General features: G+C 72.6%; 104 protein-coding genes and 1 pseudogene. 57 read left to right on the top strand and 48 right to left on the bottom strand.

The window, feature by feature from the left end:
- Window positions 1-223 precede the first annotated feature (223 nt).
- Window positions 224-385: a hypothetical protein gene (locus J2W21_RS17620; RefSeq protein ID WP_169803085.1), complete on the top strand. Its 162-nt coding sequence runs from the start codon at window positions 224-226 to the stop codon at window positions 383-385.
- A 125-nt stretch (window positions 386-510) separates the two neighbouring features.
- Window positions 511-975, top strand: coding sequence for an SRPBCC family protein (locus tag J2W21_RS17615; RefSeq protein WP_307115818.1), 465 nt, complete (start codon window positions 511-513; stop codon window positions 973-975).
- A 6-nt stretch (window positions 976-981) separates the two neighbouring features.
- On the opposite strand, the gene J2W21_RS17610 is transcribed toward J2W21_RS17615, so the two are convergent.
- The 6 genes from J2W21_RS17610 to ald form a co-directional block, all read right to left on the bottom strand.
- Complete coding sequence (locus J2W21_RS17610) at window positions 982-1,548, bottom strand: MOSC domain-containing protein (protein ID WP_307115817.1); 567 nt, start codon at window positions 1,546-1,548, stop codon at window positions 982-984.
- 30 nt (window positions 1,549-1,578) lie between these two features.
- On the bottom strand, window positions 1,579-1,710 hold the full coding sequence (locus tag J2W21_RS17605; protein WP_307115816.1) for a hypothetical protein: 132 nt from the start codon (window positions 1,708-1,710) through the stop codon (window positions 1,579-1,581).
- Window positions 1,711-1,835: 125 nt separating this feature from the next.
- The gene (locus J2W21_RS17600; RefSeq protein WP_307115815.1) at window positions 1,836-2,555 is read right to left on the bottom strand and encodes a hypothetical protein; all 720 of its coding nucleotides are present in this window, start codon (window positions 2,553-2,555) and stop codon (window positions 1,836-1,838) included.
- A 26-nt stretch (window positions 2,556-2,581) separates the two neighbouring features.
- Window positions 2,582-3,982 (bottom strand): MBL fold metallo-hydrolase RNA specificity domain-containing protein, encoded by a 1,401-nt coding sequence (locus tag J2W21_RS17595; protein ID WP_307115814.1) that lies wholly within the window; start codon window positions 3,980-3,982, stop codon window positions 2,582-2,584.
- A gap of 148 nt (window positions 3,983-4,130) precedes the next feature.
- On the bottom strand, window positions 4,131-4,718 hold the full coding sequence (locus J2W21_RS17590) for an NAD(P)H-dependent oxidoreductase (protein ID WP_307115813.1): 588 nt from the start codon (window positions 4,716-4,718) through the stop codon (window positions 4,131-4,133).
- A gap of 218 nt (window positions 4,719-4,936) precedes the next feature.
- Window positions 4,937-6,055: an alanine dehydrogenase gene (ald, locus tag J2W21_RS17585; RefSeq protein WP_307115812.1), complete on the bottom strand. Its 1,119-nt coding sequence runs from the start codon at window positions 6,053-6,055 to the stop codon at window positions 4,937-4,939.
- A gap of 240 nt (window positions 6,056-6,295) precedes the next feature.
- Between ald and J2W21_RS17580 the strand changes: the two genes are divergently transcribed.
- Window positions 6,296-7,492: a PucR family transcriptional regulator gene (locus J2W21_RS17580; RefSeq protein WP_307115811.1), complete on the top strand. Its 1,197-nt coding sequence runs from the start codon at window positions 6,296-6,298 to the stop codon at window positions 7,490-7,492.
- 49 nt (window positions 7,493-7,541) lie between these two features.
- Here J2W21_RS17580 and J2W21_RS17575 read toward each other — a convergent pair whose 3' ends face one another.
- Complete coding sequence (locus tag J2W21_RS17575; protein WP_307115810.1) at window positions 7,542-7,931, bottom strand: helix-turn-helix domain-containing protein; 390 nt, start codon at window positions 7,929-7,931, stop codon at window positions 7,542-7,544.
- Window positions 7,932-8,172: 241 nt separating this feature from the next.
- The gene (locus J2W21_RS17570; RefSeq protein WP_307115809.1) at window positions 8,173-9,627 is read right to left on the bottom strand and encodes an amino acid permease; all 1,455 of its coding nucleotides are present in this window, start codon (window positions 9,625-9,627) and stop codon (window positions 8,173-8,175) included.
- A gap of 229 nt (window positions 9,628-9,856) precedes the next feature.
- On the opposite strand from J2W21_RS17570, the gene J2W21_RS17565 reads away from it, so the two are divergent.
- Window positions 9,857-10,075: a hypothetical protein gene (locus J2W21_RS17565; protein WP_307115808.1), complete on the top strand. Its 219-nt coding sequence runs from the start codon at window positions 9,857-9,859 to the stop codon at window positions 10,073-10,075.
- Between the two features lie 94 nt (window positions 10,076-10,169).
- On the opposite strand, the gene J2W21_RS17560 is transcribed toward J2W21_RS17565, so the two are convergent.
- From J2W21_RS17560 to J2W21_RS17540, 5 genes are all read right to left on the bottom strand, one after another.
- Window positions 10,170-11,645 carry a sugar porter family MFS transporter gene (locus J2W21_RS17560; protein WP_307115807.1) on the bottom strand — a complete coding sequence of 492 codons (1,476 nt, stop codon included), beginning with the start codon at window positions 11,643-11,645 and terminating at the stop codon, window positions 10,170-10,172.
- Between the two features lie 142 nt (window positions 11,646-11,787).
- On the bottom strand, window positions 11,788-13,971 hold the full coding sequence (gene malQ / locus J2W21_RS17555; protein WP_307115806.1) for a 4-alpha-glucanotransferase: 2,184 nt from the start codon (window positions 13,969-13,971) through the stop codon (window positions 11,788-11,790).
- An 80-nt stretch (window positions 13,972-14,051) separates the two neighbouring features.
- Complete coding sequence (locus J2W21_RS17550; RefSeq protein ID WP_307115805.1) at window positions 14,052-14,522, bottom strand: DUF3237 domain-containing protein; 471 nt, start codon at window positions 14,520-14,522, stop codon at window positions 14,052-14,054.
- A 20-nt stretch (window positions 14,523-14,542) separates the two neighbouring features.
- The gene (locus tag J2W21_RS17545; protein ID WP_307115804.1) at window positions 14,543-16,273 is read right to left on the bottom strand and encodes a CocE/NonD family hydrolase; all 1,731 of its coding nucleotides are present in this window, start codon (window positions 16,271-16,273) and stop codon (window positions 14,543-14,545) included.
- 15 nt (window positions 16,274-16,288) lie between these two features.
- A complete protein-coding gene (locus J2W21_RS17540; RefSeq protein ID WP_307115803.1) occupies window positions 16,289-17,632 on the bottom strand; it encodes an MFS transporter in 1,344 nt (447 codons plus the stop codon).
- 127 nt (window positions 17,633-17,759) lie between these two features.
- On the opposite strand from J2W21_RS17540, the gene J2W21_RS17535 reads away from it, so the two are divergent.
- From J2W21_RS17535 to J2W21_RS17490, 10 genes are all read left to right on the top strand, one after another.
- Window positions 17,760-18,665 carry a PaaX family transcriptional regulator gene (locus tag J2W21_RS17535; RefSeq protein ID WP_307115802.1) on the top strand — a complete coding sequence of 302 codons (906 nt, stop codon included), beginning with the start codon at window positions 17,760-17,762 and terminating at the stop codon, window positions 18,663-18,665.
- 243 nt (window positions 18,666-18,908) lie between these two features.
- Window positions 18,909-20,972 carry a heavy metal translocating P-type ATPase gene (locus J2W21_RS17530; RefSeq protein WP_307115822.1) on the top strand — a complete coding sequence of 688 codons (2,064 nt, stop codon included), beginning with the start codon at window positions 18,909-18,911 and terminating at the stop codon, window positions 20,970-20,972.
- A 103-nt stretch (window positions 20,973-21,075) separates the two neighbouring features.
- Complete coding sequence (locus J2W21_RS17525) at window positions 21,076-21,408, top strand: DUF6153 family protein (RefSeq protein WP_307115801.1); 333 nt, start codon at window positions 21,076-21,078, stop codon at window positions 21,406-21,408.
- A 50-nt stretch (window positions 21,409-21,458) separates the two neighbouring features.
- Window positions 21,459-22,061 carry a DUF305 domain-containing protein gene (locus J2W21_RS17520; RefSeq protein ID WP_307115800.1) on the top strand — a complete coding sequence of 201 codons (603 nt, stop codon included), beginning with the start codon at window positions 21,459-21,461 and terminating at the stop codon, window positions 22,059-22,061.
- An 82-nt stretch (window positions 22,062-22,143) separates the two neighbouring features.
- Entirely contained in the window at window positions 22,144-22,554 is a 411-nt protein-coding gene (locus J2W21_RS17515; protein WP_307115799.1) for a DUF302 domain-containing protein, read from the top strand.
- A gap of 89 nt (window positions 22,555-22,643) precedes the next feature.
- Window positions 22,644-23,558 (top strand): cation diffusion facilitator family transporter, encoded by a 915-nt coding sequence (locus J2W21_RS17510; protein WP_307115798.1) that lies wholly within the window; start codon window positions 22,644-22,646, stop codon window positions 23,556-23,558.
- A gap of 42 nt (window positions 23,559-23,600) precedes the next feature.
- Complete coding sequence (locus tag J2W21_RS17505; RefSeq protein WP_307115797.1) at window positions 23,601-23,987, top strand: ArsR/SmtB family transcription factor; 387 nt, start codon at window positions 23,601-23,603, stop codon at window positions 23,985-23,987.
- Window positions 23,984-25,090, top strand: coding sequence for a cation diffusion facilitator family transporter (locus J2W21_RS17500; RefSeq protein WP_307115796.1), 1,107 nt, complete (start codon window positions 23,984-23,986; stop codon window positions 25,088-25,090). The genes J2W21_RS17505 and J2W21_RS17500 overlap by 4 nt, the downstream gene beginning before the upstream one ends.
- Window positions 25,091-25,158: 68 nt before the next feature.
- Window positions 25,159-25,434 (top strand): SHOCT domain-containing protein, encoded by a 276-nt coding sequence (locus J2W21_RS17495; protein ID WP_307115795.1) that lies wholly within the window; start codon window positions 25,159-25,161, stop codon window positions 25,432-25,434.
- Window positions 25,431-26,000 carry a sulfocyanin-like copper-binding protein gene (locus J2W21_RS17490; RefSeq protein WP_307115794.1) on the top strand — a complete coding sequence of 190 codons (570 nt, stop codon included), beginning with the start codon at window positions 25,431-25,433 and terminating at the stop codon, window positions 25,998-26,000. The genes J2W21_RS17495 and J2W21_RS17490 overlap by 4 nt, the downstream gene beginning before the upstream one ends.
- Window positions 26,001-26,015: 15 nt before the next feature.
- On the opposite strand, the gene J2W21_RS17485 is transcribed toward J2W21_RS17490, so the two are convergent.
- Both J2W21_RS17485 and J2W21_RS17480 read right to left on the bottom strand, forming a co-directional pair.
- Window positions 26,016-27,680: an ABC1 kinase family protein gene (locus J2W21_RS17485; protein WP_307115793.1), complete on the bottom strand. Its 1,665-nt coding sequence runs from the start codon at window positions 27,678-27,680 to the stop codon at window positions 26,016-26,018.
- A gap of 52 nt (window positions 27,681-27,732) precedes the next feature.
- Window positions 27,733-28,413: a GntR family transcriptional regulator gene (locus J2W21_RS17480; protein ID WP_307115792.1), complete on the bottom strand. Its 681-nt coding sequence runs from the start codon at window positions 28,411-28,413 to the stop codon at window positions 27,733-27,735.
- 130 nt (window positions 28,414-28,543) lie between these two features.
- Between J2W21_RS17480 and J2W21_RS17475 the strand changes: the two genes are divergently transcribed.
- On the top strand, window positions 28,544-29,827 hold the full coding sequence (locus J2W21_RS17475) for an MFS transporter (RefSeq protein WP_373423124.1): 1,284 nt from the start codon (window positions 28,544-28,546) through the stop codon (window positions 29,825-29,827).
- Between the two features lie 79 nt (window positions 29,828-29,906).
- On the opposite strand, the gene J2W21_RS17470 is transcribed toward J2W21_RS17475, so the two are convergent.
- Entirely contained in the window at window positions 29,907-30,515 is a 609-nt protein-coding gene (locus J2W21_RS17470) for a TetR/AcrR family transcriptional regulator (RefSeq protein WP_307115791.1), read from the bottom strand.
- A gap of 443 nt (window positions 30,516-30,958) precedes the next feature.
- On the opposite strand from J2W21_RS17470, the gene J2W21_RS17465 reads away from it, so the two are divergent.
- The 3 genes from J2W21_RS17465 (at window position 30,959) to J2W21_RS17455 (ending at window position 33,956) form a co-directional block, all read left to right on the top strand.
- Window positions 30,959-32,113 carry an NAD(P)-dependent malic enzyme gene (locus tag J2W21_RS17465; RefSeq protein WP_373423126.1) on the top strand — a complete coding sequence of 385 codons (1,155 nt, stop codon included), beginning with the start codon at window positions 30,959-30,961 and terminating at the stop codon, window positions 32,111-32,113.
- Between the two features lie 101 nt (window positions 32,114-32,214).
- Window positions 32,215-32,718, top strand: coding sequence for a DUF456 domain-containing protein (locus J2W21_RS17460; protein WP_307115789.1), 504 nt, complete (start codon window positions 32,215-32,217; stop codon window positions 32,716-32,718).
- A gap of 290 nt (window positions 32,719-33,008) precedes the next feature.
- A complete protein-coding gene (locus tag J2W21_RS17455) occupies window positions 33,009-33,956 on the top strand; it encodes a hypothetical protein (RefSeq protein ID WP_307115788.1) in 948 nt (315 codons plus the stop codon).
- 191 nt (window positions 33,957-34,147) lie between these two features.
- Here the strand turns inward: J2W21_RS17455 and J2W21_RS17450 are convergent, their stop codons facing one another.
- From J2W21_RS17450 to J2W21_RS17440, 3 genes are all read right to left on the bottom strand, one after another.
- On the bottom strand, window positions 34,148-34,687 hold the full coding sequence (locus J2W21_RS17450) for an Lrp/AsnC family transcriptional regulator (RefSeq protein ID WP_307115787.1): 540 nt from the start codon (window positions 34,685-34,687) through the stop codon (window positions 34,148-34,150).
- Between the two features lie 330 nt (window positions 34,688-35,017).
- The gene (locus J2W21_RS17445; RefSeq protein WP_307006054.1) at window positions 35,018-35,302 is read right to left on the bottom strand and encodes a WXG100 family type VII secretion target; all 285 of its coding nucleotides are present in this window, start codon (window positions 35,300-35,302) and stop codon (window positions 35,018-35,020) included.
- A 172-nt stretch (window positions 35,303-35,474) separates the two neighbouring features.
- Window positions 35,475-36,041 carry a hypothetical protein gene (locus tag J2W21_RS17440; RefSeq protein ID WP_307115786.1) on the bottom strand — a complete coding sequence of 189 codons (567 nt, stop codon included), beginning with the start codon at window positions 36,039-36,041 and terminating at the stop codon, window positions 35,475-35,477.
- 204 nt (window positions 36,042-36,245) lie between these two features.
- Here J2W21_RS17440 and J2W21_RS17435 point away from each other — a divergent pair, with 204 nt between their 5' ends.
- Entirely contained in the window at window positions 36,246-37,289 is a 1,044-nt protein-coding gene (locus J2W21_RS17435) for an LLM class flavin-dependent oxidoreductase (RefSeq protein ID WP_307115785.1), read from the top strand.
- Here the strand turns inward: J2W21_RS17435 and J2W21_RS17430 are convergent.
- From J2W21_RS17430 to J2W21_RS17405, 6 genes are all read right to left on the bottom strand, one after another.
- Window positions 37,226-38,101: an HAD family hydrolase gene (locus tag J2W21_RS17430; protein ID WP_307115784.1), complete on the bottom strand. Its 876-nt coding sequence runs from the start codon at window positions 38,099-38,101 to the stop codon at window positions 37,226-37,228. The two genes, J2W21_RS17435 and J2W21_RS17430, sit on opposite strands and share 64 nt — an antisense overlap.
- Window positions 38,094-40,955 (bottom strand): phosphoribosyltransferase domain-containing protein, encoded by a 2,862-nt coding sequence (locus J2W21_RS17425; RefSeq protein WP_307115783.1) that lies wholly within the window; start codon window positions 40,953-40,955, stop codon window positions 38,094-38,096. Before J2W21_RS17425 ends, J2W21_RS17430 begins: the two co-directional genes overlap by 8 nt.
- Window positions 40,952-42,130 (bottom strand): HpcH/HpaI aldolase/citrate lyase family protein, encoded by a 1,179-nt coding sequence (locus tag J2W21_RS17420; protein WP_307115782.1) that lies wholly within the window; start codon window positions 42,128-42,130, stop codon window positions 40,952-40,954. Before J2W21_RS17420 ends, J2W21_RS17425 begins: the two co-directional genes overlap by 4 nt.
- A 118-nt stretch (window positions 42,131-42,248) precedes the next feature.
- The gene (locus J2W21_RS17415) at window positions 42,249-43,016 is read right to left on the bottom strand and encodes a hypothetical protein (protein ID WP_307115781.1); all 768 of its coding nucleotides are present in this window, start codon (window positions 43,014-43,016) and stop codon (window positions 42,249-42,251) included.
- Window positions 43,016-43,591 (bottom strand): TerD family protein, encoded by a 576-nt coding sequence (locus tag J2W21_RS17410; RefSeq protein ID WP_307115780.1) that lies wholly within the window; start codon window positions 43,589-43,591, stop codon window positions 43,016-43,018. Before J2W21_RS17410 ends, J2W21_RS17415 begins: the two co-directional genes overlap by 1 nt.
- Window positions 43,591-44,127: a hypothetical protein gene (locus J2W21_RS17405; RefSeq protein WP_307115779.1), complete on the bottom strand. Its 537-nt coding sequence runs from the start codon at window positions 44,125-44,127 to the stop codon at window positions 43,591-43,593. The genes J2W21_RS17410 and J2W21_RS17405 overlap by 1 nt, the downstream gene beginning before the upstream one ends.
- Window positions 44,128-44,217: 90 nt before the next feature.
- On the opposite strand from J2W21_RS17405, the gene J2W21_RS17400 reads away from it, so the two are divergent.
- From J2W21_RS17400 to J2W21_RS17390, 3 genes are all read left to right on the top strand, one after another.
- On the top strand, window positions 44,218-44,667 hold the full coding sequence (locus J2W21_RS17400) for a MarR family winged helix-turn-helix transcriptional regulator (RefSeq protein WP_307115778.1): 450 nt from the start codon (window positions 44,218-44,220) through the stop codon (window positions 44,665-44,667).
- 103 nt (window positions 44,668-44,770) lie between these two features.
- A complete protein-coding gene (locus tag J2W21_RS17395) occupies window positions 44,771-45,370 on the top strand; it encodes an isochorismatase family protein (protein ID WP_307115777.1) in 600 nt (199 codons plus the stop codon).
- 93 nt (window positions 45,371-45,463) lie between these two features.
- Window positions 45,464-46,681, top strand: coding sequence for a hypothetical protein (locus J2W21_RS17390; protein ID WP_307115776.1), 1,218 nt, complete (start codon window positions 45,464-45,466; stop codon window positions 46,679-46,681).
- Here J2W21_RS17390 and J2W21_RS17385 read toward each other — a convergent pair.
- From J2W21_RS17385 to J2W21_RS17365, 5 genes are read right to left on the bottom strand one after another with little or no spacing between them, the layout of a single operon-like run.
- A complete protein-coding gene (locus J2W21_RS17385) occupies window positions 46,678-47,880 on the bottom strand; it encodes a toxic anion resistance protein (RefSeq protein ID WP_307115775.1) in 1,203 nt (400 codons plus the stop codon). The genes J2W21_RS17390 and J2W21_RS17385 overlap by 4 nt on opposite strands.
- 37 nt (window positions 47,881-47,917) lie before the next feature.
- Entirely contained in the window at window positions 47,918-48,499 is a 582-nt protein-coding gene (locus J2W21_RS17380) for a TerD family protein (protein ID WP_307115774.1), read from the bottom strand.
- Window positions 48,500-48,533: 34 nt separating this feature from the next.
- Window positions 48,534-49,115: a TerD family protein gene (locus J2W21_RS17375; protein ID WP_307115773.1), complete on the bottom strand. Its 582-nt coding sequence runs from the start codon at window positions 49,113-49,115 to the stop codon at window positions 48,534-48,536.
- Window positions 49,116-49,148: 33 nt separating this feature from the next.
- Window positions 49,149-49,748 (bottom strand): TerD family protein, encoded by a 600-nt coding sequence (locus J2W21_RS17370; protein ID WP_307115772.1) that lies wholly within the window; start codon window positions 49,746-49,748, stop codon window positions 49,149-49,151.
- 45 nt (window positions 49,749-49,793) lie between these two features.
- Complete coding sequence (locus J2W21_RS17365; RefSeq protein WP_307115771.1) at window positions 49,794-50,885, bottom strand: DUF475 domain-containing protein; 1,092 nt, start codon at window positions 50,883-50,885, stop codon at window positions 49,794-49,796.
- 355 nt (window positions 50,886-51,240) lie between these two features.
- Between J2W21_RS17365 and J2W21_RS17360 the strand changes: the two genes are divergently transcribed.
- The 5 genes from J2W21_RS17360 to J2W21_RS17340 all read left to right on the top strand — a co-directional run bounded on the left by J2W21_RS17360 (window position 51,241) and on the right by J2W21_RS17340 (window position 59,588).
- Complete coding sequence (locus tag J2W21_RS17360; protein WP_307115820.1) at window positions 51,241-52,764, top strand: DUF3375 family protein; 1,524 nt, start codon at window positions 51,241-51,243, stop codon at window positions 52,762-52,764.
- Window positions 52,764-53,744 (top strand): DUF4194 domain-containing protein, encoded by a 981-nt coding sequence (locus J2W21_RS17355; protein WP_307115770.1) that lies wholly within the window; start codon window positions 52,764-52,766, stop codon window positions 53,742-53,744. The genes J2W21_RS17360 and J2W21_RS17355 overlap by 1 nt, the downstream gene beginning before the upstream one ends.
- On the top strand, window positions 53,741-57,214 hold the full coding sequence (locus J2W21_RS17350; RefSeq protein WP_307115769.1) for an ATP-binding protein: 3,474 nt from the start codon (window positions 53,741-53,743) through the stop codon (window positions 57,212-57,214). The genes J2W21_RS17355 and J2W21_RS17350 overlap by 4 nt, the downstream gene beginning before the upstream one ends.
- A gap of 205 nt (window positions 57,215-57,419) precedes the next feature.
- Window positions 57,420-58,280: an SGNH/GDSL hydrolase family protein gene (locus J2W21_RS17345; RefSeq protein ID WP_307115768.1), complete on the top strand. Its 861-nt coding sequence runs from the start codon at window positions 57,420-57,422 to the stop codon at window positions 58,278-58,280.
- Window positions 58,281-58,394: 114 nt separating this feature from the next.
- The gene (locus J2W21_RS17340; RefSeq protein WP_307115767.1) at window positions 58,395-59,588 is read left to right on the top strand and encodes a multidrug effflux MFS transporter; all 1,194 of its coding nucleotides are present in this window, start codon (window positions 58,395-58,397) and stop codon (window positions 59,586-59,588) included.
- 218 nt (window positions 59,589-59,806) lie between these two features.
- Here the strand turns inward: J2W21_RS17340 and J2W21_RS17335 are convergent, their stop codons facing one another.
- The gene (locus tag J2W21_RS17335; protein ID WP_307115766.1) at window positions 59,807-60,178 is read right to left on the bottom strand and encodes an antibiotic biosynthesis monooxygenase family protein; all 372 of its coding nucleotides are present in this window, start codon (window positions 60,176-60,178) and stop codon (window positions 59,807-59,809) included.
- 258 nt (window positions 60,179-60,436) lie between these two features.
- On the opposite strand from J2W21_RS17335, the gene J2W21_RS17330 reads away from it, so the two are divergent.
- The 4 genes from J2W21_RS17330 to J2W21_RS17315 all read left to right on the top strand — a co-directional run bounded on the left by J2W21_RS17330 (window position 60,437) and on the right by J2W21_RS17315 (window position 65,727).
- Complete coding sequence (locus J2W21_RS17330) at window positions 60,437-61,900, top strand: ATP-binding protein (protein ID WP_307115765.1); 1,464 nt, start codon at window positions 60,437-60,439, stop codon at window positions 61,898-61,900.
- A 133-nt stretch (window positions 61,901-62,033) separates the two neighbouring features.
- On the top strand, window positions 62,034-63,218 hold the full coding sequence (locus J2W21_RS17325; RefSeq protein ID WP_307115764.1) for an App1 family protein: 1,185 nt from the start codon (window positions 62,034-62,036) through the stop codon (window positions 63,216-63,218).
- A 139-nt stretch (window positions 63,219-63,357) separates the two neighbouring features.
- Window positions 63,358-64,551 carry a type III polyketide synthase gene (locus tag J2W21_RS17320; protein ID WP_307115763.1) on the top strand — a complete coding sequence of 398 codons (1,194 nt, stop codon included), beginning with the start codon at window positions 63,358-63,360 and terminating at the stop codon, window positions 64,549-64,551.
- Between the two features lie 45 nt (window positions 64,552-64,596).
- Window positions 64,597-65,727, top strand: a complete 1,131-nt coding sequence (locus J2W21_RS17315) for an FAD-dependent oxidoreductase (protein ID WP_307115762.1) — start codon at window positions 64,597-64,599, stop codon at window positions 65,725-65,727.
- Here J2W21_RS17315 and gluQRS read toward each other — a convergent pair.
- The 4 genes from gluQRS to J2W21_RS17295 form a co-directional block, all read right to left on the bottom strand.
- A complete protein-coding gene (gene gluQRS / locus J2W21_RS17310) occupies window positions 65,711-66,631 on the bottom strand; it encodes a tRNA glutamyl-Q(34) synthetase GluQRS (protein ID WP_307115761.1) in 921 nt (306 codons plus the stop codon). The two genes, J2W21_RS17315 and gluQRS, sit on opposite strands and share 17 nt — an antisense overlap.
- A gap of 19 nt (window positions 66,632-66,650) precedes the next feature.
- Window positions 66,651-67,697 (bottom strand): LLM class flavin-dependent oxidoreductase, encoded by a 1,047-nt coding sequence (locus J2W21_RS17305; protein ID WP_307115819.1) that lies wholly within the window; start codon window positions 67,695-67,697, stop codon window positions 66,651-66,653.
- 161 nt (window positions 67,698-67,858) lie between these two features.
- Window positions 67,859-69,190: an alkaline phosphatase family protein gene (locus J2W21_RS17300; protein ID WP_307115760.1), complete on the bottom strand. Its 1,332-nt coding sequence runs from the start codon at window positions 69,188-69,190 to the stop codon at window positions 67,859-67,861.
- Between the two features lie 136 nt (window positions 69,191-69,326).
- Entirely contained in the window at window positions 69,327-69,611 is a 285-nt protein-coding gene (locus tag J2W21_RS17295; protein ID WP_307115759.1) for a YciI family protein, read from the bottom strand.
- Window positions 69,612-69,635: 24 nt separating this feature from the next.
- Between J2W21_RS17295 and J2W21_RS17290 the strand changes: the two genes are divergently transcribed.
- Together J2W21_RS17290 and J2W21_RS17285 are read left to right on the top strand one after the other, a co-directional pair.
- The gene (locus tag J2W21_RS17290; RefSeq protein WP_307115758.1) at window positions 69,636-70,163 is read left to right on the top strand and encodes a MarR family winged helix-turn-helix transcriptional regulator; all 528 of its coding nucleotides are present in this window, start codon (window positions 69,636-69,638) and stop codon (window positions 70,161-70,163) included.
- Window positions 70,160-70,928: pseudogene (locus J2W21_RS17285) on the top strand (SGNH/GDSL hydrolase family protein). The gene J2W21_RS17290 and the pseudogene J2W21_RS17285 overlap by 4 nt, the downstream one beginning before the upstream one ends.
- A gap of 48 nt (window positions 70,929-70,976) precedes the next feature.
- On the opposite strand, the gene J2W21_RS17280 reads toward J2W21_RS17285, so the two are convergent.
- The 6 genes from J2W21_RS17280 to argE form a co-directional block, all read right to left on the bottom strand.
- Window positions 70,977-71,795 (bottom strand): FAD:protein FMN transferase, encoded by an 819-nt coding sequence (locus J2W21_RS17280; RefSeq protein ID WP_373423125.1) that lies wholly within the window; start codon window positions 71,793-71,795, stop codon window positions 70,977-70,979.
- Between the two features lie 73 nt (window positions 71,796-71,868).
- The gene (locus J2W21_RS17275; protein WP_307115756.1) at window positions 71,869-72,396 is read right to left on the bottom strand and encodes an FMN-binding protein; all 528 of its coding nucleotides are present in this window, start codon (window positions 72,394-72,396) and stop codon (window positions 71,869-71,871) included.
- Window positions 72,393-73,835, bottom strand: coding sequence for a ferredoxin reductase family protein (locus J2W21_RS17270; RefSeq protein WP_307115755.1), 1,443 nt, complete (start codon window positions 73,833-73,835; stop codon window positions 72,393-72,395). The genes J2W21_RS17275 and J2W21_RS17270 overlap by 4 nt, the downstream gene beginning before the upstream one ends.
- Window positions 73,836-73,939: 104 nt before the next feature.
- Window positions 73,940-74,782, bottom strand: coding sequence for an enoyl-CoA hydratase/isomerase family protein (locus J2W21_RS17265; protein WP_307115754.1), 843 nt, complete (start codon window positions 74,780-74,782; stop codon window positions 73,940-73,942).
- 76 nt (window positions 74,783-74,858) lie between these two features.
- The gene (locus tag J2W21_RS17260; RefSeq protein WP_307115753.1) at window positions 74,859-76,142 is read right to left on the bottom strand and encodes an MFS transporter; all 1,284 of its coding nucleotides are present in this window, start codon (window positions 76,140-76,142) and stop codon (window positions 74,859-74,861) included.
- 28 nt (window positions 76,143-76,170) lie between these two features.
- Window positions 76,171-77,358 carry an acetylornithine deacetylase gene (gene argE / locus J2W21_RS17255; protein ID WP_307115752.1) on the bottom strand — a complete coding sequence of 396 codons (1,188 nt, stop codon included), beginning with the start codon at window positions 77,356-77,358 and terminating at the stop codon, window positions 76,171-76,173.
- A gap of 178 nt (window positions 77,359-77,536) precedes the next feature.
- Here argE and J2W21_RS17250 point away from each other — a divergent pair, with 178 nt between their 5' ends.
- The 7 genes from J2W21_RS17250 (at window position 77,537) to J2W21_RS17220 (ending at window position 84,452) form a co-directional block, all read left to right on the top strand.
- Complete coding sequence (locus J2W21_RS17250) at window positions 77,537-78,508, top strand: glutamate ABC transporter substrate-binding protein (protein ID WP_307115751.1); 972 nt, start codon at window positions 77,537-77,539, stop codon at window positions 78,506-78,508.
- 10 nt (window positions 78,509-78,518) lie between these two features.
- Window positions 78,519-79,166 carry an amino acid ABC transporter permease gene (locus tag J2W21_RS17245; protein ID WP_307115750.1) on the top strand — a complete coding sequence of 216 codons (648 nt, stop codon included), beginning with the start codon at window positions 78,519-78,521 and terminating at the stop codon, window positions 79,164-79,166.
- A complete protein-coding gene (locus tag J2W21_RS17240) occupies window positions 79,163-80,026 on the top strand; it encodes an amino acid ABC transporter permease (protein WP_307115749.1) in 864 nt (287 codons plus the stop codon). Before J2W21_RS17245 ends, J2W21_RS17240 begins: the two co-directional genes overlap by 4 nt.
- A 22-nt stretch (window positions 80,027-80,048) precedes the next feature.
- Window positions 80,049-81,146: a glutathione S-transferase family protein gene (locus J2W21_RS17235; RefSeq protein WP_307115748.1), complete on the top strand. Its 1,098-nt coding sequence runs from the start codon at window positions 80,049-80,051 to the stop codon at window positions 81,144-81,146.
- Window positions 81,143-81,979, top strand: coding sequence for a gamma-glutamyl-gamma-aminobutyrate hydrolase family protein (locus J2W21_RS17230; RefSeq protein ID WP_307115747.1), 837 nt, complete (start codon window positions 81,143-81,145; stop codon window positions 81,977-81,979). Before J2W21_RS17235 ends, J2W21_RS17230 begins: the two co-directional genes overlap by 4 nt.
- Before the next feature lie 49 nt (window positions 81,980-82,028).
- Window positions 82,029-83,090, top strand: a complete 1,062-nt coding sequence (locus tag J2W21_RS17225) for an enoyl-CoA hydratase/isomerase family protein (protein ID WP_307115746.1) — start codon at window positions 82,029-82,031, stop codon at window positions 83,088-83,090.
- A 75-nt stretch (window positions 83,091-83,165) separates the two neighbouring features.
- On the top strand, window positions 83,166-84,452 hold the full coding sequence (locus tag J2W21_RS17220) for an APC family permease (protein ID WP_307115745.1): 1,287 nt from the start codon (window positions 83,166-83,168) through the stop codon (window positions 84,450-84,452).
- 3 nt (window positions 84,453-84,455) lie between these two features.
- On the opposite strand, the gene J2W21_RS17215 is transcribed toward J2W21_RS17220, so the two are convergent.
- The 4 genes from J2W21_RS17215 to J2W21_RS17200 all read right to left on the bottom strand — a co-directional run bounded on the left by J2W21_RS17215 (window position 84,456) and on the right by J2W21_RS17200 (window position 90,227).
- Window positions 84,456-86,021: an aldehyde dehydrogenase family protein gene (locus tag J2W21_RS17215; protein ID WP_307115744.1), complete on the bottom strand. Its 1,566-nt coding sequence runs from the start codon at window positions 86,019-86,021 to the stop codon at window positions 84,456-84,458.
- On the bottom strand, window positions 86,018-87,232 hold the full coding sequence (locus tag J2W21_RS17210) for an acyl-CoA dehydrogenase family protein (RefSeq protein ID WP_307115743.1): 1,215 nt from the start codon (window positions 87,230-87,232) through the stop codon (window positions 86,018-86,020). The genes J2W21_RS17215 and J2W21_RS17210 overlap by 4 nt, the downstream gene beginning before the upstream one ends.
- A gap of 293 nt (window positions 87,233-87,525) precedes the next feature.
- Window positions 87,526-88,692, bottom strand: coding sequence for a CaiB/BaiF CoA transferase family protein (locus J2W21_RS17205; RefSeq protein ID WP_307115742.1), 1,167 nt, complete (start codon window positions 88,690-88,692; stop codon window positions 87,526-87,528).
- 164 nt (window positions 88,693-88,856) lie between these two features.
- Entirely contained in the window at window positions 88,857-90,227 is a 1,371-nt protein-coding gene (locus J2W21_RS17200) for an aminotransferase class III-fold pyridoxal phosphate-dependent enzyme (protein ID WP_307115741.1), read from the bottom strand.
- A 311-nt stretch (window positions 90,228-90,538) separates the two neighbouring features.
- On the opposite strand from J2W21_RS17200, the gene J2W21_RS17195 reads away from it, so the two are divergent.
- The 3 genes from J2W21_RS17195 (at window position 90,539) to J2W21_RS17185 (ending at window position 94,978) form a co-directional block, all read left to right on the top strand.
- Window positions 90,539-91,939 (top strand): PucR family transcriptional regulator, encoded by a 1,401-nt coding sequence (locus J2W21_RS17195; RefSeq protein WP_307115740.1) that lies wholly within the window; start codon window positions 90,539-90,541, stop codon window positions 91,937-91,939.
- A 101-nt stretch (window positions 91,940-92,040) separates the two neighbouring features.
- The gene (locus J2W21_RS17190) at window positions 92,041-93,306 is read left to right on the top strand and encodes an amidohydrolase (protein ID WP_307115739.1); all 1,266 of its coding nucleotides are present in this window, start codon (window positions 92,041-92,043) and stop codon (window positions 93,304-93,306) included.
- A 205-nt stretch (window positions 93,307-93,511) separates the two neighbouring features.
- Entirely contained in the window at window positions 93,512-94,978 is a 1,467-nt protein-coding gene (locus J2W21_RS17185; RefSeq protein ID WP_307115738.1) for an amino acid permease, read from the top strand.
- Between the two features lie 30 nt (window positions 94,979-95,008).
- On the opposite strand, the gene J2W21_RS17180 is transcribed toward J2W21_RS17185, so the two are convergent.
- Window positions 95,009-95,788, bottom strand: coding sequence for an IclR family transcriptional regulator (locus J2W21_RS17180; protein ID WP_307115737.1), 780 nt, complete (start codon window positions 95,786-95,788; stop codon window positions 95,009-95,011).
- A 132-nt stretch (window positions 95,789-95,920) separates the two neighbouring features.
- Here J2W21_RS17180 and J2W21_RS17175 point away from each other — a divergent pair, with 132 nt between their 5' ends.
- From J2W21_RS17175 to J2W21_RS17145, 7 genes are all read left to right on the top strand, one after another.
- On the top strand, window positions 95,921-96,763 hold the full coding sequence (locus J2W21_RS17175) for an ABC transporter ATP-binding protein (RefSeq protein ID WP_307115736.1): 843 nt from the start codon (window positions 95,921-95,923) through the stop codon (window positions 96,761-96,763).
- The gene (locus tag J2W21_RS17170) at window positions 96,750-97,601 is read left to right on the top strand and encodes an ABC transporter permease (RefSeq protein ID WP_307115735.1); all 852 of its coding nucleotides are present in this window, start codon (window positions 96,750-96,752) and stop codon (window positions 97,599-97,601) included. The genes J2W21_RS17175 and J2W21_RS17170 overlap by 14 nt, the downstream gene beginning before the upstream one ends.
- Window positions 97,602-97,642: 41 nt before the next feature.
- Entirely contained in the window at window positions 97,643-98,761 is a 1,119-nt protein-coding gene (locus tag J2W21_RS17165) for an ABC transporter substrate-binding protein (RefSeq protein WP_307115734.1), read from the top strand.
- Complete coding sequence (locus J2W21_RS17160) at window positions 98,742-100,016, top strand: CaiB/BaiF CoA transferase family protein (RefSeq protein ID WP_307115733.1); 1,275 nt, start codon at window positions 98,742-98,744, stop codon at window positions 100,014-100,016. Before J2W21_RS17165 ends, J2W21_RS17160 begins: the two co-directional genes overlap by 20 nt.
- On the top strand, window positions 100,013-100,990 hold the full coding sequence (locus J2W21_RS17155; protein WP_307115732.1) for a hydroxymethylglutaryl-CoA lyase: 978 nt from the start codon (window positions 100,013-100,015) through the stop codon (window positions 100,988-100,990). The genes J2W21_RS17160 and J2W21_RS17155 overlap by 4 nt, the downstream gene beginning before the upstream one ends.
- A 50-nt stretch (window positions 100,991-101,040) precedes the next feature.
- Window positions 101,041-102,612 (top strand): cation:proton antiporter, encoded by a 1,572-nt coding sequence (locus J2W21_RS17150; RefSeq protein ID WP_307115731.1) that lies wholly within the window; start codon window positions 101,041-101,043, stop codon window positions 102,610-102,612.
- Window positions 102,613-102,714: 102 nt separating this feature from the next.
- Entirely contained in the window at window positions 102,715-105,171 is a 2,457-nt protein-coding gene (locus J2W21_RS17145) for a glycoside hydrolase family 31 protein (RefSeq protein ID WP_307115730.1), read from the top strand.
- Between the two features lie 43 nt (window positions 105,172-105,214).
- Here J2W21_RS17145 and J2W21_RS17140 read toward each other — a convergent pair whose 3' ends face one another.
- Window positions 105,215-107,239 (bottom strand): acyl-CoA dehydrogenase family protein, encoded by a 2,025-nt coding sequence (locus J2W21_RS17140; RefSeq protein WP_307115729.1) that lies wholly within the window; start codon window positions 107,237-107,239, stop codon window positions 105,215-105,217.
- 302 nt (window positions 107,240-107,541) lie between these two features.
- Between J2W21_RS17140 and J2W21_RS17135 the strand changes: the two genes are divergently transcribed.
- The gene (locus tag J2W21_RS17135; protein WP_307115728.1) at window positions 107,542-108,390 is read left to right on the top strand and encodes an esterase/lipase family protein; all 849 of its coding nucleotides are present in this window, start codon (window positions 107,542-107,544) and stop codon (window positions 108,388-108,390) included.
- 150 nt (window positions 108,391-108,540) lie between these two features.
- Window positions 108,541-109,002, top strand: coding sequence for an SRPBCC family protein (locus tag J2W21_RS17130; RefSeq protein ID WP_307115727.1), 462 nt, complete (start codon window positions 108,541-108,543; stop codon window positions 109,000-109,002).
- A gap of 7 nt (window positions 109,003-109,009) precedes the next feature.
- Here the strand turns inward: J2W21_RS17130 and J2W21_RS17125 are convergent, their stop codons facing one another.
- On the bottom strand, window positions 109,010-109,654 hold the full coding sequence (locus tag J2W21_RS17125; RefSeq protein ID WP_307115726.1) for an NADPH-dependent F420 reductase: 645 nt from the start codon (window positions 109,652-109,654) through the stop codon (window positions 109,010-109,012).
- 117 nt (window positions 109,655-109,771) lie between these two features.
- Here J2W21_RS17125 and J2W21_RS17120 point away from each other — a divergent pair, with 117 nt between their 5' ends.
- The 5 genes from J2W21_RS17120 to rpsN all read left to right on the top strand — a co-directional run bounded on the left by J2W21_RS17120 (window position 109,772) and on the right by rpsN (window position 111,505).
- Window positions 109,772-110,107: an ArsR/SmtB family transcription factor gene (locus J2W21_RS17120; RefSeq protein ID WP_307115725.1), complete on the top strand. Its 336-nt coding sequence runs from the start codon at window positions 109,772-109,774 to the stop codon at window positions 110,105-110,107.
- On the top strand, window positions 110,104-110,559 hold the full coding sequence (locus J2W21_RS17115; RefSeq protein WP_307115724.1) for an SRPBCC family protein: 456 nt from the start codon (window positions 110,104-110,106) through the stop codon (window positions 110,557-110,559). The genes J2W21_RS17120 and J2W21_RS17115 overlap by 4 nt, the downstream gene beginning before the upstream one ends.
- A 231-nt stretch (window positions 110,560-110,790) precedes the next feature.
- On the top strand, window positions 110,791-111,027 hold the full coding sequence (rpmB, locus tag J2W21_RS17110) for a 50S ribosomal protein L28 (protein ID WP_066500630.1): 237 nt from the start codon (window positions 110,791-110,793) through the stop codon (window positions 111,025-111,027).
- Complete coding sequence (rpmG, locus tag J2W21_RS17105) at window positions 111,027-111,197, top strand: 50S ribosomal protein L33 (protein ID WP_043122011.1); 171 nt, start codon at window positions 111,027-111,029, stop codon at window positions 111,195-111,197. Before rpmB ends, rpmG begins: the two co-directional genes overlap by 1 nt.
- Window positions 111,198-111,199: 2 nt before the next feature.
- Window positions 111,200-111,505 carry a 30S ribosomal protein S14 gene (rpsN, locus tag J2W21_RS17100; protein ID WP_066500625.1) on the top strand — a complete coding sequence of 102 codons (306 nt, stop codon included), beginning with the start codon at window positions 111,200-111,202 and terminating at the stop codon, window positions 111,503-111,505.
- Window positions 111,506-111,913 lie beyond the last annotated feature (408 nt).

Raw genomic sequence — 111,913 nt, 5'->3', positions numbered from 1 at the left:
CGCCGCCGAGCTCGGCGTGTCCCAGATGCAGGTCTCCCGCCTGCTGCGCCGGCTCCTGGACCGCATGCGCCGCAAGATGGCCGCCTGACACCACCCACAGAACCACCGGCACCACCACCCGGTACCACCCCGACCGCCGGACCGGAAGCGCTGGACCCCACACAGCGGGGCAGCCCACCGGGGACCGTGTTTCATCCTGCGGGAATCGGGAAAACAGAGCGGCATGAACACTCTCCTGGTGATCGTGGGCATCATCGCCATCATCCTGCTGTTCGTCGGCGGCTTCGTGAAGGCGGTCAACTTCCTGCTCTGGGTGGGCATCATCCTGCTCATCCTGGCGCTGATCGGCTACATCCTCGGCCGCTCCCGCAGTGGCAGGCGCTAGCCCGGCCCTCCCCCCGCACCTCGCCCGGGGCGCGGATCCGGCACCGTGGACGCGGCGCGGACGCGCCCCCAGTGCCGTGTGCCCGCCTCTGCCGCGCAGGCACCCCGGGCGCCTAGCATGGCTCCATGGCCGCCTACACGATCTCCCGAAGCGCCTTCATCCCGGCCCCGCCCGAGGCCGTCTACCCGCATGTCGTGGACTTCCACAGGTGGGCGGACTGGTCGCCGTGGGAGGCGCTCGATCCGGCGATGGAGCGGACCTTCAGCGGACCGGCCGCCGGGACCGGCGCCCAGTACTCCTGGCGCGGGAACCGCAGGGCCGGTGCGGGCACCATGCAGATCCTCGAAGTGGAGGAGCCCCGGAGCATCCGGCTCCGGCTCGTCTTCGTGAAGCCGTTCAAGGCCGTGAACCCCACCGGCTTCACCTTTGAGCCGGACCGCGGCGGGACCCGGGTGACGTGGGTGATGAAGGGCGAGAACAAGGGCATCGCGGGCGTGTTCGGAAGGCTCATGAACATCGACGCCATGGTGGGCAAGGACTTCGAGAAGGGTCTGGCGAACCTCGCCCAGGTGGTCGCAGCGGGACAGTGAGCCCGGCTACGGAAGCCTTGAGGGCCGCAGGACCCGCGCCTCGCCCGCGGCGGAAGCATCAAGTTCTACTGGGCTGAGCAGCACCGCCGGGCCCCGGCGCAGCACCCCGCCCGTGACGGGACGGCACCGGAGACCGCCGCGTCCACGCATCGCAGCGTGTGCTCCGGGGGCGAGCATGCGGTCCATCCAGGCGCAGGGGTGGGCCTGCCGGCCCGCGTGGAGCCGCACGGTCGCCTCGCCCTGGCGGAGCGCGAAGTCCCCGCCGAGGAGGGGCGGCAGCTCCGCGCCGCGCAGGATCACGTTCCGGCGGGTGAGGAGCGGGTCGAAGGGAGGCGCGTCCAACTCGGCGGCCATCGCCTCGAGCCCCTCGACGGCCAGCACGGTCAGGGCGGCGTCCATGTGCGCGGCCTTGCCGAAGAACCGGTCGCCCACGATCCCCTTGCCGGCCACGATCTCGATCTGCTCCGCATCCTCGGAGGGCACCGCGGCGGCGCCGTCGCGCGCCCGGCCGAAATAGGCGTGCGCGGGCGAGACGAGGAGGTGGAGCACCTCGACCTCGTACGCGTAGTCCATGCCTCCACCGTACTGGAGGTCCCCGGACCCTCAGTCCTCGTCGGGCCCCTCGGCTGCGTCCTCGGAATGGGCGCGGATCCCGGCGCCCTCAAGCTCGGTGTCGCCCTCGGCCGGTGCCTCGGTGTGCACGCGCTCGTCGTCGTCAGGCTCGAATCCAGCCATGTCTTCCGCCTCGGTTCGCGAACGGGGCCGTGCCCAGCCTGCGGCGGGAACGCCTCCGGCCCCACCTCCAGCGTAGGCCCGCAGCGCGGCGATGGCGACGGGTTCCCCGGGTTGCTCTGCCGCCGCTACTTCAGGCTCAGCACCTCCGCCATCGGCCGGCCGTTGACGAACACCGCTGCCCGCTTCGCCCCTGCGGCCGTGATCGCGGTGAGGTTGATCTGCGCCTCGGCCCGCGGGATGTCGCAGACGCCGCCCAGGAAGAACGAGCCCGAGAGGTAGACGGTGATGGTCGTGCCGTCGAAGGATCCGCCCAGGTACTTCAGGGTCGACTGGTACAGCACGTTCACGAGCCCGGATTCGCCGATCTCGCGGCTGCGGTTGGCGAACAGCCGGGTCAGGCTCGGCCCGACCTGGTCACGGAACGTCACTGGCGCCGTGTAGGTGGCCACGGCGGAGTCGCCGCATCCGACGCTCGGCCCGGACACGCCGCCGTCGCCGATGGCGATGTAGTACAGGGTCAGCGGCGCCGTCTGCTCGGGCAGCTGGCCCCCTGCGGCAGGCGCCGAGGAGGCGGGCGGCGCCGGAGCCTGGGTGGGCTGGCCCGGAGCGGTGGGCGGGGCCGTCTGCGCCGGGGACGAGGCGGCGGAGGACGACGGCGCGGGGCCGCCGCTCGCCGTCGTGCTCGCCGAGGCGGTCGGCGAGGGGGAGGCGGGGGCGCTGCTCGCCGTCGTGCTGGCGGATGCCGACGACGGTGACGGCGCCGGCGACGGCGGTCCGAAACAGGCTGCGAGGGTGAGCAGGGCCGCGAGCGCGGCGGTGCCCAGAACCGGTCGGATGGGCTTCATGGCGTCCTCCTCGTGGGTGGGGCTGGTCAGCGGGGGGCGGCGAGGTCGACCCGCTCGAGGTGCTCGGGGACGCGGGCGTGCCAGCCGAGCTCGTGCTGGATCCGCCGGCGCAGCGTGTCGGAGGCGCCGATCTCCCCGTGGGTCACGTAGACCATCCGCGGCGGCCGCGGGCAGGTGCCCATCCAGCGCAGGATGGCGTCGGCATCGGCGTGCGCGGAGAGGTTGTCGAGGCTGACCACCTCGGCGCGGATCGGGACGTCGCGGCCGTAGATGCGCAGGCTCGTGGCCCCGTCGAGGAGGAGGGCGCCGCGGGTGCCGCCGGCCTGGTAGCCGCTGAGGACGATGGCGTTGCGCGGATCCGGGCCGTAGGCCTCGACGTGGTGCAGGACCCGGCCGCCCGTGAGCATCCCGGACGCGGAGATGACGACCATCGGGCCGCCGCGCAGGTTCAGCGCCCGCGAGGCGTCCGGGTCGCGGATCAGCTGGGGCAGGGCGTACATCTCCCGGAACTCCCGCTCGCTGATGCGGTGCTCCTCGGGGTACTTCCGGTAGAGCTCGGTGGCGTCCACCGCCATCGGGCTGTTGAGGTAGACCGGGATGTCCGGGATCCGGTCCCGCCGGCGCAGGCGGGCGAGGTGCAGCATGAGCGTCTCGGCGCGGCCCACGGCGAAGGCGGCGATGACCACCACCCCGTTGCGCTTGGCCACCCGGCGCACCACCTCGCCGAGCGCCTCGGTCGGGTCCTCGCGCGGGTGCGCGCGGTCGCCGTACGTGGACTCGGTGACGAGGACGTCCGTGGGCTCCAGGGGGGCGGGCGGGTTCATGAGGGGATCATCCTCGCGGCCCAGGTCGCCCGTGAAGTGCAGCGTGGTCCCGGCGGAGCGGCCGTCGTCGACGGTGATGTGGACCTGGGCGGCGCCGAGGATGTGCCCTGCCGGGATGAAGCGCGCCTCGATCCCGGCGCCGAGGTCCAGCGGCGCGCGGAACGGCTGGGGGCTGAAGCTGGCGAGGGAGTCGACGGCGTCCCGCGCCGTGTAGAGGGGCTGCGGCATGCTGTGCCGCGACGACCCGCGGGCCCGCGCGGTCTCGGCCTCCTCCTCCTGGAGGTGGCCGCTGTCCGGGAGCAGGAGCGTGCACAGGTCCGTGGTGCCGGGGGTCGCGTAGACGGGTCCGTGGAACCCGCGCTTGACGAGGGCCGGGACGTAGCCGGAGTGGTCGAGGTGGGCGTGGGTGAGGACCACGGCGTCGATCGACGCGGGCGGCACCGGCAGCGGTGCCCGGTTGCGCTCGCGGAGCTTCTTGTAGCCCTGGAACAGTCCGCAGTCCACGAGGACCCGCCGGCCCCCGTGCTCGAGGAGGTAGCGGGAGCCGGTGACCGAGTCGGTGGCACCGAGGAAGGCCAGGTGCGTCCCGCCGTCGTCCCTCATGGCGGAAGCGTAGGAGGGGCGGGGCGCGGGGGCTACGGGCTTTGTGCCCCCTTAAGCCTTCTGAGGGTCATGTTCTGGAAGTCACCTCGTGTGACCTGCCAGGACATGACCCTCAGGAGGTGGCCCTCAGCCGGTGGGGCCGGGGGGATCAGTGGGCGGCCGCGGCCTCGGCGAGCTCGGCCGGGGCGGTGGCCCCCGCGGTCTCGGCAAGGGCGGCGACGACCTTGGCGATGCCCTCGACGACCTCGGCATCGTCCTTGGGCTCGACCTCGGCGAAGCGCGAGTAGGAGGCGCCGATCGCGAGCGTGGCGTCCTCGACGACCTCGGCGCCGGCGACCTTGAGGGACTTGCGCACGTCGTCATGCGCCCAGACCCCGCCGTACTGGCCGGCAGAGGTGCCGATCACGGCGGCCTTTGTGCCGGTCGCGGAGGAGGCACCGAACGGCCGGGAGATCCAGTCGATCGCGTTGTTGAGGATGGCCGGCATGGTGCCGTTGTACTCGGGGGTGACGAAGAGGAGGCCGTCCGCGGCGGCGACGGCGGCGCGGAGCTCGGCGGCCTTGGCAGGGACGCTGCCCTCGACGTCGAGGTCCTCGTTGTAGAACGGGATCTCCTCGAGGCCCTCGAACGTGGTCACGGCGGTGCCCTCCGGGGCGGACGCGGCGGCGACCTGGGCGAACTTGACGTTGACGGACTCCGTGCGGAGGCTGCCGACGAGGGTGAGGATCTCTGCCATGGGGGGCTCCTTGAGGTAACGCGGTCCCCGCTGGGCGCGGGGCTTCTGTGATGCGTCAACTACCTCGGTCCCCGAGGAATTCCGCTCGCGGGGGTGGGCTCGGTCACATTCGGCGCGGCGGCGGTCTCCCCGCGCACGACGGCGGGCCGGCCCCCCAGGGTGACCGGCCCGGCGTCGTGCGTCGGTTCCGCCCGGCAGCCGGGCGCCACAGTGGACCGCTAGGCGGCGACGGCCTCGCGCCAGTCGGCGACCAGCGGCAGGCCGAGGGCCTCGGACACCGAGCGGTGCGTGACCTGGCCCGCGGCGACGTTGAGGCCGCCGGCGAGGACCGCGTCCTTCTCGAGGGCGCCCTTCACGCCGAGGTCGGCGAGCAGGATACCGTACCGCAGCGTCACGTTGGTGAGCGCGTAGGTGGAGGTGTTCGGCACCGCGCCCGGCATGTTGGCCACGCAGTAGAAGATCGAGTTGTGCACGCGGAAGGTCGGGTCCTGGTGCGTGGTCGGGTGCGAGTCCTCGAAGCAGCCGCCCTGGTCGATCGCGATGTCCACGAGCACGCTGCCGGGCTTCATCCGGGCCACCAGCTCGTTGGGCACCAGCTTGGGGGCCTTCGCCCCCGGGATCAGGACTGAACCGACCACGAGGTCCGCCTCGACGAGGGACTTCTCGATCTCGTACTTGTTCGACGCGACCGTCTTCAGGCGGCCGCCGTAGAGGGCGTCCAGCTCGGTGAGACGGGCGATGTTGATGTCCAGGATGGTCACGTCCGCGCCGAGGCCCATCGCGACGACCGCGGCGTTGGTGCCGGCCACGCCCGCGCCCAGGACCACGACCTTCGCCGGGCGCACGCCCGGGACGCCGCCGAGGAGGATGCCCTTGCCGCCCGTCGGGGCAGTGAGGGCCTGCGCGCCCACCTGGACCGAGAGGCGTCCCGCCACCTCGGACATCGGGGCGAGCAGCGGCAGGCTCCGGCCGTCCTGGACCGTCTCGTAGGCGATCGCGGTGACGCCGGCGTCGAGCAGGGCGCGGGTGAGCTCCGGCTCGGCGGCGAGGTGGAGGTACGTGAAGAGGATCAGGCCCTTGCGGAAGTGGCGGTACTCCGAGGCGATCGGCTCCTTGACCTTCATGACCATCTCGGCGCGCGCCCAGACGTCCGCGGCGTCGGTGACGAGCTCGGCGCCGGCCACGTGGTACTCGTCGTCGGTGATGCCGGAGGCCACGCCGGCGCCGCGCTCGATCAGCACCGTGTGGCCGTGCGACACGAACTCGTGCACGCCCGCTGCCGTCATGGCCACGCGGAACTCGTTGTTCTTGATCTCCTTGGGGACTCCGATGATCACTTTCGTCTCCATTTGTGTTCGGCGGGGCCGGTGGGCCCTCTGGGTTCCCCGGGGGCGGGGAGCTTTCGGTGGTGTCTCCAGCGTAGGCCCGGTTGTGAGGCGCATTACAGGAGACCGAGGGCCCCGGCGCAGGCGATCCGCGCCATTCCGGGGATCGCGCCGCCGCGGGTCCTACAGATGTCGCAGGATGGGGCGTCAGTTGTCTCCGCGTGGTTCACGCGTGGACGTATGCTGTGGCGTATGCGGCACGGCGTCGAAGATCTGGTGGAAGCGGCGGCGGCCAAGCTGGGCCGGGGGCTCAGTGTGGAGGACCTCGACGGGCTGCTGATCGCGTACTCGTCCAACCAGGCGCAGGCCGACCCCGTGCGCGTGAACTTCCTGCTCTCCAAGCGGCTCCCGCCCGATGTGCAGGCGTGGCAGCTCTCGCACGGGATCGCCACCGCTGTGCGCCCGGTCACCGTCCCCGCCAACGCCGAGCTCGGCATGTACGGGCGGGTGTGCGTTCCGCTGCTCGTGCGCGGTTTCCGGGTGGGGTACCTCTGGGTCCAGCAGGGCGCAGACGAGGAGAGCTCGGCCGATGTGCTCGCCGCGTTGCCCGGCATCCGGCTCGAGCTGGACCTCATCGGCCAGCTCCTCCTCGAGTCCAACACCGCCGAGTCCGAACACCGCAGGCGCCGGGAGGCCGAGTTCCTCGCCGCCGCAGCCGGGGACAAGTCCGCGCTCGCCGCGATCGCCGGGTGGCGCGAGGTCCACGGCCACGCCCCCTGGCAGGTCGTGGTGCTGCTGGACCCCGAGGGCGTCACCCCGCGGGACCCGCAGGCGGCGGTCGTGGCCACGAGCACCGCGGCGATGCAGGCGACGGCCGGGATCGATCCGGCCCTCTTCACGGCGGGGACCGAGACGCACGCCGTGGCCCTCTTCGCCGGGACCACCGCGCGGGCCAGCCACGCCGCCGTCCTGACCCACTATGAGCGCGAGCTCGCCAAGCGTTCCGGGCGCCCCGCCGGCCGCGTGCTCGTGGGCATCTCCGAGCCCTTCTCCGCGCTGCGGGACCTCGGGGCCGCGTACACCCAGGCCAAGGTCGCCGCGCAGGCCGCCGCGGTGGACCCCGAGCTCGGCGAGCTCGTCGACGTGCGCTCCGTGGGCGCCTACCAGCTCATGGGGGCGCTCGCGGCGGAGCCGACCAGCGTGTTCTTCGCGGCCCTCGAGGCCGAGGACCGCAACGGGGAGCTCCTGCCGGTGCTCGAGATGCTCTACGACTCCGACGGCGCCGTCCAGGCGGTGGCGGATCGGCTCCACGTGCACCGCTCCACCGTGTACCACCGGCTCGCCCGGGTGCGGAAGCTGATCCGCGCCGAGCCCCTCTCCGGGCGGGTGCGGCAGGAGCTGCACCTGGCCATCAAAGCCCGGCGGTGGGCCGGGCGCCCGCGGATCTGACGCCTCCCCGCGTTGAGGGGTCATGTCCCTAGGATGCGGGGTCAGATCCCTAGGATGCGGGGTCAGATCCCTGCGTGCCCTTCTTCTGAGCCGAGACCCAGGCGAGCACGTCCTCGCGGCGGATGCGGCGGTGCGTCCCCCGATACTGGACCGGCCACGTTCCCGCATCGGTCAGCTTCCGCACGTACGAGTGGCTGATGCCCGCGAGCTCGGCGGCCTGCGCGACGGTCAGCACCTCCTCCGCGCTGCTGACCGTGACCGCCTCGCCCCGGGCGAGACGGGCGAGGAGGTCCCGGACGGCCTCGTCGACGCGACCGGTAAGCCGATGCGCCGTCCCGTCGACGAACAGGGAGACGTCCTTCGCCGCGAGCGCCCTGCCGAGGGCTTCCGCCTCTGCCGGCTCGAGTGCGGGCGTGGTGTGCGGGGCGTAGCGGCTCATGCGCCCAGCGTAGTGTGAGCTGGGCGGCCCCGGGCAGGTGATGTGGCCTCCTCCCGCATGGCCGTCTGGGCGGCGGCTCTTAACCACGACGGCGGGTGGCCGGCTCGTGTGAGCCGGCCACCCGCCGTCGTGCGTACCCGCAATCCGGAAACCGCGACGAGATGCGTACCCGGAAGCGTGATAACGCGACGAGATGCGTACCCGAAACGGATCGGGGTTGAGGGCTTTGGTCGGGCGGCGGTTAGGCCGTGACCTTGGCCTCTTCGCGCAGGGTCTCCTGATGGTTCGCGATCCGGGCCTGGTGGACCGGGGACTTCTTCACGAACTGCCACGCGACGAACAGGACCACGAACCAGATGGGCGTCACGCACAGGGCCGTGAGCGTGTCCAGCTGGGTGGTCAGCGCCCAGACGAGGAAGGCGAAGAACGCGTACACGACCCAGACCATCACGCGGCCGCCGGGCATCTTGTACTTCGAGGCCGCGTGCAGCTCCGGGCGGCGCTTGAGGAAGACGAGGTAGCTGGCGAGGATGATCGACCACACGAACATGAAGCACACGGCGGAGACCGTCGTGACCATGTCGAACGCCGCGCCGATGCTCTTGCCCGAGTAGAGCAGCACGACGCCGGAGAGCAGCAGCACGCACGAGAGGAACAGCGCGTTCTGCGGGACCTTGCGGGAGGAGAGCTTGCCGAACGCCTTCGGGGCGTCGCCCTCGATCGCGAGGCCGAACACCATGCGCGAGGTCGAGTAGATGCCGGAGTTGGCGCTCGACATGGCCGAGGTGAGGACCACGAGGTTGACCAGGGTCGCCGCCGCGCCGAGCCCGGCGAGGGAGAACATCCCGATGAAGGGCGAGTGGCCGGCCTTGAACTCCGTCCACGGCGTGACGGCCATGAGGATGACGAGCGCACCCACGTAGAACAGGCCCACGCGGACGGGGATCGCGTTGATGGCGCGGGGCAGGTTGTGCTCCGGGCTCTTGGTCTCGGCGGCGGCGGTGCCCACCAGCTCGATCCCGACGAACGCGAACACCGCGATCTGGAAGCCCGCCACGAAGCCCATGAACTCCTTGGGGAAGAACCCGCCGAACTGCCACAGGTTCGCGAACGAGGCCGTGCCGGCGTTGGAGGAGAAGCCCGTGAAGATCATGTACAGGCCGGTGATGATCAGGGCCAGGATCGCGACGATCTTGATGAGCGCGAACCAGAACTCGACCTCGCCGAACGCCTTCACCGTGGGCAGGTTGAGGGCCAGCAGGATCAGGATCGTGGCGATCCCGGGGATCCACAGCGGGATGCCGGGCCAGAGCTCGTTCGCGTACCCGGCGATCGCGACGACGTCCGCGACTCCCGTGACGACCCAGCAGAACCAGTAGGTCCAGCCGGTGAAGAAGCCGGCCCACGGGCCGAGGAGGTCCCCGGCGAAGTCGGAGAAGGACTTGTAGTTGAGGTTGCTCAGCAGCAGCTCGCCCATGGCGCGCATCACGAAGAAGAGCATGAAGCCGATGATCATGTAGACGAAGATCACCGATGGGCCAGCAACGGAGATCGTCTTGCCCGAGCCCATGAACAGGCCGGTGCCGATGGCCCCGCCGATGGCCAGGAGCTGGATGTGGCGGTTGGACAGGCCGCGGGAGAGATGCGGCTCCTCGATGTGGCTCGACGCTGAGCCCGACGGATTGGGCGTTGTCATAATGCGCAGACCTTCGCAGTAATGGCTTCAAATGTGACCCCTGCAACAGGGCCTTTCAAGCCTACCGCGCAGCTGATGTGGTCCCGACCATACAGAGTGTCTGGATGATCACACGGTATGTGCGACAGATGTCGCGTCGCCTCGCAAGGGTGCAGACTTTTTCCGTTTTGTCCAGTCAAACCCGGCGGCCCTAAGATCCTGTCGTTCCACCGTTTGGCCAGGAGATCCCATGTTCCACAACACCCACGCCCACCGCTCGCTGACCGTGCACGTCGACTCCGCACGCGAGCTCGACTCCGCGCTCAGCAGCGCGATCGGCACGCTGCAGCAGCACGCGGTCGCCAACCCCTGCTGCGGCATCCTCGTCACGCGCGAGGCGGCGGGGGAGTACCGGGTGGCCCTCGACGAGAGCGTCCCGTTCGGCATCACGCAGCAGCGCTGCGCCTGATCGGGCCCGCCGCCCCGGGCGGGCGGCCGGTCCCGGCCGCGGGCGGGGGCAGCCGGCGCACGACGCCGGGTGGCCGCCCCCGCGGGTCGCTCCGCTAGCGCTTGGCCCCCTTCGGGGCGCCCTTCGCGGGCCGGACGAACAGCGTCTCCGCCTGCTCGAGGGACATCCCGTTGGTCTCCGGGACCTTCGCGAGCACGAACACGAACGAGAGCACCGCGAACGCGGCATACATCCCATACGTGAGGGTCAGCGACCAGGCCGCCATCGGCGGGAACGAGACCGTGATCAGGAAGTTCGCGATCCACTGCGCGGCCGCCGCGATGCCCAGCCCGCGCGCGCGGATGGAGGGCGGGAAGATCTCGCCGAGCAGGACCCACACGACCGGGCCCCATGAGGCGCCGAAGCAGACCACGAAGACGTTCGCCGCGACGAGCGCGATCGGGCCCCACGCACCGCTGAGCGACGGCTCGCCGTTGACGAGGGTCGCCGTGGAGAACGCCACCGCCATGGCGGCCAGCGAGACGGCCATGCCCGCGGAGCCCACGAGCAGGATCGGCTTGCGCCCGACGCGGTCCACGAGGGCGATCGCAATGAGGGTGACGAGGACGTTGGTCACCGAGGTGATGACGGAGATCTGGAGCGAGAACTGCTCGCCGAAGCCGACCGACTTCCACAGGGTCGTCGAGTAGTAGAAGATCACGTTGATGCCCACGAACTGCTGGAACACGGACAGCGCGATCCCGACCCACAGGACGGGCTTGAGGCCGAACGCGCTGCCGCGCAGGGCGCCCTTGCGCTCGGAGAGCTTGTCCGCCTCGATCGCGTCGTGGATCTCCTTGAGCGCCCGGTCGATGCTCTCGTAGGGCGCCGTGGTCTCGAAGACCCGGCGCGCGCCCGCCTCGTCCCCCTTCAGGACGAGGAAGCGGGGCGACTCGGGCAGCGTGAAGGCAATCCAGCCGTACACGGCCGCGGGGATCGCGCCGGCGATGAACATCCACCGCCAGGCATCGACGCCGAAGAACAGGGCATGGCTCGCCCCGCCGGCGATGGAGGCCAGCGCGGCGTCGCTGAGGAGGGCCGCGAAGATGCCGAGGGTGATGGCGAGCTGCTGGAAGGACGCGAGGCGGCCGCGGACCCGGCGCGGGGAGATCTCGGCGATGTAGGCCGGGGCGACCACGGAGGCGAGGCCGATCCCGAGCCCGCCGACGAGCCGCCACAGGACGAGGTCCCACAGGCCCACGGCGAAGCCCGCCCCGATCGCGCTCACCAGGAACAGCAGCGCGCCGAGCTTCATCGCGGGGATGCGGCCGTAGCGGTCTGCGAGAGTGCCCGCGAGCCACGCGCCGATGGCGCACCCGATGAGGGCGATCGCGACCGCGAGCCCCGTCACCGCGTGCGAGAGCCCGAAGGCGCCCTGGATCGAGTCGACGGCTCCGTTGACCACCGAGGAGTCGAATCCGAAGAGGAAGCCGCCCACCGCCGCGGCGACGGCCAGGCCTGCGACTTTCGCCGCGGACTTCCTCTGCGGGGGCTGGGTGTCGCCCGGGGTTCTGGCTGGATTGTTCGCCACGGTGGCTCCTGCTTGTACGTCGGATGAGAGAATCGGCCCGCGGCGCCTGTGGGCCCCGCGAGCGCCCGCCTAGTCTGGCACCGGCCGGCGATGTTCCCAAAAGCCGACGCGCCGACTCAGTCGGCCGCCGCCGTGATGCCCATCATCCTCCGGCCCTCTCGCCGCCGTCCACCGCCTCGCGCATCGCGGCGAGGAGGGAGGCGAACCGCTCGGTGGAGGGCAGGTCCTCGAGCAGGACCGCGGCGCCGTCCGGGCCCGTGAGCGGGATGCACCAGTTGGGGTACTCGCGGTGGGTGCCGGGCTGGTTCTGGGTGCGGCGGTCCCCGACGGCGTCGACGAGTGCGACGCCGAGCAGGCTCGAGGGCGTGAGCGCGGTGAGCTCGTAGAGGGCCTCGATGATGCGCTGCTCGTCCGCGCCGCCCTCGGCCCCGTCCGCAGGGGAGGCGGGCAGGAGCCCCCGCTCGCGGGCGAGGTCCAGGACGCCGGCGATCTCCGCGCGGGCCGCCTCGAGCTCCTCCTCGACGGGGCGCTCCAGCAGGCCGAGGGACTCGCGCAGCCGCACGTGCTCGCCCGCGAGGTAGCCCGCGGTCGGCGGGAGGTCGTGGGTGTTCACGCTGGTGAGGCACGCCTGCCGGTACTTCTCCGGCGCGAGGGGGGTGCCGGCGTCGTGCTCGAACCACAGGATCGAGGTGCCGAACACGCCCCGCTCGGCGAGGTAGTCCCGCACCCACGGCTCGAACACGCCGAGGTCCTCGCCGATCACGATCGCGCCCGCGCGCTGCGCCTCGAGCGCGAGGATGCCCACGAGGGCCTCGTGGTCGTAGTGCACGTACGTGCCCCCGGCGGGGGAGGAGGCGCCCTCCGGGATCCACCAGAGCCGGAACAGGCCCAGGATGTGGTCCACGCGGATCCCGCCGGCGTGCCGGAGGATGGTGCGGAGCATGTCGCGGTACGCCGCGTAGCCCGTCTCCGCGAGCCGCGTGGGGTGCCACGGCGGCTGGCTCCAGTTCTGCCCCTGCTGGTTGAACACGTCCGGCGGCGCGCCCACGGAGACGCCGGCGGCGAGGACACCGGAGAGGGTCCACGCGTCCGCGCCGTCCGGACGCACGCCGACGGCGAGGTCGTGGAGCAGCCCGATCTCCATCCCCGCCGCGAGCGCGGTGCGCTGGGCGGCCTCGAGCTGCTCGTCGCAGATCCACTGGAGCCAGCGGTAGAAGTCGATCCGCTCGGCGTGCTCCTCACGCAGGCGCGCGGCCTCGTGAGGTGCGGGGAGCGCGGGGGCCGGGGGCGCGCCGTCGGCCGCCGAGGCGGCTGCGCCGGAGGCGGCGCGGCGCTCGGCCAGCGCGGACCACAGCGCGAAGTCCGCGAGCCCCTGCCCCGCGCCCGCGCAGAACCGGGTGTAGGCCTGCGCGCGGGCCGGACTGCGCGGCACGCGCCACACGAGGTCGAGCGCGGCGAGCTTGGCGGCGTAGGAGGCGTCGCGGTCGAGCAGCGCGGCGGAACCGTTGGCCGACCGGGGCCCCCGGGCGAGCTCCTCGACGCGCGCGCGGTCCTCGGCGGCGAGGTAGCCGTACTCCGGGATGTCCTCGACGCGCAGGTAGAGCGGGTTCACGAAGCGCCGGGTCGAGGGCAGGTAGGGGGAGTCCTCGAGGGGCGGCACCGGCGCCGAGGCGTGCAGGGGGTTGACGAGCACGAAGCTCGCGCCCTGCCCGGCTCCCACGGCGGCGAGGTCCGCGAGGTCGGCGAAGTCCCCGATGCCCCACGAGCGCCGGGACCGCACCGAGTAGAGCTGCGCCATGAGCCCCCACCGCTGGCGGTCCGCGAGCCGGCCCGTGGTGGCGAGCCGGTCCGGGGTGACCACGAGGGTCGCCTCGGCGCTCCGGTCCTCGTTGCGGGCATGCAGCGTGTGCCACCCGAGGGGGAGGTCCGGCGGCAGGAGGAAGGAGGCGCGGCCCATCAGCACGCCGTCGACCCTGCGCGGCTCGACCCAGTTCTCGGCCTGCTCTGCCGCGTACTCCGTGCCGTCCTCGGCGGTGACCCAGAGGGTGACGGCCGTGCCGTGCGGGACGTGCGCGTCGACGGTCGCGCCGGCGCCCTGGCGCACCACCGCGACGGGCGGGAGCAGCCGGCGCCAGGGCCCGGTCTCCGCCTCCTCGAGGGCCGCGCGCATCGCCTCCGCCGAGTCCGTCGGCACCCCGAGGGCACCGAGCACCGATCTGAGCGTCTCCTCCGAGACCTCCTGCAGGGTGCCGTCCCACCCCGCATAGGAGGTCGCCACCTGGTGCCGTTCCGCCAGCTCGCGCAGGAGCCCCGCTGCATCCGCCATGCCTTCACCCTATGCGGGCGGGGCGGGAGGGCAAGGGCGCGGCTCGCCCCGCGCGCGGCGGATTCCCAGCGGACTGCGGGTCAGGCCAGGGCGAAGACGTGCACGACGACGCGGTCCGGGTACCGCTCGCCGGTGCCGACGAACAGGGTGCGGTTCACCCAGTCCCACTGTGGCGCCGAGGACCGCAGCCGCGGCGCGCAGCGGAAGTAGATCTCCGCCGGGTCCACCGGCTCACCGCGCGCGATCCGGCCGAGAGCCTCGGCGGAGCCGGACCGGATCGCGGCGTTGTCCACCGAGATGATCGCCCCGTCCTCCGTCTCGACGGCGTAGCGGGCATCGAGCTGGGAGAGCTCCGGCGTGTGGAGGATCTGGAAGTCCGCCCCGCCCGGGAGCACGCGCCCGCTCAGGCGCGGGCCGGACACGGCGCCCCCGGTGATGGGGATGATCCTGCGGTGGCCCTCCGGCGTGGGGCCCACGTCGATCGGGTCTCCGATGAGGACCGAGAGGGTCCCCGCGTACTCCAGGGCTGGCGGCTGCGGCGTCTGCGTCATGGCTGGGACAGTACCCCGGCTCACCCGAGGACCCCGAACGTGATCCGGCTCGGCGCGCTCTCACCCACGTGCACGCGCTGGTGGGCCACCACCGCGTCGGAGGAGTCGAGCGCCCTCGCGCCGGTGTTGAGGTTCCTGTCCCACCGTGGATGGCAGCTCGAGGTGACCTGGACCCGGATCCGCTCGCCCGCGGCGAAGGTGCAGGCGGTGCTCCACAGGCTGACCGTGAACTCCTCGAGGGACCCCGGCGTGAGGGTGCGCCGCGGCACCCCGGCGCGGAAGACGCCGTCGTCCGCGCAGGCGTCCCGCCATGAGGCGCGCACGATCCCGTCGGCGAGCCCGAGCGAGCGCCCGTCCGCCGTGACCCGGCACAGCCGCACCACGAAGTCGGTGTCGACGGCCGACGACGACGCGAACAGTCGCGCCGTCACCTCGCCGAAGAGGGTGAGCGGCTCCGCGAGGGGCTCGGTGGTGAAGGTCAGCACGTCCTCGCGGGCCTCGACGCGCGACTGCTCGGCAGGCCCGGGGAAGTCGGCACCGAGGTGCATCGTGGCGCCCCCCGTGGACGGGACGGGGTCGACCGGGTCGTAGTCGTACGCCTCCGCGGCGTCCCTGCCCGGCCGGTCGGCGAGGGTCCCGCCGGCGCCGAGGAACAGCTCGCGCCGCTCCGAGGGCGCGGGCAGCTCGTCGAAGCCCCGCCACCGGTTCTCCCCCAGGACATAGACGAGCACGGGCGGTGCCGTGGGCACCGGGCCGTCGGCGAGGACGTGCCGGAACCACTGTGCGTGGAGGGAGGAAAGGTCGCCATAAGGTCCGAGGGCGGCCGCGGACCCGCCCGGGAACGCGGCGTCCGGGAAGAGGCCTGTGAAGTTCGCGTGGCTCCACGGGCCCAGGACCAGGCGGGGCCGGGGCACGGCAGGGTCGCGGCGGGAGGCCTCGAGCTGGAGGCGGTACTGGTCGAGCGTGTTGGGCAGGAAGATGTCGAACCAGCCGCCGATGTGGAGCGTGGCGAGCGGCACGGGCGCGGAGACCGGCCAGTTCCACACCTCCGACGCTTCGGCGCCGGGGTCAGCGCCGGCCGAGGGGATGATGGAGGACTGCATGAAGGTGCAGGCCCGGGACTTGAGGTCGTTCAACGGCAGGGTCCCGTAGGCCGAGCCATCCGCGAAGGCGGAGTCCAGCTCCCGCCAGGCCTCGGCCTCGCGGCCCAGACGGGCGGGGTCGGCGGCGAACTCGCGGCGGATGGTCTCAAGCGAGATCGAGCCATGGCCCCAGCTCAGGCGCGAGCCGAGCTCGGATGCGCCGCCCCGGAAGAGGGCGCCGTTGTCCGCGTTGCCCGCGGCGCACACCCCCGGGGCCAGGGCGGCGAGGCCACGGGGCGCCCTGCGCGCGGCCCGCCACTGCGACTCGGCGAAGTACGAGCGCCCCCACATCCCGACCTTGCCCGAGGAGTACGGGAGGCGGGCTGCCCACTCGACGGCCTCCGCGCCGTCGTCCGCCTCCTGCTCGCTCGGGGCGAACTCGCCGTCCGAGCCGAACCTGCCGCGCACGTCCTGCAGGACCACCACGAAGCCCTCCGCGGCGACTGTGGCGGGGTTGAAGTAGGCGGAGTTCACCGACAGGTCGCGCCCGTAGGGGGTGCGGGTCATCAGCACGGGGAAGCGCTCGCCCTCGGATGCCGGGCGGTAGACCGTGGAGCGCAGCACGGTCCCGTCGCTGAGCGGGGTCTCGACGTCATGTTCGATGATCACGGTGTGCGGCATGCCTCAGGCCCCCGCCCGCGCGCCGAGCTCGTGCGTGTCCACGCGGTACGTCTCCCGCACCCACACGAGGGTCACGAGGGCAGAGAGGCAGCAGCAGGCGGCGGTGAAGACCGCGACGGGGACCCAGCCGTCGGGGCCGGGGCGCACCACGGCGGCGGCGATCGTGGGCGCGAAGCCGGTGACGATGAGCCCGAGCTGGGAGGAGACCGCCGCGCCCGAGTAGCGGATGCGCGTCGGGAACATCTCCGCGACGATCGCGGGACCGAGCGGGTTCACCATGCCGTACCCGACCACCATGACCAGGATCGAGGTGGCGAACACGAGCGGGACGTCCTTCTGCGAGATCGACCAGAAGTAGGCGAAGATCGAGGCCGCGCAGATCACGTTGCCGGCGATGAAGACGGGCTTGCGGCCGATCCGGTCCGCGAGGATGCCGAACAGCGGCTGGGCGATGATGCCGAGGGCCGCCGTGACGATGGTGGTGGCGAGCATGACGCTGCTCGGGACGAGGTGGCCGTTCGTGGCGTAGGAGAGGCTGAAGGCGGAGACGATCGTGGACACGACCGCCCACACTCCGAAGAGGATGACCTTGATGACCGTGGGCCAGTAGTCGCGCAGCACGACCTTGAGCGGCAGCTCCTGCTCCGTCTCCCCGGCCTCCCGCGCCTCCTCGAACACCTCGGCCTCGGGGATGCGGCGGCGGATCACGAACCCGGCCACGGCGACGACGATGCTCGCGAGGAAGGGGATGCGCCAGCCCCACGCGACGAGGTCCGCCTGCGGCATGAAGGAGACGAGGAGAAAGGCGAGCGAGGCGAGCATGATGCCGGCCGCGGCCCCGGTGTTGACCCAGCTGGCGAAGAACGCCCGCCGCCTGGCGGGAGCGTGCTCGAGCGAGAGGGTGACGGCGCCGACGGACTCGCCCGCGGCCGAGATGCCCTGCACCACGCGCAGCAGCACCAGCAGGACCGGGGCGGCCGCGCCGATCGCGGCGGTCGGCGGGAGGCAGCCGATGAGGAAGGTTGCCGCGCCCATCGAGACGAGCGTGAAGACGAGCATCTGCTTGCGGCCGATCCGGTCGCCGAAGTGGCCGATGAAGCCCGCCGCGAGGGGGCGGACCACATACCCGATGCCCAGGGTGGCCATCGAGAGGAACTGCCCGAGGAGAGGGTCGATGCCCGGGAAGAAGATCTTGTTGAAGATGAGGGCCGAGGCGGAGCCGTAGATGAAGAAGTCGTAGTACTCGAGCGTGCTTCCGGCGAAGCTCGCGAGGGCGGCCTTGCGCGCGTGCTGCCCGGGGACTCGGGCTGCCACGGCGTTCGCGGCGGAGGTGGGGCCGGCGGTCATTGCGGATCTCCTGGAGGACGACGTTGTCAGGGTATGTGGTGCGCGTCACCTGCGAGTTATCGTTGCGTTAAAACTCGCGTACGTCAATAAAACTGCAAAGTTTCTCGTCGGCTGGAAGGATGAAGGGGTGCGCTACGACGGACAGGCGCGGCCCAGCGCCGCCATGGTCGACTTCCCGCGGCCCCAGCGAGGGGGCACGAGCCAGCACCTGCTGGTGACGATGCTCGGCGAGTTCTGGCGGCACACCGACCTGTGGCTCCCCGCGAGGGCGATCATCCGGCTCGCGGAGGACGTGGGGCTGAGCCGCTCGGCGGTCACCACCGCGCTGAGCAGGCTCGCCGCCCGCGGCGTCCTCGAGAATGACGGCGGCGGCCGCGCCTCGCGCTACCGGTTCACCGCCGCGGCCCGCGCCAGACTCGCGATCGGGACCCAGGAGGTGGGCCGGTTCGGCGACCCGGCCGTCCGCTGGGACAGGCGGTGGACCGCCGTGGCCTTCTCCGTGCCCGAGTCCGAGCGCGAGATCCGCGAGGCCTTCCGGGCCCGGCTCAAATGGCTCGGATTTGCCCCCGTCTACGGCGCCCTCTGGTTCTCGCCGCGGGACCGGATGGAGCAGGTGCGCGAGATCGCCGAGGCCTACGGGGTCGAGGACTACATGGCGTTCAGAGTCGAGGACGGCGGGTTCGAGGGGCGGCGCCCGGCCATCGTCGACACGGCCGAGCCCCCGCGGCGCTACGCCGAGTTCGCCGACGGCAACGAAGCCCGGCTGGACCGGCTGCGCGCAGGGGACGTCGGTGCGGCCGAGGGCTTCCGGCTGCGGGTCGAGGCCGTCGACACGTGGCGGGCCTTCCCCTGGGACGATCCGGGCATGCCGTACGAGCTCCTGCCGCGGGACTGGCCGCTCCTGCGCGCCCGCGAGTCCTTCGTGGCGGTCTTCAGCGCGACGGCGCCGCTCGCCGAGCGCCACGTTCGCACGGTGCTCGGGGCCCTCGCGCCCGAGGCGGAGGCCGGCGTGGTGGTCCCGGCTGCGCCGTGAGCTCTTGACCGAGATACCCCTAGGGGGTATGTTTGCAGTGCGCTGTCAGCGATGCACGCGGTCCGGGCGCGCCCGCTACCGCCGATCGCCCCACAGCCCGAACTGACCCCACCGGCGGAAAGAACGGGTAGAACGGTGAACCAGCACACCCACGATCATGGGCCCGGCCCGGGCTCGACCATCCAGCACGACCACGGCAACGGCGGCCATACCGGGCACCGCACCGCCCACACCGGTCACGACATGACGGCCCTGCTCCACGCGGGACACGGCGACCCGCACGCGATGCACACCCAGGGGGAGCACGCCGGCCACTCGGTGGCGATGTTCCGCGACCGGTTCTGGCTCACGCTGGGGCTCTCGGTTGTGGTCGTGACCTTCAGCCCCATGTTCTGGCACCTCTTCGGAGCCATGCCGCCGGCCTTCCCCGGCAGCGACTGGATCGGCCCGCTGCTCGGCACGGTCATCTTCGTCTACGGCGGCATGCCGTTCCTCAAGGGCGGCCTCAGCGAGGCGCGCTCCCGGCAGCCCGGGATGATGCTGCTGATCGCGATGGCCATCACGGTGGCGTTCCTCGCCTCGTGGGCCACGAGCCTGAAGATCGGCGGCTTCGACCTCGACTTCTGGTGGGAGCTCGCGCTCCTGGTGACCATCATGCTGCTCGGGCACTGGCTCGAGATGCGCGCCCTCGGCGCCTCCCAAGGGGCCCTCGCCGCCCTCGCCGCGCTGCTGCCCGACGAGGCCGAGCGCGTGGGGGCAACGGGCGAGACCGAGACTGTCCCCGCCGCCGCCCTCGCGCCCGGCGACCTCGTCCTCGTCCGCGCCGGCGGCAGGCTCCCGGCCGACGGCCGCATCGAGCAGGGCACCGCCGAGCTGGACGAGTCCATGATCACCGGCGAGTCCAGGACGGTCGCCCGCGGCCCCGGCGACACCGTGGTGGCCGGCACCGTCGCGACCGACACGAGCCTGAGGGTCCGCGTCGAGGCTGTCGGGGAGTCGACCGCGCTCGCCGGCATCCAGCGCATGGTCGCCGACGCCCAGTCCTCCTCGAGCCGCGCGCAGGCCCTCGCCGACCGCGCCGCAGCCTTCCTGTTTTACTTTGCCGCCGGCGCCGGCATCCTCACGTTCGTCGCGTGGACACTCCTGGGCGAGCTTCCCACCGCAGTGACCGCGACGGTCACCGTCCTCGTCATCGCCTGCCCCCACGCCCTCGGGCTGGCGATCCCCCTCGTCATCGCGATCTCGACCGAGCGCGCGGCCAAGGGCGGCGTCCTCGTCAAGGACCGCCTCGCCCTCGAGCGTATGCGCACGGTCACCGCCGTCCTCTTCGACAAGACCGGCACCCTCACCCAGGGCGCGCCGGAACTCGTGGCCGCCGCGGCGGTTCCGGGAGCAGGCAGGGCGGACGACGGCGCGCTGGTCGCCCTCGCGGCGGCCGCCGAATCGGACAGCGAGCACCCCGTGGCGCGGGCGATCGTCCGCGCCGCGCGCGGCCGCGGACTGGCGGTGCCGACGGCGGCCGGCTTCCAGTCCAGCGCAGGCCGGGGAGTCCAGGCGCGCGTCACGGACGCGGCCGGCGAGGCCCTCGTCCAGGTGGGCGGCCCCGCGATGCTGGCCGAGCTCGGGCTCACGAGCCCCGCGGCGCTCGCCGACGAGGTGGGCGCGTGGACCGCCCGCGGGGCCTCGGTGCTCCACGTGGTGCGCGACGGCCGGATCGCCGGCGCGCTCGCGCTCGAGGACTCTGTCCGCGAGGAGTCCCGCGCCGCCGTCGGCGCGCTCCAGCGCCGCGGCATCCGCGTCGCGATGATCACCGGCGACGCCCAGCAGGTGGCCGACGCCGTGGCCAAGGACCTCGGGATCGACGAGGTCTTCGCCCAGGTCCTCCCGCAGGACAAGGACCGCAAGGTCGCCGAACTCCAGGGCCGCGGGCTCAAGGTCGCGATGGTCGGCGACGGCGTCAACGACGCCCCTGCCCTCGCCCGCGCCGACGTCGGCATCGCGATCGGTGCCGGCACCGACGTGGCGATCGAGTCCGCGGGCGTGGTCCTGGCCGGCAACGACCCCCGCTCGGTGGTCTCGGTCGTCGAGCTCTCGCGGGCGAGCTACCGCAAGATGTGGCAGAACCTCGTGTGGGCCACCGGCTACAACCTCATCACGGTGCCTCTGGCCGCAGGGGTGCTCGCATTCGCCGGCGTAGTGCTCTCGCCCGCGGTCGGCGCCGTGCTCATGTCACTGTCCACGATCGTCGTGGCGCTCAACGCCCAGCTGCTGCGGCGGCTCGACTTGGGCCCCGAGCGGGTTGCCTAGCACGATGGGGAGCGTGCAGATCGACACAACTGGAACCGCCACCAGGGCCTTTGGGCGGCTTCGGGGCCGCGAGTTGTGGCGATCTGCCCGGGCGCTGCTCCTCGTGGCAGCCGTCGTGGCAGGCCTGCTGGGCATGCACATGCTCGGCGGCGACCACCGGCCGATGCCTCCAGCGGCACCGGCCGCCCTGCACGCCGGTGGGCACTCGCTGATCGCCAGCCCCACCGGCGCCTGCGCCCACGGGCAGCCAGCGCCCGGCGAGGCGACGGCCCACTGCACCCCGGCGCCCGGCGTGCTGCCCCCGGCGCCGCCCGCCGCCGTCGTGCTCAGTCGGTCAGACGCGCTGCCGCCCGTCCCCCGGGGCGCCGTCCCGGCCGCAGTGCAGCCCCGCGCGCCCACGCCAGACCTCGACCAACTCTCGATCAGCAGGACGTGACGGCGGCCCCAGCGCCCGCTCCCACGCATCCCTACTGATCGGAAGACACTGTGAACACCAAGACCATCGCCCTGCCCGCTGCTGCCCTCCTCACGCTCGCCCTCGCAGGGTGCGGAACCCCAGCCCAGTCCGCCCCGGCCGCCCACGGCAGCCACGCGATTCCCGTCCCCTCGGCCCCGAGCACGGCCGGCGCGGCCTTCAATGCCCAGGACGTCATGTTCGCGCAGATGATGATCCCCCACCACGAGCAGGCGGTCGAGATGAGCGAGATCGTGCTGGCCAAGCCCGGCCTCGACGGCCGCGTCAGCTCCCTCGCCCAGCGGATCAAGGGCGCCCAGGCGCCGGAGATCGCGACGCTCAGGGGCTGGCTGGACGGCTGGAACCAGCCCAGCGCTATGCCCGGCGACGCCGGCCACGCCATGGACGGCATGCTCAGCGCCGAGGACCTCGGGAAGTTGCGGGCCGCCGATGCCCGGCAGGCCTCCCGGCTGTTCCTGAGCCAGATGATCGCCCACCACGAGGGCGCTGTCGCGATGGCCCAGACCGAGAAGGCCGGCGGATCGTACCGCGAGGCGCTGGCCATGGCCGGCTCGATCGTGGACTCGCAGACCCAGGAGATCGGGTCCATGAAGAGCCTGCTGAGCCAGCTCTGAGCGGCTGGGTGCGCCGGGTCCCCGCCCGGCGCGCCCCGTCCGGGGTCTTGATCCGCCGCCGCGGGGCTGGGAGCCTCGGGGCATGACGTACACGCTCACCACCCACGTCCAGCTTCCGTATGCCGAGGCGGTCGAGGCCGTGCGGTCGGCGCTCAAGGACCAGGGCTTCGGCGTCCTGACCGAGATCGACATCAGGACCACCTTCGCCGCGAAGCTCGGGCCGGACGCCGCCAATGCCGTGGGCGACTACGTGATCCTGGGCGCCTGCAACCCGAACCTCGCCAGCCGCGCGCTGGCAGCCGAGCCCGAGATGGGGGCGCTTCTGCCCTGCAACGTGGTGGTGCGCCGGGGCGCGGACGCGGATGCCACGACCGTCGAGGCGATCGACCCGCAGACCATGGTCCAGCTCAGCTCGAGCGAGCGGGTCCGCGAGGTGGCGGACGACGCCGGCACCCGGCTCCGCGCGGCCCTCGCCGCCGTGGCGGGGCACTAGGGCTCTTCGCATCGCCGCGGGACCTTCTGTAGCGTTGTGGTCTGCGCCGGCACCATGCCGCAGCGCACGACCAAGTGAAGGAGCCCGTGATGAGTGGGCACGACCACTCCCATGCCGGCGCGACCCAGGACCGCCGGCGCCTCCTCGCGGCGCTCTGCGTGACCGTGCTGATCCTGGCCGCGGAGATCGTCGGCGCGGTCCTGTCCGGCTCCCTTGCGCTCCTCGCCGACGCCGGGCACATGTTCACCGACGCCTCCGGGCTCGTCATCGCATTGATCGCGGCCTCGCTCGCCCTGCGGCCCCGCACCCCGGAACGCACGTGGGGCTACCGGCGGGCCGAGGTCCTGGCCGCCGCCCTCCAGGCCGGGCTCCTGCTCGTCGTCGGCACCCTCGTCCTCGTCGAGGCGATCCGCCGCCTCATCGAACCGCCCGAGGTCGGCTCGTCCGCGATGCTCTGGTTCGGCGTGATCGGGCTCTGCGGCAACGCGATCGCCCTGCTGGTCCTCGCCGGCGGGCGGCACGCCAGCTTCAACCTCCGGGCGGCGTTCCTCGAGGTGCTCAACGACGCGCTCGGCTCCGCCGCCGTGATCATCGCCGCGATCGTGATCGCCCTGACCGGGTTCACCCGCGCCGACGCCCTGGTCTCGCTCCTCATCGGCGCACTCATCGTGCCCCGCACCCTGCGTCTGCTCAAGGAGACCACGGACGTCCTCCTGGCCGCCACCCCGAAGGGCCTCGACCTCCGGGCCGTGCGGGAGCACATGCTCGCCCTGCCGCACGTCCTCGACGTCCACGATCTCCATGCGACCCTCATCGGCACCGGCACCCCGGTGATCACCGGCCACGTGACCCTCAAGGACGAATGCCTCGTCAACGGCCACTCGCAGCAGATCCTCGTGCAGCTCCAGGAGTGCGTCGCCGAGCACTTCGACGTCCCCGTCGAGCACTCCACCTTCCAGCTCGAGAACGCCGCGCACCGGGACCAGGAGCACCTGCACCACTGAGCCGGCTTTGCCCTCACCGCGCCGGAGTGCCATTATCTGCGTATGAATGCAGATAAGAAGATCTGCGGGCTGGACCCCGATTCGCAGTACGTGGACCTCGCGGTCGAGGTGTTCTCGATGCTCGCCGACGCGACCCGCGTGCGGATCATCCTCGCGCTGCGGGCCCAGGGAGAGCTGTCCGTGAACGAGCTCGCGGAATCGGTGGGCAAGGCGCCGGCGGGCGTGTCGCAGCATCTGGCCAAGCTCCGCCTGGCCCGGATCGTCACCGCCCGCCAGGAGGGGACGAGGGCCTTCTACCGGCTGGCCAATGAGCACGCCTCGCAGATGGTCTCCGATGCGATCTTCCAGGCCGAGCACTCCCTCGGAGGAGTCCCGCGCCACCACCACGCCCAGGCCGACGCCGGCCGGAAGGAGAAGGAGAGCGCATGAGCGCCGAGCACGCCCCGCACTCCACGGAAGCGGACCAGCACCACGACCACGACCATGACCACCGGCACGACCACGGGCATGACTACGGCCATGGGCACGATCACGGGCACCCGCACAGCCACGACCATGACCACGGCCACAGCCATGACCACGACCACCACCACGGCTTCCTCGGGACGCTCAAGGAGTTCTTCGTCCCGCACACCCACGATTCCTCCGACTCGATCGATGACGCCCTCGAGGCGAGCACAGAGGGCGTCCGTGCGCTGAAGATCAGCCTCTTTGTGCTCCTGGGCACCACGGTCCTGCAGTTCCTCGTGGTGCTCATCAGCGGCTCGGTGGCGCTCCTCGCGGACACCGTGCACAACTTCTCGGACGCGCTCACGGCCGTCCCGCTTTGGGTGGCCTTCCTCCTGGCCCGCCGCCCCGCGACCCGGCGCTACACCTACGGCCTCGGCAAGGCCGAAGACCTCTCGGGCCTGTTCATCATCGCGGTCGTCGCCCTCTCGGCCATCGTGGCGGGCTGGCAGTCGATCGACCGGCTCTTCCACCCCCATCCGCTCGAGAACCTCTGGTGGGTCGCCGCGGCCGGAGTGATCGGCTTCGCCGGCAACGAGGCCGTGGCCGTCTACCGCATCCGCGTGGGCCGCAAGATCGGCTCGGCGGCCCTCGTGGCCGACGGCGTCCACGCCCGCACCGACGGGTTCACCTCCCTCGCCGTGGTCGTCGGCGCGGTCGGCGTCATGCTCGGCTTCCCGCTGGCCGACCCGATCGTCGGCCTGCTGATCAGCGTCGCGATCTTCGTGCTCCTGTGGGGCACGGTCCGCAGCCTCGGCCGCCGCCTGCTCGACGGCATTGAGCCCGACCTCGTCGACCGCGCCGAGCACGCCTTGGCCCGCACCCCTGGGGTGCTCGCCGTCGAGCGCGTCCAGCTGCGGTGGATCGGCCACCGCCTCCACGGCTCCGCCGTGGTCCGCGTGGACCCGTCCGCGACCGCCGCCCAGACGGACGAGCTGCGGTCGGCTGGCGCCCACCGGCTCGGGCACGCCCTGCCCAACCTTGAGGACGTCACCATCGCCGTGACGGCGCAGGGCGCGCGCTAGACCCCGAGCGCCCGCGGATCCGGGCCCGACGGCCCTGCCGGGAACGGCCGGGCAGGCGCACACTCGCCGTGTCGGAGGAGGACGGCATGATGTACGGCTGGTACGGCGGCGGGGGCGTCTGGGCCTGGGTGGTGATGGGCGTGGTCGTGCTCCTGTTCTGGGGCGGCTTGGCGGTCGTCGTCGTCCTTCTGGTCCGCGGTTACCGCGGCGGAGGCGGCGTCCACTACACCCAGGGTCCCCAGCAGGATGACCCGGAGCGGATCCTGGCGCAGCGGTTCGCGCGCGGCGAGATCGACGAGACGGAGTACAGGGCCCGCCTCGACGCCCTCAGGCGCAGGCCGTGACGAAGCGGGGCCTGTACACCGCCGTCATCGCCGCCCTCGCAGCCGTGCTGATGACGGCGGCGTCCCTGCTCGCCGTGGCCCTGCTCGCACCGCCGCCCGGCGCCGTGATGCACCGGGCGCCCGTGTGCAGCGCCCCCAGCCTGCCCGGCACCACCGTCAGGGTCACCGAGACGGACATGGGCGCTGGCATGAGGGGACGGCCCATGATGGGACGGCCCATGGTGAGCCGGGACATGCGGCTGGCCTTGGACCGGGCCTCGGTGCCGCGTGGGCAGGTCTCCTTCGCGGTGACCAATCTGGGCAGCGTCCCGCACGAGCTGCTGGTCCTGGCCCTGCCAGCGGGGCAGGCCCTCGGCGGCCGGCCGGTGGCAGCAGACGGGACCGCGGACGAGACGGGCAGCCTGGGCGAGGCCTCGGCGTCCTGCGCCGCGGGGACTGGCGGCGGCATTGCCCCTGGGGCCGCCTCGTGGGTCACCCTCGACCTGCCCGCCGGACGCTACGAGCTCCTGTGCAACCTCCCCGGCCACTACCTTGCGGGCATGTCCGCCGAGCTGACGGTGACCTGACGCCTGACCAGGGCCCTACCGCCGCCGGCGGCGACCGAGCGTCGTCACGGCGAGGTACCCGGTCAGGCCCCCGAGCCCCGCTAGCCCCGTCCGCACGAGCGGCTCGCGCCACCCGCGCCAGCGCTTGTCGGAGGCGACGACCTCGCCCACGCCGCGGATGAACGCCGCCGCGATGACTCCGGCGAGCACCTTGTTCCCGATCCGCTCCGCCCGCGCCACGAGGGGCTCGAGCTCGGAGGCCCGCAGGTGCACCTCGAAGCCGCCCGAGTCCAGGACGCGGTTCAGGCTGTCCACGAGGTCGGGGACGTCCGAGGCGAGGTCGAGGGCGGTGAGGCCCGCGGCGCGGAGGCCCCGTACGAGCGCCCTGGGGGAGTACTGCTCGATCAGCAGCCGGCGCACGTGGGGCTCGAGGACGCGGGAGAGCCGGAACCCCGGGTCCAGCACGCGGCCCAGGCCCTCGGCCATGACCATCATCTTGATGACGATCGCCGCCTCCGCGGGCATGAGCAGGCGGTGGCGCCGCACCACGCCCAGGAGCTTCTGGGCCAGCCGGGCGATGTTGACGTCGGCGAGGTCCACGCCGTCGTACAGCTGGATGAACTCGGCGACGTCTGCCGCGAGGCGCGCGCGGTCGGTGACCGGGCCGGTCAGCGACATCGCCTCGAGGGCCCGCGCGAGCCGCCGGGCATCCTTGCGGGCGAGCGCGATGAGCAGGTGCCCGAGGTCGCCCCGCAGCTTGTCGTCGATCTCCCCGACCATGCCGAAGTCGATGATGGAGATCCGCCCGTCCGGCTCCACGAACATGTTCCCGGGGTGCGGGTCCGCATGGAAGAACCCGTCCTCGAAGATCATCTGCGCGAGGGCCGCCGCAGAGTGGTCAGCGAGGGCGCGGCGGTCCAGCCCGGCGGCGTCGAGCGCCTCGACGTCGTTGATCTTCAGCCCCTCCATGAACTCGAGGGTGAGCACGCGGGACGTCGTCGTCTGCCAGAAGACCCGCGGGAAGCGGTAGCGTTCGTCCCCGGCGAAGTTCGCCGCGAAGCGCTCGGCGTTGCGGCCCTCCTCGAGGTAGTCCAGCTCCTTGGTGAGCGTGCGGGAGAACTCGCCCACGAGACCCACCACGTTGTACTCCTCGAGAACCGGCCACGCCCGGCTCGCCCGCACGGCGACGTTGTGGAGGATCTCGAGATCCTCCCGGATCCGCTCGACCGCGCCCGGCTTGCGGACCTTGACCACCACCTTCGTCCCGTCCGCGAGGCGCGCGGCGTGGACCTGGCCGATCGACGCGCTCGCGAGCGGGACGTCGTCGAACGTCGAGAACGCCGCGAAGGCGTCCTCACCGAGCTCCTCGCGGACGACGGCGCGGATCGCCTCCGCGGGGACCGGCGGCGCCGCGTCCTGCAGCTTCGCCAGCTCCGCCTGGTAGGCCTCGGGAATCAGGTCGGGCCGGGTCGAGAGGATCTGGCCGAACTTCATGAAGGTCGGGCCGAGCTCCTCGAGGGCCAGCCGCACATGCACGGGGCCGCCGACCGGGCTCCCCGGCACCGCCGTGCCGCCCCGCCCGCGGGGGACGAGCCGGCCGAAGCCGGCCTTGGCGAGAACCTGGCTCAGGCCGTGCCGGGCCAGCACGTCCGCGATCTCGCGGTAGCGCCGTGCATGGGTGGTCCAGGGACTCGCGGCCATGGGACGAGCCTACCGGGACTGGGCTGCCCGGGACTGGGCTGCCCGGGCGGGGCTATCGGACCGGCTCGCCCAGCTGCTCCGCGAGCCCCTCCTGCACGGGCCTGCGGCCTGCCTCGACGTGGGCCTCGGACAGGGCCTGGGCGAGGTGGGGCTGGCCGGTGATGATGGCCTCGGCGAGGCCCTCGTGCTCGCGCGCGCTCACCTCGAGGGGGCGGTTGACGGACAGGCCGAAGACCCAGCGGTTCAGGCCCCGCAGCGGCCGGATGGACCGCTCGAGGAGCGCGTTGTCGGTGAGCGCGATGATCTGGTCGTGGAAGGACGCGTTGAGGTCCGAGGCGAGCTCGGCGTCGCCGGCGGCGAGTGCGCCCTGCGCGGCGGCCAGCGTGTCCTTGAGGACCGAGGCGTCCGCCCGGCCCTCGGCGACCCGCTCCGCCGCCCGGGCCGCGGCGAACGACTCGAGCAGCACCCGCAGGTCGAACAGCTCGTCCACGTCCTTGAGCGTCAGCTTCCGCACCACCGCGCCGCGGCGCGGGGCCGTGACCAGGAAGCCGTCCTGCTCGAGCCGGTGGATGGCCTCGCGCACCGGGATGCGGGAGACGCCGTACTGCTCGGAGAGCTCGCGCTCGCGCAGCCGCTGGCCCGGCTGGAGCTGGCCCGACACGATCGAGGCGATGATCTGCTGGTAGACCTGAGCGGCCATCGCCTCGTCCGGCGCCGTTGCTGTGCTCTCCATGTTCTCCACGCAGGCGACGATACCCGCTGATCCGGGCCGCGCCCGCGCGCGCCCGCGGCGTCATGGAGGGCCCGGCGGCGCCGATCTGCCGTACCCTGAGGGCACCAGTCCCGCCCAGCCGGAGGTCCCCGTGGCCGTGCCCTACCGCCCCGCCGCCGCCCAGCCCGGCACTGCACCCTCCGCCGAGCCCACTGCCCCGGTCCGGTTCCCGTGGATCCTCGGCGTGGTCCTGGTCAATGTGGGGATCAACGTCGCGTTCTTCGGCCCGCTCCAGGTGCTCCTGGCCCAGCAGGCAGCCGCGTTCGATCCGGGCCAGAAGGAGGCCATCTTCGCTCTGGTCACCGGAGCCGGCGCGGTGGTGTCCATGGTCGGCAACCCGCTGGCCGGCGCCCTCTCCGACAGGACTCCGGGCCGGTTCGGGCGGCGGCGGCCCTGGGTGCTCCTCGGCGCCGTGGGCGGGGCGATCGGCCTCGTGGCGCTCGCGGGTGCGCCGGACGTGGCGGTCATGGCCGCCCTGTGGTGCCTCGTGCAGGCCGGCTGCAATGCCGCCTACGCGGCGATCACCGCCGCCATCCCGGACAAGGTCCCGGTGCCCCAGCGCGGAACCGTCGGCGGTCTCGCGGCGATGGGCATCACCGTGGGTATCCTCCTCGGCGCGGTCGTGGCGGCCGTGGTCGCCGGCCGCTTCTCCCTGGGCTACGTGGTCTGCGCGGCGGTGCTCCTCCTCGGGACCGTCGTGTACCTCGCCACCGCCGAGGACGCCGCCCTGCCGCGCGGCGCGTTCGGCGGCTTCTCCCTCTCCAGGTTCCTCGCCTCGTTCTGGATCAGCCCGCGCCGGTACCCCGACTTCGCGTGGGCATGGTTCACCAAGCTGCTCGTGAACGTGGGGAACCACATGATCCTGCTCTACCTCGTGTACTTCCTCACGGACGAGGTGCGCATCGAGCAGACCACCGGGATCGCGCCGGCCACCGGCGTGCTCATCCTCACCGGCATCTACGCCGTGCTCGTCATCGTCACCAGCGTGATCGGCGGCCGGCTCAGCGACCGCATGGGCCGGCGGAAGCCGCTCGTGATGATCTCCTCGTGCATCATCGCGGTCGCCTCGCTGACGATCGGGCTCTTCCCCACGTGGGCCGGGGCCATCGCGGGCGCGAGTGTGCTCGGCATCGGGTACGGGGCCTACCAGGCCGTCGACTTCGCGCTCGTCACCCAGGTCCTCCCGCGCGCCGAGGACCGCGGCAAGGACCTCGGCGTCATCAACATCGCCAACTCGCTGCCGCAGGTCATCGCCCCGGCGATCGCCTACCCGTTCGTCGCGTTCCTCGGCGGGTACGTGTCGCTCTACATCGCAGCGGCCGTCATCGGCCTGCTCGGGGCCGTGTTCGTCACCCGGATCCGCAGCGTCGCCTGACTCCTCAACGGTGCGGGGGTGACTCCTCAACGGTGCGGGGGTGACTCCTCAACGGTGCGGAGGAGCGTGCGGGGAGGGGTCAGCGGGCGCGGGCCACGCGCCGTCGTGCGACGATCTCGCACGCCGCCTTGAGCTGCTGCTCCGCCTCGTACGGCATGAGCCGGCCCGTCCGCACGGCGGACACGAGTCCCGAGATGACGAGCACGATGCTCCGCCCCCGCTCCGCGTCCCCGGCCAGGCGCCCCAGCACCGACCAGGACAGCTCGTCCACCTCGCCGATGAGCGCGGCGAGCTCATGGTCGGCCGGCACCACGAGCTCGTCGAGGCACGAGTTGACGGCCGGCTGGGCCAGCCGCATCGCGAACAGCTCCACCGCCGCCCCAGCAAGGGCGCTCGCCCGCTGTGCATCAGTCCGGGACGTGGCCACGCGGTCCTCGACCCGTGTGCGCAGCTCGAGGAGCTGGCGCCGGTGCAGGCCGAGGAGCAGGTGCGCCGAGGAGGGGAAGTACCGGTAGGCGGTGCTCGACGAGACCCCGGCCTCGTGGGCCACCTCCGTGACGTCTACCTCGGGGTACTCGCGCGTCGCGAACTGCGCCGCCGTGTCCAGGAGCTGCTCGTACCGGGCGGCCATGCGGGGCGTCGCCGGCGGTGGGGCAGGGGTCACCAGATCGTGGGGCAATTCGAGCACTGCGAAGCAACCTCATTCCGGACGCTGGGGGGCCGTTCGGCACGCGGACAGAGAGGGGGACCGGGGGACTGTCCAACTATACGCCAGCGGCATCGGATCGCCCGGGGCCCTGCTTCCACCTTGCGGAAGACGGCCTCCATCCACCTATGATGTCCCTACCTCTTTCCCGAGGCCGGTGCTCGCACGGTCATCCCCGCGCATGAGCCGGCTCCCGGAAGTGCCGAACCCGGCAATCACCCCGGATCCCCCTCAAGGCTGCGCGCTGGAGAGCTGCGCCGACAAAGCGGTCGGCCGTCCTCCCGCGCGAGGCCCGCCACGCCGTCGTGCGCCCCTGACTACCCGCGGCCCGAGCCGCGAGCGCGGCGGCACCTGACCCAGGAGACACTGCCGTGACTGCTCCCACTGATACCTTTGCCCCTTCTTCCGAGTCGCTCGCCGAGCCGATCAGCGCCGAGGAGATCTTCGCCGCGCATGAGGGCGGCAAGCTCTCCGTCGCGGTGGAGCGCCCGCTCGCGACGAAGCGGGACCTCTCGATCGCGTACACGCCCGGGGTCGCGCAGGTGTCCCGCGCGATCGCGGCGGACCCTTCCCTGGCCCGGACGCACACGTGGGCCTCGCGGCTGGTCGCCGTCGTCTCGGACGGGACGGCGGTGCTGGGGCTGGGGGACATCGGCCCGTCGGCGTCGCTGCCGGTGATGGAGGGCAAGAGCGCCCTGTTCAAGACCTTCGGCGGGCTGGACTCGATCCCGATCGTGCTGGACACGACGGACGTGGACGAGATCGTCGAGACGATCGTGCGGATCGCGCCCTCGTTCGGGGCGGTGAACCTCGAGGACGTCGCGGCGCCGCGCTGTTTCGAGCTCGAGGCCCGGCTGATCGAGGCCCTGGACATGCCGGTGATGCACGATGACCAGCACGGCACCGCCGTGGTGGTCCTGGCCGCGCTGACGAACGCCGCGGTCGTGGTGGGCAAGGAGCTGGCCTCGATGCGGGCGGTGATCGCCGGGGCCGGGGCGGCCGGGATCGCGATCGCCGAGATCCTGCTCGCCTCCGGGCTGACCGACGTGGTCCTGCTCGACTCCAAGGGCGCCATCCACGCCGGCCGAGGCGATCTGGCCGAGCCGAGGAACGCGATGAAGGCGGAGTACGCGGCCCGGACGAATCCGCGCGGGGTGGCCGGCGGCACGGCGGAGGCGCTGGCCGGGGCGGACGTGTTCATCGGGGTCTCGTCCTCGACGGTCCCGGAGGAGCACCTGGCGGGGATGGCCGAGGGCGCGATCGTGTTCGCCCTGTCCAACCCGGACCCCGAGGTCGCCCCTGGGGTCGCGGCCCGGCACGCCGCCGTCGTGGCCACCGGCCGCAGCGACTTCCCGAACCAGATCAACAACGTGCTGGCCTTCCCGGGGATCTTCCGCGGCGCCCTGGACGCGGGGGCGCGCCGGATCACCCCGGCGATGAAGATCGCCGCAGCCCGCGCGATCGCCGGGCTCGCCCAGGACGGGCTGAGCGCCGACTACATCGTCCCCAGCCCCCTCGACCCCCGAGTCGCCCCCGCCGTCACCGCCGCGGTGGCCGCCGCGGTCGTGCCGGGAGAGTAGTCGCTTCCCTCCCCGTCGAAGGGTGGGCTGAGCACGGTGCCGCGCCCCGCGACCGTGCTCAGCCCGCCGTTGCGCAGGACCGCCCGTGGCAGGATGGCCGGGTGGACACCAGCCTCCTCGCGGCCCTCCTGTGCGCGACTGCCCTCGCCGTCTCAGTGCTCGGCACGATCCTGCCGGTACTCCCGGGGAGTGTCCTCGGCATCCTCGCCCTGCTCGAATGGGCGCTCTTCGGCGGGGCAGGCTGGGGCGGGTGGCTCCTGTTCGCGATCGGCACGGTGCTGTTCACCGCCGGGATGGGCGCTTCCTATGTCCTCACCGGGCGAAGGCTCTCTGCCCGCCAAGTCCCCAACGGCTCCATCCTCGCCGCCACTGTTGTCGCCGTCATCGGCATGTTCACTGTGCCGGTCATCGGGCTGTTCGTGGGCTTCGCGGTGGGGCTGCTCGGGAGCGAATGGCTGAGGACCCGCGATCTCCGGAGGGCTGGTGCGTCCTCATGGGCTGCGCTGAAGGCTCTGGGGCTCGGCCGCCTCGCCGAGTTCGCGTTCGCCGCCGTGGCCGCGACGGTCTGGGTCATCGGGGTGTGGGTGCACTTCGCGACCCGCTGACCCCCCGCCCCCTCACCGTTCCGGGTACGCATCTCGTCGCCCTTTCGGGCTTCCGGGTACGCACCGGATCTGCCCCGCACCGCCGCTGCGGCGGCCTTCCGCGCACGACGCCGCGCAGCGTCGCCGTCGGCCGTCCCACCCGAGTTTCCCCGCGGGACAGCGGAGACGGCGGTGTACCCGGAACGCCGTCTTCGCGACGAGATGCGTACCCGAAACGTCACCGGGGCGACGAGATGCGTACCCGAAAGCCGGGTGGGGACGGGCGGCGCCCCCTCGCTAGCATGGTGGGCATGCCTTCCCGCGAACTGGGCGGCCGCCCGCCGTTCCACGACACGCGCGACCTCACGCCCTTCCGCGGCGCGCAGGTCTACGCCCCCGTGCGCGGCATCAGGCGCCGCCTCGCCCAGCGGGTCACCGGCCGGACCAGGGCGCCACGCCTGAGGCCGTTCGCGTCCAAGGTGGAGAAGCAGGTCTACGCGGCCGTGTTCGCCCACGCGGAGCCGGAGCGGCTCGTGGTGATCGCCCGCGCCCACCCCGGCTGGTCCGGGCTCTGCTACGTCATGGCCGGGCTCCAGGCCTATCGGTCCCACCACCACGCCCAGGCCGCCGAGCTCCTCGCCCGCGGGCTCGCGGGCATGAGCGAGCCCGCAGCCGCCGCGTTCGCCACCGAGTACCTCGGCGGCGTGCGGCACTGGATCGAGGTCTCGGAAGGTGTCGAGGTCGAGGTCCTCTTCAGCGAGGAGGCCGTCTGCCTCGCGCTCGCCCACAGCCTCCGGGAGGTCGGCCGGCCGGACGAGGCGCTCGCCGTCCTCGCCCCGCTGCCGCCCTCGATGCCCACTGCCCTGGCCTCGTGCCGCCTCGCCGAGGTGCTGGGGCGCCCGCACGACGTCGTTTCCTGGACCGAGGGCCTGGCCAACGCGAGCGACCTCGCCGCGGCCCTCCTCGTGCTCCGCGCCCGGGCCCTGCGCGAGCTCGGACGCCGCGCCGACGCGCTCGCCGCCGTCCGCGAGGCCCTCCGGCGCCGCCGCACCGCGTTCGCCGTCAAGAACTCCGCGGCCACCGAGCGGGCACTGCTCATGCTGGGCGTGGCCAGGCGCCGCCGCGGGGCGGCCTCGGCGCCCTCCTCCGCGTTCGAGGAGCTGCGCGCGCTCACGCAGGCCAGGCGCGCACGGGACTCCGAGGCCCGCGAGCTGTGGCTGAAGGACTTCGAGGATCTCGAGCGCCGCGCGGGGGAGTAGCCGAGCGGCAGGCTTGCCGACGACGGCGGGTGGACGCCCGGCGTCGTGCGCCCCGCCTCCGCGTCCGGGTACACATCTCGTCGTCCAGGAGGCCTCTCGGGTACGAGGCCCGGCGTACCCGAAACGGCTCGAAGGCGACGAGATGCGTACCCGAAACGGCCATATGCCGACGAGATGCGTACCCGAAACGGTCAGGGGAGGGGGCGCGTGCGCGGGGCCGGCGGGGGCGGGGCGGCGGACGACGACGATGGCCCCCCGCCGCCGTCGGCCTCCAGGAGCGCCGTGGTCCGGTACGGGATGACCGTGCGCAGGATCATCCGGGTCGACGTGCGCCGGATGCCCGGGCACAGCCGGATCTCCTCGGAGACGCGGTAGAGGTCGTCGGGGCTCGTGGCGACGGCCCGGATGAGGAGGTCGGTGTCCCCGGCCGGGGCCAGGCACTCGAGGACCTCGGGAATGCGGCGCAGCGCGGCGACGGCCTCGTTGATGTGGCTCTGGTCCAGCTCGGCGCTGACCTCGGCGAGGACCCCGCGGCCCAGCCCCTCGGGGTGCACCCGAGTGCTGCTGGCGCGGAGCACGCCGCTCGCGCCCATGCGCTCGAGCCGGGACTGCACGGTCCCCCGCGCGAGGCCCAGGCGCTGGGCGAGGACCATGATGGGCGCGCGCGGGTCCTCGTCGAGCGCGAGGAGGATGCGCCGGTCGGTGCGGTCAAGCTGCTGCGTTCTGATCACTCTCCGCGGTTAGAGGGGGTTTCGGTTGGTCAGTTTGACCATCGTTGAGCGGCCCAGTTGTCACTGGTGCTTGCGACTTGCTCTGATGGTAGCAGTCAGCCCAACGAGCCCACCGGCCCGGACGGCGCGGCGACGGCCGGCGCGGGACACCCACCGAACTGGCCCGAGAGAGGTCACACCAGACCCGGCCGCAGCAGGACCCCGGGACTCCAGCAAGGGAGCCGGAACGGACGAGAGGCCCCGCGGCATGTGCCGTGGGGCCTCTCGCTGTCTCTGTCTCTGTCAGCGGCGTCGTCGCAGGGTCCACGGTCCGCTGGCCGCCGTTGGCTGCTAGTGCAGGCTGCTGGAGGTCTGCTCCTGGGCGGTGGCGTTGGTGTTCATGGTGCGCGAGGCGTCGCGGAGCTGCTCGACGAGCTTGGCCAGGGACTTCATGCCCGTGGACTGCCACTCGCCCTTGAACTGCTCGGCGTCGCGGCCGGCCCAGTTCGCCGGGATGTTGTTGTTGATCAGCGCGTTGAGGTTGTTCTTGATCTGGTCCACCTCGTTGGCCTTCGCGTCGAACTGCTTCGCGACACCGCGGAGCTCGGCAACGTTGGCGCCCTGCTGAATAGCCATGGTCTTTCCTTTCGTCCTGCCCCTCGGGCTTCCCCCGTGGACTTGGCTCCACGCTATACGGAGCCCCGCGCCCGGGCGATGGGGAGAACTCCACACGGGAAGGGGGCCCGGCAGCGCGGCTGGCGCGGCACCGGGCCCCCGAAGCGGCTGCCCTGGGCAGCCTCGGCAGGCGTCAGCTGGCCCGGCTGACCACCAGGATCGGCTGGGTCCCCGTGTGCGGGCCGGGGCGCACCGGCATTGGCCGGGCGGGGCGCATGCGGGCGACGGCGGCGGGCTCGCTCGGCCGCGCAGGCGCCGGAAGGGCCTTGGCCGGGGCCGGAGCCGGGGCGACGGTCAGGGCGGGCACGAGGGCCGCTATCGCAACCTCCTCGTCGGCGGGCTGGGCGTCCTCGGCGTCGGCGCCCCGAGGCTCGCCCGAGTTCGCGGCGGAGGCGGAGGCGGCTGCGGACGAGGCCTGCTTCGCGGCGAGGAGCGCGTCCGCCTTGGCGATCACCGCCCGGCGCGCGTACTCGGCGCGGGCCTCCTCGGTCTCGGCGGCAGGGCCCTCGACCGCGGCAGCACGCCGCGCGAGCGACCGCTGCACGAGCCCGCGGGCTGCCCGCAGCGCGGCCATGGCCGCCGACGCCGCCCCCTGGCCGGCGCCGGCGATCAGCAGCGTGATGACGGTGGCCACGGCGAGGAACAGCAGAAGGGCGCCCCCGATCATGAGCGTCCCGAAGTACACAAGGTTCGTCACCATCAACGCATCGTCCACAGCAGCTCCTCCCACGAGCTCGGGTGTCCCCGGCACCGGCCACAACGCCTTCATTCTTTCCCGCTGGCCCCCCTCGTAACACCCGGAATCGAGGACGTTGCCGAAACGCAATGGACCTGTTACCCAACGTGACATCGGGCTCACACTTGTCTCGGGAACATCTCGGCCCGCTCGCCGGTTTCCGCCCTTGTGACCGCACTTTCCATCCTTGACCTCGCTCCCATCGTGGAGGGCTCCGACGTGGCCGGCGCGCTGGCCGCCTCGACCCGGCTCGCGCGCCTCGCGGACGAGGCCGGCTACCGGCGGCTCTGGTACGCCGAGCATCACAACACGGACGCCCTCGCCTCGAGCGCCACTGCACTCCTGATCGCCAACGCGGCCGCCAACACGTCGAGGCTGCGCGTCGGCTCCGGCGGGATCATGCTCCCGAACCACGCGCCGCTGGCCGTCGCGGAGGCGTTCGGCACGCTCGCGAACCTCTACGGCGACCGCATCGACCTCGGCTTGGGGCGCGCCCCCGGCACCGACCCCCGCACGGCGGCCCTCCTGCGCCGCGGCGCCCGCGACGACGGCGAGGCCGCCTTCGCCGCGAACATCCGGCTCCTCGCCTGGTTCTTCGGCGAGCAGGAGGACGACGCCGAGAGCGTCCAGCTCTCGCAGGGAGTCCACGCTGCCGTGGCCCGCGGAACCAACGTCCCGCTGTGGGTCCTCGGAAGCTCGACGGCGGGCGCGGCCATCGCGGGCCAGCTCGGCCTGCCCTACGCGGCCGCGAGCCACTTCGCGCCCTTCCAGCTCTCGGAGGCGATCTGGACCTACCGGCAGATGTTCAACCCGTCCGCGCCGACCGCGCAGATCTCCGAGCCCTACGTCATGGCCGGGGCCAACCTCATGGTCGCCCCGACCCGCGAGGAGGCGGAGTTCCTCTTCACCACCCACCAGCAGATGTTCGTGGCGATCCGCCGCGGCACGCGCGGGCCCCTGCGTCCGCCGGTCCACGCAATGGACTGGGCCCCGCACGAGGAGCAGATGGCCACCTCGGCGCTGCGCTTCTCCGCCGTCGGCACGCCCGGCGAGGCGGCCGAGTTCCTGCGCGTCTTCGCGGCCTCCTACGGGATCGACGAGATCATCCTCACCGGCTACGCCCACGATCCCGCGATGCGCGAGCGCTCCTACCGCCTCATGGCCGAGGAGTGGGCCAAGGACTCGTCCCCGGACGCCGCCGCCGTCGGCTGAGGGCGGGCGAACCGGCCGCGCGCGGCCTCCAGCGCTGCACGGAGGATCTCCTCGCCCGCCCGGACGCCGGCGCTCTCGGTCACCCGCAGCCCCGGCCGGGTGTAGCCCGCGGCCTCGAGCTCGCCGTGCCGGGGCCGCAGGGCCACGTCGGCCAACTCGAGGAGCCCCTGGTCGAGCAGCGAGTCGCCGGCGGCGACGAGCCCTCGTGCGCCCACCCGGTCCATGACCTCGGCGACCGCGGCCTCCTTGGTCACTGCCGCCGGGACGCAGTAGAGCTTGCGCCCCTGGAGAGAGACGACCCAGCCGCGCTCGGCGCACCAGCCGGAGAGCCCGGCGAGCCACTCTGCAGGCAGCCAGGCGCGGTCCACGATCGCGTAGGCGAACAGGTCCTCGGCAGTCCGCACGCGGTCCACCCACGGCGGGTCGTTGTGGCACAGGCGCGCTAGAACGTCCTCGATCGGGGCGGATCCGCGGGCGACGGCGTGGCGCACCCGGGCGGACCACGCGCCGTCGGGCGTCCCGAAGTGCAGGAGGACGCCGCCGTTGGTGGTGATCGCGTACGGGGTCGGCGGGAGCTGGACCCGGGCGAACTGGGCCTGAGTCCTCGTGGTCACGGGGACGAGGACGGCGTGGCCCAGCAGCTCGTGCAGGAGGTCCTCGGCCGCGCGGGTCATGTAGCTCAGCGGGGCGTTCTCGTACACCTCGCTCACCACGAGCCGGGGCGCGCAGTGGTCCGGGCCGTCGAGGTGGAGGGCCCGGGCGGAGTAGATGAGCGTGCGGTCGAGGTCGCACGCCACCACCGGCCTAGACATCGGCCACCGCCTTCCCGTCGGCCCCCGTCGCGCCGGGCGTGAAGCGCGGGTGGATCAGCCCCACGCAGCTGTACGGCAGGCCCTCCGCCGGCTCCACCGGCACCCCCCGCTGCCCGGCGAGCAGCAGCACGTGGGCGAGGTCGCCGCACAGGAGGCGGCCGGCGTCGTCCGTGGCGAGCAGCTCCGGGCGCGCGAGCACCTTCCACGGCACGCGGCGCAGGAGCACGCGGGTGGTCTCCCCGACGCCGGGCTTGACGAGGTTCACGGCGTTCCGGAGGGGGCCGAGGCCCTGGTCCGCGGCGATGCGCTCCACGGCGGCCCAGCCCGCCCACGTCGGCTCCTCCAGGGGCTCGGGCAGCCTCGGGCGGATGCCGGGGAAGTGCGCGGCCACGGCGTCGACGAACTCGTTCGCGACGTCCCGCGGCGCGAGCTCGCGGTAGAACTTGGCCCCGTGCATCTCGTGCGGCCCGATCAGCGCGCGGTTGAAGACGGTGCGGGAGACGAGCCCCGAGACGGTCGAGTTCAGGCACGCGGAGGGGATGAGGAAGTCCTCCCGCGTGCCGGACACGCGCACGCAGCGGCCCGGGTCGGCCAGGACGGCGAGCTCGGGAGAGAGGCGCACGCCGTCCGAGGCGGCGAAGTCCTCGAGCGCCGCGGCGAGCTCCCGCGCGATCGCGCCCTTGCCCGTCCAGCCGTCCACGAACATGATCTGCTCCGGCCGGTGCCGCGTGAGCAGCCAGCGCAGCGCATTCGCGTCGATCCCGAGCCCGCGCACGATGCTCATCGTGTAGTGCGGCACGTCCAGACCGTGGGCGTGCGCGGCCCAGCGGCGCATGAGCACCCCGACGGGGGTCCCGGCCCGGGCGAGCGAGACGAGCACCGGCTCGCGGCCGCGCAGCGCGAGGACCTGCTCCGTGACGTCCGCGACCGCCTGCGCGATCCGCAGGCCGGACGCCGCGAGGGCCTCGCGGAACAGGGCCTGGTACTCGGGGCTCGGCTCGTACTCCTGAGGCAGCGATTCGGCGTAGCTCGCCCGCCCGGACTGGATCGCGGCCTCGCGCTCGTGGGCCGGAGCCTCCAGGCGCGCGCCGGAGAGGTCCTTGAGCAGCCAGCCCACGTCCTCGGGCCGGTAGGAGCCGAACGCCCCGGGGCCGGTGCCGCCGCGCAGCGGCTCGGGGTACGGCGGTTCCGCGTCGAGGGGGAGCACGACGACGGTGCGCGCCGCCCGCGCGAGCGCCTCGGTGACGCTGGGCTCGCCGTGGGCCTGCGTTCCCGGCCTGCCCACGGTGGCGAGGTCCTCGGGCGCGGTACCGGGCTCGGGCAGGTAGACGATGGCGTCGAAGCGCTCGCCTCGGGTCACGATGTTGTACGCGTGGCGGCGGCCGGTGCCCGGGCCGCCGTCGAGGGCGTGGTCGTGAGACGCGAACGTGAGCGCGGAGCGGACCGCGTAGCCGGGCTCGTCGTGGACGTGCACGGGCGAGCGGGTGGTCGAGGAGAAGAGGGTGCCCGGGAAATCGGCGGTGAGGGCGTCGGCGACGGCGAGGGGCAGCGCGAGGTGCTCCTCCGCGCCGAGCACGAGGACCCGGGCCGTCCGCGCGACCCCCTTCTCGGCCAGGGCGGCGGCCGCGGCGCGCGCGGCGGGGGCAGCCAGGTCGGCGAGCCGGACCCCGTGGGGGCCGGCGGTGTCGACGCCGAACCGCGCGCTCCGGACTGCGCCGAGGTCACCCCGTGGGGCGCCGAGGTCACCCGGTGGGGGCGCGAGGTCGCCCCGTGGGGGCGCGAGGTCGCCCCGTGGACTGTCGAGGTCACCCAGTGGGGCGCCGAGGTCGGGGGCGGAGGCGGCGAGCCACTGGGCCGCCCGCTCGAGGACGTCGGCGGGCAGGCGGACCATGCCCACCCCGAGCGCCACGACCGTCAGCCCGCACCCGAGGTCCTCGGCGAGCCGCTCGAACTCCGCCCGGTCCTCGGCCGAGCGGAGGTCCACCAGGGTGGCGACCACGTACCGCCGGCGAGGCGGGCCTCCGCCGGAGGGGCCGGCGTCGTGCGCCACCTCCGGCCGCCAGGCGGCGTGCAGCTCCCGCACCGTGTTGAGGACCGTCCGGCCGGTGGAGAGCTCGTCGTCGACCAGCACCACGGTGGCGGCGCGGGCGAGCCGGGTGGGGTCGCTGGGCACGAGGGCGTGCCCGGTCGCGTGCGAGTGCTCCTCCTCGAAGCCCCCGAAGGGGCGCACGGGCGTGCTCAGGCGGGTGGAGTGGAGGTAGTAGGAGCCGAGGTACTCGGCGACCGCGTGCCCGAGGCCCGTGGCGGTCTCGGCGTAGCCGAGCGTCGCGATGTGCTCGCCGCCCGCGGCGCGCTGCGGAAGGGGGAGGGGCAGCGCGTCCGACGGCGCGTCCCCGGCGAGGAGGGCCAGGAGCGCCCGGGCGGCCTCCTCCAGCTGTGGCCCGGCGGCGCCGTCTGCGGGGCCGAGCCCCAGCTCCCTGGCAACGGCGGCGCCGAGCAGCCGCGCCGCGCCGAGCGCGACTGCCGGCGGCGTGGGCACGTGCTTGGCGAGGACGCGCGAGACGAGCAGCTGGGCGCGCTTCGGGTTGCGCCGCACCGCGAGGCCCACGAGGGCGTCGACGGGCACGAGGCTTCCCGGCGCAGTCGCGAGCGTGATCCCGAGCCGGTCGCGGACCACCGCCCCGGGCCACACGCGCTCCGGCGGGGTGACGTCGCGCTCCGGCGGGGTGACGTCGCGCTCCGGCGGGGTGACGTCGCGGTCCCAGGGGGTGACGTCGCGCTCCCAGGGGGTGACGTCGCGCTCCGGCGGGGTGACCTCGCGCTCCCAAGGGGTGACGTCGGCGGTGTGGGTCACTTCATGCTCGCTTCCAGCAGGTCCACGAAGGTCACGTCGGGCCGGGCCACCCCGAACGCGTCGGCGCGCAGCAGGGTGCGGCGGGCCCAGGCCCGATGGGGCTTGGCCTCGTTCATCCGCACGCCCGAGCGGGAGGCGACCGCCCCGCCGCCCTCGGCGGCCATGATGTCCAGGGCGTCGAGGTACTCGTCGTGCGCCACGACGTGGAGCGCGTGCACGAGCGGGACGTGCGAGGGGTGGATGACCGTCTTGCCGAGCAGCCCGTTGGCGAGGTCGAGCTCGATCTCCCGCAGCAGGCCGTCGAGGTTCGCGCCCAGGAGCTGCTCGCGCAGCACCCCCGAGTTCGCGGCGTCGAACGGGGTGGCGCGCAGGAGGGGCCGCAGGATCCGCTCGTTGTTGGTGTAGTGCTCCCACACCGGCCCCGAGATGACCCACCCGCCGTCGGCGCGGCCCAGGATGCCCACGACGTCGGCGATCACCTCCGCGACCACGGCGACGTGGTAGATGGTCAGGTCGCGCGAGCGGCGCAGCCCGTAGGCGGAGGCGATGTCCGTCGCCCCGATCCGCACGGACAGGACGAGATCGCGATGCGCCTCGAGCAGGTCGCGGACGGCGAGCAGGGCCTCAGGCCTGCTCTCCCGGTGCGTGGTCACCGGGTGCTCGATGATCGGCATGGCCCGCAGCGGCACCCGCGCAGAGAGCTCGGCGTTGAGCTGCTCGAGGGCCACGAGGAACCGCTCCGCGCGGCCCGAGGCGTTCTCGAACTTGGGGAGCACGAACCCTGTGAGGACGCCCGCCGCGTCCCCGAGCCGTCGCCCGAGGGCGAGGAGCTGCTCGGGGGAGCGCGGGCGCACGAACAGCAGCGGCAGCGTCCGCGCCCGGGTCGGCGCGTCGAGCCCAGCGAGCTCGGCGAGGGCTCCGGCCACGTTGTCCTCCGCACTCTCCACCGCTGCGTCGGGGACGGCGTCCTCGAGGCACAGGACGGTGCTCGTGCAGCCGGAGCGGGCGCGGCGCAGGATCCCCTCGGCGAGCCCCGGCCGGGTGCCGGGCGTGTAGAGCGTGGCGCCGAGGCCGACGGCGAGCGCCTCCGCGCCGCTGTCCGGGCCGAGCTCGCGCGGCCGGCGGGCGAAGAGCCGGTCGCGGGTGCTCGCGGTGAGGTACGAGTAGTGCAGCACGGGGTCCCCCAGGTGTCGGTGCGTGCAAGAACGGTGCGTGCAAGAACGGTGCGTGTCCGCCCCACGGCGCGCCGCGGGGCCGGTGGTCGGGACCGGCCGGGTGCGCGGCCGGGCCTTGCTAGCGCCGCAGGCCTCCCAACCCCACGGTCATCGTGAACGCGAACTCGCGCCAGATTTCGCCGTCGTCCCAGTCCTCGGGGACCGATTCGGCCCGCAGCTCGAGGAGCGCGCCGATGCGGGTCGCAGTCAGGACCGTGCGCAGGCCCGGGCCCAGGGTGCCCTGGACCGCGATGGCCGAGCCGTCGAAGGTCTGGACCGTCATGGTCCCCCCGGCCCCGATGAACAGGGCACGGCGGAGCCTGCGCACATGGCGCAGCACCACAACGGCGTCCCGATTAACGAAGCCCACGAGTGGCCGGTTCCCCGGGGTCGGGATGGGCGTGCCGATCTGCTCCCGGTGGACGCTCTGTGCCCCCGTGGTGCGGTCCTCGCCCTCCCACGCCGTGCCGCGCGCGCCGGTGACGAAGAGGGAGCCGATCCCGGACTGCCGCGGGTTCAGACGCACGACGGCGGCGCCCTCCGCGAGCTGGTGGAGCTCGCCGAACGCGGGGGCCGGGTACAGGCGGGCCTCGGGCGTCGTGGGATCCGGGTCTGCGCGTTGCGCGTTCGCCGGGCGTTCGGCCGCCGGGGCGGGCGAGAGGTCGAGGCCGGCCGACGGCGCGTGCCCGGAGGACGGCGGGACCGGGACCGTGGGCTCCCCGAGGTCCAGGGGGTTTCGGCTGCGCTCAACCACCGGCTCGGGGTTCCGGCTGCGCTCGACTCCCGTTGCGGGCGCCTTGACCCGCCGGGTCATGAACGGCACGTCCGAGCCTGCCAGGCCCTTCATCAGAGGTCGAGCCCGAAGTCGCGCGAGACTCCTGCGAGGCCGTTCTCGTAGCCCTGGCCGAGGGCGCGGAACTTCCAGTCGTCGCGGTGCCGGTAGAGCTCGCCGAACATCATGGCCTTGATGCGGTCGCCGTGCATCTCGGGGACGTCGAAGCGCAGGAGCTCGGAGCCGTCGGGCCGGGCGAGCCGGATGTAGGCGCTGCGCACGGCGCCGAATGTCCCGGGGCCGCGCACCTCGGGGTCCACGTAGGCCAGGAACGCGATCTTGGCGACCTCGGCCGGGATGAGGGCGAACTCGACGTCGATCTGCTCCTGGTCGTGCGCCGCGCCGTGCGCCCCATCCTCGCCGCCGGTGAAGCGGACGCCGCCGCCCGCCGTCGTGAGCTGATTGAAGAAGACGAGGTGCTCGGGGGAGAGGGCGCGCCCGTCCTCGCCGCAGATGATTGCCATCGACGTGAGCTCGGACTGAGGGCCGTTGCTCGGCACGATCTGCCAGCCCATCGCCACCATCACCCCGCCGAGCCCGGGGTTCTCCGCCGTGAGCTGGGCGTTGCTGCCCGCGACCATCGTGGCCATCAGAGTGCGTCTCCTTCTCGGGGTTGCGGAGCTGAGCTGAGGCGGATGCCCTCGACGTCGAACTTGTCCTGCAGGAAGCGCCCGTGGACGCTCAGCTCGGCGATGGCGCCGGTGCGGACCTGGTTGTCCAGGTCCAAGGCTGTCGAGTGCAGGATGTCGAGCTGCTCGAGCAGCTTCTCCGACTCGGGGCTCGAGTCCGTGTGGGTGGACGGCGGCAGGGCGCGGTACACGCGCAGGGAGGTGGGCAGGTAGTCCGTGACGATCGAGTTGAGCAGGACCCGCTGTTCGGTGGAGGCGCCGTGCTCGGCGATGTAGTCGATGAGCCCTGCCAGGAGGTCGTCGGTCTGCCGGACCCGGGAGGACGCGAGCGTGGGCAGCACGGCGCCCGCGCGGCGGATGGCGCTGCGCAGCGCCCCGAGGGTCTCGCGCGTCTGCTCGAGCTCCTGGGCCTGGGTGAGGGGCAGCTGCTCGTCGAGGCCATGCTCGGGCTCGCGCCCGGCCCCACCGAACAGCGACCCGAAGAACTTCCCGACCATGGATTCACCTTAGCGGCTCGCGCTGTGATCGGCGCTGAGGATCCCTGAAGGAAACTGCGCAGGTTCCTTCACATGTGGTGGAATGGGCGGATGGAGACAGACCGCGCGCCCGGTCCCGAGGCTGCAGCCCTCGCGGGCGAGCTCCGCCCGGTGCTCGCCCGCCTCAGCCGCCGGCTGCGCCAGCAGGCCGATCCCGTGGACCTCACCCGGTCCCAGATCAATGTCCTCGTCCGGCTCGAGCGGGACGGCCCCGCCACCGTGAGCGGCCTCGCCCGCGCCGAGGGCGTGCGCCCGCAGTCGATGGGCGCCACGATCTCGGCGCTCGAGGGCGCGGGGCTCCTCCGCCGCGACCTCCACCCCGACGACGGGCGCAAGACCGCCATCTCCCTCACCGACGCGGCGCGGGAGCAGTTCGCGGCCCACCGGCTGGCGAAGGAGGACTGGCTCCAGCGCACCCTCGCCCGCGAGCTGGACCCGGACGAGCTCGCGCGGCTCCGCGACGCCCTCGCGCTCCTGGCCCGCATCGCCGACGCCGCCTGATCGCTCCGCGCCCACCCCCGGACTGCCCGGCCCACCACGGACCGGCCCATCACGGACCGATCCCGCAGAATCCGGACCGACCACCGAATCCCCAGGAGTCCTCATGGCCCTCACCGCCCTCGACCCCCGCACCGCCCTCGTGGTGATAGACCTCCAGAAGGGCATCGTCAACCGGCCCCAGGAGCCCTCGTCGGATCCGCGCATCGCGGACGTCGTCGCCGGCTCGATCCGGCTCGCCGAGGCCTTCCGCGCGGCCGGCCTGCCCGTGGTCCTCGTCAACGTCGCCGGCGCCCCGGCCGGCCGGACGGACCTGGGGCGGCGGCTGCCCGCCGACCTCCCCGCCGACTTCGCCGAACTCGCGGAGGGCCTCCACACCGCCGACGACGACGTGCTGCTCACCAAGCGCAGCGTCGGCGCCTTCGCGACCACGGACCTCGATAAGGTGCTGCACGACCGCGGCGTGACGCAGATCGTCCTGACCGGCATCGCCACGAGCGTGGGCGTCGAGTCCACCGCGCGCAACGCCCACGACCTCGGCTACACGGTGGCCCTGGCGATCGACGCCATGACCGACCTCAACCCCGGCGCCCACGCGCACGCCGTCTCGGCCGTGTTCCCGCGCCTGGGAGAGACCGGGACCACCCAAGACGTGCTCGACCTGCTCGCCGCCCGGCAGCGGAGCGGCGGCCCGACGGCTCCCTGACCCCGGGCAGGCTGGCGGCGGCCCCGCCCGCTGCAGCCGTGCCAGCGCCGGCCGGGGACCCGCCGGCGTGCGCGGGCAGCGTACGCTCTTCTCATGCCGAAGAGCCGCACGCGCAAGCCGAAGAACACCCGCCCGCGCACCACGACCTCGAGGACCGACTACGAGCGGCGCCGCCGCAGCATCGACCTCATGATCGACGGCCTCACTCCCGAGTACGTCGCGTGGGCCTCGCGCGAGGAGGCCGACCTCGCAGGCTTCGCCGCCGGGCAGCTCACGGTCGTGAAGATGTTCGTCACGATCGTCTCGAGCCTCGCCAAGGGCACGCCGTCCCTCCGGCTCGACCCCGACCATGTGGCCGGGTTCCTCCCGCCGTTCCTCGAGGACGTCGCGGCCGCCGCGGACAACGAGGACCAGTCGGTCGACGACCAGCGCTACGTGATCGGCACCCTGGTCGACTGGCTCACCTTCCTCGAGGAGACCGGACGCTGGCAGGGCACCGCCGAAGAGCTCGAGGCCGTCGCCGAGGTGCTCGACGCCCACGCCGAGGCGCTCGGCGGGATCGTCGACGAGGGGCCCCGGGCCAACCTGCCCCAGGCCAGCGAGGAGGAGGCCGCGGCCTTCGCCTCCGGGGCCCCGTTCGTGCGGCACGCCCGGGCCCTGCTCGACTGGCTCGGCACCGGCCGCGAGGTTACCGAGGAAGCGGCCCTCCCGGCCGACGCCCTGGCGTCCGCCGCCGAGGTGGTCGGCTCCGAGGAACGCGCCCAGCGGCTGTGGGAGGCCATGGTCAACGCCGAGCTCATCGACACCGCCGGCGGCGTGGCGCGCCCCGGCGAGGGGGCCGGGGACCTCGGCGGCACCGACGGGCTCGGGCGGCTCGAGGCGCAGTTCCTCGGCACGGAGATCGTGGTCGCCGCGTGCACCGACGGCACCCCCGGAACCCCCGACGGCGAGACTGCCGCCGTGCTCACCACGATCCTCACCGCCGCCGTCCACCAGCAGCCGTTCCCCCTCGAGGATGTCGCCTCCCTCGGCTCAGGCCTCGCCGAGGACGGCGAGGCGCAGGAGGACGAGGAGGAGCTCGGGCCAGGGGCCGCCCAGCAGCTCCAGAGCCTCTCCGAGGCCCTGATGCGCCAGATCCGAGAGCTCGAGGCCCTCGGACTCGCCGACACCGCGGACGGCATGGTCAACGTCCCGGTCGCCGCCCTCGACGCCGTCTACGACGCGGTCGTGGACTACGAGGAGGAGGCCGGGGACGAGGACGAGTTCGACGACGGCTTCGACGACGAGGACGAGGCGGACGACCAGCTCTAGCTGGCGTTGCCCTCCTGCCGGCGCACGCGCTCGATGTACGGGCGCGACTTCTCGAGGCCGGTCTCGAGCGCCTGGACCGTGCTCTCCATGCTCTTGGCCGCCTGCGAGCGGAACGTGTCGATCGCGTCCATCGTCTGGTAGATGTTCGCGAACGCCTTCTCGAGCGTCTGGACCGAGACGCCGGAGGACGAGGCCTGCTGGTGGATGCGGGCCGTCTGGTCCTTCAGCATCTCCGAGGTGCGCAGGATCATGTTGTTCGTCGTCGTGTTGATCGCGTCGATCTGGTCGAGGACGAGCTTCTGGTTGGCGAGCGCCTGCGCGACGATCACGGCCGTGCGGAGGGCACTGATCGTCGTCGTCCGGGCCCGGTCCACGCCCTTGATGAGCTCGGTGTTGTTCTTCCGGATCATGTCGATCGCGAGGTAGCCCTGCACCGAGACGGCGAGCTGGGTGAGGATGTCCTGGCGGCGCTGGCGCACCGGGAAGAGCACATCCGACTCGAGCTGCTGCGCATGCTCGGTCTGGCCGCTGCGGCGGACCTCGTCGATCTTCTCGACCGTGGCCTTGTCCAGCTCCTGGGCGAAGACCGCGTACTCGGAGAGCTGCTTCATCGTCTCCCAGAGGTTCGTCTTCTCCTGGGCGAGGGAGGCGTTGTCCTTCATGAGGGCGTCCTGGCCGGCCATGAGGGACTTGATGATCTTGTCCAGCTGGGTCTGGGCGGACTCGTAGCGCTGGAAGTACCGGGCGAGCCTGTTCCCGCCGGGGACGAAGCCGAGGATCTTCCGGCCCGCGCTCAGCTCCTGGCCCGGGGTGAGGTCCTCGACCGTGCTGCGCAGCTCGCCGAGCGTCGAGGCGACGTACATCTGGGCGCTGTTGCCGGACTTCTTGGCGCTCGCGAGGGAGGTGCTCGAGCGGTCCAGCATCCGGCTCGAGGCGTCCGAGGACGCGACCATCTCCCGCCCGGCGAACCGGTTGAGGCCCTCGACCTTCTGCTGGAACTCCGGGCTGCGCGAGTCCATTGAGGCGATCTCGGCCACGTAGGCCTTGGCCTGGCTGGCGATCTCGGTCTGGCGCTCGGTCGGGACCGGGACCATGCCCGGAGCCTGCTCCTCCTGGATGACGGGAGCGGGCTCGGGCGCCTGCAGCACGAGCGCGTTCTCGGACTCGGTGGGATCCGGCGGGGTCAGGGAGATGGACATCGAGGTGCTCCTTGGAGAAGTGGGTGGGAGTGCTGCGTCAGCCGAGGTTCACGCCGAAGTCGGTGGCGACGCCCGCGAGGCCGCTCGCGTAGCCCTGGCCGACGGCCTTGAACTTCCATTCGCCGGCGTTGCGGTAGAGCTCGGCGAAGATCATGCAGGTCTCGCTCGCGGCGTCCTCGGAGAGGTCGTAGCGGACCACTTCGGCGTCGGTGCCCTGGTTGACGATCCGGCAGTACGCCGACCGGACCATGCCGAAGTTCTGCCGGCGGCTCTCGGCCTGGTCGATGCTCACCACCACGACGATGCGCTCGACGTCGGCCGCCACCTTGGTCAGGTCGACCTGGATCTGCTCGTCGTCGCCCTCGCCCTCGCCGGTGCGGTTGTCGCCCAGATGGGTCACCGCTCCGTCCGGGGACTGCTTCTGGTTGTAGAAGATGAAGTCCGCGTCGGAGCGGACCTTGCCGTTGGGTCCCACGAGCAGCGCCGACGCGTCCAGGTCGAAGGCGTCGCCCGTCGTCGTGCGCGGATCCCAGCCGAGCCCCACGATGGCCTTGGTGAGGCCGGGATCGGTCTTGGTCAGGGAGAGGTTGCCGCCCTTGGAGAGGGTCAGTCCGGCCATGTGAAGTGCTCCTTCTTCCGTCTCGGATGCGGCGTCAGTCGAGGACGACGCCGAAGTCGGTCGCCAGCCCGGCCAGCCCGCTCGCGTAGCCCTGGCCGACGGCGCGGAACTTCCATTCCCCGCCGTGCCGGTAGATCTCGGCGAAGATCATGCAGGTCTCGCTCGCGGCGTCCTCGGTGAGGTCGTAGCGGACCACTTCCTGGTCCGTGACGTCGTTGACCACCCGGCAGAACGCGCCCCTGACCATGCCGAAGTTCTGGCGGCGCGCCTCCGCCTGGTCGATCGAGACGACGATGACCACCTTCTCGACATCGCCGGCCACCTTGGTCAGGTCGATGAGGATCTGCTCGTCGTCGCCCTCGCCCTCGCCGGTGCGGTTGTCGCCCTGGTGGACCACCGAGCCGTCCTTGGCCTCGAGCTGGTTGTAGAAGATGAAGTCGTCGTTGCTGCGGACCTTGCCGCGGGCCGAGACGAGCAGGGCGCTCGCGTCGAGGTCGAACATCTCGCCCGCTGTGGTGCGCGGATCCCAGCCGAGCCCCACCATGGCGCGGGTGAGGCCCGGATCGGCCTTGGTCAGGGAGAGGTTGCTGCCCTTGCTGAGGGTGAGGCTTGCCACGGTGCTCCTTGTGCTGTGCGGTGGTTCGGTGGACTACAGGACGGCGGCGGACGGGCCGACGAGGTCGCCCACGGTGCGGCCGTTCGCGGGCTGCCCGATGGCCGTGAACTTCCAGCCTGCACCCTCGCGGGAGAGCTTGGCCATGATCATGCCGGTGGTCGGCCCCTGCTCGGTGAGGGTGTAGCGGGCCACCTCGGGGCTGCCGGCGGCGGAGTCGTCCACGACCCGGCAGAACGCATTCTGGACCTCATTGAAGGTCTGCTGGGAGTAGCTGGTGATGACGAAGACGATGTGCTCGACCGCGCCGTTGACGGAGGGCAGGTTGACCATGATGGTCTCGTCGTCGCCCTCGCCGGCGCCGGTGAGGTTGTCCCCGGTGTGGCGGATCGAGCCGTCCTTGCTCGTGAGCTGGTTGAAGAAGACCGTGTCCAGCGGCTGGCGGCTGGCGTTGTAGAGGATGGCCGAGGCATCCAGATCGATCTCCGCCGCGCCACCGCCGAACAGGCTCCCGAAGAGGCCCTTGCGGGGCTGCTCGACGGCGTCCCAGCCCAGCCCGAGGCGGACCTGGGTCATGCCGGACCCGTCCTTCTTGGTCAGCGAGAGGCCCTGCCCCTTCTGCAAGCTCAGTCCCACGGTGTGCTCCTTACGTTGTCTCTCTACAGGGTGCGGTTGGACGTCTCAGGCGGTGGTCGCGTGCTCGGGTTCGAGGGCCTTGCGCCGGTTGCGCATGACCGAGGCGACGAAGGCGGCCCCGATGAAGACCACGCCGATGAGGCCGGTGATGACCTCACTGACCTCGATGCCGATCGTGATCAGGAGGATGACCGCGAGGGCGCCGATGGCCCAGTGGGCGCCGTGGTCGAGGTACTCGAATTCGTCGAGGGTGCCCTGGCGGACGAGGTAGACCGTGAGCGAGCGGACGAACATCGCGCCGATGAGGCCGAGGCCGAGGGCGATGATGATCGGGTCCGAGGTGATGGCGAACGCGCCGATGACGCCGTCGAAGGAGAACGAGGCGTCGATGACCTCGAGGTAGAGGAACAGCATGAATGCGGCCTTGCCGGCCACCTGGACCGCCTTGTTGGGGCGCTTCCCGGCCTGCTCGGAGGACTCTGCGTCCTCGTCCTCTTCCCCCGTGTCGAAGAGCTCGCCGAGGCCCTGGACCAGGAAATAGGTCACCATGCCGAAGATCCCGGCCATCAGGACGCTGCCCTGGAGGTCGGGGCCGGAGAGCTGGCCGATGAGGCCGAGGGCGAAGAGCCCGACCACGAGCGAGGCGCCGTTCATCCTGCCGATCTTCGCCAGCGGCGCCTCGAACCACTGCAGCCACTTGAGCTCGCGGTCCTCGAACATGAAGTCGAGGAAGATCATGAGCAGGAAGATGCCGCCGAAGGCCGCGATCTGCGGGTGGGCCTGGTGGAGGACGTACGCGTACGTGCCCGGCTCGTCGATGGGACCCTTGGCGAGGGCGAGCTGGACCGCCTCGACCGGGTTGAGCTTGGCGGTGACTCCGACGATGAGCAGCGGGAACAGCACCCGCATGCCGAACACGGCGATGATGACGCCGACTGTGAGGAACATCCGCTGCCAGAACGGGTTCATGCGCTCAAGGATGCGGGCATTGACCACCGCATTGTCGAAGCTCAGGCTCACCTCGAGGATGCCGAGGACCAGCGCGAGGAAGAGGCCCTGCGGGCCCCCGTAGAGGAAGGCCACGACAAGCGCCACGGCGCTCACACCGAAGGACCAACCGAACGTCTTCAGAAACACGTGGGGCGCAGAGCTCCTCGTTCAGGCCCGGGGTGCCGGGCGGCAATCAGCAGGCTGCAGAGCCCGAGGAGCGGTTCCCCCCAGACCAGCCAAGGCCCATTATGTCCCGGGCCGCCGACAGTTCTGTATCCCCCGGGTCTGAGCAGTCTCTTGCGTGTTCAACGGGGGAGCGGCCGGGCGGGTTCCTGCCGCACCCGGTCGGCACCCGGTCCCCGTCCGGTGGACGCCCGGCCGGCGCCCGGTAGAGTGGTCAGCCGTGCCAGAACCCTCTCCGCGACCGCTGCCGGCCCCCGTGCCTGCCAGCACCCCGGCGCGCGGCGAGGGGCCCGCGCAGGCGGGATCGCCGTCGTCCGCCATGCTGGTCCGCCTCGCCGAGCTCGAGTCGCTCCACCGCGGGCCGGCGTGGGCCCTCACCCGCTCGGCCCCGTGGACCATCGCGGCGCTGCAGACCGCGTTCTCCCGCAATCGCCCGCAGGTGGAGCTCGAAGAGTTCCACGAGGAGCTCGACGCCTTCCTCGACGACCTCCGTGCGCACGATGCCGCCTCCGGCGCCGCCCCCACGGCCGGTTCCGCGACCGGACGCGCCGTCGCGGACGACTGGACCCGCCGCCGCTTCCTCGCCCGCCGAGCGCACGGCGGCCGGATCGTGTACGAGCTCACCGAGGCGACGGCGCGCGTGCTCGCCTTCCTCGACTCCCTCTCCTCCGAGCGGTCAACACTCACCGGCTCGCGGCTCGGCACGCTCCTCGGCGACGTGGAGAGGCTCGCCCGCGAGACGAACCCGGACACGACGGCGAGGATCGAGGCCCTCGAAGCCGAGATCGAGGAGCGGCTCGAGCTCGTGCGGGCCATGCGCACCGGCGAGCAGACCGGGAGCCTCGACGACGAGACCGCGCTCGAGGCCGCCGAGAACATCCTCGACCTCGCCGCCGGCGTCCCCGCCGACTTCAAGCGCATGCGCGACCGCATCGAGGACTCCGTGGGCCAGCTGCGCAACCAGATCATCGAAGAGTCGCTGACCAAGGGCGCCACGATGGCCCAGGTCCTCGAGGCGGACCGGCGGCTGCGCGCCTCCAGCGAGGGCCGCACCTTCCGCTCGTTCACGGCGTTCCTGGACGACCCCGAGCAGCAGATGCGCTTCCGGGCCGCGATCTCCGAGGTCCTCTCGCGCGACTTCGCCGACGGGCTCGGCCACGAGGAGCGGGAGACCCTGCGGCACCTCGTCGCGGAGCTGCGCGAGGCCAACGCCCAGATCCAGCGCATCTACGGCAAGCTCTCGGAGAGCCTGAACACGTACGTCCAGAGCGACGACTACCGCCAGTCCGTCCGGCTCCGCGACGCGATCCGACGGGCCGAGCAGGCGGTCCGCCAGCTCCCGTACGTCCGCGAGGAGTCCGGGTTCGCGCCGGCGCCCGAACTGTTCGGCGCAGAGTTCGAGTCGCTGTCCATGGTCAAGCTGTTCGACCCCGACGAGCTCGCGCCGCCGCCCCGGCTCGCCGCCCCCATCTCCTTCGGCCGCGAGGACCGCGTCCGCTCCGCCCGCACGGGCAAGGCGCGGGCCGCGGCGCTGCGGGAAGCGGTGGACGTGGCCCTCGAGGCCGGCGGCGGCCGCGCCGAGCTGCCGGACATCTGGTCCCAGCTGCCCGCCGACGAGCAGCACATCAACTCGATCCGCGCGCTCCTGGGGCACCTGCTCAACCGGGGCGTCGGGTTCGGCCGGGACGCGTGGGCGCCGCTGGAATTCGAACAGGTCGACGGGACGCGGCGCACCGCCTTCGTCCCCAACGCGACGGTGACCGTGGGGGCCGCGGGGAGGTCCGGGGCCGCCGCGGCCCCTGCGGCCTCCCTGACCTCCGTGACCTCCGGGGAGGAGAACTGATGGAAACTGACGCCGAGGTCACCCTTGCGGACGCCGAGGTCGGGCCGCTGGACGCCGAGGTCACCCCGCTGGACGCCGAGGTCGGGCCGGAGGAACCGTTCGTGCCCGGCACGGCCCTCTACGACGGCGACACCGGCGTCCTCCCGCTGCGCGTCCGCCACGTCCTGGTGCGCCTCCTGAAGGGCCCGTACCTCGACGGCGGCCGCGACGAGAAGGCGTGGACCACGCTGCTGGACCACGAGGACGTCCTGCGCTCGCGGCTGTCCGAGCTGTTCCTCCGCCTCCAGATCGACCACGAACGCAAGATCGCCGTGCTGCGGCCGGTGGACCCGGAGCTGCTGGGGACGGCGTCGCGCGCCACGGTCCTGCGCCAGCAGCGCGCGCTCAGCCGCGTCGAGACCATCCTGCTGCTGCGGCTCCGGCTGCTCCTGGACCGGCATGCCACGGCCCAGACGGAGCCGACCGTCACGCTCGAGGAGCTCGCCGACGTCGTGGCCCACTACCAGCCCGCCGAGGAGCAGGACGCGCTCCGCGACGCGGACACCGTCAACCGCGCGGTCGCCAAGCTCCAGGCCCGCCGCCTCCTCATCCCCACCCCGCTCGAGGACGTGTACCTCATCTCCAACGCCCTTCCGCTCGCCCTGCCGTTCGAGAACATCGGCGACGTCACCCGGCACCTCGAGGCCGTCGCCGCCGCGGGGCCCGCGCGGGACGGCGGTTCCGCGGACGACGCCGGCCAGGTCGCCTTGGACGTGGACCTCGCCGCAGGCGACGGGGACCGAGCAGAAGAACCCGAGGGCGCCGAGGGCGCCGAGGGCGCCGAGGGCGCCGATCCCGTGGAGGACGAGGACGCCCCCGACTTCGAGGGCCCACGGGGTGACGTCGGCGTCCCAGGGGGTGACGTCGGCGTCCCAGGGGGCGACGTCGGCGTCCCACGGGGTGACCTCGGCGGATCGGACGAGACGGAGGGGCTCCTGTGAGCGTCGCGACCATGCTCCCACTCGGCACGGCCATCAATCCCGGCCAGTACCGGCTCAGCCTCGTCCAGGTGGTCAACTGGGGCACCTTCCACGGGACGCACACCATGCACGTGGACCGTGCGGGCACCATGCTCACGGGCAACTCGGGCGTGGGCAAGTCGACGCTGTTCGACGCGATCGCCCGCGTGTTCGACGCCCGCCCGCGCTCCAACGAGGCCGCCGCGGCGCGCGCCGGGCACAGCGAGGACCGTCGCACCACCTACACGTACATGCGCGGCAAGGTCGGCGACATGGCCGTGGGGGAGGGCCGCGCGAGCGCGTTCCAGCGCCCGGGGGCCACCTGGAGCGCCGTCGCCCTCACCTTCGACAATGCGGCCGGCACCGCCTACACGCTCACCGCGCTGTTCGACCTGCCCAAGAACGGCACGGAGTCCAGCCTGGGGCGCTTCTACCTCATCGACTCGGTGCCGCTGGATGTGGCGGCGGTCGAGGGCATCATCGGCCAGACTCCCGGCCGGCGCTTCACCCGCAGCGGCCTCGAAGCTGTCTTCCCCGAGGCACAGGTCTTCGACGTCCACAAGAACTTCGCCGAGCGCTTCCGCCGGCTCCTGGGCATCTCGAGCGACCAGGCGCTCCCGCTCCTGCGCGTCATCCAGGCCGGCAAGGGCCTCGGCGGCAGCGTCAACAGCTTCTTCCGGGACCAGGTCCTCGACCCGCCCGCCACGCTCGCGGCCGCCGACGAGGTGGTCGAGGAGTTCAGCAACCTCATGTCCATCCGGGCCCGGCTCGAGGACATCAGGCTCCAGCGCGACCAGCTCGCCCCCGTCCCCGCCCTGAATCAGGAGTACGAGGCCGCCCTGACCGAGGCCGCCCGCCTGCGCGAGCTCGCCGACGAGCCCTTCGACGCCGTCCGCCAGTCCCACGCCGTCGCCGTCCAGGAGCGGCTCATCGCCGGCATCCGGGACCGCGCCCAGGCGAAGGCGAAGGAGCTCTCCGCCGAGCGCCACCGCCGCGACGCCCTGGCCGCCGAGCTGCGCTCCCTCGAGGCCGAGTACAACAGCGCCGGCGGCAACCAGATCTCCGCCCTCGAGCAGGCCCGGGACAACGCGACCGTGGGCCTGCGCCTGCGCCGAGAGGTCGAGGCCGCGGCGAAGGCCGGCCTGCACGACGCCGGCCTCGACCTTCCGTTCTCCGCCGAGGGCTGGGAGGCGGCGCACCGGCAGGCCGCCGAGGCCCTCGCCGGGCTCGAGGGGGACACCGCGGCACTGCGGGAGGCCCGCTTCGACGCCTTCGAGGTCCACGCGACCGCCAAGCGCGAGCTCGCCGAGGCGCGCTCGGAGCTCGCGGCCCTCGCGCAGAGCAAGAGCCTCCTGCCCCAGCACGCGGTCGAGAACCGCGCCGCGATCGCCTCGGCGCTCGGCCTCGACGAGGACGAGATGCCGTTCGGCGGGGAGCTGATCGACCTCGCCGAGGACCAGGAGCGGTGGCGCCCTGCCGCCGAGCGGGCCCTGCGCTCGCTGGCCACCACCCTGCTCGTCCCGGGCCAGCACTTCGCGGCGGTGACCCGGTGGCTCGACGCGAACCCGGTGCGCGGGGCACTGCGCGCGGTCGACCTCTCCAGCCGCGTCCCCGGTGCGGAGCTCGCCCTCGCCTCGGTCGGGGAGCGAGACCTGCTCTCCAAGCTCGAGGTGGTCCCGGGCCCGGCCGGCGACTACGTCCGCGAGCGCATCGCCGTGGACTTCGCCTACACGTGCGTGGAGGACCCGGACGAGCTCGCCGGCCTCGAGCGCGGCCTGAGCCTCGGCGGCGTGGTCAAGCGCGGCCGCGGCACTGTCGAGAAGGACGACCGCTTTGCGGCCCGCGCGGACTTCGTGCTCGGCTTCGACAACGCGGCCAAGGTCGAGCTCCTCGCCGGGCGGGTCCTCGAGCTCGAGGCCTCCCTCGCCGCAGCGGCCGAGGCGGCCCAGGCGAGCGAGGACTCGCACCAGGGCCTCTCCCGCCGGCTCGAGGCGCTGCGGCGGGTGGCCCGGGACGAGCGGGCGTGGGAGGAGGTCTCCTCTGCCGCGGCCGAGGACGAGCTGCGCCGCATCGGCGCCCGCCTCGAGGACGCGCTCGCGGCCCAGGGTGACCTCGAGCCGCTGCGTGCCAAGGTCGAGGCGGCCCGCGCAGAGCACCAGGCCTCCACCGAGGCCGCGGCCGTGCTCCAGAGCGAGTACCGCCAGCTCGACGCGCAGCTGGTGACTGCCGATCGGCTCCTCGAGGCCGCGCGGGCCCGCCTCGCCGACGCCCCGCCGTCTGCCGCGGCGACTGGCACGCTCGGGCCGCTGTTCGAGGAGTTCGGCCAGGCCGCGGACCAGCACGACCTCGAGCGGATCGCCGCCGAGGTCCATGGCCGCCTCGCTGCCCGCGTGCACGCCGCGGAGAGCCGCGCGCAGGCCGCGGCCGAGCGGCTCACCCGCATCTTCGAGCAGTTCCAGCGCGACTGGGGCCCCGTGGTCGCGGCGGACCACGGCGTCTCGATCGGGGCCGCGGCCGCGTTCGAGGCCCGCTACCGCCAGATCGTCTCGGAGGGCCTGCCCGCGCAGGAGGCGCAGTTCCGGGAGTTCTTCGCCCAGCGCACGCACGAGTCCTTCTCGACGCTGCTGCACCTGCTCGACGAGGAGCGCCGCGGCATTGCGGCCCGCATCCTGCCGCTCAACTCGATCCTGGCCGGGGTGGACTTCCACGACGGCTCGTACCTCGAGCTGGACATCCGCCAGACCGTCCCGGCGTCCGCGAAGCAGTTCAAGGAGGCGATCGTCTCCGCGCTCAAGGCGCGCCACGCGCCGTCGTCCGCGAATTCCGCGGCGGCGCACGACGCCGGCCCGGCCTCCTCGGGCGGCAGCGGGACCGCCGGGGTCGGCGCCGGAGAGGACCAGCTCACCGTCCGCTACAAGACGCTGGAGGCGCTCGTGAAGCGGCTCGCGTCCCAGACGCCCGAGGACCGGCGGTGGCGGGCCGAGGTGCTCGACACGCGCGCCCACGTGTTCATCTCCTGCAAGGAGCACCGGGTCTCGCGGGACGCCGCCGCGGGCACGGCGCGGGACGAGGTGTTCGTGCACGCGGACACGGGCTCGATGTCCGGCGGCGAGCGGCAGCGCTTCACTGCGTTCATCATGGCCGCGGCCCTGAGCTACCAGCTGGGCATCGCCGAGCACGGGTTCACGGGCTACGGGACCGTCATGATGGACGAGGCGTTCGTGCTCGCGTCCGAGGAGTTCGCCGGCCAGGGCATCGCGGCGCTGCACGAGTTCGGCTTCCAGCTGCTGCTCGCGGCCCCAGAGAACGTGATCGACCTCTCGCGCTACCTCGGGTCCGTCACGGAGATCCTGCGGGACAGGCGCACCAACCGGTCGGGGCTCATCGAGGGCCCGTCGGTCCCCGGGGGGCCGGTGTCGCAGGCGAACCCCGTGGACATCGTGCTGCGCTGACGGCTGGCCCGCAGTCCGTCAAGCGCGTCCGTCGGGCGTTGAGGAGTCACGCCCGTCAGGTTGAGGAGTCACGTCCGTCGGGTTGAGGAGTCACGTCCGTCGGGTTGAGGAGTCACGTCCGTCGGGTTGAGGAGTCAGGTCTGCCGTTGCCTGGCGTTCACCCTCCCTTCGGCCGCCGGTAGCACGCCGGCCCTAGGCTCGCCGGGTGGCAGGAAGCGTTCGCGGGAGCCGGAAGAGGTTCGTCGCCCTGGGGGACTCCTTCACGGAGGGGGTGGGGGACTGGAACCCCGCCCTGCCCAACGGCGTCCGCGGGTGGGCCGACCGGATGGCCGAGAAGCTCGCCAAGGCCGAGAAGGGCTGGGAGTACGCGAACCTCGCCGTGCGGTCCAAGCGGCTGCGCCAGATCGTCGCGGACCAGCTTGCGCCGGCACTGGCCATGGAGCCCACGCTCGTGACCCTGTACGCCGGCGGGAACGACATCCTCGACCTCGGCACCGACATGGACCAGCTGCTCGGCCAGTACGAGGACCTCGTGCGCCGGCTCGCCGCAACCGGCGCGACCCTGGTGCTGTTCACGGGGTACGACGTCAAGGTCAACCCCGTCCTCGAGCCGCTCAAGCACCGCAACTGGCAGTACAACGAGCGCGTCCGCGGCCTCGCGCGCGAGCTCGGCGCCGTCCTCGTGGACTACTGGTGCTTCGATGAGTATGCCGACCGGCGCATGTGGGACACGGACCGTCTCCACATGTCCAAGGCCGGCCACAAGTTCCTCGCCCGCGGGGTGCTCGAGCAGCTCGGATACCCGCAGAGCGCCAAGCAGCGCGGGCGCGAGCCGCGGATGCGGCGTGGGCCGCGCGAGTGGGTCGCGGCCCAGCGGGCCTGGCTCGGCGACTGGGTCGTGCCCCTGATCGGGCGGAAGATCCGCGGCGTCACCCTCGGCGACGACCTGTCTCCCCGCTGGCCCGACCCCGTGAAGGTGCCGCGCAAGGGCGGACTCCGCCGCTACGCCGAGGAGCATCCCGAAGTCCTCGCGGGCACCCCGGACTGGGCGCGGAGGCCGCTCTAGCGCCTGCGAGTAGTCCCCGCGGGAGGCGGCGTCACGCGGGAGGTGCGGCGCGGCGTCGTGCGTGGCGGGCGCGTAGTCTGGGCGGGTGCCTGACGCCTCAACCACTGCCCCGCCATGCCCCCGAAGCCGCTGAACCGCAGCGAGGGCATCAGCGCGCCCTGGCTCCTGGTCCTGGCGTTCCTGTCCATGACGGCGCCCCTGTCGACCGACCTCTACCTGCCCAGCTTCCCGCGCGTGCAGCAGGAGTTCGCCGCGACGGCCTCCGGCGTGCAGCTCACACTCACCGGGTTCCTGCTCGGGATGGCGGCGGGGCAGCTCGCGTTCGGGTCGATCTCGGACAGGTTCGGCCGGCTCAGGCCGCTGGTCCTCGGGAACGTCGGCGCGATCCTCTCCTCGGTCGCAGCGGCGCTCGCGCCCAACCTCGAGGTGCTCATCACCGCCAGGCTCGGGCAGGGGCTGTTCGGCGCGGCGGGCATCGTGATCGCGCGGGCCATCATCGTGGACCTCACCCGCGGGTCGGAGACCGCGCGCACCCTCAGCCTCCTCATGACCGTCAACGGCGTCGCGCCGGCGGTGGCGCCCTCGCTCGGCGCGCTGCTCGAGGGGCCGATCGGGTGGCGCGGGATCATGTGGACCCTCGCGGGGCTGTTCGTGCTCATGATGCTGAGCGTCTCGTCCGTGTTCCGTGAGACGCTCCCGCGCGAGTCGCGTGGCGAGCACGGCATCCTCGGCGGCCTCGCGCAGCTGTTCAAGGTGCCCCGGTACCTCGGGTACGCGGGGCTCTTCGCCACCTCGTTCGCGACCATGATGTCCTACATCCCGGCGTCGCCGTTCGTGTACCAGGTGGTCATGGGACTGCCGCCCCTCGCCTACGGGGCTCTGTTCGGACTCAACGCCGCGGGGCTCATCATCGCCGGGTACATCTCGTCCCGCCTGGTCAAGCGCATCCCGGCCCAGCGGATCGTGGGGACGGCCGCGCCGCTCCTGCTCGTCTTCTGCGTGGCCATCCTCGCGGTCGCGCTCGCACCCGTGCCGCGCTGGCTCCTTGCGATCCCGATCTGGTGCGCGGTGACGAGCGTGGGCTTCCTCATGGGCAACTCCTCGGCGCTGGCCCTCGACGCCGTGCGGCACGTCTCGGGCAGCGGCTCGGCCGTGCTCGGGGCGGTCCAGTTCGTGTTCGGCGCGATCGTGTCACCGCTGTCCGGGCTCGCCGGCGACCGCACCGCCGTGCCCATGGCGGTGATCATGACGGTCGCGGCCGCGGTGGCCGCGGTGCTCGCGCTCGTGCTGCGGCGCCGGCAGGGCTGAGGACGGCTACCGGCCCTGGCGCAGCCGGTCTGAAGCCGCTCGACGCGCGGGACCTGGCGCCCGCTGCAGGAAAGCGCCCTGCCCTTCGGTCGGAACCTCCGGCTGCAGACGGTGGTTCCGACCGAAGCGCAGGGTCTTCCCGAGAGACTGCTGGGTGGAGCGGTTCGGGAGGACGCCGCGATGGGTGGCACGCTCCCCAGCCGGCCCTCGGGCCCGACCTACCGGCCCAGGTCTGCGGGCACGAAGCTCCACAGCTCCGCGGACATGCCCACCGGGCGCTGGCGCTCGGCGCCCTCGGCCCCGGGAGCCGCACCCTCGGCACCCGCGCCCCCGGCACCGGCGGCCGCGCCCTCGGGCCGGCCGTGCCCGCGCCCGAACGAAGCCGAGTTCTTCCACGCCTCGAAGCTCTCCTCGTCGGCCCAGCGCGTCACGACGAGCCAGACGTTGCGGCCGTCGGTGGGCTGGAGCAGCTCGAAGCCCTCGAAGCCGGGCTGGCCGTCCACCGCACCGGCGCGCGCGGCGAAGCGGCGGGCAAGCTCGTCGCCCGAGTCGGCGGGAACGGTGATGGCGTTGATCTTCACGATGCTCATGCAGGGATCCTGCCAGAGCAGTCTGGCCGCAGACTGGACGCCGGCTCCGCCCGGGACGATCCCCGGGGCGTCCCGTCCCGCCCACTTTGGGCCGCGGTGCCGGCCTGCTGCGCGGTGTGTCGCGGCAGGACGCGCCGGAGCCCGAGACCCAAAGAGGGCAGGAGCGGACGCCGCCGGCGCAACCTCACCGCCACGTGCCGTCGATAGACTCGCCCCAGCGGCCGCGAAGGGGCCCACGGAGCGAAGGAGCACCCCCGGATGACCACGTGGCGGATCAGGGACTTCCACCCCTCGGACCTGGACGGGATCCTGCACCTGTGGAGCGCCATGACGGCCTCGGGCATCGAACCGGTGTACTCGCTCTCCGAGGTCCTCGCGAGCTGCCAGAAGGACGTGGCCGTCGTGGCCCTGCACGGCGACGACGTGGTCGGGGCCGCCGTGGGCCGCGCAGCGCACGAGCAGGGCTGGATCGTGTTCCTCGCGACCCTGCCGGAGTGGCGCTCGCGCGGGATCGGCACCGCGCTCCTCGCTGCCCTCGAGAACCGCATGGCCCCCCTGGGCCTGACCAAGCTGTCCGCGCTCATGCCGGACACCGAGACCCGCCTCGAGGCCTTCCTCTCCCGCGGATTCAAGGACGTGCAGAACCTGCGCTTCTTCGAGCGGCAGATCCCGGTCCAGCGCACCGAACTCGAGCCTCTGGCCCAGCTGGGCGGCCGCGTCCTCCCGCGCGACCTGTGGGACCGGGTGGCCGGCATGAAGCGGGAGAAGCAGCTCCTCGAGCGCCGGCTCGTGCTTCCGCTGGCCCAGGCCGAGCTCGCGGACGAGTTCGGGGTGGTGCCCCCGCGCGCCGTCGTGCTCTTCGGGCCGCCGGGGACCGGCAAGACGACGTTCGCGAAGGCGATCGCCTCCCGCCTCGAGTGGCCGTTCGTCGAGGTGTTCCCGTCCCGCCTCGCCGCCGGGCCGGAGGGCCTCGCCGGCGCGCTGCGCACCACCTTCCTCGAGATCTCCGAGCTCGAGCACGCCGTGGTCTTCCTGGACGAGGTCGAGGAGATCGCCTCCCACCGCGCCGGCGACCCGCCCAGCCCCAACCAGGGCGTCACGAACGAGCTACTCAAGATCATCCCTGCCTTCCGCGAACAGCCCGGCCGCCTGCTCGTGTGCGCGACCAATTTCATCCGCGCCCTCGACTCCGCCTTCCTGCGCCATGGCCGGTTCGACTACGTGATCCCCATCGGCCTGCCGGACGCCGAGGCACGCCGGGCCATGTGGCAGCGCTTCATCCCGGAGGCGGTCCTGGCCGAGGTGGACGTGGAGCAGCTCGTGGAGCACACGGAGGGATTCTCGCCGGCGGACATCGAGTTCGCGGCGCGGTCGGCGTCCCAGCGCGCGCTCGAGAAGGCGGTGTACGCGGCGGAGCCGGTCCCAGTGCCGGGGATGGCAGGCTCGCCCGCGGCCGGGGGCGCCGTCCACCGCGACGCCGGGGACCTGGCGCACGACGCCGGCCCGGCCGGCGGCGGCGCGTCCCTCGCCGGCGGCCCCGCGGCAGGGCTGGAGTCGGGGCGCACCAGTGCACCGGACGGGTCCCATCCCGCGGCCGCACTGGCGCGCCGCGGACCCACCACGCAGGACTACCTCGAGGCCGTCGCCGAGACGAAGACGACCGTGAGCGAGGAGGTTGCGGCCGCGTTCCTCGAGGACATCGAGCAGCTCGCGCGCGTCTGAGGCAGAGCCCGTCCCTGGGCCGGGGCCGCTGCCCCCAGCCGGACTGCACCCCGGCCGGACTGCACCCCCGCGCGGGCGCGCCGCAGCGCGGCCCGATGTGATCCGGGCCCCAGACCCGTGGGACAGTGGGACCATGACCGCGCAGCATGCCAACGCCGTCTCCGGCCCCGAGGGCCCCCGCACCGCCGGCGCTGGGCCCGATGGCGGGGCAGCCGGCACCGGGACACCAGGCACCGCGGCAGCCGGCACCGCGACAGCCACCGCCGCCCCGCCTGCACCGGAGTGCGCCGGCGCCTCGCCCCGCCTCAAGCCGCTCTTCCGTGTGGCGCAGCGCGTCGCCCAGAGGTGGAACGACCTCCGCACCCGCCAGGCCAAGCGCGGAGACTACGTGGCCCAGGTGGTCGCGTACCGCGGGTACGGGTCCACGCGGCGCGTGCGCGTGCTCGGACGCGTCATGTACTCCCGGCCGGGCCTGCACGGTGAGTCGGATGCCTTCAACAACTTCCGAGGCTGGGTCTCCTTCACGTCCGTGCCGATCCAGCACGCTGAGGTGACGGTCGAGATCGGGGCGACGCGCGCCGTCGTGCATGCCGACGCCGGCGGGGTGGTCGACGCGCTCGTGGACGTGGAGCTCGAACCGGGCTGGCACGAGGCGCGGATGAGCGCGGACGGGGCCGAGCCGGACACCGCGCAGGTGCTCGTCGTCGAGCCGGGCGCGGGCTTCGGGATCGTCTCCGACATCGACGACACCGTCATGGTCACCGCCCTCCCGCGGCCGTTCCTCGCGCTGTGGAACACCTTCGTGCTCAGCGAGCGGGCCCGCACGCCCACCCCGGGCATGGCGGTGCTCCTCGACCGGCTCGCCACGGAGCATCCGGAGGCGCCGATCGTGTACCTCTCGACCGGGCCGTGGAATGCCGCGCCCACGCTCCAGCGGTTCCTGGGACGCAACCTGTACCCGGCGGGCCCGCTCCTGCTCACTGACTGGGGCATGACCCCGGAGCGCTGGTTCCGCTCGGGCCGGGACCACAAGCGGGAGAACCTCGAGCGCCTCGCCGCCGAGTTCCCCGGCATCCGCTGGCTCCTCGTGGGCGACAACGGCCAGCACGACGAGTCGATCTACGCCGAGTTCGCCGCCGCGCACCCCGACTCCGTGGCCGCGGTCGCCATCCGGGAGCTCTCGCCCGGCCAGGCGGTCTTCTCGGGCGGCACCACGCACGACGCCGCAGGGGGCGCCTCCCGCCCGGGCCTCACCTGGGCTTCGGCGCCGGACGGCGCGGGACTGGCCCAGCAGCTCGAGTCCGCCGGGGTGCTCTGACCCCAGCCCGTCCGCGGGTCACCTAACGAAGGTCAGCTCCCGGAGGTCCCCTCGTGGACGTCCCCTCCTGCGGGCCACCTCTGGAGTGCTGCCGCCTCACCCCTTGTCTTCGCCCCCCGCCTCGGGGGAAGAATGGCCCATGACCGTCCTGGTGAGGTCCCTCGAGACCGCTGTCCCGTCCACCGTGCTCAAGCAGGCCGAGGCCCGCGACGTGTTCGCAGCGCAGGAGGGCCTCACGCGCCTCGGCCAGCGCCTCGTCACGACGTGCTTCGACGCCGCCGCGATCGACACCCGCTACTCGGCCCTCGCCGAGTTCTCGTGGGACCGGCCGGACCACGATCCGGACTTCTTCGACCCCTCCACGGGCAGGCTCCTGAGCCCGAGCACCAAGACCCGCAACGACGTGTTCGTCCGCGAGGCCACCCCCCTGTTCACTGATACGGCCCGCCGCGCCCTCGACAACGCGGACGGGATCGCGCCCGAGGACGTCACGCACGTGGTCACCGTCTCGTGCACGGGCTTCTTCAACCCGGGCCCGGACTACCGGATTGTGCGCGACCTCGGCCTGAGCCCGTCCGTGCAGCGCTTCCACCTCGGCTTCATGGGCTGCTACGCCGCCTTCCCGGCCCTGCGCATGGCCAAGGCGTTCTGCGACGCGGACCCGAACGCCGTGGTCCTCGTGGCACTCGTCGAACTGTGCACCCTGCACGTGCGCAGCTCCAACGACCCGGACACCATCCTCGGCGCCTCCCTCTTCGCCGACGGCGCGGCCGCCGCCGTGGTCACGGCCCGCGACCTGCCCCTGACCCGCCCGGCCATCAGCCTCGACGCGTTCGAGACCACGCTCACCCCGGTCGGCGAGGAGAACATGGCGTGGAACATCGGCGACCAGGGCTTCGAGATGGTCCTCGGCACCTACGTCCCCCACATCATCGACGAGCACATCACCGGCGCCCTCGAACCCCTCCTCGCCCGCGACACCTCCCTCGTGGGCCGCCCGCACGCCGAGATCGAGCACTGGGCCATCCACCCCGGCGGCCGGAGCATCGTGGACAAGGTCGTGGCCCGCCTCGGCCTCTCGCAGCAGCAGGGCGCCCCCGCCTACGAGACCCTGCGCGAGTTCGGCAACATGTCCAGCGCCACCATCATGTTCGTCCTCGAACGGATCCTCGCCCTCCCGGACCGGGACCCGGACGACGACGCCTCCTCGCCGCGCGCCGCCGGCTCACCGGAGGCGGGACGCGGCTCGCCCGGCGCAGAACGCATCTGTGCGATGGCCTTCGGCCCCGGGCTGACGGTGGAGACGGCCCTCATGACCCGGAGGCTCCCGTGAGCCGGGGCGCCTGAGGACGGGCCGGCCGAGCATGGGCGCCTGAGGATGGCCGCCGGGCGGCACGACGCGGTCGTGGTGGGCGCGGGCCCCGTGGGACTCTGCTTCGCGGTGCTGCTCGCGGACCGGGGCCTGGATGTCGCGGTCCTCGAGGCCAGGCCCCAGCGCGGCCGGCACACGCGGGCGATCGGCGTCCACCCGCCCGGGCTGCGCGTCCTGGAGCGGGCAGGCGTCGCGGACCGGGTCGCCGCCGCGGGCGTGCCGATCAGCGAGGGCGCCGCACGCGCCCGCGACTCCGGCGCGACCCGCACGGTGGCGCGGATCGGCTTCCGGCCGCCCGTGCTCGCCGTGCCCCAGTGGGCCACCGAGCAGGCGCTCGAGGACCGGCTCGCCGAGCTCGCGCCCGGGGCACTGCGCCGCGGCGTGCGGGCGGTGCGGGCCGAGCGCGAGGAGGGCGGCGCCGTCGTCCGCTGCGAGGACGGCGATCAGGTGGCGGGCCGCTGGGTCGTCGCGGCCGACGGCGCCCGCTCGCCCCTGCGCGCGGGCCTCGGCATCCCCGTGCGCACCCACGCCCTGCCCGACGCGTACCTCATGGGCGACTTTGCCGACGCGACCGGGGACGGGGCGCGGGCGGTGCTGCACCTCGAGGCCGCGGGGATCGTCGAGTCGTTCCCGCTGCCCGGCGGAGTGCGGCGCTGGGTCGCGCACGTGCCCGAGCCGGCCCTGGACCCGTCCGCGCGGGACCTCGCGCGGATCGTGGGCGAGCGGACCGGCGTGCGCCCGGACCCGTCCACGTGCACGATGCTGAGCGCGTTCACGGTCACCGAGCGGCTCGCGGCCCGGCTGCGCTCCGGGCGGGTCCTGCTCGCGGGCGACGCCGCACACGAGGTGAGTCCGATCGGCGGGCAGGGGATGAACCTCGGGTGGCTCGACGCCGAGGCCTTCGTGCCGCTCATCGCCGCGGGCACCGGCGGTCAATGGGACGAGCTGTGGGCCGCGGCGGAGGCGGAGCGGCTCCGGGCCGCGCGCTTCGCGGCCCGGCAGGCGAGGGTCAACATGGCCCTGGGCCGGGAGCTGCCCGCGGGCATCATGGCCGCCCGCAATGCCGCCTTCCGCGCGCTCTACCGCGTGCCGTGGCTCGCCGAGCGGACGGCCGCACGCTTCACGATGCAGGGCTGATCCCGCGCGCCCCGCCTGTCAGGTCCTGCGGGTCCAGGACCCACGGGTCGCGGGGGAGCGCGGAGGGGTCGAAGGCCCTGAGCGCCTCGGCCAGCGTCGCGGGCAGCCCGAGCGAGCCGAGGAGCAGCGCGGTCACCTCCTCGGGGCCGACCCGGGCGGTGGCGAGTTCGGCGAGCGTCACCGCGCCGTCGCGCTTGGCCAGGCGGCGCCCGGCGGGGTTGAGCACGAGCGGCACATGGGCGTACTCGGGCACGCGCGCGCCGAGCAGCCCGGCGAGGTAGGCCTGCCGCGGGGCCGAGGGGAGCAGGTCGTCGCCGCGGACCACCTGGTCCACGCCCTGGGCGGCGTCGTCGACGACCACCGCGAGGTTGTAGGCCACCACTCCGTCGTTGCGGCGCAGGACGAAATCGTCCACGAGCCCCGAATACCGCCCGTGCAGCACGTCTGTGACGGCCCAGTCGGTGACCGAGGCGCGGAGGCGGATGGCGGCGGGACGCTCCGCGCGGCGTCGTGCGCGCTGCGCCTCGGTGAGGTCGCGGCACGTGCCGGGGTACGCGCCCTGCGGCGCGTGCGGGGCGCTGGGCGCCTCCTGGATCTCGCGCCGGGTGCAGTAGCACTCGTAGGTGAGGCCGGCGGCGGCCAGACGCGCGATCGCCTCCTCGTAGAGCCCGCCCCGTTCGGTCTGGCGGACCACCTCGCCGTCCCAGTCGAGGCCGACGGCGGCGAGGTCCCTCAGCTGGACCTCCTCGGCTCCCGCCCGGGCCCGGTCCAGATCCTCGACGCGCAGGATGAACCGCCGGCCCGCGGACCGGGCGAAGAGCCACGCGAGCAGGGCGGTGCGGAGGTTGCCCACGTGCAGCTCGCCCGAGGGGCTGGGGGCGAAGCGTCCGGCACCGGAAGTCATGCCGTCTACGCTAGCGGGCTCAGCCCTCGCCGAGGGCCTTCTTCACCGCTGGCACAATCTCGGTGGCCAGCAGCTCGACGGAGGCCGCGGTCTCGGCGAACGGCAGCGTCCCGAGGCCCACCTGGGCCATGAACCGGCTCGTGCCGAGCGCCTCGTGGGTGGCGAGGATCCGCTCGGTGATCTCGGCGGGACTGCCCACGAGGAGGCCGCCGCCGGGGCCGGACCACGCGTCGAACTGCTCGCGCGGGAACGCGCCGGCGGGCCGCGGCATGTTCTGCTGGATGTACGCGGCGTAGTGCGGGTAGAACGCGTCGCGGCCCGCCTGGGAGGTGCGCGCGGCGTAGAAGTGGCTGCCCGTGCCGACCTTCAGGGACGAATCCGGGTGCCCGGCCTCGGTGCCGGCGGCCCGGTAGAGCTCGACGAGCCGGGCGAAGTGCTGGTGCCCGGACAGGAGCGCGAGGAACAGCGGGACCCCGGCCTGGCCTGCCCGCACGAAGCTCGAGGGCGTACCGCCGACGCCCCGCCAGATCGGCAGCCGCTCCTGGACCGGCCGGGGCGCGATCGCCGCGTGGTGGAGTGCGTGGTGGGCGCGCGGGCCCGCGGCGGCGGGGGCTGGCCAGGTGACGTCGGCGTGCTCGCGCATCTGCAGCAGGAGCTCGAGCTTGTCCTCGAAGAGGGCGTCGTACTGGGCGGGGTCGTAGCCGAAGAGCGGGAACGACTCCGGGAAGACGCCGCGTCCGGCGAGGATCTCCGCACGGCCGCCGGAGACGATGTCGAGGGTGGCGAACTGCTCGAACACGCGCGCCGGGTCCGCGGTGGACAGGACCGTGACGGCCGTGGTGAGGCGGATGCGTCGGGTCTCGCGCGCGATCGCGGCGAGGACGATCTCTGGGGCCGAGAACGCGAAGTCGTGGCGGTGGTGCTCGCCGAGGCCGATCACGTCCAGCCCGGCCTCGTCCGCGAGCCTGGCCAGCCGGAGGGTCTCGTCGATGCGCTGGGCGGCGGAGCGCCCGGTGCCCGAGGGGCCGCGGGTGAGCTCGCCGAAGGTGAAGATGCCGAAGTCCATAATCACTTGAACATTCAACCATCACCGCAGCATTCCCGGGCGCGTGCGTTCCTGCTCACGCTGGGTGGCCGAAGCTGCGTCCGCACGGCGTGTCGCGGCGGGACACGCCGGGGCGCCGAGGCTTGGTGAGCAGAATGGCACGCGCCCCAGGGCGCCCAGCCTCAGCCCGCCACGTCCTCTGGTGTGAAGCGTGCCATGAGCTCGTCCCGGACGTCCGCGAGGTGCGAGGGCGTGGCGGCCAGGGCTGCAGGGACGGCGGGCGGCGGCGGCGCGGACACGCCGGCCAGGGGATCGTCCGTGCGGGCCGCCTCGAGCGTCAGGGCTCCGCCGACGTCGGGCGCGGCCGCGTCCCGGCGGGTGAGCGGCGGGAGCCCGAACCGGCGTTCGACCGTGGCCAGGATGCTCGTGTGGTCGAGGGGCGTGGAGCCCGCGGGCACGCGGAACACCGTGCCGGCGGGAATGAGGGGGCTCACGAGCACCGTGGGAACACGGGGGCCGAAGCGTGTGAAGTCGAAGCCGAACTCGCCCGGGGAGGCATCCGGCGGGACAGCCCCGCTGGGCGGCGGAACGTGGTCGTAGCATCCGCCATGCTCGTCGTAGGTCACGATCAGGAGCGTCTTGGCCCACGAGGGACCGGCGCGGAGGGCGGTGTAGGTGTCGAGGATGAGCTGCTCCCCGGCGGCCATGCTGTAGTTGGGGTGCTGGCTGTTGCCGGTGGAGCTCCAGGCCGGCTCCACGAAGGCGAACGCGGGCAGGGTCCCTGCCGCGGCGTCGGCGCGGAAGTCCGCGAACCTGCCGATGTTGGCGGCGGGGGCCTTCTGGGTGTCCGGGAAGTTCAGGCGGGTCAGCGGCGGCTTGCTGTAGCCGTAGATCTTCCACGGCAGGCTGTGCTGGCCGAGGAGGCCGAAGATGCTCGGCACGGTGAACGACTTCGTGACATCGTCCATGTGGCCCTGGCTCGTCCCCGCGCACGTGAAGGCCCGGTTGGGCATGGTCTCCGTGGGCACGGAGCTGAACCAGTGGTCGCAGACGGCGAACCCGCGCGCGAGGGCGCTGAGGACGGGGAGCGTCTCCGGGGCAAAGCAGCCCATGATCCACCCGGGCGCGGTGCCCGGGACCACATACCATTTCTTCGCCTGGTTGTCCTTGATGGCCTGGGCGTAGTCGGCCACGAATCCGGTCATGGTGGGCACGGCGCCGGGAGCGGGCTTCGTGGTCCCGAAGAGCTGGTTGTTGGCTCTGGCGAAGCCCTCGCCCGGGTCGGCGCCGGGCATGAAGTAGGCCTCCGGGGTGGTCGGGGCGATGGGGTAGACGGCCACGGGTCTGCCGTCTGGTCCCGGGCAGCTCTCGGCACCCGTGAGGCCCTCGAACGGCGCCCCGCTCGGCGAGACGTTCCCCGCGTCGTGGTAGAGGTACCCGAGGAGGTGGTCGAACGAGCGGTTCTCGAGCATGAGCACCACGATGTGGTCGATTCCTGCGAGTCCGTCAGCCATGGCCTGCCCTCCGCTCGGATAGTGCGGGGAGTGCTCTGGGACGCCGGAGCCGCACGGGGACAGGCTATGGCGCGGAGTGTGCGGGAGGGAACAGCCGGTGCGGGCCAGTCCACGGGGCTTCCCCGCAGGCGGCCGCTCAGGCGAGCAGCGCCTCGAACCCCATGGCCGCCGCGGTCATGTCCGCCTCGATGACCTCGAACTCGGCCACGCCGTGCACCGAGAACGGGTCCTCGGCGATCGCGGCCTCGAGCGCGCCCCGGTCCGCGAGGGAGAGCAGGATCCCGCCGGTGCGCGGGTTCTTGCGCCCGGCGGCGACCACGAGCCCGCGGTCCACGGCGTCGCGGAGCCACGTCCGGTGGGCCTCGAGGTGGGCCTCGACGACGTCGAGCGGCACGGTGTAGGTGAGCGAAACGATGAGCATCCCCACAGCCTATGCTTGGTACCCGTGACGGAACCCCGCTGGCTTGACGCCCAGGAGCGCCGGGCGTGGCTTGCCCTGCTGAGCGTGACCACGCTCCTGCCGGCAGCCCTCGACGCGCACCTGACGCAGCTGAACAAGCTGTCCCTGTTCGACTACAACGTGCTCGCGATGCTCTCCGAGGCCGAGGGCCGCATGCTCCCGATGAAGGAGCTCGCCTCCCGCACCTCGGCCTCGCTCTCGCGCCTCTCGCACGTGGTGACGAAGCTCCAGGGCCGGGGGTGGATCGACCGGCGCCCCTGCCCGGACGACGCCCGCGTCACCACCGCGCACCTCACCGACGCCGGCTGGGAGACCATCGCGGACCTGGCGCCCGAGCATGTGCAGCGCGTGCGCCAGCTCGTGTTCGACGCCCTCGGGGCCGATGACGTGGCCCGGCTGGCGGACATCGGCGAGAAGATCGTCGGCAGGCTCCAGGAGGAGAACTGGATCTTCCGGGATCCGTCCCGCGAGCGCCTCCTCGGTCCGGCGTACGACGGCGGGGTGGCACCGTGAGCGAGTCCTTCACCTCCCGCTTCGTGGCCCTGGGCGACTCGTTCACCGAGGGGGTCGGCGACGCGGACGCCTCGCGCCCGAACGGCGTGCGCGGCTGGGCAGACCGGGTGGCCGAGCAGCTCCAGCGGGCCGACCCCGGCCTCGGATACGCGAACCTCGCGATCCGCGGCCGCAAGATCCGCCAGATCCTCGCCGAGCAGATCGAGCCCGCCCTCGCGCTGCGCCCCACGCTCGTGACGCTGTACGCCGGGGGCGAACGACATCCTGCGGCCCAAGGTGGACATCGACGCCCTCATGGAGGGGTACGACGCCGCGGTGGGCCGCCTCGTGGATGCGGGCGCCCAGGTGCTGCTCTTCACGGGCTTCGACGCCGGCTCGTCCAAGGTGTTCGGGACCATGCGCGGCCGGACCGCGATCTACAACGAGCAGGTCCGCTGGATCGCCGACCGCCACGGGGCCGCCCTGGTCGACTACTGGCGCTTCCATGAGTTCCAGGACTGGCGCATGTGGGACGTGGACCGGATGCACATGTCCCCGCTCGGCCACGCGACGATGGCCAACCGGGTCCTGGAGCTGCTCGAGCACGAGGGCCTGGCCGAGGTCCCCGACGCCGTGCCGCTGCCCAAGCTGAGCCGCGTCGAGCAGCTCCGTGCCAACGCCGCGTGGACGCGGGAGTACGCGTGGCCGTGGGTCGTCCGGCGCGTCACGGGCCGCTCCTCGGGGGACGGACTGAGCCCGAAGTACCCGGCGCCCGTCCGCCTCTGACCCGTCCGCATCTGACCCGTCCGGCTCCGGGCCCGCGGCCGTCCGGCCCTACGCCGCGCTCGGGGCGCGGAACCCCGGGGTGGCGAGCAGGCCGCCGTCGTGCGCCACGGCGAGCACGTCCACGTCCCAGCGGGCGGTGACGGCATCGAGGGTGGCCCGGCCGCCGGCGACGACCGCGGTGGCGAGGACGTCCGCGGTGACGATGTCCTGCGCCGCCACGCTCACCTGGGCGAACTCGGGCCGGCGGTGGCCGGAGGGCCCGCGCAGCCCGACGGTCCAGATGTGGTCGCCGCGCTCGGCCGAGCCCGAGGTCGCCAGAGCGAGCCGCGCCGGCGGCCGCGGCCCGAGCGGGTAGGAGCCCAGCAGGGTGCGCCGATCGGCGGGGTCCACGATCCCGGCGAGCCACGGGGGAGCGCCGGCCTCACCCGCCGCCGCGGAAGCCGAGGACGCGGACGACGGCGCCGGTGAACCGGAGACGAGCACGTCTCCGCCCGCGTTGAGGCACCAGTCGTGCAGGCCGAGCGCCACGAGGGAGCGGCCCGCCTCGGCGATCGCGTACCCCTTCACGAGGCCGCCCAGGTCCAGGAGCCCGTCCGGACGCTCGGGCGTGAAGGCGCCGTCGGTCCGGCCGCGCCACCGCACCGCGTCGGCGTACAGGTCCCGCAGGAGCGGGCTGGCCTGCAGGAGGGCCAGCTCCCCGCGGGCGATCCGGCTCGCCTCCGAGTCCGGCCGGTAGAGGCTGAACTGCGCGTCGAGGGCCGCGAACTGGTCCTCGACCACGGCGGCCGCGGCCTCGAGCCGATCGAGATCGGCCTGCGCCGCGCTGCCAGAGCCCACGGGCGCGGTGAGGCTGACCACCGTGCCCATGCAGGCGAACGTCCGTGCGCGCAGAGCCGGAGCGGGCGCCCAGGTGTCGGACGCCCGGAGGCCCGGAGTGGGCTCAGAGATGGGCTGCATCGAGGGCCGCCTGGAGGGACTGGAGGTAGGCATCCGAAGTGATCGTGGCGCCGCTGACCGTCTGGACGTTGGCCGACTGGGCCTGCAGGACCTCCGAGCGCAGGATCGGGGCCGCGGTGGCGCTGATCATCTGGGAGCGCCTCTCGGCGTCGGTGAGGTGCAGGGCCGCTACGTCGGTGATCTTGCCGTTCCGCACGGTGATCTGGACCTGGACGTCGCCGTAGCGTGTCGAGACGGTCTGGCCCGCGTAGGTGTTCTGGGGCTGGGACCCGGCCGCCTGGCTGGTGCCCGATCCAGATGAGCCGGACGTGCCCGACGCCCCGCCGGAGGCGCCCGAGGCACCCGAGCCGCTGGCCGCCGCGGTGCTTCCCGTGCCGTTCGCGGCGCCGGCAGTGCCGGGGGTGCCGGCCGTGGGCTGGGCGGCCTCGAGGGCGTGCGCGCCGGCCTGCCAGCCGATGGCGAGGATGCCGAGGGACGCGACGGAGGCGGAGAGTGCTGCGCGTTTTCTCACCAGTCGAACCTTTCGCGGTGGAGGGTCTCGTCACGGGCGCCGGAGGCCTTCGCGTCGGCGAGGACGGCGTCGGACCACTCGCGGGGCCCGCAGACGTAGACGTCGGTGTCGGCCAGCGCGGGGGCGCCGGCGGGGAGGTAGTCGGTCAGGCGCAGCCCCGTCTGGTGACGGGGGAGCCAGGAGCTGCCGCGGGCGCGCCGGCCCACGAGCTCGTACAGCACGGCACCGCGGGCCTGGCACAGGGCGGCGATCTCCTCGCGCAGGTAGAGCTGGTGCGGGGCGCTGGCCCGGAGGATCACGGTCGCGTCGCCCGGGGCGAACTCGGCCCGCTCGAGCAGGGCGCGGATCGGTGTGATGCCGATGCCCGAGCCCACGAGGACCAGGCCGGGGCGGGTGCGGGAGGTGTGGGCGAAGTTGCCGTAGGGCCCCGCGAGGGCCACCTTGGTTCCCGGGCGGAGCCGGGCGAGCGCGGCGCTGCCCCGGCCGAGGTTGCGGACGGTGATGCGCAGGGACTCCCCGTGCGGCTCCGCCGAGAGGCTGAACGGGTGCGCGTGCCACCACAGGCCGGGGGCCAGGAAGCGCCAGATGAAGAACCGGCCGCCCTCGCCGGTGAGCTCGTGCAGGCGCAGGCCCGTCATCTCGATGCTCACGACGCCGGCCCCCTCCTGCACCACGCGGCTCACTGTGAGCTGGTGGCGCCACGTGCGCACCAGCGGCGTGACCACGCGGAACCAGAGGAGCGCCACGACCACGCCCCAGTAGAAGACCTCCCAGTAGAGCCGCTGCCAGTGCCCCTCGGCGAAGAGTGCGCCGACGCTGAACTGGTGGGGGATGGCGGTCAGGACCGCCGCGTAGGTGAGGAGGTGGATCGCGTGCCAGAACTCGTACGGCATCTTGCGCCGCACCGCGACGAGGGACGTGACGACCACGGCGATGAACAGCGCGATCGAGACGAACGCGAGCCACATGTCCGGCACGAGGTTCCACAGGCTCACGGCCTCGGCGATCGGGTTGAGGCCCTCGGAGGCGCCGTAGCCGAGCAGGAGGAAGGCCATGTGGGCCAGGAGCAGGTAGAGCGAGGGCTTGCCGAGGCTGCCGTGGACGGCCATGGCGCGGTCGTGGCCGATCGCCCGGTCGATCCAGGGCAGCCGGGCGGCGAGGAGGAGCATGACGAGCACGAGGTCCGTGCCGATGAGCCCGGCGATGATGCCGATGGACGTGAGTGCCGAGGGGACGGTGCCGAACTGGCCGGCCCCGCCGTCCGCGAGGTAGAGGGCCACGGCGGCGGCCGCCGAGCTCCACGCGGCCACGCCGAGCAGGTCCGCGCCGATCAGGCGGCGCCGTCCGCGGGCCCTGAGCTCACGGCCCAGGGCGGTGCGCCGGGTCACCCGGGGCAGTGCCTCCGTGCGGGGCTGGGGAGTGGGGAGTGTCGCCGTCATGCTTCAACAATCGGGCAGCACCCTGTCGATTAGCTGTGGCGGTCCTTGACCCCAGCCGTGCCTTGGTTGAAATCTCAACCGGTGGTCGAGCGGAGTCGAAACCCCTACTTCCCCGTGAACGCCGCCCCGCGCTTCTCGAGGAACGCCGACGTGCCCTCGCGCATGTCCTCGGTGGTGAACGCCTCGCGGAACAGTTCGGCCTCGATCTCGAGGCCCTGGCCGGTGTGCCGCCCGTACGCGCGGGTGATGGACTGCTTGGCGAGCCCGACGGCGAGCGGGGCCTTCGGGGCGATCTCGCCGAGGGTGGCGCGCGCCGCCGCGAGGAGCTCCTCGCGGCCGGGGAGGACCCGGTTGACGAGCCCGAGGCGGAGGGCCTCGGCTGCGTCGATGCGCCGGCCCGTGTAGATGAGCTCGCGCGCGGGACCCAGTCCCACGCGCTGGGGCAGGCGCACCGACCCGCCGAAGCCGGGCACGAGCCCGAGGTTGACTTCGGGCTGGCCGAACTGGGCGGCCTCCGAGGCGTAGATGAAGTCGCACGCGAGGGCCAGCTCGCAGCCGCCGCCGAGGGCGAACCCGTCCACCGCCGCGATGACCGGCACCGGCACCTTCTCGATCAGGAGCGTCACGCCCTGGGCGGAGCGCGCGTACTCCGCCGCTTCGTCGGGCTCCATCGACGCCATCTCGCGGATGTCCGCCCCCGCCACGAAGGCCTTGCCCCCCGCACCGGTGACGATGACCCCGCGGACCGGCCACCCGGCGTCGTGCGTGCAGGAGTCCTCGATCGCGGTGAAGGCCTTCCACAGGTCCGCGATGACCTGCTGGGAGAGGGCATTGAGGGCCTGGGGGCGGTTCACGGTGAGGGTCAGGATGCCCTCCGTGAGGTCGAGCTCGAGCGTTTCGTAGCTGCCCAGCTCGGTGCTTGCCAGATCGCTGCTGGTGGGGGCCATGGGTCACGTCCTCGCCGTCGATGGTGTGTTCCGACCCCCACGCTAGCGGTCCCCGGCGCGGTGGTGAAACCCAGTCTCACCGGGCGTGGTACCGCCGCCTCGCGACGGCGAGCCCGATCAGGGAGATCACGGCCACCGCCATGTAGTAGAAGCTCGGTGCGGCCAGCGCGCCGGTGAGGCCCAGGAGCCACGTGAGCACGAGGGGCGCGAGGCCGCCCATCACGGTGACGCCCACGTTGTAGGCCACGCCGACGCCCGTGGTGCGCACGTTGATCGGGAAGATCTCGGTGAGCAGGGTCGGCAGGGGGCCGAAGTAGAGCGCGCACAGGATGCCCAGGACCGTGATGACGAGGATGAAGACCGGAAGCGTAGGGCTGCTGATGATCAGCTGGAACAGCGGCCACGCGAGCACGAGGGCCGCCACCGCGGCCCAGAGCATGAGCCGTGCCGGCCCGAATCGGTCCGCGAGGCTGCCGACGAACGGAGTCCCGACGAGGATCACGAGGCCCGCGACCACCCCGCCGAGGTAGGCGGCGCTCGCGGGGACGTGCAGGCTCTTCACCGCGAAGGTGGGCATGTAGAGGATCAGGTAGATCGAGATGGTGGCGACGCCGATGCTCGCCGAGGCGGCCAAGAGCCTGCCGAGGTGGGTGGAGAAGACGGCGCGGATCGGCGCCGCGTGCTTCTCGCTCCGCTCGAACTCCTCGGTCTCGGACAGGCGGGAGCGGATGTAGAGGCCGACGGGGCCGATGAAGATCCCCAGGATGAACGGGATGCGCCAGCCCCACGAGTACAGCTGCTCCTTCGTCAGCCAGCTGAACAGCGCGAACCCGAACGCCGAGGCCAGGAACATGGAGATGCCCTGGGCCGCGACCTGCCACGAGGCGTAGTAGGCCTTGCGGTGCGGGGCGGTCTCGACGAGGAAGGTCGTGGCCGTGCCGAATTCGCCGCCGGCCGAGAAGCCCTGGATAAGCCGGGAGATGAGGATGATGATGCCCGCCCACGCCCCGATGAGCGCGTGGGTCGGGGCGATCGCCATGATGAGCGTTCCGAGCATCATGAGCGCGAGCGTCACGGTCAGGGCCTTCTTGCGGCCGTGCCGGTCGCCGTACGAGCCCAGGAACATCCCGCCGAGCGGCCGGACGAGGTAGGAGATGGCGAACGTCGCGAACGTCAGGATGAGCCCAAGGGTGCTGTCCCCCTCAGGGAAGAAGTTCTCGGCGATGACGATTGCGAACGAGGCGTAGACGATGATGTCGAACCACTCGAGGGCGGCGCCGATGGAGCTGCTGACGACGGCCTTGCGGGCCGCGGCGAGCCGTTCAGGGGTGGCCGCGACGGTGGCGGGGGTGGCGGGCATGGCGCTCCTTCGGGTGGGTCCAGGCCGATCAGGCCAACAGGTGGGCGATGACCCGGTCGAGGAACGCCTCGCAGCGTGCCAGCTGGGCCAGGTCGACGTACTCGTCGGCGGAGTGGGCCTGCGCGATGTCTCCCGGGCCGCACACCACCGTGGGGATGCCGCCCTGGTCGAACAGGCCGGCCTCGGTGCCGTAGGCGACCTTCTCCGTGCTCGGCTCACCACCCCACTCCGCGGCCAGGCGGACGACTTCGGCGTCGGCCGCCGTCTCCAGCCCCGGCGCGGCAGCGACGATGGTCACGTCCACGCCCGCCTGCGGGTCCTCCGCCTTCATCTCGCCCTCGATCCGCGCGAGCTCGGCCCGGAAGCGCCCGAGGAGGGCCCGGGAGTCGACGCCGCCGATGGAGCGGAACTCGAAGTGGAGGCTGCAGTCAGCCGGGATCGTGTTGACGGCGATCCCGCCCTCGATGAGGTTCACGGTGCAGGTCGTGTACGGAACGTCGAAGGCGTCGTCGTACGGGCCCTGCTGGCGGAACTCGTCCGCGACCGAGCGCACGAACCGGGCGAACGCCGCGGCGTGCTCGATGGCGTTGACGCCGTTCGGGGTGAGCGAGGAGTGGGCGGCGACCCCGCGGAAGTCCACGCGGACGAGGTTGATGGACTTGTGGCCGCGGATCACCCGCATGCCCGTGGGCTCCCCGACGATGCACGCCCTCGGCCGGAGCCCGCGGCCCACCATGTCCTTGACGAGGTCCTCGGCGCCGAGGCAGCCGATCTCCTCGTCGTAGGAGAAGGCCAGGTGGAGCGGCTCGCGCAGGTCCGCGGCGGCGATCTGCCCGATCCGGGCCACGACGGCGCCCACGAACCCCTTCATGTCGCACGCCCCGCGGCCGTACAGCCGCCCCTCGCGGATCTCGGGCGCGAACGGGGCGCTCGACCACTCCTGGCCGTCCACGGGAACCACATCGGTGTGGCCGGAGAGGACGATCCCGCCGTGGACCGAGCCGTCGGAGGCCGGGAAGGTGGCGATCAGGTTGGCCTTGCTGCCCTCCGCATTCGGGACGAGGACGGGTTCGACGCCGTGGCGGCGCACCTCCGCGGCGACGAGGTCGATGAGCGGCAGGTTCGAGTCCCGACTCGTGGTGTCGAGTCCAATCAGGCGCGTGATCCAGTCCATCGTCTCCCGCGAGACGGCTGATTCGATCGCTTCCAGGTCCACGTCCACGTCCTAGCGTTCGGAGGGTCTCGGGATTTTCACAGTAGTCCCGCGTTTCCCGCGGCGCACGTGCGTGCGTGACGGAAATCATGCTTAGACTGGCGAATCGTAGATCGTCGAGGGGCGCCGGCCCCGCCATTGGACGGCCCGCTCGCGGGCCAGACGTCGTGGAGGTACAGCCATGGAACGGATCGAGATCGCCGGGTTCCAGCTCAGCAGGAGGAAGCTCCTCGGCATCGGCCTGGGGACGCTGGGCGCGGGTGCGCTCGCCGCGTGCTCGAGCAGCCCCTCGCTCCCTGCGCCCTCCGGATCGGGCTCAGCGGGCGCGTCCGGGTCGGTGATCGACCTCGCGGCGTACGACGCGGTCCTGTCGAAGGGCAAGGTCGCGGACGCCTCGCTCGTGGACGGGAACGCGTGGGCCAAGGCCATCAAGGCCCGCGGTGCGATCAACCGGGGCGGCACCGACACCTCCTCGCTGTTCTCCCTGCGGGATCCGGCCACCGGGAAGGTGGCGGGCTTCGACGCCGGCATCTCCCAGCTGCTCGCGAAGTACATCACCGGCCAGCCCAAGGAGAACCTCAGCCAGGTCACGGTCGACACCCGTGAGACCCTCCTGCAGAACCAGTCCGTGGACCTGGTCATCGCGACCTACTCGATCACCCCGGCGCGCCAGCAGAAGGTGGACTTCGGTGGCCCGTACTACGAGTCGAAGTCGGCGATCCTCGTGAAGTCGACGAACTCGTCCATCAACTCGGTGGACGACCTCGCGGGCAAGAACGTCGCCACCCAGGCGGCCAGCACCGGCGTCGCCCTCCTGCAGAAGTACGCGCCGAAGGCCAACGTGCAGACCTTCGACGACAATCCCAAGTGCCTCGCCGCCGTCCAGCAGGGCCGCGTCGACGCCTACGTGATCGACCAGTCGATCCTGCTCTCGGACGTGGCCAAGAACAAGGACGTCAAGATCGTCGGCGACCCGTTCGGCAACGCGGACCCGTACGGGATCGGACTGCACAAGGGCAGCGACGCGCTCGCGTTCGTCAACGCGTGGCTCAAGTCCATCGAGGAGGACGGCACGTGGGCCGCGCTGTGGAAGGCCACGGTGGGCCAGGTCGTCAAGACGGATCCGCCCAAGCCGCCGGCCATCGCCTCCTGACCGGCGCGCCATGCAGGAGCTGTTCACCACCTACCTCCCCGAGCTGCTCGACGGCCTGTGGATGACGGCCAGGCTCACCGCGGTGAGCTTCCTGGGATCGCTCGTGCTCGGCACGGTCATGGCTGCCTTCCGGATCAGTCCGATCGTGCCGCTGCGCGCGGTGGGGCGCGTGTACGTGGAGCTGTTCGTCAACATCCCGCTGATCAGCCTGCTCGTCGTCGTGACGTTCGGGCTGCCGGACATCGGGCTGACCTTCGACCTCTTCACGTGCGCGGCCCTGTCCATGACCCTGCTCGGCGGGGCCTTCACGTGCGAGGCGGTCCGCACCGGCATCAACGCCGTCTCGGTCGGGCAGATCGAGGCCGCGCGCTCGATCGGCCTCGACTTCTTCGGCGTGCTCCGCCACGTCCTGTTCCCGCAGGCCTACCGGAGCGTGGTCCAGCCGCTCGTGAACGTGTTCATCGGGATCCTGCTGAGCTCCTCGCTCGCCGGCGTCATCGGCGTCAAGGACCTGACCCTGCAGGTCTCCGAGATCAACAACCAGGCGGCCCTCGGCCTCACGGCGTACGTCATCGTCGCGTTCGCCTATGTGATCATCTCGCTGCTTGCGGGCGGGGTCGGGGCGCGGCTCGAGAAGCGGTGGAGGGTCCAGCGGTGAGCACCCAGGAGCACATCTTCGACGCCGCCGGCCCCCGAGGACGGCGCACCATCCGGATCGTCACGGTGCTGAGCGTCCTCGCCATCCTCGCCGTGGCCTTCCTCGTCGTGCAGCGCTTCGGACAGGCCGGGCAGCTGGCCTCCGACCGCTGGGCCGAGTTCACGCAATGGCCCTACATCCAGTTCCTCCTCGCGGGCCTCGGCAACACCGCGCTCGCGGCGGCGGCCTCGGCGCTCTTCGCGATCCCGACGGCGCTGCTCATGGCCCTCGGCCGCACCTCGCACCGGGCCTGGCTGCGCTGGCCGGCCACCGCCTACATCGAATTCTTCCGCTCCGTTCCGCTGCTGCTCGTGGTGTACATCTTCGTGAGCGGCCTTCCGACCTACGGCATCAATCCGGACATCTTCTGGAAGCTCGTCATCCCCATCACGCTGTGCAGCTCGGCCGTGATGGCGGAGATCTTCCGCGCCGGCATCCTCGCCCTCCCGGCCGGCCAGGTCGAGGCGGCCCTGAGCCTGGGGATGCAGCATTCCCAGGCGACCCGGTTCATCGTGCTGCCGCAGGCGATCCGGATCATCGTGCCGTCGATGGTGGCCCAGCTGGTGGTGCTCCTGAAGGACACGACCCTCGGCTACGCGGTCAGCTACCCGGAGCTGATGAAGACGGCGAACAACCTCACCGCGTACACGAACCACCTCATCCAGACCTTCCTCGTCATCGCGGCGGTCTACGTGGTCACGAACATCCTCATCTCGCACTTCGCCCGGTACCTCGAGAGCCGGGTCTCCGGGCGCACGGCCCGCGCGAGCAAGCGAGCCGGGCTGCCGGAGCAGGAACCGGCACCGGCGGGCATCGGCTGAGGCGGACCGCTAGGCTGGCGGCATGGCTGGCAGCGACGCATTCAGCACCAAGGGCGCCTACGTCCACACGGGCGAGGAGTTCACCCGGGACACGAACTACATCGAGGACCGCATCACGCGGGACGGCACCTTTCCGCCCGGCAGCCCAGCGCCGGACGGGGCGAAGGCGTGGCCGGCTGAACGCGGCCGCTACCGCCTCGTCGCCGCCCGAGCGTGCCCCTGGGCCAACCGGACCGTGATCGTGCGCCGCCTGCTCGGCCTCGAGGACGCGATCTCGCTCGGTCTCCCTGGCCCCACCCACGACGCGCGGTCGTGGACCTTCGACCTCGACCCGGACGGCCGCGACCCGGTCCTCGGCATCGAGCGGCTCCAGGAGGCCTACTTCCGGCGCTTCCCGGACTACCCCCGCGGCATCACCGTCCCCGCGATCGTGGAGGAGTCCAGCGGTGCGGTCGTCACCAACAACTACCCGCAGATCACCCTCGACTTCGAGCTCGAATGGACCGCGCTCCACCGCGAGGGCGCCCCGGACCTGTACCCCGAGGCCCTCCGCGCCGAGATCGACGAGGTCAACGCCCGGGTCTTCGCGGACGTCAACAACGGTGTCTACCGGTGTGGCTTCGCCGGATCCCAGGCCTCCTACAGCCGCGCCTACGCCCGGCTCTGGGACGCGATGGACTGGCTCGAGGACCGCCTCAGCCGCCAGCGCTACCTCGTCGGGGACACCATCACCGAGGCCGACGTACGCCTCTTCACCACCCTCGCGCGCTTCGACCCCGTCTACCACGGCCACTTCAAGTGCAACCGGAACAAGCTCACCGAGATGCCGGCGCTGTGGGGCTATGCCCGGGACCTCTTCCAGACGCCCGGATTCGGCGACACGATCGACTTCGTGCAGATCAAGCAGCACTACTACATCGTCCACGAGGACATCAATCCGACGGGGATCGTCCCGGACGGGCCGGACCTGTCGAACTGGCTCACCCCGCACGGCCGCGAAGGGCTCGGCGGCCGCCCGTTCGGCGACGGGACCCCGCCCGGGCCGCCGCCCGAGGCCGAGCGGATTGCCGCCGGCCACAACCCGCTCTACCCGGCTGCGTCCGCGGGAGGCGGCGCGTGAGCGCACCGGCCGCCGCGGCGCCGCGCATCGCCGTGACCTGGGCGGACACCGCGCCGTCCCACGAGCCGTGGTTCCACACAGAGCTCGCGGGCCTGACCGCCAGCGCGGCCGCCGCGCTCGGGGCCGCCGGGGCGCACGCCGTCGTGCTCGACGCGGCCACCGGGAGGCTGCCCGCGGCGGAGGACTTCGACGGGGTGGTGGTCATGGGCGGCGGCGACGTCGATCCCGCCCTGTACGGCGGGGACGGCGCACACCCCACGATCGACGCGGTGGACCGGGCCGCGGACGACGCCGAGACGCGCCTCGTGCGCGGGGCGCTCGCCGACGCCCGTCCCGTCCTCGGCATCTGCCGGGGGCTGCAGCTGGTCAACGTCGCGCTCGGAGGGACTCTGCACGAGGACCTTCCCGGAACTGCTGCGGGCGGCGTCCCCGGCATGCACCGCAACCACGCCGACCCCACCGGGCCGATGGTCCTCCACGACGTGGAGATCGAGCCCGGAACCCGCCTCGCAGGCATGCTCGGAGACCGGGCCCGCGTGGTCTCGGGGCACCACCAGGCGGCCGCGGTGCTCGGGGAGGGCCTGCGCGTCGCCGCGACCGCGCCCGACGGGGTGATCGAGGCGATCGAGGCCACGGATCCCGAGGTCTGGCTCGTCGCGGTCCAGTGGCACCCCGAAGACCCCCAGACCGCGGGTGCCGCACCGGGTCAGCTCGAGGCCATCATGGGCACCTTCGCCGCGGCCTGCCGCGAGGCTGCCGCCGACCGGACCCGCCAGAGCAACCCCACCGCTCCCACCGCTCCCACCGCCGAGGAGTCACTTCCGTCGCGTTGAGGAGTCACGTCCGTCCGTTTGAGAAGCCACGTCCGCAAGGAGGCGCGCCATGGCCGAGCAGCACAGTCCCACCCAGCACGTCCGCACCGAGACCCGGGGCCCACTGGGCATCATCACCCTGGACCGGCCCCGTGCCCTCAACTCCCTCGACCGGGACATGGTCCTTGCCATGGAGGAGGCCCTCGAGCGGTGGGCCGAGGAACCCGAGGTGCGCGCCGTCGTCGTGCGCGGCGAGGGCCGCGGGCTGTGCGCCGGCGGCGACGTCCGTGCCCTGCGGGACGGCCCCGACGAGGCGGCCGTTGCGTTCTGGGCGGACGAGTACCGCCTCAACGCCCTGATCGCGGGGTACCCGAAGCCGTACGTGGCGCTCATGGACGGCATCACGATGGGCGGCGGCCTGGGCATCTCGGCGCACGGCTCGGTGCGGGTCGTGACGGAGCGGACGTCCGTCGCGATGCCCGAGACGCGGATCGGGTTCACCCCGGACGTCGGCATGGCTGCGCTGCTCGCCCGGGCTCCGGGCGAGCTCGGCACGCACCTCGCACTCACCTGCTCGACCGCGACCGGCGCGGACGCCGTGTACCTCGGCTGGGCCGACCACCTCGTGCCCTCCGAGCGGCTCGGCGAGCTGGTGGACCTCCTGGGCACGCGGCTTGGCGACCCGGAGGTGACCGAGGAGACGGCGCTGGGGGCCGCGCACGACGCCGTGCGCTCCCTCGCGCTGTTGGCCTCCGAGGCGCCGCTCGCCGCCGAGCGGGAATGGGTGGACGAGGCCTACGCGGGCGACGACGCCCAGACGATCCTGGACCGGCTCGTCGAGCTCGCCGCCGAGGGGCACGAGGGCGCCCGTGCGGCGGAGGAGGCGATCCGTTCGGTGTGCCCCTTCTCGGCCGTGGTCACGCTCGAGGCGCTGCGCCGCGCGGCCGTCATGGACGTGGTCGACGTGCTCGCCCAGGACCTCCGGCTCGGCGCCGCGCTCGTGGCCCGCGGCGACATGCGCGAGGGCATCCGGGCGCTCCTCGTCGACAAGGACGGCGCGCCGCGATGGCACCCGGCGAGGATCGAGGACGTCGACCCGCGCGAGGTCGAGGCCGCGTTCGGCGGGGACTGAGCGCGGGCACCGTCACGGTGGTGGAGCGGAGTCGGAACCGGCCCGCCCGCCATCTTCGCTCGCTAGAGTGGCCCCGTGACCAACCCCCAGCTCGCCCGCAGGCTCGGGCTGCCCGACGCCGTGGTGATCGGCCTCGGGTCGATGATCGGCGCGGGCGTGTTCGCCGCGTTCGGCCCGGCCTCCCGCGCGGCGGGAGCATGGCTGCTCGTGGGCCTCGCGATCGCGGCGTTCGTGGCCTACTGCAACGCGACGGCCTCCGCCCAGCTCGCCGCCGCCTACCCGACCTCGGGCGGCACCTACGTCTACGGCCGCGAGCGCCTCGGCCCGTGGTGGGGGTTCACCGCGGGGTGGGGCTTCGTGGTCGGCAAGACGGCCTCGTGCGCCGCGATGGCCCTGACCTTCGCGAGCTACGCCCTGCCCGCCTCGGTCCCCGGGGCCGCATGGATCCAGCGCCTCGTCGCCGTGGCCGCGGTCCTGGCGCTCGCGGGCCTGAACTACCGCGGCGTGACCCGGACCGCCCAGCTCACCCGCGTCCTCGTCACCATCACGCTCGCGGCCCTGGCCGTGCTCGTCATCGGGCTCTGGGCCAGCGGCCACGCGAGCCTGGGAACCATCGCGGCGGACCAGCCCGCGGGTTCCGGCGGCGTCTACGGCGTGCTGCAGGCCGCGGGCCTGCTGTTCTTCGCGTTCGCCGGCTACGCCCGCATCGCCACCATGGGGGAGGAGGTCCGCAACCCGCGCACCACCATCCCCCGGGCCATCCCGCTCGCGCTGGGCATGGCCGTCGTCGTCTACGCGGTCGTGGGCGTCACGGCGCTGGCCGCTGCTGGCCCGGGCGTCCTCGCGGCCTCCTCCGCGCCGTTGGCCGACGCCGCCCACGCCGTGGGCCTCGACGGGCTCGCTCCCGTGGTGCGCGTCGGCGGCGCGGTCGCGAGCCTCGGCGCGCTCCTGGCACTCATCGCCGGGATCGGGCGCACCAGCCTCGCGATGGCCCGCGAGCGCGACCTCCCCGCATGGCTCGGCGCGGTCCACCCCGTGCACCGCGTCCCGCACCACGCCGAGATGGCCCTCGCCGTCGTGGTCAGCGTCCTCATCCTGACCACGGACCTGCGCGGGGTCATCGGCTTCTCGTCCTTCGGCGTGCTCGTCTACTACGCGGTCGCGAACGCCTCCGCCTTCACCCAGCCGGCCGCGGACCGGCGCTGGCCCCGCACCCTCAACGTCCTCGGGGCCATCGGGTGCCTCGTCCTCGTCGCGACCCTGCCCTGGCAGTCGGTGGCCGCAGGCGTGGTGATGTTCGCCGTCGGGCTGGTGGGGCGCGCCGTCGTCCTCCGGCTGCGTCGGAGGACGACGGCGGCCTGAGCGCTACCCCCGCAGGTAGACCGTGGTGGTATGGGTGAAGAACTCCCGCGCCGCTGCGCCCTGCTCCTTGGGCCCGTACCCGGACTTCTTCGCCCCGCCGAACGGCACGTGCGGGTCCGCGCCGGCCGACTCGGAGTTGACGTGGAGGATGCCCACGTCGAGCGCGTCGACCGCCTCGAGGGCCGTGGCGATGTCCCGCGTGAACAGGGCCGCGGACAGCCCGAACTCCGAGTCCTCCGCGAGCGCGAAGGCCTCCTCGACCGAGCCCGCGCGGCGCACCGCGAGCACGGGTCCGAAGAGCTCCTCGCGCCACGCCGTGTTCCGGCTCGGGACGCACGACGCCGGCTGCCCGCCTCCCGCTCCGTGCTCGCCGCCCGCGGCTGCGGCGGGGATCTCGAGGATGGTGGGCGGGACGAACGCGGACGGTGCGTCGGCGCCGTCGTGCGCGTCACCGTCAGGCGCCTGCCCGCGGTAGGCGACCCGCGCGCCCTCGGCTTCGGCCGCGGCGACCGCGGCCCGCACTCCCTCGGCCGCGGATGCGGTGACGAGCGGGCCCATGTGGACCGAGGGGTCGCTGGGATCGCCCACGCGCCACGCGTCGAGCCGGGCGGTCAGCCGCGCGAGGAGCTCGTCGGCGACCTCGTCGGCGACGATGAGCCGCGACGTCGCGGTGCACTTCTGCCCGCTGGAGCGGAACGCGCCGAAGAGGACCTGTTCGGCGGCGAGGTCGAGGTCTGCGTCCGCGAGGACGATCGCGGCGTTCTTCCCTCCCATCTCGCCCTGGAACGGGACCCCGCGTGAGGCCGCCTCGCCGGCGAGCATGCGGCCCACCCCCGTCGAGCCGGTGAAGGAGAGCCCGTCGAGCCCGGGGTGCCGCACGAGCTCGGTGCCGAGCGACCCCGGCCCGATCAGGACATTGAGCGCGCCGGCGGGCAGGCCCGCGCCGTCGAGCGCCTCGGCGAGCCGCGCCGCGAGCAGCGGCACGGTCGAGGCCGGCTTCCAGACCACCGTGTTCCCGTAGACGAGCGCGGGCGCGATCTTCCAGGCCGGGATCGCGATGGGGAAGTTGAAGGGCGTGACGATCCCGACGACCCCGAGGGGCTTGCGGGTCACGAGGATCCGCTCGCCGCGGCGCGGGGACGCGAAGTGCTCGCCCGCCGCGCGATCGCCCTCGCCGGCGTAGTAGCGCAGGATCTGCGCCGCGCGCAGCACCTCGCCCGTGCCCTCGGCGAGCGTCTTGCCCTCCTCACGGGCCAGCTCGAGACCGAGCTCATCCGCCCGGCCCTCGAGCGCCGCCGCCGCGCGGGCCAGGACGGCTCCGCGGCCGTGGATCGGGGTGCTGGCCCATGCGCGGGCGGCGGCGCGGGCCGCGCGCACCGCACGGTCGACGTCGGCCGGCACGGCCTGGGTGCCCTCGGCGACCACCTCGTCGGGGCGGGCCGGGTTGCGGGAGGCGAGCGGGCCGCCGTCGCCCGCCACCCAGTCCCCGCCGATGAGGAGGCGCAGCTGCGGTGGGTGAGCGGAGCGAAGCGGAGTCGAAACCCGCGCGGTGTCCGTTCCCGCGGTCACCGGAAGGCCGCCTCTCCGGTGAGCTGCTGGCCGAGGATGAGGGTGTGAACCTCGTCGGTGCCCTCGTAGGTGCGCACGGATTCGAGGTTGTTGGCGTGCCGCAGCGGCGAGTAGTCCAGCGTGATGCCGTTGCCGCCGAGGATGGTGCGGGCCTCGCGGCAGATCTCGATCGCCTCGCGGCAGTTGTTGAGCTTGCCGACCGAGATCTGGTGGTGGGCGAGCCTGCCGGCGTCCTTGAGGCGGCCGAGGTGGAGGGCGAGGAGGAAGCCCTTGTTGATCTCGAGGGCCATGTCCACGAGCTTGGCCTGGGTGAGCTGGTACCCGGCGAGCGGGCGGCCGAACTGGAGGCGCTCCTTGGAGTAGGCGAGGGCGTCCTCGAATGCGTCGCGGGCGGCGCCCATCGCGCCCCAGATGATCCCGTAGCGGGCCTCGTTCAGGCACGAGAAGGGGCCCTTGAGGCCGGTGACGTTCGGCAGGACCGCGTCGTGGGGGAGGCGGACCTCGTCGAGGTCGATCTCGCACTGGATCGAGGCGCGCATGGAGAGCTTGGGCTGGATGGGGGTGGCGGTGTAGCCGGGGGTCGCGGTGGGGACGAGGAAGCCGCGCACTCCCCGCGGGTCGCCGTGGTCCCCGGTCTGGGCCCAGATGACGGCGACTTTGGCGACGTTGGCCAGGCCGATCCAGCGCTTGGCGCCGGTGAGGATCCAGTCCGCGGTGGGGCCGTCGCCGTCGCGGCGCGCGAAGGTGGTCATCGACCCGGGGTCCGAGCCGGCGGTCGGTTCCGTGAGGCCGAAGCAGCCGATCGCCTCGCCCGCGGCCAGCTGCGGCAGCCACTCCTGCTTCTGGGCTTCGGAGCCGTGCTTGTGGATGGCGGACATCGCGAGCGACCCCTGGACGGAGACGAACGTGCGCAGCCCGGAGTCTCCGGCCTCGAGCTCGGCGCCGGCGAGGCCGTACTCGACCGCGGAGCGGCCCGCGCAGCCGTAGCCGGACAGGTGCATGCCGAGCAGGCCGAGCCTGGCCAGCTCGGGGACAATCTCGAGGGGGAAGGTCGCCTCCTCGTACCAGCGGGCGATGTTCGGCTTGATCTCGGAGCGCACGAACGCCCGCACCGTGTCGCGCAGGGCGAGCTCCTCGGCGGAGAGGAGGGAGTCGAAGGAGATCAGGTCCGCGGGGTCGGGGGCGGTGATGTTGCCTGCGGCAGTGTCCATGCCGGCAAGGCTAGCGGTGGCAGTCATGGCGGTGGGTTCCTTTCACGTCTGAGGGTGTGGAGGAGGGGTGGAAGTGGCTCCTCAACGCTGCGGAGGTGACTCCTCAACGCTGCGGAGGTGACTCCTCAATGCTGCGGAGGTGACTCCTCAGCGGGACGGAGGTGACTCCTCAGCGGGACGGAGGTGGCTCCTCAACGTTGCGGAGTCACGTACGTCGCGTTGCGGAGTCACGTACGGCGGGTTGCGGAGTCACGTACGGCGGGTTGCGGAGTCACGTACGGCGGGTTGCGGAGTCAGGTACGGAGCCAGCGGACGACGTCGGCCGTGTCGGCTCCCAGCGAGGGCGGCGCCTGGGTGCGCGGCGGCAGCGGGGGCATCCAGGTGATGGGGTGGCGCACCTGCCGGCCGATCACGGTGCCGGCGGGGTCGTGGACCTCCACCGTGGGCGAGAGCCCGAGCGACTCGGCGTAGTCCAGGCCTTCCCCGATGTCGGCCACGCGCCCGCAAGGAATGCCGAGCGCTGTGAGCTTGTCCTGCCAGGCCCCGGCGGAGGCGCCGGAGAGCCCGGCCTCGAGCAGCGGGACGAGCTCGGCCCGGTGGGCCACCCGGGCCCTGTTCGTGCAGAACCGCGGGTCTTCGGCGAGGTCCGGGGCGCCGATCGCCTCGCACAGCCGGGTGAATTGGGAGTCGTTGCCCGCCGCGACGGCCAGGGGTGCGTCCGCGGTGGCGAGCAGCTGGTACGGCACGATCGACGGATGCTCGTTGCCCATGCGGCCCGGCACCACGCCGGCGCCGAGGTAGGCCTGGGCCTGGTTCGCCAGCGCGCCCTGGAGCGAGGAGAGCAGGTGCACCTCGACCCTGCGGCCACGCCCGGTCCGGACCCGCTCGGTCAGGGCCCCGAGGATGCCGATCGTGGCGTCCTTGGCGGTGAGCACGTCCACGAGCGCCACGCCGGCCTTCATCGGTCCCGCTCCCGGCGTTCCGTCCGGTGCCCCGGTGATGGACATGAGGCCGCCGAGGGCCTGGACGATGAAGTCGTACCCCGGGAGGTCGCGGCCGCCCGCCGAGCCGAATCCAGAGATCGACGCGTAGACGAGCCCCGGGTTCTCGGCAGCCAGCGCCTCGTATCCGAGACCGAGCCGCTCGAGCCCACCGGGCTTGAAGTTCTCCACGAGCACGTCGGCCCGCAGCGCGAGCTCCCGCGCGAGTGCGAGGTCCTCGGGGTCGCCGAGGTCCAGCTCGACCGACTCCTTGTTCCGGTTCACGCTCTCGAAGTACGTGGAGCCGGTCGCGGAGAACGGCGGCCCCCAGTGCCGGGTGTCGTCCCCGGACCCGGGCCGCTCGACCTTCACCACCCGCGCGCCGAGGTCGGCGAGCGTCATAGTGGCCAGGGGCCCGGCGAGCACCCGCGAGAAGTCGGCGACCAGAACCCCCTCGAGCGGGGCCGTCGCGGCGGACATGCCCTGCGCTTCGGTCGCCGCCCTGCGCTCCAGACGGGGGTTCTGTCCGAAAGTGGGGGCACCTCCAGCTGGGGTTCGGGCGGACGACGTCGCGTGGTCGCCGCCCGCGGGCGCGGTCACCGCGGGCTCCGGGGCGCGGCCCGCGCCGCCCCCCGCGACCGCGGTCATGAGAGCGCCCCGCGGATCGCGGCCTCGAGCACCGCCAGCCCCTCATCGAGGACCTCGGGCTCGATGCCGAGGGGCGGCAGGAGCCGGATCACGTTGCCGTGGGTGCCGCACGTGAGAGTGAGGACCCCGGCGGCGTTGGCGGCTGCGGCGGCGGCCTTGGCGACGTCGGCGCGGGGGCCGGAGGCGTCCCCGAACTCGACCGCCATCATGGCGCCGCGGCCGCGGACGGAGGCCACGCCGTCGTGCGCGAGGAGGGGCTCGAAGCGTGCCCGCACCGCCGCCTCGATGCCGCGGGCCCCGGCGAGCAGCGAGCCGTCCTCGAGGAGCTCGAAGACGGCGAGCGCTGCCTCGCACGCCACCGGATTGCCCGCGTACGTGCCGCCGAGTCCGCCCGGGTGGACGGCGTTCATGAGCTCGGCGCGGCCGGTGACGGCGGAGAGCGGCAGGCCCGCGCCGAGCGCCTTGGCGGAGAGGGTGATGTCCCCGGCCACGCCGTCGTGCTCCGAGGCGAACAGGGCGCCCGTGCGGCCCATGCCGGCCTGGATCTCGTCGACCACGAGCACGATCCCGTGCCGCGTCGCGATCTCGCGCAGCCCCGCCAGGAAGCCGTCCGTGTGCACCACGAAGCCGCCCTCGCCCTGGACGGGCTCGACGACCATGGCAGCGAACGTCTCGGGACCCGCCTCGGCGAGGACCGTCTCGACCCCTGCAAGGGCCTCGGCAACGTACTCCGCGGAGGCTGCCGGATCGGCCGGCGCGAGGTGCGCGGGCGCCGTCGGACCGCGGAATACCGCGCCGGGGAGGGGGCCGAAATTGAGGCGGTAGGGGTTCTCCTTGGCGGTCATGGCCATGGTCAGCTGGGTGCGGCCGTGGTAGGCCTCGTCGAAGACGAGGACGTTCGGGCGCCGGGTGGCCGAGCGGGCGATCTTGACCGCGTTCTCGACCGCCTCCGCCCCCGTCGAGAAGAGTGCGGTGCGCTTGTCGAAGTCCCCGGGCGTGTGCTCGTTGAGCCACCGGCACACCTCCACGAAGGAGGAGTACTCCGTGACCATGAAGCACGTGTGCGTGAAGCGGCCCAGCTGGGCGGCGGCGCGCTCGGCCACGCGCGGGTTCGCTGCGCCCACGCTCGTCACCGCGATGCCCGAGGCGAAGTCGATGATCCGGTTCCGGTCCACGTCCACGAGCAGGGAGCCCTCGGCCCGGTCGATGAACACCGGCAGCGTGACGCCGAACCCCTCGGTGACGTGGCGGCGGCGCTCGGCCTCGAGCTCGCGCGAGCGCGGTCCCGGCAACTCGGTGACGAGCCGGCGGGCGCGCTGGGGGACGGCGGCCGGATCGGCGGAGGGTGCAACGGTTGCGGCGGTCATGGGTCCTCCCGAGAGTGGTTCGTGTGGCTGGGACCACACTAGGGAGGGTCCGGCGTGCCGGTCTTTAGATGTTCTGGCCCATACTTGGGTCCCATGAGACTGAATGCACAACGACGTGCGCGGGGAGCCGCAGGGTGCCCGCGCCCTGCGCCCACGTCCGGACCATGGCTCCGGGGCGTGGCGAGCCGTCGTGCCCACCTTGGCCCTCCCGCCGCCCACGGCAGCGGCGTGTCGGCCCGCGCCACCCCGAGGGCCGCCGGCCAGAGTGGGCAGGAGCGGACTCCGACCCCCGGGGAGCGGGGGAAGCGGCCATGATCACCCTCGCCCAGCTTGCCGACGCCGCGCGCGGGGACCTGGTTCCCTACTGGCCGGTCCCGCTCCCGCGCGTGGAGCTCACCGGCGTGCATGTGTCCGAGCTCGAGGACCCCACGGTGTTCCTCGACGGCGGGGAGCTGCTGCTCACGGTCGGCATGCAGCTGGCCGGCCGGGACGGCCCCGAGCGCGCCGAGGCGGCCCGCGCCTATGTGGCCCGGCTCGTCGCCGGCCGCGTCGCAGCCCTCGGGCTCGGCCTCGGCTCGGGGCACAGCATGGTGCCGGACGAGCTCCGCGCCGCGTGCGCCGAGGCGGGGCTGCCACTGCTGACGGTCCCGCGCGAGTCGCCGTTCCTCGCCGTGTCCCGCGCGTACTGGGAGCTGGTCCGCCGCGGGGGAGAGGCCGAGCTCACCGCCCTGCTGGGCCTCCAGGTCGCCCTCACGCGGGCCGCCTCGGGGGACGACGCCGAGCCCTCGATCGTGCGCGAACTCGCCCACGCGCTGGGCACGTGGGTCGCCTACCTGCCGGGAGACGGCCGGGCGGCCTCGTGCGCGGGGGCGGACGGTGCGACCGCGTCCCTCCTCGGCGACCTGCGCCGGGAGACCGCCGCGCTGCGCACCGCGGGCCGTGGCGCCACCGCGACGGTGCAGCTCCCCTCGGGCCCCGCTGCGCTGTACCCGGTGGAGCCGGGGGCCGGCGCCTACCTCGCGGTGGGCCGCGGCGGCCAGCTCGCTCCCGCCGAGCGCCACCTCTTCCTCACAGCCTCCACGCTGCTGGCCCACCGGGCCGCGGGGCTGCGCCGTGCGGAGGAGGAGCGAGCCCGGGGGGACGGGATGCTCGTGGCCCTGGTCCTCGCCGGGCACGACGACGCGGCCCGCGTCCTCGCGCGGCAGACGGGCGCCGCCCTGCCCGAGTCGGTGTACCTTGCGGTGCTCGCCCCGGGCTCCCCGCGGCAGGGACTGCCCCAGGGCGCGCTGGCCACCGAATCCGGGGGCCTGCTCCACGTGCTCCTCGCGGCCGACGCGCCCAGACCGCGGCTGCCGGCAGGCGCGCACGGGGCTTGGGGAGGGCCGGTGCCGCTGCGGCGCGTGCGCGAGATTGCTGCCCACGTGGCCGACGCCGCCGCGCACGCCCCCGCCGGGACCGTGGTCCGCGTGGGCCATGGGCTCGAGCTGCCCGCCGACGAGTGGGCCGCCGCGCTCGCGGAGGCGGGCGGGGAGCTGCTGCCCACGGTGCGCGCCTACCTGAAGCACCGGGGACACTGGGAGGCCACCGCCCGCGACCTCGGCGTCCACCGCAATTCCGTGCGGCACCGGATGACCCGCGCCGGGGAGCTGCTCGGCGTCGACTTCGACGATCCGGACGTGGCCGCGCACCTCTGGCTCGCCCTGCGGACCTAGCCGGGCACCCGCGTGGCGTCCCGCCGACCCGTGCGCGGGGGGCGGGGCGGAACTAGGCTCGGGGCGTACTGCTGGATCCCCCGCTGCACGAGGAAGAAGCCATGGCATCCACCGAAGCCGCACGCACGATCCTGTCCGGCCAGGAGTCCCTCCGTCACTGGCAGGAGGAGCTGTACCGGGACTTCCACCGCAATCCAGAGCTGAGCCACCAGGAGGAGCGCACCTCAGGGGTCGTGGCCGAGCAGCTCGACGGGCTCGGGTACGAGGTCCACACCAAGGTGGGCGGCACCGGCGTCGTCGGGGTCCTGGCCAACGGCGACGGACCCACGGTCCTGCTCCGCGCCGACATGGACGCGCTGCCCGTCAGGGAGGCGACTGGCCTCGACTACGCGAGCACCGCCGTCGCCACCGACGACGAGGGCCACCAGACGGACGTCATGCACGCCTGCGGGCACGACGTCCACGTCAGCACCCTGCTCGGCGCGGCGAGGCTGTTCGCCGAGGGGCGCGAGGCATGGGCCGGAACCCTCATCGCCCTGTTCCAGCCCGCGGAGGAACTCGGCGACGGCGCGAAGACGATGGTCGACGGCGGGCTGGCCGCGCTGATCCCCACGCCCGACGTCGCCCTCGCCCAGCACGTCCTCGTGCACCCCGCCGGCACCGTGGGCACGCACGAGGGGCCGTTCCTGTCGATGGCGGACAGCATCCGCATCACGCTCTACGGCCGGGGCAGCCACGGCTCGATGCCGCACCTGTCCATCGACCCGGCGGTGCTGGCCTCGATGGTGGTGGTGCGGCTCCAGGGCGTCGTCGCCCGCGAGGTGCAGCCCGGCGAGTTCGCCGTGCTCACGGTGGGCAGGATCGCGGTCGGCGCCAAGAGCAACATCATCGATGACCATGCCGTCCTCGAACTGAACATCCGCACCTACAGCAGGCCCATCCGGGACCAGCTCCTCGCGGCGATCGAGCGGATCGCGCGGGCGGAGTCCGCCGCGTCTGGCTCGCCCAAGGAACCGGACTTCGAGGTCTACAACAGCTACCCGCTCACGGACAACGACGCCGAGGCCACCGCCCGAGTCACCGCCGCGTTCGAGGACTTCTTCCCCGCCGGCGCGGTGGGGGACTACGGCCGCCAGACCGCGAGCGAGGACTTCAGCGACGTCCCCACCGCGCTCGGCACCCCGTACACCTACTGGGGGGTCGGCGGCGCCGACCCCGCGGTGTATGCGGAAGCGGAGGCCTCCGGGACGGTCAGCTCGCTGCCGGCGAACCACTCGCCGATGTTCGCCCCCGTCATGCAGCCCACCCTGACCATGGGCACGGCTGCGCTCGTGGTCGCGGCGTCGGCCTGGCTCGGCAGGGCCTGAGCCCGCACCCTCGCCGGGACGCCCGACGCCGGCCCCGCACCCTCGCGGCGCGCGGCACCGCAGGCGGTCCCCTGGACGAACAGTCCAGACGTCTCCCGTTGGCCAGTGCAGTTCATCCATCGCGCCCTCCCTGGGAGATCGCGCATCCTGACGGGGCACTGTGATCGGCGCCACGCCGACCGCCCCGGACGGAACGGAGATCCGCATGCAGGCACCCGACAACGTGGCCGCGCCCACCCGCCCAGAGGCGGGGGCCAGCGCTGACCGGACGGCGGAGTCCGGCCGCGCGAGCCTCAGGCCGCGGCACCTCACCATGATCGCCCTCGGCGGCATCATCGGAGCGAGCCTCTTCGTGGGCTCGGGCTCGGTGATCCGCAGCGTGGGCCCGGCCGCCCTGCTCTCGTACGCGATCGGCGGCGCGCTCGTGGTCCTCGTCATGCGGATGCTCGGGGAGATGTCCACGAACCGGCCCGTCGTCGGCTCCTTCATGGAGTACGCCCGGGACGGGTTGGGCAACTGGGCCGGGTTCACGATCGGCTGGCTCTACTGGTACTTCTGGGTCGGCGTGGTCGCCTTCGAGGCGGTCGTGGTCGGCCGGATCTTCCACGAGTGGTTCCCCGCGGTGCCGGACTGGACGTTCGCGCTCGCCGGCATGCTCGTCTTCACGGCCACGAACCTGATGTCCCTGCGCTCCTTCGGCGAGACGGAGTTCTGGCTCGCGTCGATCAAGGTGACCACCATCGTGGTCTTCCTCGGCGTCGGCGCCCTCTACGTCTTCGGCGTCATCCCGGGCTCCACCGGGTCGGTCGCCCACCTCACCGACCACGGCTTCATGCCGCACGGCTGGACGGCGGTGTTCAACGGCGTCGCCGTCGTCATCTTCAGCTACTTCGGCACCGAGATCGTCACGATGGCCGCCGCCGAGTCCGACCAGCCCGCGCGCGCGGTCGCCCGCTCGACCAACACCGTGGTCTGGCGCATCCTGCTCTTCTACGTCGGCTCGGTCGCGATCCTGCTCATGGTCGTCCCCTGGGACGAGCTCCCCGCCAAGGCCAGCCCGTTCGCGTTCGCCTTCGGCCGGTTCGGGCTCCCCGGTGCCGAGCAGGTCATGAACGCCGTGGTGCTCACGGCCGCGCTCTCGGTGCTCAACTCCGGCCTCTACTCCGGCTCGCGCATGCTGTTCGCCCTCGCAAGGCACGGCTACGCCCCGCGCTGGGTCGAGGACCGCAACCGCGCGGGCGTGCCCTGGAAGGCCATCCTCCTCTCCACGGTCGTGGGCTACGGGGCCATCGCCGCGAACTACGCCGCGCCCAAGGACGTCTTCGACTTCATCATGAACTCCGCCGGCTGCGTGGCCCTGTTCGTGTACGCGTTCGTCGCGCTCACCCAGTGGCGGCTGCGCAACCGGATGAGCGCCCGGGAGCGCGCCGGGCTGGCCCTGAAGATGTGGCTGCACCCGTGGCTCAACGCGGTGGTCCTCGCCGCGGTCGGGCTCATCGTGGTCCTCATGGCCCTGGACCCCGAGGCCGCCCCGCAGGTCTGGCTGAGCCTCGGCGCGCTCGCGCTGCTGCTGGTGGTCTACCCGTTCGTGCGGCGTCGGGCCCGCACCCGCGCGGAGGGTGCCCCGGCGCACGACGCCGGCCGCTCGCCGTCGGCCTCCCCGCTCGCCTGAGCACGGCGGGGCCTGTGGACGGGGGCCACCCTAGGCCGCGGCGGGGATCCTCCCGCCCAGGAGCCGGGTGGCCTCCTCTGCGGCTTCGAGCAGGGGCTCGACCCATGATTCGCACACATCGCGGGGCATCCGCGCGGTGGGGCCCATGACGCTGAGCGCGCCGAACAGCTCGGCCTGGGGGCCGAAGATGGGCGCGGAGAGGCCGCTCGCGCTCGTGACGCGCTCGCCGATGGTGATGGCGTAGCCCTCGGCCCGCGTCTGCGCGACCGCCTTCTTGAGCTCGTCCGGGCTCGTGATCGTCTGGTCGGTGATCGCGTTCAGCCCGGACGCGTAGACCTCCTCGGCGAGCTGCGGGCTCCACGCGAGGATGACACGGCCCGCTGACCCGACGTGGAGCGGCATGATGCTCCCCACCTCGACCGCGCGTCGGAGGATGTGCCGCGTCTCGGCCAGGGCGACGCACACCCGCCGGCCCTCGGACGCCCGGAAGAGGCACACCGTCTCCGTGAGCTGGTCCCGGAGCCGCTGCAGCACGGGAGTGATGAGCTCGAGGTAGTCGAGCCCCTGCGTGGCCGGGGCGGCCCAGTGCGCGACCCGCAGCCCGACCCGGTACTTGTCGCCGTGCCGGTCGAGGAGCCCCTCCTGGGCCATGTTCGCCACGAGGCGCTGCACGGTCGAGTGCGGGATGCCGGTGATCGAACGGATCTCGGCGAGCCCGAGCTCGGGGCGCGTCAGCGAGAAGGAGCTCAGGATCGCCGTGATCTTCTTCAGCACCAGAAGCGGGGTCGCCCCGGTGTCGCGGTCGGTCATGGCTTGAGTGTAGGGGGACGTCTGGGGCCCGTCGATTCGGGCGCGAAGGGTTGAGGGTGACGCCGGTCACTGTTAGGGTCGGCCCATAATCTGAACTGAAACCCACGATGTGGTGGGGCCGGGGGGAGTGGGATGGATCGGCAGACTGCGGTCGACGAGTATGCGGTGGACCTCGAGGGCTGCTCGAAGGAGTTCACGACTCCGGGCGGGGAGACCTACGTCGCGGTGCGCGACATCAGCCTCAAAGTCCGGCCAGGACGCTTCGTGTCCGTCGTCGGACCCACGGGGTCGGGCAAGTCCACCATCCTGAACATGGCCGCGGGCCTCCTTGCCCCGTCAGAAGGGACCGCGAAGAGCTTCGGCCAGCCCGTCAAGGGCGTGAACCGGCGCGCGGCGTACATGTTCCAGCAGGATGCGCTCCTGCCGTGGAAGACGGTCATCGACAACGTCAGCCTCGGGCTCACGATGGCCGGCGTCGGCAAGGCCGAGGCCCGGGCCGAGGCGCAGAGGTGGCTCGAGAAGGTGGGGCTGAAGAACTTCGCCGACCGCTATCCCCACCAGCTCAGCGGAGGCATGCGCAAGCGCACTGCCGTCGCCCAGGCATGGATCGTGAACCCGGACATCCTGCTCATGGACGAGCCGTTCTCCGCGCTGGACGTGCAGACGCGCCAGATCATGGAGAACGAGCTCCTGGCCCTCTGGCAGGAGTCGGGCAAGGCCGTGGTCTTCATCACCCATGACCTGGACGAGGCCATCGCCCTCTCCGACGAGGTCGTCATCCTCGGCGCCGGGCCGGGCAGCACCGTGGTGGGCTCGTACGAGATCACCATTCCGCGGCCGAGGGACCTCCTCGAGATCCGCGACGACCCTCAGTTCATCGAGCTCCACCGCGAGATCTGGGGACGGCTGCGCATCGAGGTTTCCAAGACCTACCAGACCTCGGCTGTGGGAGGGGAGACCGATGACCATCGCTGACGTCAACCGGCAGGGGGCCGGAACCGCGGGCAGCCAGTCCGCGCGCCCGCGTCGCCGCCCCCGCGGGCGCACCAGGATGACCCCGGGGATGCGGCTGCTCCAGCTGGGCCTGGCCGTCGCGGTGCTCGCTGCATGGGAGGTGCTGGTCCGGGTCCACGTCATCGACGAGTTCTTCTTCCCGCGCCCGTCGGAGATCTTCTCCACGATGTGGCTCTGGATCTCCTCCGGCTACGTGTTCCCGCACCTGTGGGTCACCATCCAGGAGTCCCTGCTGGCCTTCATCGTCGGCGCGGCGGCCGGACTGCTCCTTGGGTTCGCCCTCGCGCGGATCGGCTTCCTCGAGCGGCTCTTCCAGCCGTTCCTGCAGATGTTCAATGCCCTCCCGCGCGTTGTGCTCGCCCCGATCTTCCTGCTGTGGTTCGGCCTCGGGATCTGGTCCAAGGTCGCCTTCGGCTTCACCCTCGTGTTCTTCATCGTCTTCTTCAACACCCTCGAGGGCGTCAAGAGCGTCGACCGCGTGCTCATCGACAATGCGCGGATGCTGGGGGCCACCGAGCGGCAGCTCCTGCGGCACGTCTTCATCCCGAGCGCGCTCACGTGGATCTTCTCGAGCCTCCACATCAGCGTCGGCTTCGCGATCACGGGTGCCGTCGTCGGGGAGTACCTCGGCGCCTCGGCGGGCGTCGGCTATGCCATCGCCCAGGCCCAGGGCGTCTTCGACACCAAGGGCGTGTTCGCCGGGATGTTCATCCTCATGATCGTCGTCCTGATCGTCGATCTCGCGGTCAACCGCATCGAGCACCGCCTCCTGCGCTGGCGCCCCACCCAGTCCGCCTAGTTCCAGCTTCTTCACCGACGTCCCCAGGAAGGACCTTCTCCATGACCTCGTCTTCCGACCCGCACCAGAACCCGGCCGTCTCCGAGGGCTGGACCCGCCGCCGCGTCCTCTCCGTGGCAGGCATCACGGCCGCCGGCCTCGCACTCGCTGCCTGCGGTGCGCCCTCCTCTGCGCCGCCCGGGCAGGCCGGCACCGCCGGGGCCTCGGGGGCTGCCGGCGGCGGCTCGGGCGCGAAGGTGATCATCGGCGTCGGCGGCCAGACCCTCCTGACGTACCTGCCGACGACCCTCGCCCAGCAGCTCGGCTACTACAAGGAGGAGGGCGTCGACGTCGAGCTCCAGGACCTCCAGGGCGGCTCGAAGGCCCTCACCGCGATGATCGGCGGCAGCACCCAGGTGACGAGCGGCTACTACGAGCACACCATCCAGATGCAGGCCAAGAACCAGAGCATCGAGGCCTTCGTCGACATGGGCCTCTCCTCCGGCCTCGCGCTCGTGGTGGCGCCCAAGAACGAGGGGTCCATCAAGGGCATCGCGGACCTGAAGGGCAAGAACGTCGGAGTGACCGCGCCCGGCTCGTCGACCGACATGTTCGTGAAGTACCTCCTCTCCAAGAACGGCCTCCAGCCCACGGACGCCGCCGTCTCGGCGATCGGTGCCGGCTCTAGCGCGGTCGCCGCGGTCCAGAACAACCAGGTCGACGCGGCGGTCATGCTCGAGCCGGACATCTCGGTCCTCGCCAAGCGACTGGGCAAGGCGCCCGTCATCCTCCAAGATGTGCGGACGGTCGACGGGCTCAAGGAGGTCTTCGGCACGGAGTCGTGGCCGTCCGCGTGCCTGTACGCCAAGACGGACTGGATCGGGAAGAACCAGGACACCGTGGGCAAGCTGGCCAAGGCGATCAGACGCACGCTCGAGTACATCGGCGAGCACTCCGGCCAGGAGATCGCGGACAAGATGCCGGAGAAGTTCGCAGGCGGCGACAAGGCCCAGTACGCCAAGGTCATCGACGACCTCAAGAAGACGCTGAGCAAGGACGGGAAATTCACCGACGACGGCACCCAGGCCGTCCTCAAGACCCAGCGCGTGGCCAACCCCGAGATCGGGGACAAGGCCATCGACCTGAGCAAGACGTACACGAATGACTACGTCAAGGCCTGAGCCGGGCTCGGCAGAGGCCCCCCGGGCGTTCGCGCCCCTCGCCGGGATCCGCGTCCTCGAATTGGGGAACTACATCGCCGCGCCGACCGCGGGCAGGCTCCTCGCCGATTTCGGTGCCGAGGTCATCAAGGTCGAGCGCCCCGGGACGGGGGACGAGCTGCGCAACTGGCGGCTCTACGAGGGCAGCACGTCGATGCTGTACCGCACGGTCAACCGCAACAAGAAGTCGGTCGTCTTGGACCTGCGCTCGGAGACCGGGCGGGCTCTGGTCCTCGAGCTCGTGGAGCACTGCGACATCCTGCTCGAGAACTTCCGTCCGGGCACCCTCGAGCGGTGGGGGCTGGGGCCCGAGGTCCTCAGCGCCGCGAACCCGGACCTGATCATCACCCGGCTCTCCGCCTACGGACAGACCGGGCCGATGTCCGATCGGCCCGGCTTCGCCGCGGTCGCCGAGGCCGTGGGGGGCTTCCGTGAGCTGGTCGGGGACCCGGACAGGCCGCCCGTGCGGGTGGGCATCTCCATCGGAGACTCGATCGCCGGCCTCTACGCCGCGTTCGGCTCCATGATGCTCCTGTTCCAGCGCGAGCGCTCACAGGGCGCCCCGGCTCCCCTCGCCGAGAGGGTCGTCGATGTGGCCCTCAACGAGGCCATCTTCTCCATGATGGAGTCGCTCATCCCGGACTACGAGGCCTACGGCGTCCGCAGGACCCGCACCGGCGGCCGGATGGAGGGCATCGCGCCCAGCAACGCCTACGTGTGCGCGGGCGGCGGGAGCATCGTGATCGCGGGAAACGGGGACTCGATCTTCGCCCGGCTCATGCAGATCATCGGGCGTCCCGACCTCGCGGCGGACCCGGCGCTGGCGAGCAACGCCGGCCGGTGGGAGAGGCGCGACGAGCTCGACGCGGCGATCGGCGTCTGGACCGCCACCCTCCCGCCGGCCGAGGCGCTCGCGGTCCTCGACCAGGCCGGGGTGCCGTCCGGTCCGATCTACACAGCCGAGGACATCTGCGCCGACCCGCAGTACACCGCCCGGCACATGATCCAGAAGTTCGACGTCTCCACGGGCGAGCGCACCATCCCCGGTGTGGGCTTCCCGGGCATCGTTCCGGTCCTCGGCGAGGCCTCGCTGCCGGTGCGCTCCCTGGGCCCCGACCTCGGGGAGCATACTGCCGAGGTCTGCCGGAACCTGCTGGGCAAGTCCGAGGAGGAGATCCGGGCGATCCTCCGCACCGCTCAGGGGGTGACGGCATGAGCCATTCCTTCGCCCCGGCGGCGAAGCTGCGCGACGTGACTCTCCGCGACGGGCTGCAGCTCACCGGCAAGGTCCTGCCCACCGAGCGGAAGGTCGAACTCGCGCGCCGGCTGCTCGCCCTGGGCGTGCCCGCACTCGAGATCGGATCCCTCGCCCGGCCGGACAAGGTCCCGCCGATGGCCAACACCCTGGACGTCGTCCGCGCGCTGACGGCCGAGGAGCTGGCCGCGTGCTGGCTCTGGGTCGCCACGCCCCGGCACGTGGAGCTCGCGGTCGAGGCGGGCGCCCGGAACCTCCAGTACTGCTTCTCGGCCAGCGACGCCCACAACCTCGCGAACATCGGGCGCACCACCGAGGCCAGCCTCGAGGCGATGCCGCGGGCCCTCGCGCTCGCGAAGGAGGCGGGGGCGTCCGTGCAGCTGTGCATCGCGACGTCCTTCACCTGCCCCTTCGAGGGGCCCGTCCCGCCCGAGCGCGTCCTCGCCATCGCGAACGACCCGAGGACCGCGGGGGCCCAAGGCATCGTCATCTGCGACACCCTCGGCCAGGCTGTGCCCGCGCAGGTCGCGGACCTCATCTCGCGGGTGGGGGAGGAGACCCCCGAGCGCGAGATCGTCTACCACGGGCACGACACGTGGGGCCTCGGCGTCGCCAACACGCTCGCCGCCATCCAGGCCGGCGCCACCATGGTTGACGGCGCACTCGGTGGCCTCGGCGGCTGCCCGTTCGCCCCCGGGGCGAGCGGCAACACCTCGAGCGAGGACATCCTGTTCGCGACGCGGCCGGAGTGGTTCACGCCGGCGACCCTCGCCGAGCTCGTCGGCCTCTCCGAATCGCTCCTGGCCGACCTCGACGAGCCGAACCGCTCGCGGGCCGCGCAGGGCGCGCGGTCGCGGTCGCGGGCGTTCGAGTGGGTCATCGGTGAGGACGCGCACGACGCCGGCCGCTCGCCGTCGGCCTCCCCGCTCGCCTGAGGGGCGGCCCGGCAGCGTGGAAAGATGCTCCTGAGGCGAAGGGGAGCACATTGGAATTTCTGCTGCTGGTGGTCGGCCTGCTGTTCGGCACGGTGCTCATCGTGGGCGTCGGCGAGCGGATCCGCCTGCCGTACCCGATCCTCATGCTCGTGTTCTCGGCGCTCGCCGCGTCCCTGCCGTTCGTCCCGGACGTCCACATCGATCCCGAGCTGATCCTGCCCCTCTTCCTGCCGCCGCTGCTCTTCGCGGCGGCGCAGCGCTCGAGCTGGTCGGTGTTCAGGCTGCGGTGGCGTTCGCTCGTGCTCCTGGCCGTGCTGCTGGTCGTCGCGACCGTGGCGGCGGTCGCGGCGGTGACCTGGTGGCTCGTCCCCGCGGTCGGGCTGCCGCTCGCGATCGCGCTCGGTGCCATCGTCGCGCCGCCGGACCCGGTGGCCGTCGAGGCGATCGCCGGCAACGTCAGCATGCAGCGCCGGCTGCTCACGGTGCTCCAGACCGAGGGCCTGTTCAACGACGCGATGGCCATCGTGGTCTTCCAGGCCGCGGTGTCCGCGACCGTGAGCCACGGCCGGGTGGGCTGGAGCGTCGTCCCGCAGTTCCTCGTCGGGGCCGCGGGTGCCGCGCTGCTCGGCTTCGCCATGGCCTGGGTCGTTGGGGCGCTCACCCGCTTCGTCCCCGACCTCGTGGCCCGCAGCGCCGCGTCCCTCGTGGCGCCCTACGCCGTGTACCTGCTCGCGGAGGTGGTCCACTGCTCGGGCGTCGTCGCGGTCGTCGTGACCGCCGTCGAGCTGGGGCGGCGGGCGCGGCCCCAGGATTCGGGGGAGCGGCTCACGCGCTCGGCCTTCTGGGACGTCCTCGAGCTGCTGACCACGGGGGTGGCGTTCGGGCTCGTGGGTATCGAGATGCGCTCGGTCATCCAGGCCGAGGGGGCCAACCTGCTGACGTTCGTCCCCGGGATCGCCGGGATCTGCGCGACCGTGGTCCTCGTGCGCTTCGTGTGGATGTACGCGATGTACAGGATCGGCGGCGCCGAGCGGCGGGAGAGGACGCCCGCCTCGCTCAAAGAGGTCGTGGTGCTGACATGGTGCGGCATGCGCGGCCTGGCCACGCTCGCGCTCGCCCTGGCCCTGCCGGGCACGCTCGCTGACGGCTCGCCCACGCCGGGGCGCAACTTCGCGGTTGTGGCGGCGGCCTCGGTGCTCGTGGTGACGCTCGTGCTGCCCGGCCTGACCCTGCCGTGGCTCATGCGGATGCTGCACCTGCCCGACGGGCGCGCCGCGGAGCAGCGCGCGCAGCGGGCCCTCGCACGCCGTGCCGAGCGGGTGGCGCTCGAGGCACTGCGCACCTCGCCGGCGGCGCAGAAGCTCCCGGAGGGGCGCCGCAGGGCCCTGGCCCGGCGCATGTCCTCCCTGCACACGATCCTCCAGGCCGACTACGCCGAGGATCCCGAGAAGATGCGCCGGATCCAGGCCGTCCTCGCCGCGATGGAGCGCGCCCAGCGCGACGCCCTGGCCGCGGCCCGGCGGGAGATGCTCGCCGCGCGCAACGAGCCCGGCAGCGACCCGGAGCTGGTCGACCGCGTGCTGCGCCGCCTCGACCTGCGCACCGTCACCCTCGACCGCTGACCGCGCGCGGGGGCACCCAGCGCTTCGGCCCCCAGCGCTTCGGCGCCCACCGATTCGGCGCCCACCGATTCGGCCCCGGGGTCCGCGGGTAGGCTCCATGACGTGACCGAGACCACGGGAACTGTCCGCCTGCCCGACCACCTCCGCCCGGTGACCTCGCCGCGCGCCCGCCCCGCCGCCGTCGTGCGCGGCCCCCGCTACAGGATCACGGTGCTGACCTCGCGCCTGCTCCGCCTCGAATACTCCCCGGACGGCGACTTCGAGGACCGCGCCTCGCAGGCCGTCCTGCACCGCGACCTGGAGCCGCCCGAGTTCACGGTCCTCGACTCGGACGGCCGGCTCGAGATCCTCACGGAGCACCTCCACCTCGTCTACGACAAGGGCGAGTTCGCCCCGCACGGGCTCTCGGTGAAGGTCCTGGGCGGAGTGAGCAACTACCACAGCGTCTGGCACTACGGCGAGGAGGGCGAGCGGAACCTCGGCGGGACCGCGCGCACCCTCGACGGCGTGGACGGCGCATGCGAGCTCGAGCCCGGGCTGATGTCCCGCTACGGCTTCTCGGTCCTGGACGACAGCAGCACGCTTGTCTTCGACGACGACGGCTGGCTCGCCCCCCGCACTGGCGCGGGGAGCAAGACGGCTGGCGCAGGCAGTGCCCCAGCGCGGGTCGATCTGTACTTCTTCGGCTACGGGCGCGACTACCGCACGTGCCTGCGCGACTTCTACCGGATCTCCGGGCCGACCCCGCTCGTGCCGCGCTTCGCGCTCGGGAACTGGTGGAGCCGGTACCACCGCTACTCCGAGGAGGAGTACCGCGGCGTGATCGAGCGCTTCGCGGCGGAGCGTGTCCCGCTCTCCGTGGCCGTCCTGGACATGGACTGGCACCTCACCGAGATCGATCCGGCGCACGGGTCCGGCTGGACCGGCTACACCTGGAACCGCGAGCTCTTCCCCGACCCGGAGGGCTTCGCGCGGTGGCTCCACGGCAGGGGCCTCGCGCTGACGCTCAACGTCCACCCCGCGGACGGGATCGCGGCCCATGAGGATGCGTATGAGCGCACCGCGCTGGCCCTCGGCCTCGACCCGGCGGCGGGGGAGGCGATCGCGTTCGACCCTGCCGATCCGCAGTTCCTCAGCGCCTACCTGCGCGAGGTGCACCATCCGCTCGAGGACGCCGGGGTCGACTTCTGGTGGCTCGACTGGCAGTCCGGGCCGCACTCGCGCCTCCGCGGCCTCGACCCGCTGTGGGTGCTGAACCACGTGCACTTCCTCGATGCGGCCCGCGAGGGGCGCCTGCCGCTCACCTTCTCGCGTTACGCCGGCCCCGGCAGCCACCGGTATCCGATCGGTTTCTCCGGGGACACGATCGTCACGTGGGAATCCCTCGCGTTCCAGCCCTACTTCACGGCGACCGCCTCGAACGTCGGCTACGGCTGGTGGAGCCACGACATCGGCGGCCACATGGGCGGGTACAAGGACGACGACCTCGCGGCCCGGTGGGTCCAGCTCGGGGTCTTCTCGCCGATCACACGCCTCCACAGCTCGTCGATGCCGTTCACGGGGAAGGAGCCGTGGCGGTTCCGGCCCGAGGCACGGGCCGCGATGGAGGAGTTCCTGCGCCTGCGGCACCGGCTCGTGCCCTACCTCCACACGATGAACCACCGCGCCGCCGGCGAGGGCCGGCCCCTCGTGGAGCCCCTGTACTACGAGCATCCCGAGGCGGCGGAGGCGTACGTGGCCCCGAACCAGTTCCTCTTCGGGTCCGAGCTCATGGTCGCTCCGATCGTCTCGCCCCGGGACCGGGCGCTCAACCGCGCGAGCGTCACGGTCTGGCTCCCGCCCGGCGACTGGTTCGACGTCTTCACCGGGACCCGCTACCGGGGCGGGCGCTGGGTGCGGATGTTCCGCACCCTCGAGTCGATCCCGGTCCTGGCGCGGGCCGGGGCGATCCTGCCGCTGGCCGCCGGTCCGCTCGCGAACGGGACCGCCTGCCCGGAGCGGATCACAGTGCGGGTCTTCGGGGGCGCCTCCGGCGCGTTTGAGCTCGTCGAGGACGACGGCAGCGGCGCGGCCGCGCGGCGCGAGCACCAGGTGCGGACCCCCATCGCGTTCGACTGGAACGCCGGCAGCCTGCGGGTGGGGCCGGCGCAGGGGACCGCCAGCGGCGTGCCGCGGACGCGGGCCTGGGAGGTCGCCATCGAGGGGATCGCCCGGCCCGGCACCGTGCGCGTGACGGCGGGCGGCCGAGAGCTGGAGGCCGTGGCCGAGTACGACGAGCAGGCCGCGGCCCTGCGCGTGACGGTCGAGGGCCTCGAGGCGGCCGAGGCCCTCACCCTCACGGCCGGGGACGGCTTCCGCCTCGCGTCCAACCGGACCGTCCCCGCCGTCGAGCGTCTCCTGGCCGACGTGCACGCGGAGTTCGCCGTCAAGGGCGAGGTCTACGCCCGGGCCGCCTCGGGCGCCGCTCCGGCGGCCGTCGTGGCCGCGCTCGCGGGCCTGGGCCTCGACGAGGGGCTCTTCGGCGCCCTCGTGGAGCTCATCCTCGCCGACGCGGGGTGAGGGGCGGGCGCACGACGCCGGCCGCGCGCCCGCCGCGCCCGGCTCACCGCACGTCGCGGTGCAGGTCGCGCCGCGTGCCCGGGCCCTCGGAACGCGGCGCGATCCACGGCCCGGTGCCCTCAGAGGGGTCGAGCACGCCGTCCTCGAGCCACGTGAACTCTCCGGCGAGGACGCGGCGCGCGAGGCGCCGGTCGGCGTCGTCCGTGTTGTCCCACAGCGCGGCGAAGAGCGCCTCGACGCGGCGCCGCGACTGCTCGCAGAACGCCTCGGCGAGGTCCCGGGCGCTCTCCGCGCCGTCCGCGCCCGTGGACCGCAGGTGCTCGGACCAGGCGCAGGCGGCTGCCATCGCGAAGAGCTCGGCGCCGATGTCCACGATCCGTCCGAGGAAGGCCTGCCGGTGCTCGAGGGCGGCCTGCCAGCGGCCCATGCCGGCGAAGGTGTGCCGGGCCAGGCGGCGGGAGGCGCGCTCGACGTAGCGCAGGTGCTTGGCGAGCGCCCCGAATCCGCGGTAGGCGCGCGGGTCGTTGCCCTCGCCGGCCAGGAGCCGGGGGAGCCACTTGGCGTAGAAGCCCGAGGCATCCTTGGCGGCGCGGGCCTTCTCGGACAGCGTCGCGTCGGCGCGGGCGAGGTCGCCGGCGGCGGCGAGGTGCGCGTCCACCGCCTCGCGCGCGATCAGGAGGTGCATGATCTCGGTGGAGCCTTCGAAGATGCGGTTGATGCGCAGGTCGCGCACGAGCTGCTCGGCCGGCACGGCCCGCTCGCCGCGGGCGCGCAGGGACTCTGCCGTCTCGTAGCCGCGGCCGCCGCGGATCTGCACGAGCTCGTCCGCCACCCTGTAGGCCATCTCGGAGGACCACAGCTTGGCGAGCGCCGCCTCGATCCGCACGTCCTTCATGCCCGCGTCGGCGAGCGCGGCGGAGACCTCGAAGACGGCCTCGAGCGCGAACGCGGTGGTGGCCATGAATGCGATCTTCGTCGCGACGGCCTCGTGCTCGCCGATCGGGCGCCCCCACTGCACCCGGGCCGCCGACCAGCCGCGGGCGATCTTGAGGGACCACTTCGCGCCCCCGGCGCACATGGCCGGGATGGAGAGCCGGCCGGTGTTGAGCGTGGTGAGCGCGATCTTGAGGCCCTGGCCCTCGCGGCCCACGCGGTTCGCGGCAGGCACGCGGACGCCGTCGAACCGGGTCACACCGTTCTCGAGGCCCTTGAGCCCCATGAAGGAGTTGCGGTTCTCGACCGTGATCCCGGGGGTGTCCATCTCCACGACGAAGGCGGTGATCCCGCCCTTGCCTGCGGGCACGGCTTCCCCTCCCGTGCCGGCGGATCCGTGGGGGAGCACCGTGGCCATGATGACCACGAGCTCGGCGATCACCCCGTTGGTGGTCCACAGCTTGGACCCGTCCAGGATGTAGCTGAGGCCGTCCTCGGAGAGCCGCGCGGTCGTCGTGAGCCGGGCCGGGTCGGAGCCGACGTCCGGTTCGGTGAGGAGGAAGGCGGTCACCGCGCCGGCCGCGCAGCGCGGGAGGAACTGCCGCTTCTGCTCCGCGGAGCCGAACATCTTCACAGGCTCGGGCACGCCGATTGACTGGTGCGCGGACAGGAGCGCACCGAGCGAGGGGTGGAGTGAGCCCACGAGCATGAGCGCGCGCCCGTAGTAGGCGAGGGAGAGGCCGAGCCCGCCGTACTCCGTGGGGATCTTCATCCCGAAGGCGCCGATCTCTGCGAGGGATCGGAGGTACTCGTCGGGGATGCGGTCCTCGGCCTCGATGCGGCCGCCGTCCATGGTCGCCAGCACGCCGCGGAGCCGCTCGAGGAACGCCTCGCCGCGCTCGGCGTCCTCCCGCGTGGACTCGGGGACGGGGTGCATGAGGTCCCACTGGAAGTCGCCCAGATAGAGGGCCTTGGCGAAGCTCGGCCGCTCCCAGTCGGTCTGCCGGCTGGCCTCGGCGACGGCGCGGGACTCCTCCCAGCCCGGGGCCTTTCCCTCGGCGGCGCTGGCTGCTGTGATGCTGGCTGCGTCAGCACTGGCTGCTTCAGCACTGGCAGGGTCGATGTCCGTGCTCATGGCGGTTCCCCTAGCGTCCAGGGGCCGCCGCGGGCCGGTGACCCTTCAGCTGTTGACTCATGGTACGCCGCTCCCTACTGGCCGGTAAGGGGGCCGAAGGTCCCGTGGGGCGCCGCGCCGGCGCGCGAGGATGTGCATGCAGCGGCCGAGGGCGGCAGCGAACTGCGATGGGGCTCTCGGCGCCAGCTGCACATTCGTGCATATGACGTGGATCACCCTTGCGACCGCTTCCAGACCTACTACAGAGTAACTTCCAGTCCGCGGGCAACGGAGCCCGCGGCCCGAAACACCGGAGGTCGCCGATGCGCCGATTCCACTTCACCGCACTGCTCTCCGCCGCCCTGCTGGCCGTCAGCCTCGTCGCGGCGCCGGCCGCCCAGGCCGACTCGGTCTCGCCCGACCCGCCCGGGGCGAACGACTTCACCTGCAAGCCCTCCGCCGTCCACCCGTATCCGGTGGTCCTCGTCCCCGGCACGTTCGAGACGATGTACAAGAACTGGGCCCTGCTCTCGCCGGTCCTCAAGGACCAGGGCTACTGCGTCTTCTCCCTCAACTACGGCGTGGTGAACGGCGTGCCCGCGAGCGGCCCCGTCGCGGACTCCGCGGCCGAACTCGGGCAGTTCGTGCAGTCCGTGCTCGGCGCGACCGGCGCCAAGCAGGTCGACCTCGTGGGACACAGCCAGGGCGGCATGATGCCGCGCTACTACATGGGCTTCCTCGGCGGCGCCAAGTACGTGCACCAGCTGATCGGCATCGCGCCGTCCAACCACGGCACGCAGGGCCTCATCGCGCCCTCGCCCGCGGGGATGGTCCTCGACACGACCGCCACGAGCACGGCGTGCCAGGCCTGTGCCGACCAGCACGCGGGCTCGTCGTTCATGGCCCAGCTCAACTCCGTCGGCGACACTGTGGCGGGGCCGTCGTACACCGTCATCTCCACCCGCTACGACGAGGTGGTCACCCCGTACACGTCCCAGGCGCTGGCAGGCTCCTCCAAGCAGGTCACCAACCTCGTGCTGCAGGACTACTGCCCGCTGGATGCCATCGAGCACGACCAGTCGCCCAATGACCCGAACGTCTGGGCCCTCGTCTCGAACGCACTCCTCCAGGCCGGTCCCGCGGACCCGTCCTTCCGCCCGGCCTGCGTCTAGTCCTCATCTGGTCCTGATCTGCGTCCGGTCCCGTTCCGCGGCCGTGCACGACGCCGGCCCCGCACCCCCGGCTCCTCGCGAGCGGTGGGTGCGGGGCCGGCGTCGTCCGCCTGGCTTCCCCGCCTGCCGGCGGGATGGTTGACTGGCGCCATGACTGATTCCCCCTCCGCCGAGTCCCGTGTCGTGAGCGCCGAGCGCGTCATCGAGGCACCGGGCAACGCCATCTTCGAGCTGATCGCCGACCCCGCCGCGCAGCCGCGGTGGGACGGCAACGACAACCTCGGCGAGGCCCCCGCCGGGCAGCGGGTCACCGCCGTGGGCGACGTCTTCCGGATGACCCTCACCAAGGGCGCCGTCCGCGAGAACCACGTGGTCGAGTTCGAGGAGGGTCGGCGCATCGGGTGGATGCCGGCTGAGGAGGGCGGTGCGCCGATCGGGCAGCTGTGGCGCTGGGAGCTCGAGCCGCAGGGGGAGGGCCGGACGCTCGTGCGGCACACCTACGACTGGACCCGGCTCGAGGACCCGCAGCGCCTCCCGCGCGCCCGTGCGACGACCGCGGAGAAGCTGCGGGCCTCGGTGGACCGGCTGGCCGCGCTCGTCGAGGGCGCATAGGGTTCGGTCAGGCCGCCGGGAGGAACTTCAGCGCCGAGTTCCACTGGTACTCGGGCAGCGACTCGTTGGCCGAGAGCAGGATGTTGAGGAAGCCCGTCTGCTCGAGCTGCTGCGCCCGGCGCAGCGGGCCGACCACGACGGCGTTGAGGCTCGCCGCGGAGACGAAGTCGGCGACGGCCTGCACGGCGGCCTCGTCGTCCCCCGCGATCAGGACGTCGAGCTCCTGGCCGGACACGGCGCCCGAGACGAGCGTTCCGCCGAAGGTCGTGTTGAAGGCCTTGACGACCTTGGCCGGGGTCAGCTTCTGGAGCTCCTCCGCGGCGGAGGTGCCCGTCGCGACCGCGAGGCCGTCGAAGGTCGCGAAGTCGACCGGGTTGGTGACGTCCACGTAGACCTTGCCGGCGAGGGCGTCGCGGTACTGGGCGGCGATGGCCTTCGAGGCGTCGAAGTACACGGCCGGGATCACGATGGCGCCCGTGATGTCGTCGCCGAGCACGCCCGGGGTGACCGTCCCGCCGAGCTCGTCCGCGAGGGTCTCGGCCTTGGCCCTGTCCTCGTGGGCGAGGAGCTGGATGCTCTTGCCCGCCGCGACCGCGCGGGAGGCGATGCCGCGGGCCATGCTGCCGGTGCCGATGATGGTGATGTCGCTCATGGTGGTCTTCCTTCGGTGGTCGGGTACTTACTTGAAGTTACAACTAAAATCTCTGCGCATCCATTCCCGACGCGCCCCGCGTTGACGCGTAGGAATTTTCCTACCTAATCTGGGTGCATGCCTCGTCAGAGCCGGGAGACCCCCACCGACCACGTGTTCGCGGCCCTCGCGCACCCGGTGCGGCGGGACCTCCTCGCGGCGCTCCTCGATGGGGCGCAGACGGCGCAGGCGCTCGCGGACCGGTACGAGATGGCCCGACCCAGCGTCGCCGAGCACCTCAAGGTGCTGCGCGGCGTCGGCCTCGTCGCCGAGCGGCAGGCGGGCCGGAACCGCTACTACTCGCTGACGCCGGAGCCCCTCGCCCTGCTGCGGGCCTGGCTTGAGCCCTACGAGGACTTCTGGCGCGGCCGCACCCCGCGGCTCGCCGCACTCCTGGAGAAAGAGGAACCATGACGGACGCCACCGCAGACCGCACCGAGGTCCGCGTCGAGGACTTCCTGCCGCAGCCGCCGGCCGCGGTGTGGCACGCGCTGACCACGCCCGAGCTGCTCGCCCAGTGGCTCATGCCCAACGACTTCGCTCCCGCCGTGGGCCACCGCTTCCACTTCCGCACCGAGCCCATTCCGGCCGCCCGCTTCTCTGGGCTCATCGCGTGCGAGGTCCTCGAGCTCCGCGAGCCCGAGCTGCTCGTCATCTCGTGGGCGGACGAGGGGGAGGGGAACGACATGGCCACGACCGTCACCTTCCGCCTCGAGGCGCACGACGGCGGCACGCGCCTCACGATCGCCCAGGCGGGCTACCGCCCGGATCACCCGGGTGACCAGATGGCGCGTACCATCATGGGCGGCGGCTGGTCCGGCCGCATCCTCGGCAGGCTCAAGGAGACCGTGGGTGCCGCGGGCTGATTTGCGGCACCGGGGCGCGCCGCCTAGTATTTAACGCTGTCGTATGCAGTGGTTTCCACTATCGGCACTGAAGTCACCGTCAAACCGCGGCGAGGGAACTTCGGCTGGCTCTCACCCCGCCTGGTTCACCCTCCGGAAAGCTGCAGGCGAACGGTGCATCGAGGTGGCGGGACGCTCATGCGGAACGCCATTTTTACTGCAACTGTTTGACTACACCTTGGAGGAGCGAACATGGCAGCGCATTGCCAGGTGACCGGGGCATCGCCCTCATTCGGTCACAGCATTTCCCACTCGCACCGCCGCACCAAGCGTCGGTTCGACCCCAACATCCAGAAGAAGCGCTACTGGGTCCCGTCCCTGCGCCGCAACGTCACCCTGACGGTGTCGGCCCGTGGCATCAAGACCATCGACGTCCGCGGCATTGACGCGGTTGTCTCCGAGCTGCTTGCGAAGGGTGTGAAGCTCTGATGGCCAAGAAGGACAAGGACGCTCGTCCCATCATCAAGCTCAAGTCCACGGCGGGCACCGGGTACACCTACGTGACCCGCAAGAACCGTCGCAACGACCCCGATCGTCTGGTCATGAAGAAGTACGACCCGGTCGTCCGCAAGCACGTCGACTTCCGAGAGGAGCGCTAAACATGGCCAAGAAGTCCAAGATTGCCCGCAACGAGCAGCGCAAGGCCATCGTTGAGCACTACGCCGCGAAGCGCGCCGAGCTGAAGAAGACCCTCGTCGACGAGAACGCGACCGACGAGGCCCGCGAGGCAGCCCGCCTCGGTCTCCAGAAGCTCCCGCGCAACGCCTCGCCGGTGCGCCTGCGCAACCGCGACCAGATCGACGGCCGCCCGCGCGGCACGTTCCAGAAGTTCGGCATCTCGCGCGTCCGCTTCCGCGAGATGGCCCACAAGGGCGAGCTTCCGGGCGTCACCAAGTCGTCCTGGTAGGAACTCCGCCCTCTGGGCGAAGTGCAGACCCGTCCGAAGGGCGGCACCCCGTGTGGGTGCCGCCCTTCGGCGTTCCCGGGGCGGGGCCGGTCGGCGACACGCCCGGGATGCAGGCGATTTGCCCGACGTCCGCCCCACCGGTAATGTTCTCGGAGTCGTCGGGGGTTGCCGCGGAAACGCGGAGGACGCAGACGGCCAAACCCCACCAGAAGAACCGGAAACGGAAGCGCTGAGTCGCGGCCGGAAACACGGTTCGGGTGACTTCCCACGAAGAGAATTCGGAACAACGAATTTGCGTCGGGAAAGCCGCTCTGGTAGGTTTGAGAAGTTGCTCCGGGAGGGCCTGGCTGGTTCTGGTCTGGTTGTTACCGGGTGCGGCGTGTTGTTTGAGAACTCAATAGTGTGCCA

Source organism: Sinomonas atrocyanea (assembly GCF_030811715.1).
Classification (GTDB): Bacteria; Actinomycetota; Actinomycetes; order Actinomycetales; family Micrococcaceae; genus Sinomonas; species Sinomonas atrocyanea_A.
This window is presented reverse-complemented; position numbering and strand designations above follow the sequence as displayed.

Coding starts and splice junctions, on each gene's coding strand:
- J2W21_RS17190 (WP_307115739.1), top strand. CDS start 92,041: ATGGCATCCACCGAAGCCGCACGCACGATCCTGTCCGGCCAGGAGTCC.
- J2W21_RS17175 (WP_307115736.1), top strand. CDS start 95,921: ATGGATCGGCAGACTGCGGTCGACGAGTATGCGGTGGACCTCGAGGGC.
- J2W21_RS17250 (WP_307115751.1), top strand. CDS start 77,537: ATGGAACGGATCGAGATCGCCGGGTTCCAGCTCAGCAGGAGGAAGCTC.
- J2W21_RS17500 (WP_307115796.1), top strand. CDS start 23,984: ATGAGCGCCGAGCACGCCCCGCACTCCACGGAAGCGGACCAGCACCAC.
- J2W21_RS17225 (WP_307115746.1), top strand. CDS start 82,029: ATGGCCGAGCAGCACAGTCCCACCCAGCACGTCCGCACCGAGACCCGG.
- J2W21_RS17400 (WP_307115778.1), top strand. CDS start 44,218: ATGGAGACAGACCGCGCGCCCGGTCCCGAGGCTGCAGCCCTCGCGGGC.
- rpmG (WP_043122011.1), top strand. CDS start 111,027: ATGGCCAAGAAGGACAAGGACGCTCGTCCCATCATCAAGCTCAAGTCC.
- J2W21_RS17385 (WP_307115775.1), bottom strand. CDS start 47,880: ATGTCCATCTCCCTGACCCCGCCGGATCCCACCGAGTCCGAGAACGCG.
- J2W21_RS17570 (WP_307115809.1), bottom strand. CDS start 9,627: ATGACAACGCCCAATCCGTCGGGCTCAGCGTCGAGCCACATCGAGGAG.
- J2W21_RS17415 (WP_307115781.1), bottom strand. CDS start 43,016: ATGAAGGGCCTGGCAGGCTCGGACGTGCCGTTCATGACCCGGCGGGTC.
- J2W21_RS17485 (WP_307115793.1), bottom strand. CDS start 27,680: ATGGCCGCGAGTCCCTGGACCACCCATGCACGGCGCTACCGCGAGATC.
- J2W21_RS17205 (WP_307115742.1), bottom strand. CDS start 88,692: ATGTCCGCCGCGACGGCCCCGCTCGAGGGGGTTCTGGTCGCCGACTTC.
- J2W21_RS17580 (WP_307115811.1), top strand. CDS start 6,296: ATGCGGCACGGCGTCGAAGATCTGGTGGAAGCGGCGGCGGCCAAGCTG.
- J2W21_RS17320 (WP_307115763.1), top strand. CDS start 63,358: ATGACCGTCCTGGTGAGGTCCCTCGAGACCGCTGTCCCGTCCACCGTG.
- J2W21_RS17505 (WP_307115797.1), top strand. CDS start 23,601: ATGAATGCAGATAAGAAGATCTGCGGGCTGGACCCCGATTCGCAGTAC.
- J2W21_RS17265 (WP_307115754.1), bottom strand. CDS start 74,782: ATGGCCCCCACCAGCAGCGATCTGGCAAGCACCGAGCTGGGCAGCTAC.
- J2W21_RS17325 (WP_307115764.1), top strand. CDS start 62,034: ATGACCGCGCAGCATGCCAACGCCGTCTCCGGCCCCGAGGGCCCCCGC.
- J2W21_RS17360 (WP_307115820.1), top strand. CDS start 51,241: ATGCTGGTCCGCCTCGCCGAGCTCGAGTCGCTCCACCGCGGGCCGGCG.
- J2W21_RS17155 (WP_307115732.1), top strand. CDS start 100,013: ATGAGCCATTCCTTCGCCCCGGCGGCGAAGCTGCGCGACGTGACTCTC.
- J2W21_RS17590 (WP_307115813.1), bottom strand. CDS start 4,718: ATGGCAGAGATCCTCACCCTCGTCGGCAGCCTCCGCACGGAGTCCGTC.
- J2W21_RS17380 (WP_307115774.1), bottom strand. CDS start 48,499: ATGGCCGGACTGACCCTCTCCAAGGGCGGCAACCTCTCCCTGACCAAG.
- J2W21_RS17340 (WP_307115767.1), top strand. CDS start 58,395: ATGCCCCCGAAGCCGCTGAACCGCAGCGAGGGCATCAGCGCGCCCTGG.
- J2W21_RS17120 (WP_307115725.1), top strand. CDS start 109,772: ATGCCTCGTCAGAGCCGGGAGACCCCCACCGACCACGTGTTCGCGGCC.
- J2W21_RS17445 (WP_307006054.1), bottom strand. CDS start 35,302: ATGGCTATTCAGCAGGGCGCCAACGTTGCCGAGCTCCGCGGTGTCGCG.
- J2W21_RS17595 (WP_307115814.1), bottom strand. CDS start 3,982: ATGAGGGACGACGGCGGGACGCACCTGGCCTTCCTCGGTGCCACCGAC.
- malQ (WP_307115806.1), bottom strand. CDS start 13,971: ATGGCGGATGCAGCGGGGCTCCTGCGCGAGCTGGCGGAACGGCACCAG.
- J2W21_RS17315 (WP_307115762.1), top strand. CDS start 64,597: ATGGCCGCCGGGCGGCACGACGCGGTCGTGGTGGGCGCGGGCCCCGTG.
- J2W21_RS17130 (WP_307115727.1), top strand. CDS start 108,541: ATGACTGATTCCCCCTCCGCCGAGTCCCGTGTCGTGAGCGCCGAGCGC.
- J2W21_RS17335 (WP_307115766.1), bottom strand. CDS start 60,178: ATGAGCATCGTGAAGATCAACGCCATCACCGTTCCCGCCGACTCGGGC.
- J2W21_RS17440 (WP_307115786.1), bottom strand. CDS start 36,041: ATGGTGACGAACCTTGTGTACTTCGGGACGCTCATGATCGGGGGCGCC.
- J2W21_RS17410 (WP_307115780.1), bottom strand. CDS start 43,591: ATGGCCACGATGGTCGCGGGCAGCAACGCCCAGCTCACGGCGGAGAAC.
- rpsN (WP_066500625.1), top strand. CDS start 111,200: ATGGCCAAGAAGTCCAAGATTGCCCGCAACGAGCAGCGCAAGGCCATC.
- J2W21_RS17610 (WP_307115817.1), bottom strand. CDS start 1,548: ATGGACTACGCGTACGAGGTCGAGGTGCTCCACCTCCTCGTCTCGCCC.
- J2W21_RS17515 (WP_307115799.1), top strand. CDS start 22,144: ATGACGTACACGCTCACCACCCACGTCCAGCTTCCGTATGCCGAGGCG.
- J2W21_RS17280 (WP_373423125.1), bottom strand. CDS start 71,795: ATGGGCACGGTGGTCAGCCTCACCGCGCCCGTGGGCTCTGGCAGCGCG.
- J2W21_RS17235 (WP_307115748.1), top strand. CDS start 80,049: ATGGCTGGCAGCGACGCATTCAGCACCAAGGGCGCCTACGTCCACACG.
- J2W21_RS17510 (WP_307115798.1), top strand. CDS start 22,644: ATGAGTGGGCACGACCACTCCCATGCCGGCGCGACCCAGGACCGCCGG.
- gluQRS (WP_307115761.1), bottom strand. CDS start 66,631: ATGACTTCCGGTGCCGGACGCTTCGCCCCCAGCCCCTCGGGCGAGCTG.
- J2W21_RS17330 (WP_307115765.1), top strand. CDS start 60,437: ATGACCACGTGGCGGATCAGGGACTTCCACCCCTCGGACCTGGACGGG.
- J2W21_RS17455 (WP_307115788.1), top strand. CDS start 33,009: ATGCCTTCCCGCGAACTGGGCGGCCGCCCGCCGTTCCACGACACGCGC.
- J2W21_RS17550 (WP_307115805.1), bottom strand. CDS start 14,522: ATGACGCAGACGCCGCAGCCGCCAGCCCTGGAGTACGCGGGGACCCTC.
- rpmB (WP_066500630.1), top strand. CDS start 110,791: ATGGCAGCGCATTGCCAGGTGACCGGGGCATCGCCCTCATTCGGTCAC.
- J2W21_RS17620 (WP_169803085.1), top strand. CDS start 224: ATGAACACTCTCCTGGTGATCGTGGGCATCATCGCCATCATCCTGCTG.
- J2W21_RS17600 (WP_307115815.1), bottom strand. CDS start 2,555: ATGAAGCCCATCCGACCGGTTCTGGGCACCGCCGCGCTCGCGGCCCTG.
- J2W21_RS17210 (WP_307115743.1), bottom strand. CDS start 87,232: ATGGACACTGCCGCAGGCAACATCACCGCCCCCGACCCCGCGGACCTG.
- J2W21_RS17355 (WP_307115770.1), top strand. CDS start 52,764: ATGGAAACTGACGCCGAGGTCACCCTTGCGGACGCCGAGGTCGGGCCG.
- J2W21_RS17165 (WP_307115734.1), top strand. CDS start 97,643: ATGACCTCGTCTTCCGACCCGCACCAGAACCCGGCCGTCTCCGAGGGC.
- J2W21_RS17115 (WP_307115724.1), top strand. CDS start 110,104: ATGACGGACGCCACCGCAGACCGCACCGAGGTCCGCGTCGAGGACTTC.
- J2W21_RS17170 (WP_307115735.1), top strand. CDS start 96,750: ATGACCATCGCTGACGTCAACCGGCAGGGGGCCGGAACCGCGGGCAGC.
- J2W21_RS17390 (WP_307115776.1), top strand. CDS start 45,464: ATGCCGAAGAGCCGCACGCGCAAGCCGAAGAACACCCGCCCGCGCACC.
- J2W21_RS17260 (WP_307115753.1), bottom strand. CDS start 76,142: ATGCCCGCCACCCCCGCCACCGTCGCGGCCACCCCTGAACGGCTCGCC.
- J2W21_RS17300 (WP_307115760.1), bottom strand. CDS start 69,190: ATGGCTGACGGACTCGCAGGAATCGACCACATCGTGGTGCTCATGCTC.
- J2W21_RS17195 (WP_307115740.1), top strand. CDS start 90,539: ATGATCACCCTCGCCCAGCTTGCCGACGCCGCGCGCGGGGACCTGGTT.
- J2W21_RS17125 (WP_307115726.1), bottom strand. CDS start 109,654: ATGAGCGACATCACCATCATCGGCACCGGCAGCATGGCCCGCGGCATC.
- J2W21_RS17430 (WP_307115784.1), bottom strand. CDS start 38,101: ATGTCTAGGCCGGTGGTGGCGTGCGACCTCGACCGCACGCTCATCTAC.
- J2W21_RS17180 (WP_307115737.1), bottom strand. CDS start 95,788: ATGACCGACCGCGACACCGGGGCGACCCCGCTTCTGGTGCTGAAGAAG.
- J2W21_RS17200 (WP_307115741.1), bottom strand. CDS start 90,227: ATGACCGCCGCAACCGTTGCACCCTCCGCCGATCCGGCCGCCGTCCCC.
- J2W21_RS17395 (WP_307115777.1), top strand. CDS start 44,771: ATGGCCCTCACCGCCCTCGACCCCCGCACCGCCCTCGTGGTGATAGAC.
- J2W21_RS17160 (WP_307115733.1), top strand. CDS start 98,742: ATGACTACGTCAAGGCCTGAGCCGGGCTCGGCAGAGGCCCCCCGGGCG.
- J2W21_RS17575 (WP_307115810.1), bottom strand. CDS start 7,931: ATGAGCCGCTACGCCCCGCACACCACGCCCGCACTCGAGCCGGCAGAG.
- J2W21_RS17615 (WP_307115818.1), top strand. CDS start 511: ATGGCCGCCTACACGATCTCCCGAAGCGCCTTCATCCCGGCCCCGCCC.
- J2W21_RS17305 (WP_307115819.1), bottom strand. CDS start 67,697: ATGGACTTCGGCATCTTCACCTTCGGCGAGCTCACCCGCGGCCCCTCG.
- J2W21_RS17405 (WP_307115779.1), bottom strand. CDS start 44,127: ATGGTCGGGAAGTTCTTCGGGTCGCTGTTCGGTGGGGCCGGGCGCGAG.
- J2W21_RS17140 (WP_307115729.1), bottom strand. CDS start 107,239: ATGAGCACGGACATCGACCCTGCCAGTGCTGAAGCAGCCAGTGCTGAC.
- J2W21_RS17540 (WP_307115803.1), bottom strand. CDS start 17,632: ATGACCGCCGGCCCCACCTCCGCCGCGAACGCCGTGGCAGCCCGAGTC.
- J2W21_RS17185 (WP_307115738.1), top strand. CDS start 93,512: ATGCAGGCACCCGACAACGTGGCCGCGCCCACCCGCCCAGAGGCGGGG.
- J2W21_RS17530 (WP_307115822.1), top strand. CDS start 18,909: ATGACGGCCCTGCTCCACGCGGGACACGGCGACCCGCACGCGATGCAC.
- J2W21_RS17135 (WP_307115728.1), top strand. CDS start 107,542: ATGCGCCGATTCCACTTCACCGCACTGCTCTCCGCCGCCCTGCTGGCC.
- J2W21_RS17295 (WP_307115759.1), bottom strand. CDS start 69,611: ATGCTCATCGTTTCGCTCACCTACACCGTGCCGCTCGACGTCGTCGAG.
- J2W21_RS17245 (WP_307115750.1), top strand. CDS start 78,519: ATGCAGGAGCTGTTCACCACCTACCTCCCCGAGCTGCTCGACGGCCTG.
- J2W21_RS17480 (WP_307115792.1), bottom strand. CDS start 28,413: ATGGAGAGCACAGCAACGGCGCCGGACGAGGCGATGGCCGCTCAGGTC.
- J2W21_RS17270 (WP_307115755.1), bottom strand. CDS start 73,835: ATGACGGCGACACTCCCCACTCCCCAGCCCCGCACGGAGGCACTGCCC.
- J2W21_RS17605 (WP_307115816.1), bottom strand. CDS start 1,710: ATGGCTGGATTCGAGCCTGACGACGACGAGCGCGTGCACACCGAGGCA.
- J2W21_RS17565 (WP_307115808.1), top strand. CDS start 9,857: ATGTTCCACAACACCCACGCCCACCGCTCGCTGACCGTGCACGTCGAC.